Below are 113072 nucleotides of genomic sequence, written 5' to 3' on the forward strand. Positions count from 1 at the left end.
TTCGACAAGATGCTGAAGTGGCGGGACGACTCCCTGCTGAAGGTGTCGTAGACGCGAGCTGAAGGTGTCGTGGAGGCGGGGGGGGGGGGGGGGGGGGGGGGGGGGGGGGGCGGGGGGGCCGGGGGGGGGGGGGGGGGGGGCGCCCCCCCCCGCCGCGGGGGGGGGGGGGGGGCCGGGGGGGGGGGGGGGGGGGGGCGGTCCCCCCCCCACCCCCCCCCCCCCCCCCCCCCCCCCGCACGGGTCAACTCACAGCGGCCCGGGCGTCAGACGCCGATGTTCTTGCCGTCCTTGCGCCAGACCGACACGACGGCCGGGCGGACGATCTTGCCGGGACCGTCGGGCCACACCGACTGCGGCTTCTCGACGGACGCGCCGTCGATCTCGCCCGGGTGCTGCACGGACACCAGGACGCGCTTGTCCTGAATGAGCGGGCCGCAGGTCTCGGCACCGCGCGGAACGGTGAGGAACTGCTTCAGCTCACCACGGCGCTCACCGGCGGTCGCGACGCCGAACAGGCCGTCGTGCGAGCCGAGCTGGTTGCCGTCCGTGGAGATCCACAGGTTGCCGTGCGGGTCGAAGGCCACGTTGTCCGGGCAGGAGATCGGGCTGACCTTGTCCTTCGGGAAGCCCGCGAAGTAGGTCGCCGGGTCGTTCGGGTCACCCGCGACCAGGAAGAGGCGCCAGGCGAAGCCGTCGCCGGCCGGGTCGTCGAAGTTCTCGGCGAGCTCCAGGATCTGGCCGTGCTTGTTCAGGTTGCGCGGGTTGGCCTCGGTGGCGCCTTCCTTGCCCGGCTTGCCGCGGTCCGTGTTGTTCGTCAGCGCGATGTAGACGCGGCCGGTGCGCGGCGAGGGCTCGACGTCCTCGGGACGGTCCATCTTGGTCGCGCCGGCCTTGTCGGCGGCGAGGCGCGTGAAGACGGACACCTCTTCGGCGGTCATGCCCTCGACGTGCGAGACGTTCCCGGCCGGGGAGGAGGTGAGGAGCTTGATCCAGACGCCGGAACCGTCGAACTCGCCGTCGGAGGGGAGCTTGCCGGTGCCGTCGATCTCCGCGGCCGGGGTGTCGCCGGTGAGCTTGGCGACGTAGAGGGTGCCCTCGTCGAGCAGCGTGAGGTTGTGCTCCTTCGCCGCGCGCGAGTCACCCTTCTTCATCTGCTTCGACGAGACGAACTTGTAGAAGTAGTCGAAGCGCTCGTCGTCGCCCATGTAGACGACGGGGCGGCCGTCCTCGGTCAGGCGGGGCTGCGCGGCCTCGTGCTTGAAGCGGCCGAGCGCGGTGCGCTTGCGCGGGACGGAGTTCACGTCGTACGGGTCCAGCTCGACGACCCAGCCGAAGCGGTGCGACTCGTTGGGCTCCTGGGCGACGTCGAAGCGCTTGTCGAACCGCTCCCACTTGCGCTCGGTGGCGCCGGCGGTCACGCCGTAGCGCTTCAGGCGGGCGGCCTGGGTGGGCTCGGTGACCAGGCCGGCGTTGCCGAAGTACTGGTTGAAGTTCTCCTCGCCGTGGAGGGTGGTGCCCCACGGGGTGGTGCCGCCGGCGCAGTTGTTCAGGGTGCCGAGCACCTTGGTGCCGGTGGCGTCGACCGAGGTCTTCACCAGGTCGGTGCCGGCGGCCGGACCGGTCAGCCGGAACTCGCTGGTGGCGGTCAGGCGGCGGTTGAGGCGGTGGCGGCTGATGGCCGTCAGCTTGCCGCTGCGGTGGTCCTCCTGGACCGCGACCACGGACAGGCCGTGCGCGGCCCAGGCGATCTCGACCTGCTCGCGGGTCGGGTTGGCCGGGTCGTACGCCTTGAACATGAGGTTCTCGTCCGTGTACTCGTGGTTGGCCACGAGCAGCTGCTGGCGCTCGTAGTCGCCGCCGAGCGGGAGCAGGCTGATGAAGTCGTTGTTGTAGCCGAACTGACCGGCCTGGGCGGCGGCGGTCTGCTTGTCCGGGTTGAAGCCCGGAGCGCCCTTGACGATCGGCTCGCCCCAGCGGATGACCACGTTCTGCTCGTGGCCCTCGGGGATGGTGACCTGGTCGGCGGTGTTCGGCGCGACGGGCTTGAAGCGCAGGCCCCGGGCACCCTGGGCGTTGACCCCGGCGGCGCCGGCGCGCTGCGCTTCGGCGGTGGGGTCGGCGGAGGCGGAGGAACCGTTGCCGCTCAGCGTGAGGGCCGTACCGGCGGCCGAGGCGACCGTGACGACCGCGGCGGAGCGGAGCATCGCGCGGCGGGAGTAGGCGCGGGCTATGACGTCGCCGGCGTACTCGTTGTCGCTGGTGTTCGGCACCTCGTGGAAGCAGGCGTCGCCGCAGCGGTAGCGGCAGGTGAGAGCGGAACGGCCGCCCCCGTGGGAAGTGCCGATGAGCGGCAGGAGCTTGCGCACGAGTGTCCTCCGTAGATGCACGGTCCCCGACAACGTGTCGGAACAATCCGTCGGTGACGCTATGGGCGGGTTGCGCCGAAGCGGCGGCCGATGGATGAACGGCCGGTGAATCCGGCACGTCGGAGCGGCAGTTCAGGGGCGGAACGGGTGTGTTTGGGCCGTGGGCGCCACGAAAGGTGCCCCTCCCGAAGTTCCAGCCAAGGGGCCGATAACCTTACGTGTCCACTCTGGGCAGGGATCTACCGCGCCTCACGGACAAATGACGCACGCACTCATGCGAAAGGCCTGGCCCATGGGTATTCGGAGCTTGTTGCGCAAGGTGTTCGGACGGACCTCTGAATCGGTTCCGGAGACGTCCGGAACCCCTTCGGCGGCCCTCCCGAGCCAGACCGAACGCACCCCCCTCGACGCGGCCGCCGAACTGGTCGCCGCCTCCTTCGACAACCCGACGGTTCCCCCGCAGTCCACACCCCGGGACCTCGAACCGGGCACGGTGCTCACCGCCCCGGCCCCGGCCCCCACCCCGGACCCCACGGTCCCGGAAGCCCGCCGGTCCTCCACCGGCGGCCCGTCGGCGACCCCTGCGGCCCCCGCCACGGCCGAAGCGGAACCGGTCACCGCGGAGGCTACCCCGGCCGCCTCAGCCGAGACCGAGGCAACGCCGGAGCCCGAGCCCGCAGCCGAACCGGCCGCCACCGGGGCCGAAGCCACCCCCGAAGCCGAGCCGGTCGCCGCCGAAGCGGAGGCCACCCCCGAAGCCGAGCCGGTCGCCGCCGAAGCGGAGGCCGAACCGGCCCTGGCCGCCACGCCCGAGGCGGAGCCCGTCGCGACTGCGCCCGAACCCCTCACCGAGCCGGAGCCCGTCACGGCCGAAGCCGAAGCCATCACCGAGGCGGAAGCCGTCACGGCCGAGGCAGAGGTCGTCGCCGAGGCGGAGGCCATCGTGGCCGAGGCGGAGGCCATCACCGAGCCCGAGATCGAGGTCGAGGTCGAGCCCGCGGCTGCCGAGCCCGAGCCCGTGGCTGCCGAGGCCGAGCCCGTGGCCGCCGAGGCCGAGCCCGTCGCGACGGAGCCCGCCGAGGCGGAGCCCGTCGCGGCCGAGCCCCTCCCCGCCGATGCCGCCGAAGGCGGCCCCGCGCACGCCCTCGCCGCGGTCAAGCGCCAGGCGCCCCCGCTCGCAGCCGCGTACAAGGCCGCCGGTCAGGTCCTGCGCGCCAAGGGGAAGGCCGGCGCCCGCGCCACCGTGTTCCTCGTGCTCGACCGGTCGGGCTCGATGCGCCCGTTCTACAAGGACGGCAGCGTCCAGCACCTCGCGGACCACGCCCTCGCCCTCGCCGCCCACCTCGACGAAGAGGCCACCGTCCGTACGGTGTTCTTCTCCACCGAGCTGGACGGCTCCGCCGACCTGTCCCTCGACGCGTACGACGCGGCCTGGGTCGAGTCCCGCCACGCCGAGCTCGGCCGGATGGGCCGCACCAGCTACCACGTCGCCGTCGAGGCCGTCGTGGAGCGCTACCAGAAGGACGGCGGCGAGGGACCGGCCCTGGTCGTGTTCCAGACGGACGGTGCGCCCGACAGCGTCCGCCCCGCCCGCGAGGCCATCGTGGAGGCGGCCGCCACCGCCCCCGGCATCCACTGGCAGTTCGTCGCCTTCGGCGAGCACGAGACCAAGGCCTTCGACTTCCTGCGCAAGCTGTCCGCCGAAAGCCCCGACAACGCCGGCTTCTTCCACGCCGGCCCGGCCCCGGCCGAGCTCACCTCGGCCGCCCTGCTCAAGGGTCTGGTCCAGGGACTCTGAGGCCCGGCCACCACGCGGCCACCGCCCCCGACCGGGAAGCCGGTCGGGGGCGGTGGCATGTCACGGCGGGGTGCGCAGGCGCCGGCCCGGCGCCGGAGGATCAGAAGAGCAGTCCGCCGGCCGGGTAGCCGCTGCCCACCTTGGCCGGGGCCCCGAAGCCGTCACCCGTGCTGTTGCCCTTCAGCAGGAAGAGTCCGCCTGCGGTGTCCCGGGCCAGCAGGTCGGCCTTGCCGTCGGCGGTGATGTCGCCCGGCGAGAGCATCGCGTCGTAACCGGCCGTGCCCGAGCCGATCTTCAGCCGGGGCGCGTATCCGCCCGCACCGTCGCCCTTGTACAGGTACAGGTCGCCGGCGGGCTCGCGCCCGATCAGGTCGGCCCGGCCGTCGCCGGTGAAGTCGCCGGGCGAGAACAGGTCGGCGTAGATGTTCCAGTTCGTACCGATCTTCACCGGCGCGGCGTAGGCGGCGGCCGCCGTGCCCTTGTGGAGCCACAGTCCGCCGGAGGTGTCCCGGGTGATCAGGTCTGCGCGGCCGTCGCCGGAGAAGTCGCCGGGCGAGACCAGCTTGTCCCAGGCTCCCCAGCCGGTGCCCGCGGAGACCCGCGTCGATCCCGAGTAGGCGCCGGTCGCATCGGCCGGGTAGTGCCACAGCGCGCCCGCGGAGTCGACGGCCGCGAGGGTCGACGTACCGTTCAGGCGGACCACCCGTGCGATGCTCTGCCATCCGCTGCCGGTCTTGCAGGCGGCGGCCAGGCTGCTGCCCTCGCGACCGGAGTAGCGGAACAGCGCACCGGACTCGTCGCGGCTGAAGAGCGCACCGGCGGCCGGTGCGAAGGGCCCGCAGTCGGCCCAGGTGGCGGCACCGCGGACCATCTGGTGGTCCGAGACGGCGGGGTCGAGCGGAAGCACGTCCCCCTTCGGCGACGCGAAGTGCTTGGCGCTGAAGAAGACGTAGTCGAGCTTCTTGCCCTCGCGGGTCGGTTCGCCGGAGCGGCAGCGCTGTTCCTGGCCCACCGTGCAGGCGGCCGGGTCGAAGAACTCGCCGTCGGTCTCGTCCGCCTCGATGAAGGTGCCGCGGGCGTTGTCGTTGATGCCCGTGTCGTAGAACGGGGCGAGCGAGGAGGTGCGGGGCGAGTGGTTGAAGTCGCCGCCCAGCACCACCGGTATGCCCTGGTCCTGCCAGGTCTTGGCCTGGGCCGCCAGCCGCTCGGCCTCCGGAGCGGCGAGCGTCCCGTTGTCCCAGTAGAGATGCACCGAGCAGGCCCAGTTGAGCCGGTTCTGCACGTAGTTCTTCACGCACGGCACCTTGATCGGCTCGCTCTCCCCGCCGACCGTCAGGTCCAGTTCCACGGACTCGGAGACCGGGCCCCTGACGAGCACCGCGTTGCCGTAGTCCTGACCGCCGCAGACCGACGGGTTCCCCGTCAGGGTCGCGCTGTACGAGCCGCGGAACCCCTGGGGCGCCAGGCGCCTCAGGACCTCGTCGTACTGCGGGCGGCACACCTCCTGGAGGAAGATCTGGTCCGCGTTCCAGGTGGTGACGGCCGCCTGGGCGACGATGCTGTCGATCCGCTTCTGCTGGTCGTACGAGGCGCCGGAGCAGACGTTGCCGCAGATGTTGTAGCTGACGAAGCGCAGGGGCGGGGCGGTGGAGGCGCTGACCGTGTCGGCCTGGGCCGGTACGGTGCCGACCGTCAGGGCGGCGAGGGCGAGGACCGCCGAACCGGCGGCGGCCCAGAGGGCGGTGGGGCGACGGGACATGCTGGGGCTCCAGGAGGAAGTTCGGGGACGAGCGGGCGGGGGCGCCGCAGGGCGCCGGGCAGCGGGGCTCGGCCCCGGGGGCGGGCCGGTGCGGCGGGCCGGCGGGGCTCTGCCCTCGCACCGGCCCGCCGCGTACGCGGGTGTCCCACCCGCCGCCGCGCTGCTACCAGTTGGTGCCGATCTGGGTGCGGCTGCCGCCCGCGAAGGTCGGGCCGGTGTACCGGTAGAGGTTGCCGTTGGCCTTCTCGACGGCCACCAGGTCGCCCTTGCCGTCGCCGGTCACATCGCCGACACCGGCCAGCGAGCGCATCGAGTCCCAGTTGGAGCCGACCTTGACCATGGTCGAGCCGTTGTACGCGGGGCCGGAGTAGCGGTTCAGGTCGCCGGTGGTGGCGTTGACCGCCACGATGTCCGCCTTGCCGTCACCCGTCACGTCGCCGATGCCGGTGATCGAGGAGTAGATGTTCCAGCCGGTGCCGATCTTGACCGCGGAGCCGCCCGTGTAGGACGGGCCCGAGTAGCGGTACAGGTCTCCGCTGCTCTTCTCGACCGCGATGATGTCGCCCTGGCCGTCACCGGTGACGTCACCGACCGAGGTGATGTTCTTCATCGTGTCCCAGTTGGTGCCGACCTTGACCCGGGAGGAGCCGGCGAAGGTGGGGCCCGCGTAGCGGTACAGGTCCCCGGTGTTCTTCTCCACGGCGAGGAGGTCGCCCTTGCCGTCGCCGGTCACGTCGCCGATGCCGACGATCTCGCTCATGCTGTTCCAGCCGAAGCCCAGCTTGACCCGGGCGCCGGAGGCACCGCTGAAGTTCGGGCCCGAGTACCGGTAGAGGTCTCCGCTGGCCACCTCGACGGCGACCATGTCGCCCTTCCCGTCGCCGGTCAGGTCACCGACGCCGGTCAGGTTGGTCATCTGGCCCTGCGGGCCCTCGGGTTCGGACGGGTAGGGGTCGGCGTGGTCGGCGCCGAGGTTGGCGGCCGGGCCGCAGTTCGGCCAGGCTCCCTCGCCCTGGGTGGCGAGGACCTTCTCGGCTATGCGGATCTGCTGTTCCTTGGTCGCCTGGTGGGCGTACGCCGCGTACTTGGTGCCACCGAAGGCCTCCCAGGTGGACTTGGTGAACTGGAGTCCTCCGTAGAACCCGTTGCCGGTGTTGATGGCCCAGTTCCCGGTGCTCTCGCACTGGGCGACCTTGTCCCAGGTGGAGACGGAGGCGGCCGAGGCCGGGGCGGCGGCCAGCAGGGGGAGGGTGAGGGCGGCGACGGGGCCTGCGACCAGGGCCGCCAGGACGGACTTCTTGCGGAGGAAGAGCGGACGCATGACAAACCTCGGGCTTCTCGCGGGAAGGCAGGGCGGGCGGAGCGGCGGCGGGTCGGCGGACGGCCGCCGGGCGGCGGGTCTGCGGGGCCGGGGGCACGGCGGGGCCGGGGGCCGAGGTGGCCGGGGCGGCCCCGCCGTGCGGGGGAGGGTGGACTCCCGGGGGGATCAGACCAGGCGGGCTACCACTTGGTGCCGATCTTCACCGCGGCGCCGCCGGCGAAGTCGGGGCCGGAGTAGCGGAAGAGGTACCCGGTGGACGAGTTGACCGCGAGGAGGTCCGGGACGCCGTCCTTGTTCAGGTCACCGGGACCGGTCAGGTTGACCATCGAGTTCCAGTTGGTGCCGATCTTGACCCGGCTGCCGCCGTTGAACGAGGGGCCGGAGTAGCGGTACAGGTCACCGGTCGCCGTCTCGACCGCGACGATGTCGCCCTTGCCGTCACCCGTGAGGTCGCCGACACCGACGAGGGTGTCGTAGACGTTCCAGCCGGTGCCGATCTTGACCGCGGAACCGCCGGTGAAGTTCGGGCCGGAGTAGCGGTACAGGTCGCCGGTGGCCGACTCGACGGCGATGATGTCGCCCTTGCCGTCACCCGTGAGGTCGCCGACCGAGGCGATGCCGTGCATGGAGTCCCAGTTCGACCCGATCTTGGTCCGGGTGCCGCCGGCGTAGTTCGGGCCGCTGTAGCGGTAGAGGTCGCCGGTCGCGGCGTCGGTGGCGATGATGTCGCCCACGCCGTCGCCGGTCTGGTCGCCCACTCCCACGATGTCGCCCATCGTGTCCCAGTTGGTGCCGATCTTGACGCGGGCGGTGCCGCCGGTGAAGTTGGGGCCGGAGTAGCGGAAGAGCTCGCCGGTCGTGGAGTCCACGGCGATCACGTCGCCGATGCCGTCACCGGTGATGTCCCCGACCGCCGTCACGTCGGTCATGCCCTTGTCGGGAACCGCGATGGGGGCCTCGATCACCTTGTTGTAGCGGTAGCCCTTCATGTTCTGATCGGCGATGTAGCTCTTGGTGTACTTGATGTGGCGGGCGTTGGTGCCCGGCCTGGCGTGCTCGTAGACCCACATCTCGGTCTTCGAGGAGTCGGTCCACTTGTCGAACAGCACGACGTGGGCATCGATGTTGTTGAGGGCGTCGCCGGGCTGGAGCTCGTCCAGGCTGCCGATCTTGGTGGAGTAGTTGGGCAGGGTCCAGGTGGTGGCGCCGATACCGGCGTTGAGGTGCCAGGCCATGGAGACCAGGCCGGAGCAGTCGGTGCGGTAGGACCGGCCCTGCGGGTCCTTGTAGGTGGCCCCCTGGTTGTACGGAACCCCTGCGTCGACCCAGGTCTGGGCCCGCTGGAGTATCTCGCTCTGGGTGATCTGACCGCCCAGGGTCGAGGTGGCCGCGGCCAGCGTGGTGGCCTGGCCCGTCGGGGCCGTGGCGGCCTGGGAGGGGAGCGTGCCACCGAGCGCCACCGCGGCGAGAGCGGTGGCCACCAGGGCGGTGCGGGTGGCGGTACGAACGGTGTTCTTGGACATGCTCATGACAGGGACTCCTGTGTGTGAAGGCGTGGAAGAGCGACGTGGGTTACTGCGAAGGCTTGAAGGCGTGCGGCCGGGTCACGACGGCCGGCGGAGGCCGGGCGGCACGTGGATGCGACAGCGGGAAGGACACCGCGGAGGCCGCGGGCGCCGCGACGGGCGCCCTCGTGACGGGCCGGGCGGGGTGGGGAACGATCAGGTGGGACGGGGAACGTCCGGGTGTGGCAGGGAACGTTCAGGTGCGTCAGAGGCCGGTCGGGTCGGTCGGGTGCGCCGGAGGCCGGTCGGGTGCGGAAGAGGACGATCGGGTAGGGCCGGGGCCTGTCAGGTGCGTCGGAGGCCGATCAGGTACGGCGGGCGACGGTCAGGCACGGCAGCAGGGGACGGTCGAGTGCGTCGGGGGACGGTCGGGTGGGCAGTCGCCGTTCGGCAGCGGAATCCCGGACGGCGGTCGCCGTCAGGCGAGCGCGGGTTCGGCCACGGTGTAGCCCTGGGCCGACAGGGCCAGGCCGGCCCGGTTCAGGAGGGACCGTGCACCGAGCAGGGCGCCGGCTTCGGATGTCCCGCCCATCAGGGCGACCGCTTCCAAGCCGTAGCGGGCGGGGCGTACCCGGATGTGTTCGACGTTCAGGTCCGGATCGGCGTGGGCCCACAGCAGGTCCTCGACCAGTGCCGTGTTCCCCGGCCCCTCGGTACCTTCGCCGGCCAGCAAGGTGACGATCATGTACATCCCTAGTCCCAACCCATCCCGTTCGTGCCGGCGGCCGGAGCGGCGGCCACGGCGTCCCACCCCATCCCGTTCGTACCGGCGGCCGGAGCGGCGACCGTGGTGGGCGCCGGGGCGTCCCAGCCCATCCCGCCGCCGAAGCCGGACCCCGTGACGGTGAAGAGGACCGTGAGGGCGGCGGGGGCGAGGACGGCGGCGACGAGGCGGGCGGAACTGGACATCGAAAACTCCCTGAAGGATCGGGTGGCTGGACTCTGACGCGTTTCCGGCAGGAGGTCCGGGGCCTTTTCCGCGGCCCCGCTCCCTTCCGGTGAACACCATCCTGTCCGCCCCCGAACAGCCTCGGAAGGCCTATCGGGTGGCACCAAGGTGCAGGCACCTTGGTGCCACCCCACCACATTGATCTTGCAGATCAGCTGCCCTGCGAAGGAGAATCGATGCGGCGAGAAACGCCACCGCGCGACATCGGAAGGATGGTGTCCGCCGGTGGCTCGCATGGGGGAGGAATAACTACATGTTGGAAACACTGGGGCTGGGCCGGTCCGTGGAAGCGGTCTACCGAGGACTGCTGGAGGAACCGGCAGCGGGAGTGGCCGAGTTGTGCCTGTTGCTGGGGCTCCCGGAGGCGGACGTACGCGCCGGCCTGGACCGGCTGATCGATCTGGAGCTGCTCCAGCCGTCCCGGGACGTACCGGGAGCGCTGCGTCCGGTCAGCCCGGACGTAGGCCTGGAGATGATCCTGCGCAGGCAGGAAGCAGAGGTGCTGCGCCGGCAGGAAGAGCTGGTGCGCGGCAAGGAGGCCGTGGCACGGCTGGTGGCCGGGCTCGAAGCGGCCCGGCCGGAGCGGGAGGTGGACGCCTTCGAGCGGCTCGTCGGACTGGACGCCGTCCAGGACCGGCTGCGGCAGTTGACCCGCGACCTCCGCGAGGAATGCCTGTCCATCATGCCCGGGGGCGCGCAGTCGCAGGCGGCCCTCGACGCGTCACGCCCGCTGGACGAGGTCCTGCTGGGCCGGGGGGTGGTCATGAGGACGCTCTACCAGGACAGCGCGCGCAATGATTCCGCCACCCACGCCTACGCGCGCTGGATGACGGATCTGGGCGGCGAGGTGCGCACCAGCCCGATCGTGCCGCCTCGGCTGCTCGTCGTCGACCGGACCACCGCGCTGGTCCCCGTGGACCCCGAGAACAGCCGTGCGGGCGCCCTGTGCACCACGTCGCCCGGCATCGTGAGCTCGCTGGTCTCCTTGTTCGAGCGGGCCTGGCAGGCCGCCGTGCCGCTGGGCGCGGACACCCGCAGCCGCGCCGACGACGAGGACCTCAACGCGACCGAGCGGGAACTGCTCAAGCTGCTCGCCGGCGGGCTCACCGACGAGGCGGCCGGCAAGCGGCTGGGCCTCTCCCTGCGCACCGTCCGCCGGCAGATGGCGGGGCTGATGGAACGGCTGGGAGCCAGCAGCCGTTTCGAGGCCGGGCTGGAGGCGGGCAGGCGCGGCTGGCTCTGACCCGGCCGGGCCGCGAGGGTCGGGTCGGGCTCGGGAGAGCCTGAAGGGCCGCGAGGGCCGTCACGCGCGAAGGGCCCGGGATCCGTACGGATCCCGGGCCCTTCGCGTTCAGCGGCCTACTGGTGGGGCTTGACGGCCTTCTCGACCGGCTCCGAGCTCTTCGTCTCCACCGGCTTGCGCAGCGCGATGTTGAGCTCGCGCAGGCGGGACTCCTCCAGGATGGTGGGCGCGCCCATCATCAGGTCCTGCGCGTTGCCGTTCAGCGGGAAGGCGATGGTCTCGCGGATGTTCGGCTCGTCGGCCAGCAGCATGACGATGCGGTCGACGCCCGGGGCGATGCCACCGTGCGGCGGGGCGCCGAGGCGGAACGCGCGGAGCATGCCCGCGAACTCGCGCTCGACGGTCTCGGCCTCGTAACCGGCGATCTCGAAGGCCTTCAGCATGACCTCGGGCTCGTGGTTGCGGATGGCGCCGGAGGACAGCTCGATGCCGTTGCAGACGATGTCGTACTGCCAGGCCAGGATGTCGAGCGGGTCCTTCTCCTCCAGGTCCTTCATGCCGCCCTGCGGCATGGAGAACGGGTTGTGGGAGAAGTCGATCTTGCCGGTCTCCTCGTCCGCCTCGAACATCGGGAAGTCGACGATCCAGCAGAAGCGGAAGACGTCCTCCTCGAACTGTCCGGCGCGCTTGGAGGCCTCGACGCGGACGCCCGCCATGATCTTGGAGACCTCGTCGAACTCGCCCGCGCCGAAGAACACGGCGTGACCGGCGGCCAGGCCCAGGCGCTCGGTGAGGACCTTGACGTTCTCCTCGGTGAGGAACTTGGCGATGGGGCCGGTCAGGCCGCCATCCTCGCCGACGCGGACCCAGGCCAGGCCCTTCGCGCCGAGCGAGATCGCGTACTCGCCGAGGCCGTCGAAGAACTTGCGGGGCTGGGCGGCGGTGTCCGGGACGGCCAGGGCGCGCACGTGCTTGCCGGCGAACGCCTTGAACTCCGAGCCCTCGAACACGTCGGTGATGTCGACGAGCTCCAGCTTGGACCGCAGGTCGGGCTTGTCGTTGCCGTACTTCATCATCGACTCGCGGAAGGGGATCCGCGGGAACGGCGAGGTGACCGGGCGGCCCTTGCCGAACTCGGTGAAGATCTCCGTCATCAGCCGCTCGATGGGCTGGAAGACGTCCTCCTGCTCGACGAAGGACATCTCGACGTCGAGCTGGTAGAACTCGCCCGGCGAACGGTCGGCGCGGGCGTCCTCGTCGCGGAAGCAGGGCGCGATCTGGAAGTACCGGTCGAAGCCGGAGATCATCAGCAGCTGCTTGAACTGCTGCGGCGCCTGCGGGAGCGCGTAGAACTTGCCCGGGTTCAGGCGGGAGGGGACCACGAAGTCACGGGCGCCCTCGGGGGAGGTCGCGGTGAGGATCGGGGTCGCCATCTCGTTGAAGCCGAGGGCCACCATCTTGGAGCGGATGGAGGCGATGACGGCCGAGCGCAGCATGATGTTGCGGTGCATGCGCTCGCGGCGAAGGTCGAGGAAGCGGTACTCCAGGCGGCGCTCCTCGTTCACCCCGTCGTCGGTGTTGATGGTGAAGGGCAGCGGGGCGGCGGCGCCGAGCACCTCGACCGCGGTGACCTCGACCTCGATGTCGCCGGTGGCGAGCTCGGGGTTGACGTTGTCCGCGCCGCGGGAGACGACCTTGCCGTCGATGCGGACGACGGTCTCCTTGGTGACGCTGCTGAGCGCCTCGTTCGCGGCCGTACCGGGACGGGCGACGAGCTGCGTGATGCCGTAGTGGTCACGCAGATCGATGAAGAGGATGCCGCCCAGGTCGCGCCGATTGTGCAGCCAGCCGCTCAGCCGGACGTCGGAGGCGACGTCGGAGGCTCGGAGCTCGCCGCACGTGTGGGACCTGTACCGATGCATCAGTCATCCAGTTCTACGTGATACCAGGGTGGATTCAACCGTCCCAAGGTTACCGTCCGGGGCGGGAGCCCGTGCGGGGCCGCTCGCGGGGCCGCACCGGTGGCCGCTCACCGGGGTGGTGAACAGGCACGTCAGGTGTATGACCTGTAAAGATGACCGAGTGCGCACCGAGGATGTCCTGGCCGCCATCGCGACCGGTTTGTGGCGATGGGACAACGCCTCCGGGACGGTCACCCTCGACAGCGAGGCCGCCCGGCTCCTCGGGCTGCCCGCCGAGCCCGTCGTGCTGCCCGAAGTCGCCGTGCGCTCGCGCTTCCACCCGGTGGACTGGAACGAGATCAACGGCATCGTGAACCTCGCGGTCGCCGAGGACACCCTCGCCGAGGCCCGGCTGCGGATCATGGACGAGGACGGGCGCGTGCTGCGCACCGTGCGCAGCCGCTCCAAGCCGCTGGAGAACCGCACCGCGGACGGTCGCGTCGACTACGAGCTGATCGGCACGATCCAGGAGATAGCCGAGGCCCAGCCCGGCACCACGGCCGTGCACACCCCCATCACCGGCGACTGGCGCCGCTCGCGCGAGGCGTTCCTGCTGGACGCCGGGCGGGCGCTGGCCGAGGCCCGCTCCACCGCCGAGGTGCTGCGGGTGGCGGCCTCGCTGTCCATGCCCGGGTTCATCCCCGACGGGCTGGCCGTCTTCGGCGTGTCCGGCGACCGGCTGTCGATCATCGGGCACCACGGGCACGATCCCGGGGACGAGGGCCCCTTCGCGGACATGCCGCTCCAGACGGACTACCCGGCCGCGGAGGTCGTCCGTACGGGGCGGGCGATCTACCTCCCCAGCCCTGACGACTACAAGCGGCGCTTTCCGGCCACCTGGCCCCTCGCCCGGCGCTTCGACCGGATCTCCTGGGCCTTCCTGCCGCTGATCGTCGCGGGACGCACCATGGGCGCCTGGATGGCCGCCTTCAAGCACCCGGTGTCCTTCTCCCCCGACGAACGCTCCGTCCTGACGACGGTGGCCCGGATGCTCGCACAGGCGCTCCAGCGCGCAGGCGTGGCCGAATCCGAGCGGGAGCTCACCACGGGCCTCCAGCGGTCGATGATGCCGCAGCTCGGGCCCGAGATCCCCGGGATGACCCTCGCCGCGCGCTACGTGCCGACCGGCGGCGGGCTCCAGGTCGGCGGCGACTGGTACGACATGATCCCGCTGCCGTCGGGACGGTTCGCGCTGGTCATCGGCGATGTCCAGGGCCACGACGTCCGCGCGGCCGGCCTCATGGGCCAGCTCCGGATCGCGGTGCGCGCGTACGCCTCCGAGGGCCACCGGCCCGACGCGGTGCTCTCGCGCGCCTCCCGCTTCCTGGCCGGCCTGTGCTCGGAGCAGGACTCCGCCGCGGACCCGGGCAAGGGCGGCGGCCTGGACGGCGGGGACTCCGACTTCCAGAGCCCGCGCTTCGCGACCTGCCTGTACGTGGAGTGCGATCCGGCGACCGGCCTGCTGGAGGTGGCCCGCGCCGGGCACCCCGACCCGGCGGTGCGGATGGCCGACGGCACCGTCCTGATGCGGCCCACGGCCGGCGGGCTGCCGCTCGGCATCGTGCCGGACACCGACTACCCGACGACCCGGTTCACCCTGGAACCCGGCGAGACGATGATGCTCTGCACCGACGGGCTGATCGAGACGGGCGGGCACGACCTCGACACGGGCTGGGCCCGGCTGCGGGCCATCCTGGAATCGCAGACACCCGATCCCTCGCAGGACACGGACCCGGAGCCCCGCCACCTGGAACGGCTGGCCGACCTGCTGGTCCAGGCGGTGCACGGCCCGTCCTCGCACCACACCACGGGCCCGCTGGCCGACCGGCGCGAGGACGACATCGCCGTCGTGCTGCTCTGCCGCGAGGGCGAGGGCTGCGGCTGCGAGACCCCGCTGCTGCACCCGTCGCGGCCGGCCCGGCGCACCATGACCACCGTCGCCCAGGCGGAGCCGGAGCGGGTCGCGGGCGTCCGCCAGCAGATCCGGGAGCTGCTGCACGACTGGGCGGACCCGGAGCAGGTCGACGCCACGGTGCTGATGGTCTCCGAGATGCTGACGAACGTACTGGTCCACACGGACGGGGACGCCCTGCTCATCGCCGAGGCGGTGGGCGAGCTCGGCGCGCGCCGGCTGCGGGTGGAGGTGGCGGACGCCTCCGACGAGCTGCCACACAAGCGGCACCCGGGAGAGATGGCGTCGAGCGGGCGGGGCGTCCTGCTGCTGGAGATGCTCGCGGACGACTGGGGGGTCGACCCGCGGGGCGAGGGCAAGTCCACGTGGTTCGTACTGAACGAGCGTTCCAAACCCGATTCCGACCCGCTGGAGTGAGCTCCGGGCGGCGGGACCCCGGCGTGTTTGTATGAGTTCGTGCCGACTCCTCCCCTGCTGCCCGAGCCCGTGCGCCGACTCGCCGCCTGGTGCGTCGTCGTCCTCCTGGCCGCCGCCGTCCTCGCGCTCGTCGTGTGGCTGTGCGCCGTCTTCCGGACGGTGGTCACGCCCGTGCTGCTCGCCGTGCTCGGCACGGCCCTGCTCGGGCCGATGCACGGGCGGCTGGTCCGCATGAAGGTCAACCGCTCCCTCGCCGCGGCCCTGACCTGCCTGACCGTGGCCGCCGTGGTCGGCGGAGCCGCGTACATCGTGGTCCTCGCGCTCGTCGAGACCGGCGACCAGATCATCGACTCCCTGCGCAAGGCCGCGTCGGACCTCACGGAGCACTTCGGGGCGCTCGGCACCTCGCTGGACGACGTGGCCGGGAACTCCAAGGACCTGCTCGCCAAGTTCGGCGGGACGGCCGCCTCGGGCGTGGTCACCGGGCTCAGCGTGGTCGCCACGATGATCGCGACGGCCCTGCTGGCCATGGTGCTGATCTTCTTCTTCCTCCGCGACTCCGACCGGGCCGTGACCACCCTGCGGGCGATGGTGCCGAGCCGCTCGGGCGACCTGATGGAGGCGATGGGGCGGCGCGCGTACGGGGCCGTCGAGGGCTTCATGCGCGGCACCACCTTCGTGGCCCTGGTCGACGCCGTCCTCATCGGCGCGGGTCTGCTGATCCTGCGGGTCCCGGGCGCGGTGGGGCTGGCCGCCCTGGTGTTCGTGACCGCCTACATCCCCTACCTCGGCGCCTTCCTCTCCGGCGCCGTGGCCGTCCTCGTGGCCCTCGCCGACCGCGGCTGGGTGATCGGCCTGTGGGCGCTGGGCGTGGTGCTGGCCGTCCAGATGATCGAGGGGTACGTGCTCCAGCCCATGGTGCAGAGCCGCACCGTGCAGATGCACCCGGCGGTGGTGATGCTCTCGATCACGGCCGGCGCGAGCGTCGCCGGCATCCTCGGCATGCTCCTGGCCGTACCCCTGACCGCGGCCTTCTTCGGCGTGGTCTCGGAACTGAAGTCCCGGTACGCGGCCGCGGTCTGAGGCCTGCGTTCTGAGGCGTGAGGCCTGAGGTCTGAGGCCCGGTCAGCCGGTGAAGGAGTCCGGCCCGCCCGGCTCGGTCTCGACGGCCCGGCGGCCGAAGACCAGCATGCCGAGGAAGAACAGGCCGCCGAGCAGGAGCAGGCCCACCACGATCACCACGGAGACGAAGGCCTCCTGCGGGGTCACCAGGACGAACAGCGCGATGAACGTCCACAGCAGTGCGCTGACGGCGACCGGCAGTTCGAGGCGTCCCAGGTCGAAGGCGCCCTTCCGGCGGCTCAGGCGCCCGCGCACCGCGAGGTAGAGCACGATGGTCGCGCCGTAGGTGACCGCGGGGAGAATGGTCGAGGCCGTGATCAGCTCCAGCAGCGCGGCCCCCGGCAGGGCGAGCATCAGGACGGCGCCCAGGGCGAAGACCAGCACGGTCGCCGGGATCGGCGTCCTCGTACGGGGGTTCACCCGCCGCATCAGCCGGTGGGCGGGGAAGCGCCCGTCGCGCGACATCGCGAAGACGAGCCGCGCGCACGAGACCATCACCACGATCCCGGCGCCGAAGAACGCGATACTGATCGCGACCAGCAGCGTCCTCTCCATGGCCGGACCGAGCTGGTCGCGCATGATCGCCGCGACGGGTGAGCCCTCGGCGCTGACGCGGGGGATGTCGTCGATCGCGACGGTGAGCGTGACCAGGAACAGCATGCCCAGGATCCCGGCCGCCACGACCGACCCCACGATCGCGCGCGGAACGGTGCGGTACGGGTCCTTGGCCTCCTCGGCCAGGTTCGCCGCCGAGTCGAAACCGACCAGGGTCGCCAGCCCCATGATCATCGCGAGCATCAGCCCGCCGCCGACCGAGAAGTAGCCGGGGGCGTTCTCGACGACACCGCGCGAGGTGAGGTTGCCGACCGCGCCGTCGCCCGTGACGGCCACGGCGATGACGAGCGCGATCGCCACCACCACGACCAGCGCCAGTTCGAGTCCCACCGCGACCGTGTTGATCAGGCTGACGAGTCGTGTGGACGCCACGGCCAGCACGGTCTGGACGAGCAGCACCACCAGGGTGATCAGGCGCGCGACGCCCTCGTCCGGCGCGAGGCCGACCAGCGGCATGAACGCCTGGCCGGCCAGCGCGTTGTCGACCGCGACCACACCGATCGCCAGGTAACAGAAGGTCAGCCACCCGAACCACCAGCCGGTCTTCGGGCCGGCCAGCCGCGAGGCCCACTGGTACGAGGACCCGCTGAGCGGGATGCGGGCCGCGAACTGGGCGACCACCAACGCCACCAGGGTCTGCCCCACCGCGGCGACGATCCACAGCCAGATCCCGACCGGACCGGCCGTCCGCAGGACCTCGTCGAAGGTCGCGAAGATGCCGACCGCCACCGAGATGAACGCGAACGAGATCGCGAACACCTGGAAGGAGCCGAGCGTCCGCTTCAGCTCCTGCCGGTAGCCGCCGGCCTCGACGGATCCCGCATCACTCCGGGCATCGGGCGACGACTCCACCACGGCGGCCACCTCATCGTGCGGTCCTCCCGCGGTACTCGGGGCACACCGCGGGCAGGGGCTGGATCAGTGCACCGTTCACACCGTGGAACCCGGGCGCTACGGGCATGACCGGCTCACCGCCACTCTGCCGGGACGCGCGGATCCCGGGACGGCACCACGCCGGGGGCGGCTGCGCGCGGGGCCTGTGTGCGCGGGGCCCGTGTGCGCGGGGCCCGTGTGCGCGGGGCCCGTTACGCCCTGGACCTGCCACGCCCTGGCCCTGCTACGTGTCCTCTGTCATCGGATCTTGCTCTTTTGCCATCGGATCGTGACAACTACCGGTTTCCAGACAACGAATCTTGTTTGTGCAGGTCAGGGGATGGTTCAAGGTTTCGTGCGCAGAGCAGATGTCAGCGGGATGCGCAGGGTTATGGCAGCGGGGGCGCCAAGTCCGTGTCAGTAGGAACTGGCGGCTCGGAGAGCATCCGCGTCCCGAAACGGGTTCCGGACACCTCACCCGTTCACCCGTACGAGTGAGCGAGGGGTGATCGGCGGGCAGCCCCTCAGCGCCCGTCCATGCTGGTCAGGGGGCCGGAACCGGCCCCCTTCGGGGTTGGTCGCCGCGGTCGGCGGCCGACGGCTGTTCGTGGACTTCGCGAACAGCCGTACGTACGGCTGCCGCGAGAGGAAAGATCATCTCCGGCATGTGTGTACCTACTGCGGAGGAGAGTCTTATGGCCGGTAACGCGAACAGCTCAGGTGTGTACGTGGAGGAACTGTTCTCGCTGAGCCTGTCGGTTCAGTCCAGCGCGACGGCCGTGGTGGCGTTCGTCGGCGAGGCCGAGGGCCTCCCCGCGGGGGTCACGAGGGTGAACAACTGGCTGGACGCCCAGTCCTTGTTCCCCGAGGCTGACGGCGGCGGCAAGGGTGCTACTGCCGCGTGGAGGGATGCGCTGCGGGGCTACTTCTACAACGGTGGCGGCTACTGCTACCTGGCCAGCACCGCCGGTACGACCTTGGACGGGGCGCTGAAGCAGCTGTCCGCGGCGGCCGACGTCACCATCGTGGTGGCTCCCGGGCTGTGGGACCAGGGTGCCGAGACGGCCGGGGAGTGGGCCCGTGGCCTGACGGGCTGGGCCGCCGGGCACAGGGCGATGGCCGTCCTGCACGCGGACCGCGACCACACCCCGGACCAGGCCGGCGAGGCCGTGGACGCCTGGGCCATCGACGAGGCGCAGAAGCCCTACGCCGCGGTGTACTTCCCCTGGCTGCGGCAGGACGGCCAGGAAGAGCCGGTGCCGCCGTCCGCCCTCGTGGTCGGCGCCTGGGCGACCGTGGACCGGGAGCGGGGAGTGTGGAAGGCGCCGGCCAACATCCCCGTCAAGGGCCCCTACAAGGTGCTGTACAAGGCCAGCGACCAGGAGCAGGGCAGCTTCCGGTCCCTGAACTTCCTGCGCGAGTTCACAGGCTCCGGCACGGTGGTGTGGGGTGCCCGGACCCTCTCCGACAGCGACGAGTGGCGCTACATCCCCATCCGCCGCCTCTTCTCCAGCGTCGAACGAGACCTCGGGCGGGCGCTTCCCTTCGCCGTCTTCGAGCCCAACAGCCAGCCCACCTGGGAGAAGGTCCGCGCGGCTGCCGAGAACTACCTGTACTCCCTGTGGCAGCAGGGCGCCCTCCAGGGAGGGACGCCTGAGGAGGCTTACTTCGTCCAGGTCGGAAAGGGCATCACCATGACCCAGGACGACATCGCCAGTGGCCGGCTCATCCTGAAGATCGGCCTCGCCGCCTTCAGGCCCGCCGAGTTCCAGATCCTCCAGCTCACCCAGCAGCTCGACTCCTGACCTGCCCCACCGCCCAGATCCTTCCATGTGCCCAGGGCGGCACTCCATGATCCGGTCGTAGACCGTAGGGCAGGAGTTCGGCGGGCTACCGTCCCGGAACCGACCGGTTCCGGGACGGTAGCCCGCCGGGGCGGCCGGAGCGCGAGAGCCGTCCCGACAAGGCGTCTCGAACCGGCGGGCACACCGCAGAAAAGGGATGGGTATGCGAGACGCCCGCGCCGGGCTGATCGAGCACGGACACTGCCCGCGGTGCGGGGCGCCACCCGGGTCGGTGTGCCGAGCCAACTCCGGCATGGTCGCCTCCGGATCCCGGCCTCGCGCGCCAGAGAGCACACACTGACGAAACCCTGCGCCGCACTGACATCTACTCTGCGTAGGACACCGGGATCTCGCCGAGCTTGCGGGCTCTGTAGGCGGCCTGTCGGCAGGCGTGTGAGCACCACCGTCGGGCTGCTGAGGCCGAGTCCATGGGGGTTCGGCAGAAGCCGCATGTCGGGCCCGTGGGGACGCTGTGGCCGGCGGGAGGTTGGGCGGGGTTCTGCTGGCGTTGGAGGTAGTCCTGGTCTCGGCATCGCTGGCAGTAGCCCGCCGGACCGCGGCGGCTCACGGGGATGCGGTGGATGATCTCGCCGCACTTCGTGCAGAGCTTCGCCGGGGAGGCGGTCGTGGCCGGCTCGGGGGGCCGCTCGACTCCTTGGCGGTGTGCCATCCGGCGGCAGCGTGGGGAACACCAGGACGGTGTGCTCTTCCCCGGGGTCCGGGGCAGTTCGATTCCGCAGTATCCGCAGGTCGGGGTGCCGATGGTGCGTTGCAGATGGGCGCGTTGGCGGCAGCGGGCGGAGCAGTGGCGTCGGGGGCTTCCGCCGGCGGTGCCCTTCGGGGGGAGCGGGGCGTCGCACTCGGCGCATCGGGTTGCCGGGCCTTCGAGGGCTTCTCGGAGGGCGGCGGGGTGACGGCCGGTTGCTGCGGCGAGCCGGCCCCAGCTCGGTTTCCCGCGGTGGTGGGGCGGCGGGCAGAGGTAGTCCCGCAGGTAGGCGGGCTGGAGGTGGTTGGCTTGGGCGAGCCGGACGATGAAGGCTTCGACGCCTTCGCGGTCCAGGGGCCGCACTTGGCGCGGGAGGCGGGTGACGGTGGGGTCCGGTTCCATGTCGGGGGTCACCGGGTGGTCCGCCTGCGGGGCTTGGGCGAGGCGGCGAGGTCGAGCGGAACGTCCTCCAGGCCGTACTTGGTGAGTTCCTCGGTGCCGGTGAGGATCGCGTCGATCGCGGCGCCGCGGATCTGGTGGGAGAGGGAGCCGATCATGCCGCCGCAGCGTTCGTGGAGGAAGCGGTCGAGGCTGATCAGGCTGAACGGTTCGTGCTTGAGCAGGACCAGCGTGCCTTCCAGGGTCCTGACCAGGCCCTTCCACTCGGGTCCGTAGGGGAAGGGGTGGGTGCGGATGAGGGTGAAGCGGCCGGCGATCTGTTCACCGCGGACGCCGGCCAGGAGTCGCTCGACGTTGATGCCGGCGTAGACGAACGTCGCGGGGATGCGCTCGGAGAAGTACTTGAGGGTGTCGGCGACCTCGGCGCCGTTGCGGCTGGTCAGCGAGATGTTGTGGAGCTCGTCGACGAGGACCAGGCCGGTGCGGGCGTCGGTGCAGACGCCGACGACGGCTTCGATGATGTCGGTGATGTTGAACCGGGGGGTCACCGGCAGGCCGAGGAAGCGGGCGAACTCCGCCGCGATCATGCGGGGTGTGGCGGCGGGTGGGACGGTGATGTAGACGACTGGGATGCGGCCCAGGTCGTCGGGATGGCGTGAGCGGTCCAGGAGTTCGTGGGCCAGGCCGAGCTGGGTGATGGCGATCGTCTTGCCGGTGCCGGCCGGGCCGGAGACGATCAGCCCGCGGCGGGCGCTGATCGCGTGCCGGTTGAGCAGGACGAGGCGTCGGCCGGTGGCGACGGTGTGCTGGACGGTGGAGGTGCGGACCACCAGCAGGCGGGTGTGGTAGTCGAGCCGGTCCTCGTCGTAGGCCGTCCGCTTCGCCGCGGGCAGGGCGGCGTACTGTTCCGGGGAGAGCAACGGCGGAGCCTCGGGAGGGCGGTCGGTGAACCGGAGCCAGCCTTCGAGGGTGGTCAGGTGCTGTCCCGGCTCCTCCGGCTCGCTCACTTCCGCCTCCAGGGGTCTTCGAGCGGGTCGAACAGCCCCAGCGGAATCACTTCGGCCAGGGACTCCCGTTCTTCCGGCTCGGTGACCGGTTCGGCAGGCTCGGCTGCCGGGGCCGGGATGGAAGGGCCGGTGTTCTTGGTGCGGGCCGCCACCCGCTGCTCGCGCCGGCTCGGCTGGCGGCCTGGCTCGCCGGGCGGGCCGCCGTGCGCGCGGGTCAGCAGGGCGGAGACGGCGTCGGCGAGTTCCTCCTCCGTCGCCTCGGGCAGCTGCCGGGCGACGTGGTCCCAGGCCAGGTCCCCGAACGGCACCGGAACCCGCTTCAGGTACTTCCAGGTGGCCGGCACCCACCCGCCGTCACCGAGGTGGTCGCGTACCCAGATGCGGGAGACGTCGTAGGGGTCGTGGTGGACCTCCCAGAGCCCGCGCTTGGCCTGGACCCCCGAGTGCTGGCGCCGCATCGGGCCCAACTCCTCGCTGTCGTAGATCCGGTTCTTGATCCGGATGCCGTAGTCGTTGACGACCCGCCAGAGGGCGGGCAGCAGCTCGACGTAGTCGTCGCCGCTCAGCGCGACCGGGACGTAGCCGCATGCCTCGATGAGGGCGGCGTACTTCTCGTTCGGGGTGAATGCCCGGCCGGGGTGCGCGGGATCCCGCAGGCCGTCGTGCGGACGGTTCTGCCACGCGGCGACGATCCACTCGTCCAGCAACTCCTGCAGTTCCAACAGGGACCACAGTCGCTCGCGCTCCAGGTGACGGCCGCGGTGGTCGGTGCTGCGGCCGGTGTAGCCGGCCACGAACTGGGCGAACAAGGTGGCCACCGAGCCGAGCATCTTCTCGATGTGGCCCTTCTCGAAGGGCGAGCCCTTGTGCGTGGGCTGGAACTCGATCTGCAGGAACCGGCAGGAGGACTGGAAGTTGCGGGAGACGAAGACCTTCCCGTGGTCGCAGACGATCGTCTCCGGCACGATCACCGGCCGGGCGGCGGCGTACGCCAGGCGTTCGTCGAGCTGAAGGAGCCGACGGTGCGGCAGCACCGAGCGGGACATCGCCAACGCGTCCGCCCAGCCCGGCCGCATGGGCTCGGGGGTGACCGTGCGGGCCAGCAGCACGCTCGCGTCGACCGACTTCGTGGTCGGCCGCAGCACCGCCGCGGTCAGCGTCCTCGTCGCGACGTCGATCATGCCGGTGAGATCGACCTTCCCGGTCACCCCGCTGTCCAGCAGGACCAGGACGTCGAGCGGGGTGGAGTCGATCTGCATGATCTCGCCCGGCGCGAAGACCGTCCGCTCGCCGAACGGCCCCACCGCCCCGTGGGCGCGCGAACGCCGGGTGACGGCCGAGCCGAAGGTGTGGGTGCCGTCGGTGAGCTTGGCCAGCAGCCGGTAGAGGGTCCGCTCCGAGGGCAGCTTCACCGCCCGGCCCTCGGGCGTCTGCCGCAGCAGCTCGCCGGTCCGCCAGATGATGAACGTGCCCCTGCGGGTGGAGGCGTCGACGGCCTCGACGATCGCCTGCCGCATCGCCGCCACGACTCGGTCGTCCACCGCCCCGAACGCCGGCTTCTTGCGGACCGGCCGGTGATCGGCCAGCCCCATCACGCCCTGGGCCTGGTAGCGGCGCCGCTTGAGGGCGACCGTGCTCGCCGCGGCCGGGTGGCCCGCCGCGGTCAGCTCGGCGGCCTTCGCCCGCTCGCGGACCGTCAACGACCGGCCCGGACCGTACTCGGGCCGGCGCTCGGCGCCCGGGCCCGCGCCCGGCGGCAGGCCGTGCAGCACCTCGAGAATGTGCCCCTCCCACCAAAGAGCCTTCTGCCTCGCCTCCTGCGGCAGCGTCTCCAGCAGCGACGCGGCCGGCAGTGGCATCCGCACCGGGCTGCCGATCACCGCGAAGTCCTCCGCGGCCAGCAGCTCGCCCGTCCCGACCACCAGCAGCTCCGCTTCCCCCTCGCCGGTCAGCGTCACCGACGTCGCCGAGACCGCCACCACCGCCCGGACCTGCCCCGAGGCCCGCACCCAGGCGCCGGCCTCGATCGCGGCCGGCCGCTGCAGATACGTCACCAGCTCGTCCCCCTCGCCCAGATCACGGTCCCGCTGTGCAGCAGTTCCCCGCCCAGGTCCGCCGTCAAGACGCCGGACCACAGCAGATGGAACAGGTGCGGCAGCACCAGCAGCGGATCGCCCACCCGCACCGCCCCGGCCCGCAGCGGGCCCGGCTCGGCGAACAGCTCCAACAGGCCGTCCACGACGTCCGGCCGGCGGGCGGACCGGGCCCGGCGGTAGCGCACCAGCCACCGCACGTTCGCCATCAGCACCGGATCGGCCACCCCCACCCGTACGAACTCCCAGCCCACCGCCCGGCAGGCCCGCTCCGTCGCCGCGAAGGCCTCCGCGGACGCCTCGTCGATCTGGTCGCCAGCCCGGACGTCGACCACACGAGCCCGCCCGTCCGCGAGGCGTACGAAGTAGTCCGGCGCGTGCCGGCGCGCACGCTGTCCGTCGTGCCAGTGCAGCCAGAACGGCTGCGAGGCCACCCCCACGACATCCGGATCCCGGTCCAGCAGGATCAGCCGGTCCCGCTCCAGCCAGGACTCGAACCCGATCAAGTCCGCCGCGGTGACGGCGTAGTACCAGCCCGCGAAGCCCCGGGCACCCTTGTCCCACCGGAAGCCACGAACCGGCTCGGCCTCCTCGAACCGCGCACTCCACCCCTCGGCCAGCGTCACCCGCACCCGCTCACCCGACACAGAAAAGTCCAGCTCGAAGGCCGCTAACGCTGCATCCCCGTACGCACGCTCAGGTGCCCCCACCACGCCCCCAGACCAGCGATCGTTCCGAGTGCTCAAGCTTCGATGACAGAAAAGTACGGTTCGTCAGACTTCGGTGGCAATCGAACAAGATTCGTTGTCGGAGGACACTACGCCCGGGGCCGGGCGAACCAGGCCGCGCTCTCCTTCTTCAGGCAGCAGGACAGGACGATCGCCGTGAAGACGAAGCTCGGTCCGGACGCCCCGTCTCCGGAGATCAGCCCGAACAGGGCACTGGCGCCGGTGAGCGCCGCGATCACGATGGCCGCCGTCCGCACTCCCGACCCGCCCGTGCGGAACTTGAGGCCTACCAGCAGGCAGGCGACGCCCGTGAGCACGGAGATCAGACCGACGAGCAGGAAGGCCCCGGAGGTGAGCCCCGCGTCGCCGGTCTCGTCCACGGTCGGTCCGACGACGGTGAGCACGATGAGGAAGAGCCCGATCACGATGTTCAGGCCCGCCCCGACGAACAGCGCGATCCGCGCGGTCTTCACCGCCTTCGGCATCTCCTGCGGGACGTACGGACCGGTGGGGTACGTCGGGGGGACGGGAGAAGGTGCGGTGTTCAACTCGGACTCTTTCGCTGGGCTGATGGGCTGATCTGCTGTGCGTGTATGCCACGGATAAGCCAACAGCCCGCGGTCGCCGCCCCCGCCCGCCGAAGGTCCCGATGATCAATCCGATGGACCCTGCGCGGTTCCGGTGCCTCAGGCGCTTCAGGCGCCTCAGGCGCTCGCGGCGCTTCCGGCGGCGTACGAGGAGACCAGGCGCGACAGGTGCCGGCCCGCCAGGAGGAGCGGGGTGCGGCTCCGGGTGACCTGGGAGGTCATCTCGGCGCCCTCCAGGGTGTTGATCACGGTGACCGCCAGTTCGCGGGCCTCCGCCTCCGGGTGGCCGCAGGCCAGGAGCTTCGCGGCGACGAGCTCCTGCCAGTTCGCGAAGGCCCGGGCGCAGGCCGCCTGGAGCTCGGGCAGCCGGCCGACCGACTCCAGGGCCGTGGTCGTCACGGGGCAGCCGTCGCGCCAGTCGGACGCTTCGAGCGCCTCGGCGAGCAGCTCCGTGACCGCCTCCATGGCGCGCGCCGGGTCCGCGTGGGCGGACAGCCCGAAGCGGAGCGCCTCGGCGAACTCCTCGTCGCCGAAGTGGATCGCGGCGACCGCGAGCTCCTGCTTGCCCCCGGGAAAGAAGTGGTAGAGCGAGCCGAGGGTGGCTCCCGCCTCGCGGACGAGCTGCTTGACCGGCGTGTTCTCGTACCCGCCGTGCTGGAGGAGGCGCGAGGCGGTACGGACCAGCCGCTCCCGCGTCCCGAGTCCGTCCGCCGTCTTCACCTCTGCTGCTGCCATGCGGAGAACCTTACTCCCGGATCTGGATAGAGCGTTCGTTCTAGTGCGTGCTACGTTCGTTCCGAGCGCTGGATAGAGCGTTCGTTCCAGAGATCGATCCACCCATCCGAGGAGAGCTCTGCCATGAACCAGGACCGGACCCCCGCGGTCACCGTCATCGGACTCGGCCCCATGGGGCGGGCCATGGCCGCCGCCTACCTGGACGCCGGATACGAGGTCACCGTCTGGAACCGCAGCCCCGGCAAGGACACCGAGCTCGTGGCACGCGGTGCGCGGCGGGCCGGCAGCGCCGCCGACGCGGTCGCGGCGAGCGGACTGACGGTGCTCAGCCTCATCGACGTGGAGGCCATGTACACGGCCCTCGGCGACGCCGACCTCCGCGGCCGGGTCCTGGCCAACCTGTCCTCCGACGTCCCCGACAAGGCCCGGGCGGCCGCTCGCTGGGCGCAGGAGCGCGGGGCCGCGTACCTCACCGGCGGGGTCAACGTGCCGCCGTCCGGCATCGGCCGGGAGGGCTCGTCGATCTTCGTCAGCGGCCCCGAGGAGGTCTACGCCGCCCACCGCACGGCGCTCGACCTGCTCGCCGCCACCGACTACCGGGGCACCGACCCCGGCTATGCCCAGCTCTACTACCAGCTCAACATGATCATGTTCTGGACCGCGTACACCGGCTGGTACCAGGCCCTCGCCGTGGCGCGGGCCAACGGCCTGACGGCCGCGGACCTCGTGCCGTACGCGGCCTACACGGCCGACAGCATGCGCGGCTTCTACGAGGGCTCCGCCCCGCTGCTCGACGCGGAGGCGCACGAGGGCACCCACCAGCGCCTCGCGATGTGCGCGGCGAGCGTGGAGCACGTCCTGCACACCGCCGCCGACTCCGGGGTGGACACCGGGATCCTGACGGCGCACGCCGACCTCTACCGTCGCGGGGTCGCCGCGGGCTTCGGCGCCGACAGCAGCTCGCGGCTGGTCAGCCTGCTCCAGGGGGCGCCGCCGGCAGCCTGAGGGCGGCCGGGACCTCCCGGTCCGCGAGGGGGTGCCAGGTGGTGCCGGCCTGGGCCGTGAGCACGACGAGGGCCGCCACGAAGACGAGGGAGGCCAGCACGAAGGAGCCCCCCACGACAGCGGGGTCGGCGGGGTCGCTGGCGCGCAGGAGGAGGAAGGCGTGGACGGCGGGGGCCGCCGCGCCGGTGCCGTAGGCCCACAGGGCCGCTTGATGCCAGAAGGGGCTCATGTGGAGGCGGGCCGCCGGGGCCCGGGCGAAGAGCTCGTCCAGGTGGGCCCGGACGGCCGCCTGGAAGGCCGGATCCGCGCCGTTGACGCCGAGGCGGGACCGGCGCCCGTCCGGCTCGTACCAGTGGAGCGCACGGAACGCGGCAGCGGTGACCGGGTGGGCCGGCCCGGACGCCGCCTGCACGGGCTCCGGGCCGTCGCCATCGCCGTCGCCATCGCCATCGCCGTCCCCGTCGCCGCCGGGCAGGGCGCGCTCCTCCTTCAGCAGCCGGAGGGCCACGGCCGACGCCCGGTGGGAGTTGCGTGCCAGCCGGTCGGGCTGGTGGTTCCGCGCGCACAACGGCTCGGCGGCACCCAGCAGTTCCGCGTGGTAGGCGTCGCGCTCCGGCAGGGCCCGCACCTGCCGGACGATCCGGGCCTCCACCGAACGCCGCCACAGCCGGAGCAGTCCGAAGGCGGTGTTCACCGCCGCGAGCGAGACCAGACAGGTCGTCAGCATCCCCATGGAGACGACGATCGGCGACGGCCTCGCGGCCCGCAAGAGCCCGGGCGGCCCCCCAGCGGCGCAGGGCCTCAGCGGCGCAGGCCCCCGGCGCCGCAGGCCCTCAGCGGCGCAGGGCCTCCGCCGGCTGGATGCGGGCGGCGCGCCATGCCGGGTACAGGCCGGCGACGAGGCCCGTCACCAGTCCGATGACCGGTGCCGCGGCCGCCGTCGCCGGGTGGATCACCGGGGTCCAGTCGCGGACCACGGCGACGAGGACCACGGTGAGGACCCCCAGGGAGGTCCCGACGAGGCCGCCCAGCGCGCCGAGCGCGCCGGACTCCGCGAGGAACTGCACGGTGATGTGGCGTCCGCGGGCGCCCAGGGCCCGGCGCAGGCCGATCTCCCCGGTGCGCTCCAGGACGGCGACCAGGGTGGTGTTGGCGATGCCGACGGCGCCGATCACCAGGCAGATGGATGCCAGCAGGAGGAACAGCCGGTTCAGGTCGTCGCCGACCTGGCCCCGCAGCATCTTGGGGTCCGGCGGCGGGACGACCTTGAAGTACTCCGGGTGGTCGGGGCGCAGCGCCGTCGGGGCCAGCCGCCCGATCTGCTGGGCGGCGCCGAGTCTGGTCGCGACCAGCATCCGCGCTCCGCCGGGGCCGGGTCCGCCCCAGATCCGTTCCGCCGTGGTGCGGGGTACGACGACCGACATCAGCAGGTCGGCCTTGCGGTCCGTGTCGGCGACGATGCCGATGACGGTGAACGGCCGGCCGCCGATGAAGATCGCCGGGCTGGTCTCCAGCGTGGTGATGCCGAGCCGGTCGGCGACGGCCGTACCGATGACGGCCACCGGCGCCTCCCGGTCCGCGGCGAAGGCGTCGTAGAGCCTTCCCTCGGCCAGCCGGGCGCCCGCCGCGGCGAGCACCCCGGGCGAGGCGGCCACGACGTCGGTACTGGTCGGGGCGCCGCGGTCCCCGGCGACGACGGAGGCCCGCACGGCCTCCGCCGCCGACAGCCTGACCGGCCAGAACACCCCGGCGCGCTCGACCCCGTTGAGCCGCTCGATCCGTGCGTCGGCGTCCGCCGGGAAGGCGGGCCCGGCGAACTCGTCGCGTTCGTTGGCGACGTCCTCGACGGTCACCTCGGTCGCGCTGAGGGCGTTGAAGCGGGTGTCGATCTGCGAGGAGGTGGTGGCGGTCAGCCCGAGGATCGCCACGAACGTGCCCACGCCGAGCACCGTGCCGAGCGCGGTCAGCGCCGAGCGGCCGGGCCGCTGGAGCATTCCGGCGAGGGACTCGGAGAGCACGTCGCGCCAGCCGAACACGGAGGGCCGGATGCGGCCGTCCCGCCGCACGCGCCGCCGCACGCGCCACCGCATGAGCCTCACGTGGCGGACTCCGCCACGGCCGCCTCCAGAACGGGCGCCTCCCCCACGGCCGCCTCGGACGCGGCCGGCTCCGAGACGCTCAGCACCCCGTCCCGGATGGTCACCGTGCGCTTGGCGCGGGCGGCGACGAGCGGATCGTGGGTGATCACCAGGACCGTCATGCCCTCGTCCGCGTGCAGCCTCTCCAGCAGGGCCAGTACCGCGTCGGCGTTCGCCGTGTCGAGGTTGCCGGTCGGCTCGTCGCACAGCAGCAGGGAGGGCCGGGTCACCAGCGCGCGGGCGATGGCCACCCGCTGGCGTTCTCCGCCGGACAGCCGCGTGGGCAGCGCGTCGATGCGGTGGCCGAGGCCCACCTGCTCCAGTGCGCGGCGGGCCCGGGCCCGCCGCTCCCGGCGCGGGGTGCCGTCGTAGACGAGGGCGAGCGTGACGTTCTCCAACGCGCTGCGCTGGGGCAGCAGATGGAAGGACTGGAACACGAAGCCGATGCGCAGTCCGCGCAGGGCGGTGCGGTCGGCGTCCCGGAGGGTGCCGGTGTCGATGCCGTCCAGGAGGTACGTTCCGCCGGTGGGCGCGTCCAGCAGGCCGACGATGTTGAGGAACGTGGACTTCCCCGAACCGGACGGACCGACGACGGCGACGAACTCGCCCCGCCCGACGGTCAGATCGCACGCCCGGAGGGCGGCCACGGGCGGCGGGCCGGGGTAGGTCAGCGCGATCCCGCGGAACTCGATGACCGGTTCCGGCTCGTCCGGCGTCTCATCTGCGCTCACGGGGAGGCCTTCTCACGGGCCACTCCGGTGATCACCCTGTCTCCGCTCGCCAACGAGCCGTCCGCCACGGGCGTGACGGCCACGAACCCGTCCCCCGCCGTCCCCGTCCGTATCTCCACCCGGCGCCGCTCCCCGCTCCCGGCGAGCACGGTCACGGTGGTCCGGCCGTCGGCCCCGGAGCTGATCGCGGTGATCGGTACGACGAGCGAGGCGCCGTCCGTCGAGGCCGCGGTGACGGTGACGCGCACGTCCTGGCCGGTCAGCTCCGCCTTCAGCGGCGCGCCGGGAGTGATCTCCACGAGCCATCCGCTCGCGCCCTGGACACCGCCCGGCGCGGGTGCGTCCGCGCCGCCCGGCGCCTGTCCGGACGGGGCGCCGGCCGTGGAGGGCTTGTCGGAGACGAGCGTGACCTCGCCCTTCGCGGACAGGCCGGTCACCTCGGAGTAGATCTCGGCCGCACGGCCGGGCCGCACGAGGTCCTTCTGGTACTCGGGCACGCGCGCCTGCACCACCAGCTTGCCGGCGGACAGCGTCATGGCGGTCCCGGTGGCCTCGGCGCCCACCTTCGCGGCCACCGAGTCCACGCGGGCCGGGAAGCTCTGGAGGAACACCACCTCGCCCGCGGGCAGCTTCGGCCCGGCCACCGCCTCCGCGGCGGTGAGCTTCTTCCTGGCCTCGGCCAGGTCCTCCTGCGCCCTGCGCACGGCCTTCGCCCCGTCCCGGGCGGCGCCGGCCTCCGCCTCGGCCCGCGCCCCGGATCCCGGCTTGGCCCCCGGCCCGGCGTCCTCCCCGGCCCCGGACCCGGACCCGGGCTTGGAGCCGGAACCGGACCCGGACTTGGACGCCTGCGCCTGCGCGCTCCTGGCGTCTTCCAGTGCCCGCTGGGCGAGGGTGACCTGGCTCCGGGCCTCTTCCACCGGGTCGCCCCCGGCCCCGTTCGCGGACACCGGGGCGTAGCCCATCGCCGTGTAGAAGGAGGTGAGCGCGGCCTTGGTCCCGGCACCGAAGCTGCCCGCCGGGTCCGGGGCCGAGGAGCGGCCGAGTGCCTTCAGCGCCTTCTGCAGCTGGGCGATGTCGTCGCCCGTGGCGCCCGGCACCAGGTCGCGGTAGACGGGCAGGCTGCCCTCCAGGACGAACACGGGCCGCCCGGACACCTCCATCAGGACCTGTCCCGCCTGGACCGTGTCCCCCGGCCGGACCCGCATCTTGGTGATCACGGGCCGTGCGGCGCCCGTCCCGGCGGACACCTGGGGTATCACCTCGACGGTCTGGCCCGCGACGACCTGGCCGCGGGTGATGACGGACGAGGTGAGCACCCGGCGTTCCACGGTCGCGGTCAGCACGTCGGCGCGCGGGGCCGCGGCCTCCGCGGCGGCCTGCGCCGGGGACTTCACCACCAGCGCCGCGCCCATCCCGCCGAGGGTGGTCAGTACGGCGCCCACCGCGACGGCCGCCACCCACCGGCGCCGTCCGGACGCACCGCGCGCCCCCGCTCCGGGCAGGTCCGGCTCCGGAGGGCCCGGCTGAACCACGTCGAGCGCCGTACCCGGCTCCGGGAGGCCCGGCTGAACCACGTCGAGCGCCGTACCCGCCTCCGGAGGGCCCGGCTGAGCCACGTCGACGGCCGTGCCCGTGTCCTGCGCCATCCAAGTCCCCCCTCGCCCGGCGGACCCGCCGGGGGCGGGCCGGGGGCGGACCGGGGCATGAGTCTGACGGCACCTTCCCGGGCCGAGCGCCCAAAGAATAGGTCGTGTGCGCGGGTACGTCCACCGTCCCACCAGCGCCGAACGATCAAGTTCCAGCCATGATCAATTCGATGGAAGCAGAGCCGACTTGAGCCGCCCACCGCCCCGCGACACGGCGAAGCCCCGGGCCGCTGGCCAGGGGCTTCGCCGTACGTGGAGCGGGGTCCGGGACCCGGGGTCCGCACCCCGGGCTCGGGGTCAGTCCTCCGACACCTCGCCCGCGCCGCGGTGACCGAGGCCGGTGCGCTCGGTGGTGGGGATGCGGCCCAGCCGGCCGGCCTGGAAGTCGTCGAACGCCTGCTGGAGTTCGTGCTTGCTGTTCATCACGAACGGCCCGTAGTGCGCCATCGGCTCCCGGATCGGCGCTCCGCCGAGCAGGACGACCTCCAGCGCGGGGGCGTTGGCGTCCTGGCCCTCGTCCGCGCGCAGGGTCAGCGAGCCGCCCTCGCCGAAGACCGCGGTCTGCCCGGTGTGGATGGGCCGCCGGTCCTCGCCGACCGAGCCGCGCCCGGCCAGTACGTACGCCAGGGCGTTGAAGTCCTCGCGCCACGGGAGGGTGATCTGCGCGCCGGGTGCGACCGTCGCGTGGATCATCGTGATCGGGGTGTGGGTGATGCCGGGGCCCTGGTGGCCGTCCAGCTCGCCGGCGATGACGCGGAGCAGGGCGCCGCCGTCCGGGGTGGAGAGCAGCTGGACCTGGCCGCCGCCGATGTCCTGGTAGCGCGGGGGCATCATCTTGTCGGAGGCGGGGAGGTTCACCCACAGCTGGAGGCCGTGGAAGAGCCCGCCGGACACCACGAGCGACTCCGGCGGCGCCTCGATGTGCAGCAGGCCGCTGCCCGCCGTCATCCACTGGGTGTCGCCGCCGTTGATGACTCCGCCGCCGCCGTTGCTGTCCTGGTGGACGAAGGTTCCGTCGATCAGGTAGGTGACGGTCTCGAAGCCGCGGTGGGGGTGCCAGGGGGTGCCCTTGGGCTCGCCCGGCGCGTACTCCACCTCGCCCATCTGGTCCATCATGATGAACGGGTCGAGGTACTGGTAGTTGATCCCGGCGAACGCACGGCGCACCGGGAACCCCTCGCCCTCGAAGCCGCCCGGGGCGGTCGTGACGGCCAGCACCTTGCGGGCGGTCGTCTCCTGGGCCGGCTCCCCGACGCGCGGGAGCGTCAACGGGTTCTCCACAGTCACTGCAGGCATGGTCGGAACCTCCTTCTGGCGTCGAGTTTAGTTGAAACCCGAACTTTCTGCCACCCGACAGAACAGAGAAGACCCCGGGGGAATTCCCCCGGGGTCTCAGGTTCCCCCGACCGCGCGCTCGGCGCGCGGCCCGTCAGTCGCAGCTGGGGTGGAACCGGCACCAGTGCGCCGGCGCCGCCCCGGCCGGAGCCGCGGCGAGGGCGCCGGCGCCCATGGTCAGCGCCGCGGTCGCCAGTACGGCGGCGATCTTCGATCGGAGCCGCGTACGCGTGGCGGAAGTGGAGCGGGTACGGGTCATCGCTGTCTCCTCGGATCGGGATCGACCGGAGCCGAGTGGCCGGGTCGAGTGCGTGCACGCGTGCGGGGTGCGGTGCCGGGGGCCACCCCCGTGGGCTCCCGGCGACGGACCCCGCACGGCGCTGCGCCGCACCGCGTCACGGCGTGATCTTCACCGAGTTGATCGGTGACAGGTTCTTCACCATGTACGTACCGGCCGGAAGGTAGCCGGTGGAGCAGCCGGTGCCGTTGTAACCGGTGCACGTCCAGAACTTCCAGCCGTTGGTCTGGTTGTTGTAGATGACGTGGTCCCCCTCCATGTTGGAGAGGTTGTAGGTGCCCGCCGCGGACCTCGACCAGATGATGTCGTTCCAGCCCGTGCCTTGCCCGTAGATGCACACGGAACCCACCGGACAGTCCGACGGCGACGCCTGCGCGGATCCGGCCCCGAGGATGGCCGTGGCGAGCGTCATGACCCCGGTGGCTGCACCGGCGGCGAGCTTCGTGCGGACGGATGTGCGTGACATGGCGGTCTCCTTGGTCGGTGAAGGCGGGTCCCCGTGCGTCCCCCGGTTCCTCCGCTGCACCGATGTTCCGGCCCGCCCTGCCACCCCCGCGATGGTTTCGGTGGAGGCCGAAAGGTCGGCCCGCCCGGTCGATCCGCCCGGTCCGGGGAGAGCGGTCCCTCCCGGGACAACCAGAGGCCCCGGACGGGCGTCCTCATGATCGACATGATCGATGCGCGCGAACCCGCGCACGCCGCACGGCAGGAGCCCGCTCAGTGACCACCTCGACCGGCCCGGAGGCGAGCACCGAGCACGGGAAGCCACGGGCCGCGCTCGCCGCGCTGGGCTCGTCCGCCGCCGTCACGGCCGTGGTCGTGGCCGTCGGGTACGCCACCTGTCGGTGGGCGGCCACCGGCCTCCCGCTGGAACCCCTCCCCGGCTCGCCGTGGCCCTACCTCGCCACCTGGGGCGCCCTCTGCCTGGCCTGGGGCCTGCTGCTGCGCTGGTCGACCGGGTTCGTGGGCGTGGAGGGCGGCGCCCAGGCGGTCGGCGCCCTGGCCTTCGCGGGCGTCCGTACCTCCCTGGCGCACCGCCCCGACCTCACCCTCCTGTGGACGTACGGCGCCCTCGCCCTCGCACTGGCCGCGACGGCCGCGGTCTTCTGGCGGCGCCGCCACCGCTCCTGAAGCTCAGCCGCCGCTGTGGAGGAGGTCCACGCCCAGCGCCGTCGCGGAGTGCAGGACCGCCTTGCCGGTGCGGGCCGTGGTGATCAGGCCCGCCGCGCGCAGGGTGCGGGTGTGCTCCGAGACCGACGGGAGGCTGATGTCGAGGTCGCGGGCCAGCTCGGAGGTGGTGCGCTGCTCGGTGAGCAGCTGGAGGACGGCGGCCCTGGTCCGCCCCAGGAGCGCGTCCAGCGCGCCGTCCGCACGGTCCGGGGACACCAGGGGCAGGGGGGTCATCGCCGGGTAGAGGAGGACGTACGTCCCGTCCGGGTGGTCGTCCAGCAGCGGCCGGCCCGTCCAGAACGGCGAGGGCATCAGGACGAGCCCGCGGCCGCCGAGGCGGACCTCGAAGTCCGGCGGCCGGTCCACCTCGAAGACCAGGCCCGACCAGCCGGCCGCCGGGTGCGTGCTCGCCAGGCAGGCCTTGATCCCGTGGGCGGCCAGCAGCCGGGTCCGCCAGGCCACGTCCGCCTGGAAGGACTGCCGGATCCGCGGCCACTGCGGGGCGATGAGCACGTCGTACGCGGACCGGATCGCGGAGTCGAGCTGCTGCCAGGCCTCCCGGTCCTGCCCCCACAGGGCGCGCAGCCAGGACGGGGACCCGGGCGCGCGGGCGGCGGCGCGGGCCAGCCCCTCCGGGGTGAGGAACGGGACCCGGTCCCGTATGACGCCGATCCCCTCCTCCAGGCTCCGCGCGTACGGCTCCACGAAGGGGGGATTGTCGCCGTCGGGCCGGATCAGGTCGAAGAGCGGGCGCACCCGCTCCGGCAGCTCCCGCGCGGCCAGGCTCCGCCAACGGCCGAAAACCGCCTGCTGGTCCGTGCGCTGGGCGGCGACGAGCGCCAGGGCGAGCTCCACCAGGGGAAGCGGCTCGCTCGCGAAGGTGATGTTGAGCAGGTCCTCGGCCTCGAAGTGCACGCGCAGCATGTCCGCCCCCGGGCCCTGCTCTGGGTGTCAGCCGTACATGCGGCGCATGGCGTAGTCGACCATCTGCTCGACCGCCTTCGCGTCGAACACCATCCGGTGGTCGCCCTCCATGTCGAGGACGAACCCGTACCCGGTGGGCAGCAGGTCGATCACCTCGGCGCCGGTGATCACGAAGTACTTGGACTCCTTGCCGGCGTACCGGCGCAGCTCCTTGAGCGTGGTGAACATCGGGATGACCGGCTGCTGCGTGTTGTGCAGCGCGAGGAAACCCGGGGTGTCGCCGCGCGGGCAGTAGACCTTCGAGGAGGCGAAGATCTGCTGGAAGTCCTCGGCGGACAGCGACCCGGTCGTGAAGGCGCGTACCGCGTCCGCGAGGGAGGGCGGCGAGGGCTCCGGGTACAGCGGCTGCTGCTGCTGCGCGTAGCCCTGCTGGGGCTGGGCGTAGCCGCCCTGCTGCCCCGCGCTCACGTTCTGGTCGTAGCCGTACATGGCCCGAAGCCTACCGAGGCGGTGGCCTCCGGGTGCGTCGAGTTCCGGTCAGTGGGACTTCAGCCCCTGGACGAAGCCGTGCCAGGCGGTGGCCCCGACCATGAGCACGGGCCCGCCCTGCACCTTGGAGTCCCGAACGGGGACGAGTCCGGCCACCCCGTCGGCGACCGCAACGCAGTCCCCGTCCTCACCGTTGCTGTACGTGCTCGTCCGCCAGACGGCATCGCTCAAGTCAATGGTGGTGCTCTCCATTTCGGAGCTCCTCGGCTATAGATTCGATCATGGCGAGGGACGCCTCGGACGGCAGTGCGGCAGCCCTGAGCCGATCGTATGCCTTGCGATAGGCCTTCACCGTGGCCGGATCCTCGACAAGTTGGCCGTAGTACGGACCCTCGGTGTACATGATCGGCGGCTCCGCATCGAACTCCAGGAGCTTGATCGAATGCGCCATGAACGGCTGGGTCGCAGCGTTCCACAGAAGGATCTGTGGAACGATCCTCCGGCGCCTGGTCAGCGCGGCGATGTGGTCCAGCTGTTCCGCCATCTCCAGGCCGGACAGCAACGGGTTCCGTAGCAGCGACTCCTGCATGATCACCCAGTACTCCGGCCTCTTCGGGTTCTCGAAGAGCCTGGCTCGGCGCAACCGGTTCTGGACCTTCGCCTCCACCTCCTCCGGCAGGTACATGGGGTGCGTCGAGTAGGTGATCGCGCGGGTGTACGGCGGGGTCTGCAGCAGGCCGGGAATGATCGAGTTGGCCCAGTCCTCGATACTCCGCGCCCGCAACTCACTCTCCGCCACCGGTGCGAAGTACACCGCGTGGCCGCCGCTCCGCGCCTTCTGCACGTCTTCGCAGCACCGCTCGAAGAACCCGTCCGTACCCAGGATCCCGTCCACATGCCGCGCCAGGTCCATCGGCATGCGGCGCTGCCCGCGCTCGATCTCGCTCAGGTAGCTGACCCCGTAAAAGCTGCCCGCGACGGTCTGCTGAAGGGTGAGCCCCGCCACCTCCCGACGCCAGCGCAACTCCTTGCCGTAGAACGCCGGCACGCTCGCCGAGCCGTCAATGTCCTTGCTCTTACCCACCGTCGGAGCCTGCTTTCCACACTTCGTGCTGTGGACTCGAAACGCTTCCCAAGCTACGCCGAGCGACGCCAGCCTGTGAGCAGTTCGTCACTCCCCGCTGCGAAGGAATGCCCCATGAGCGACCACCCCCACGACCACGAGGCGACCCGGGCCCTGGAGAACCTCCGCTCCGCCCTCACCGCGAACGGCATCGTGCTGCCCTCCCTCGACCTCCACCTCCTCTCCTACGCCGGGCGGTACGCCAGCCCACCCCTCATCGCCCTCGGCAACTGCAACCCGGCCACGGCCCAGCGCCTGGCCGACGCCCTGGCGGGCACGCCATGAACGGGGACCTCACCCTCCACCTCCTCGCCACCCCCGGCGCCGTCCCCCTGGCCCGCCACGCGGTGCGGGAGCACCTGGGGTGCCACACCGCCGAGCTCTGCGTCAGCGAGCTGCTGACCAACGCCCTCACCCACCTGGGCGAAGGCACGCCCGTCACCCTGCGGGTCACCGGAAGGGCAGCCCGTACACGGGTCGAGCTCACCGATCCCGACCCGCACGCACGCCCCGTAAGGCGGCACCCCGCGGACGGGGACGAATCCGGGCGGGGTCTAGCCCTGCTCGACGCCCTCGCGGTGCAATGGGGCGTCATCCAGGGGCCCGGGAGCAAGACGGTCTGGTGTGAGCTCGAACTTGACCCTGGTCACAGTCGCCACGGAAGGGTTGCTCTTATTACCGGCGGGTAGCATCATTACGTTACCGATTGGTATGCACGAGGAACCACTCTCACCGAGCCTTAACGGAGCCGTCGCCATGGGGCACTACAAGTCGAATCTCCGCGACATCGAGTTCAACCTCTTCGAGGTGCTCGGGCGCGACAACGTGTACGGCACCGGCCCGTTCGGTGAGATGGACGGCGAGACCGCCCGCACGATCCTCAGTGAGATAGCCAAGCTCGCCGAGAACGAGCTGGCCGCCTCCTTCGAGGACGCCGACCGCAACCCGCCGGTCTTCGACCCGACGACGAACACCGCGCCCGTGCCGGCGTCCTTCAAGAAGAGCTACAAGGCCTTCATGGACTCCGAGTACTGGCGCCTGGGCCTGCCCGAGGAGATCGGCGGCACCACCTCGCCCCGCTCCCTGATCTGGGCCTTCGCCGAGACGATCCTGGGCGCGAACCCGGCCGTGTGGATGTACTCCTCCGGCCCGGCGTTCGCCGGCGTCCTCTTCGAAGAGGGCAACGAGGTCCAGAAGAAGATCGCCGCGCTCGCCGTCGAGAAGCGCTGGGGCTCCACCATGGTCCTCACCGAGCCGGACGCCGGCTCGGACGTCGGCGCGGGCCGCACGAAGGCGGTCCAGCAGGACGACGGCTCCTGGCACATCGAGGGCGTGAAGCGCTTCATCACCTCCGGCGAGCACGACATGGAGGAGAACATCCTCCACTACGTCCTCGCGCGCCCCGAGGGCCACGGCGCGGGCACCAAGGGCCTGTCGCTCTTCCTGGTCCCGAAGTTCCACTTCGACTGGGAGACCGGCGAGCTGGGCGAGCGCAACGGCGTCTACGCGACGAACGTCGAGCACAAGATGGGCCTCAAGGCCTCCAACACGTGCGAGATGACCTTCGGCGACCAGCACCCCGCCAAGGGCTGGCTGATCGGTGACAAGCACGACGGCATCCGCCAGATGTTCATGATCATCGAGTTCGCCCGCATGATGGTCGGCACGAAGGCCATCGCGACGCTCTCGACGGGCTACCTGAACGCCCTGGAGTACGCCAAAGAGCGCGTGCAGGGTCCCGACCTGGCCAACTTCATGGACAAGACGGCCCCCAAGGTCACCATCACGCACCACCCCGACGTGCGCCGCTCGCTCATGACGCAGAAGGCGTACGCCGAGGGCATGCGCGCCCTGGTGCTCTACACCGCCTCCGTCCAGGACGAGATCCAGGTCAAGCAGGCCGCCGGCGAGGACACCGCGTCCCTCGTGGGCCTGAACGACCTGCTGCTGCCGATCGTGAAGGGCTACGGCTCCGAGAAGTCCTACGAGCAGCTCGCGCAGTCGCTCCAGACCTTCGGCGGCTCGGGCTACCTGCAGGAATACCCGATCGAGCAGTACATCCGCGACGCCAAGATCGACACCCTCTACGAGGGCACCACGGCCATCCAGGGCCAGGACTTCTTCTTCCGGAAGATCGTCCGCGACCAGGGTGCCTCGCTGAACGTCCTCTCCGAGACGATCAAGAAGTTCCTGGCCGAGGGCCCCGGCGGCGAGGAGCTGGCCCCGGCCCGCGACGCGCTCGCCAAGGCGGCCGTCGACCTGGAGGCCATCGTCGGCCAGATGATCGTCGACCTCACCGCCACCGGCGAGGACGTCAAGAACATCTACAAGGTCGGCCAGAACACCACCCGGCTGCTCATGGCCTCCGGTGACGTGGTCGTCGGTTACCTGCTCCTCAAGGGCGCGGCCGTCGCCGCCGAGAAGCTGCCGGCCGCCTCCGCCAAGGACGTGCCGTTCTACACCGGCAAGATCGCGGCGGCGAAGTTCTTCGCCGGCGAGGTCCTCCCCGGCGTCTCGGTGGCCCGCGCGCTCGCCGAGGCCGTCGACAACACCCTGATGGAGCTCGACGAGGCCGCCTTCTAGGCCCCCGTCCCTCCACCCACAGCTGTACGCGGTGTACGTACGCGCAGACGGCCGGGTCCTCCGCACGGGGGCCCGGCCGTCGGCGTGCGCCCGCGGGCGGTACGGGGCCCCGCGGCCGCGCCCCGCGCGCAGGGCCCCGTACCGCCTGTGGGCTGCGGGGTTCCCGGGATGTCGGTGGTTCGTGGGACGCTCGTGGGTATGAGTCCACAGGAGCAGCAGCGCGGCAGCAGGGGGTACTCGGTCCCCACCGGTCGGCCCTATGCCCTCAAGGAGCTGCAGTCCGCCGTGGGCAGCCTCGGAGACCACCTCAAGGAGCTCTACGAGGGCGCCCACCCCACCGAGTACGAATCGGTGGCCGACGCCCTCTACACCGCCTTCCAGACCGCCGCCGGGCTCGCCCCCGCCAAGAGCTACACCGGCTGCCCGGAGCACCCCAACGGCGCCCTCGACCCCGAGGCGCCCGACGGCTGGGGGCGCTGCCTGATCTGCAACGACCGGCGCCGCCTCGGACTGCGCGCCCAGGGCGCCCGGGCCGCGTCCGCCGCCCCGCCCGCCGGGGAGCAGCGCCGGCTCGGATACCCCGTACCGGACCCCCCGTACACCCTCCAGGCGCTCCAGACCCGGCTGCGCACGGTCGAGGAGCGGCGCTTCCACCTGAGCCTGTCCTCGCCCCCCGACGACTTCGTCGCGATGGCCGACGACCTGCACCGGGCCTTCATCGTGGCCCGCGAGCTGTCACGGCCGCGCAACGCCTCCGGCTGCTCCGAGCACCCCGGCGCACCCATCGACCCCGACGCACCTCCCGGTGAGGGCTGTATCTTCTGCGCCGGACGCAAGAGGCGCGCGCAGCGCTCCGCGCAGACCCCGGAGATGCTCCCGCGCATCCGCCGGGGCGAGCGCAGACAGCTGCAGCGCCGCTTCGACCGTCCGTCGGGCTGACACAGCCCGGGGGCCCGGGCCACACCCCCGCGGCCCCTTCTCCGGCTATCCGCCGCAGTCCGGCCATGACGAACACGACCGTCGTTAAGGTGACCCACATGAGCTCTCCCGCCGCCGCCCGCTTCGACCGCGGCCACACCGACGACCTGATGACCTTCCTGGCGGCGAGTCCGTCGCAGTACCACGCCGTGGCCAACGCGGCCGAGCGGCTGGAGAAGGCCGGATTCAGGCAGTTGGCCGAGACCGACGCGTGGGACGCGAGCACGGGCGGCAAGTTCGTACTCCGCGGGGGCGCGATCATCGCCTGGTACGTGCCCGAAGGCGCGGCCGCGCACACCCCCTTCCGGATCATCGGCGCGCACACCGACTCCCCCAACCTCCGGGTCAAGCCGCTCCCCGACACCGGCGCCCAGGGCTGGCGGCAGATCGCCGTCGAGATCTACGGCGGCACCCTGCTCAACACCTGGCTCGACCGCGACCTGGGCCTGGCCGGACGCCTCACCCTGCTCGACGGCACCGAACGGCTCGTCAACATCGACCGGGCGCTGATGCGCGTACCCCAACTCGCCGTGCACCTCGACCGGTCGGTGAACACCGACGGGCTCAAGCTGGACAAGCAGCGGCACATGCAGCCGATCTGGGGCCTCGGCGACGTCCACGAGGGCGACCTGATCGCCTTCCTGGAGGACGAGGAGGACCTGGAGCGCGGCTCCGTCGCCGGATGGGACCTGATGGTCCATTCGATCGAGCCCCCGGCCTACCTCGGCCGCGACCGCGAGCTCCTCGCGGGCCCTCGCATGGACAACCTGCTCTCCGTCCACGCGGGCGTCGCGGCCCTCGCCGCGGCCTCCACGGCCGGCACGCTCGACCACATCCCGGTGCTGGCCGCCTTCGACCACGAGGAGAACGGCTCGCAGTCGGACACCGGCGCGGACGGCCCCCTGCTGGGCAACGTGCTGGAACGTTCAGTCTTCTCGCGCGGCGGCACCTACGAGGACCGCGCGCGGGCCTTCGCCGGCGCGATCTGCCTCTCCTCCGACACCGGCCACGCCGTGCACCCCAACTACGCGGAGCGGCACGACCCCTCGCACCACCCGCGCGCCAACGGCGGCCCGATCCTGAAGGTCAACGTCAACCAGCGCTACGCCACCGACGGCAGCGGGCGCGCGGTGTTCGTGAACGCCTGCGAGCGCGCCGGCGTCCCGTGGCAGACCTTCGTCTCCAACAACTCCATGCCGTGCGGCACCACGATCGGCCCGATCACCGCGGCCCGCCACGGCATCCAGACCGTCGACATCGGCGTGGCCATCCTGTCGATGCACAGCGCCCGCGAACTGTGCGGCGCCGACGACCCGTACCTCCTGGCCAACGTCATGCTGGCGTTCCTGGAAAGCTGAGCGGCCGCCGTCATCAGGCAGTCGTGACCGTGCCCGCCGGGGGAACTCCCCTGGCGGGCACGGTCACACCGCACCTCGGGCCCCTCAGTCGTCCATGCCCGCCAGCACCAGGGGCAGCCGGGTCGCGCCGTCGGCGGTGATGGTCAGCGGGACGCCCCAGTCCTGCTGGTGGACGTGGCAGGCCGGGTACTCGTTCTCGGGGTCGTCGTCGCAGGACGCGGCCATCGCCGAGACGTGCAGGACGCCCTCGGTCAGCTCCGGGTTCAGCGCGAGCTCCCGGAACAGGTCGGTCCCGGCGCCCTCCCCCGCCGTCAGCAGCTCGGGCGGGGTCGAGGAGACCAGCAGCCGGGTCGAGGGCCCGTAGCGGGTGTCGAGCTTCTGGCCGCTCGGCGCCTGGAAGACGATGTCGAGCCGGAGCGTGCCGGGGGCCACCTCGGTGGCGGCCCGCTTGGTGCGGTGGGCGACCGCGTCGACCCGTACGGCTTCCTCCGGAAGCCGCAGCCGGGTCAGCCGGTGCCGGGCCGACTCCACCACCACGATGTCGTCCCCGACCAGCACGGCGTCGCTCGGCTCGCGCAGGTCGGTCGCCAGGGTGGTGACCTGCCCGGTGGACGGGTCGAAGCGGCGCAGGGCGTGGTTGTACGTGTCGCACACCGCGACCGAGCCGTCGGGCAGCGCGGTGACGCCGAGCGGATGCTGGAGCAGCGCCTGGGCGGCGTCCCCGTCCCGGTGGCCGAAGTCGAACAGGCCGGACCCGACGGCCGTGCGGATGGCATAGCCGCCCTCGCCCGGCTCGACGTACCTGAGGGAGCTGGTCTCGGAGTCGGCGATCCACAGCCGGTCCGGCGTGGCGGCCAGCCCCGACGGCTGGGCGAACCAGGCCTCGGCGGCCGGCCCGTCGTGCAGCCCCTCGTTGGTCGTCCCGGCGGCGACCTCCACGGTGTCGCTCTCCGGGTCCCAGGTCCACAGCTGGTGGACGCCCGCCATCGCGATCCACACCCGGCCCTGCCACCAGGCCACGTCCCACGGCGAGGACAGGTCGACCTCCCGGGCCGGCCCGGAGGTCGCAGACCCCTGCCACCACTGCCGCCCGGTCCCGGCGACGGTCTCCACGGCCCCGGTCGCGGGGTCGAAGCGCCGCAGCGCGTGATTGACGGTGTCGGCGACGACCACGGACCCGTCGGGCAGCAGCGCCAGCCCCTGCGGCTCGCTGAACGCCTCCGGCCCGAAGCCGCGCTCCCCGCCACCGATGCGCCGTACGACGCTCTCCCCGTCGGGGTCCAGCTCCACCAGCTGGTGCCGGGTCGTGTCGGAGACGAGCAGGTTCCCGGAGGGCAGCACGAGCGCCTTCCCGGGGAACCGCAGGTCCCCCGCCACCGGCTCGGGAGCCACGTACGGCCCGTCCCCGCGCCGCAGCGTGCCCTTGGCCTCGTGCTCGGCCTCCAGCTCCGCCACGAGCTTCGCGAGGGCGTGCGCGTGCCCCTCCCCGGCGTGCTGCGCGACGACGTACCCCTCGGGGTCGATCACCACGAGCGTGGGCCAGGCGCGGACGGCGTACTGCTTCCAGGTCGCGAGCTCGGGGTCGTCGAGGACGGGGTGGTGCACCCCGTACCGCTCGACGGCGTCGACGACGGCGGAGTGCTCGGCCTCGTGCACGAACTTCGGCGAGTGCACGCCGACGATCACGAGGGTGTCGCGGTGCTTCTCCTCCAGCTCCCGCAACTCGTCCAGCACGTGCAGGCAGTTCACACAGCAGAAGGTCCAGAAATCGAGGATCGTGATGCGTCCTCGCAGGTCGGCGAGGGTCAGGTCCTTCCCGCCGGTGTTGAGCCAGCCACCCTTGCCGATCAGCTCGGGGGCACGGACACGGGCACGTCGGCGGGGCGCGGGCGCGGGGGTGGGCGCCGGGGCGGCATCGTTCATGCTTCAAGCTTGCCATCCTCGCGGACCGGGCCTCAGGGGGTGGGCGGGGTCAGTGCCGCGGCCGCGGTGGCGGCGGCGCGCTCGATGAGGGCGGTGCCGGTCTCACGGGTGGGCTGGCCGTCCGTGAGGACGGCGATCAGGAGCGTGTGGCCTTCGTGCTCGACGAGGCCGATGCTGTTGACGGCCCAGCGTGCGGGCGCTCCGACCGGGAGCCAGCCGTTCTTGAGTACGGGCGGCGTGCCGGGGGCCCTCGCGGCGCCGACGCCCCAGTTCTGGTCGGCGGCGATGCCGGCCATCAGGGTGCGCACGTAGGACCTGGAGGCGGCGGTCAAGGGGGAGTTCTCGGTGAACACGGCCTTCAGGAGGGTGATTTGATCGCCGGTCGTGGTGCGGGTGAGCCCCCAGGGGCCCTGCTGACCGGCGTGGGCCGGGGTGAGGCCGAGCCGGGCGTTGGCCGCGTCCAGGCCCGGGCGCCTGCCGATGGCCGTCCAGAGTTCCTGGGCCGCGTCGTTGTCGCTGACGCGGATCATGGCCGAGGCCAGCCGCCGCTGGTCGGGGGTGAGGCCGCCGCGGTCCTGGGTCCGGAGCAGCAGGGCGGCCAGGATGTCGACCTTGATGATGCTCGCGGAGACGAAGGTCTCGGTGGACGGGCCGTAGGCGGCCGCGCGGCCCGAGGTCAGGTCCTCCACGGCGAGGGCGTACCGGCCGTGGTGCGGCCCGAGCCCGTCGAGGGCGCGGCGCACGGCCTGGTCGGGGGACGGTGGGGAAGGGGCCGGCGCGGTGGGGGCCGGCGCGGCTGCCGCCGTCGGCAGGGGGCGGGGCGGCGCGGGCTCGGCGAGGCCCGGGGTCGGGATCAGGAGGCGGGCCGCCAGGGCGCCGCCCAGGACCAGGGGGAGGAGCAAGGCCGTCCGGTGCTTCATGCGGGACCCGCTTTCGGATGTCCGGACACGCGGACATGGCCCCGCGGCGCGTCAGGGCGCGTCAGGGCATGCCGAAGCGAGCCGTGGCGTGTGTCGGGGCGTGGAGAGGGGTGCGGAGAGGGGTGCGGAGAGGGGTGCGGCTCAGCCGCCGCAGGAGCGGGTGATCTTCTCGTCCTCGCCGATCTCGATCGGGAAGGACGAGGGGAGGTCGCCGCCGAGGTTCACGGTCCATCCGTGGGTGACGGTCCCGGACGAGGGGTTGTCCGCGAGCCAGAACGGGGGTGCGGTGGGGGAGCAGGTGCCGGCCGTCGGGCCCTGGGTGGAGCGGAGCCGCGCGGCCACGTACTGCTGCCCGAGCGTCTCCGGTGCCGAGGAGTCACCGGACTTGGCGGCCGCCACCAGTCCGCCGTAGAAGCCGGAGACCGTCGGATCGCCGCCCTTGCCGCCCGAGGCGTTCGTCGTGCAGGTCACCTCGACCACTTTCCCCGTGGTCCCGTCGAAGGTGACGGAAGGGCTCCGGTCGAGCGGTTCGGTCCCCCGGTACAGCAGGACCTGACCCGCCGCCAGCACGCCGTCGACCGCCTCGCCGCAGGTCACGCCGAGCGAGTCGGTGCCCCAGATCCGCCGGTACGTGGGCTCGTTGGCGAAGAGCGCCGCCACCTCGGCCGGATCCACCTGGGAGCGGGTGGCGGGGTTCTGGTAGCGCAGGGCGGAGAGGAACAGGGTGTTCGTCGCCCGGGCCGGGTCGACCGGGGGCCGCTTCACGGGCTCGGAAGGGGCGGGAGGCAGTTCGGGGCTCGGTGCGGTCGCCGCCGGTGCGGGTGGCGCGGTGCGGTCCCGGCCCTCCTGGACGGCGAAGCCGGCGCCCAGGGCCACGATCGCCGCGGCCGCCGCCGCACCCGTCCGCAGGCGGCGCCTGCGCTGCCGCACCCGCCCGATGAGTCCGTCCACGTCGTAGCCGCGCGGCGGTTCCCGGTCCGCGCGGTCGAGCATGGCCGCGGCCAGCTCCTCCTCCAGGTCGAAGTCCTTCATGCCGCCCCTTCCGAACCCGCGCGCAGTGCCTGTGTACCGACGGTCGACCGGAGCTTCGACAGGCCCCGGGCCACCTGGGACCGGACCGAGCCGGCCGAGATGTTCATCAAGCGGCCGATCTCCGCGTCGTCGAGGTCCTCGAAGTACCGCAGGACCAGCACGGTGCGCATCCCGACCGGCAGGCACTGCAGTCCGCGCATCAGCTCGTCGCGGGCCACGAGCCCTTTGTACGGGTCGACGGCGGTCCCGCCCCCGATCCCCCCGAAGCCGTCCTCCAGGGGCACTTCCGCCCGTCCGCGCAGCGTGCGCCAGCGGTCGTTCGCGAGGTTCACCAGGATCCGGCGGGCGTAGGCCTCCGGTGCGTCGGCGGAGCGGACCTTGCGCCAGTGCCGGCACACCTGCTCCAGCGTGGACTGCACCAGGTCGTCGGCGACGTGCCGCTCACCGGTGATCAGCACGGCGGTCCTGAAGAGTGCCGAGGACCGTGCCTGCACGAAGGCCGTGAAGGCGGGCACATCAGCGGTCCGCATGGCCACCCGGCCCGTGCCTCTTGCGCATCCGCACCGTCTGCATCGGCACCCCTCCCGAAGCCCCCTTGGCTCCCCCGACGTACTGACGGGGCCCGCCGCCCGTCTGCTGCACGCGCCTGGCGACCGTGACCCAAGCGTTATCTCCCGCCCCCCGCCGGTGCCGCGCGCACTCCCCCTGCACGGCCCTGACCAGGTACCCGGTGCGGCACGGGTTGAGTAGGCGTACTCAGGTGGCGGGACCCGGCGGCTTCGAGACTGGCAGCAGAACGAACGAAGCGGAACAGGAAGCGGGGAACGGTGAACGTCACGGTGCGGCGCTGGTCGAAGGCGGAGATGTGGGTGCCCGGTGCGTACCTGGCACTGGTGGTCGCGCTGCTGGTCTTCATGGCGGTCGTCAGCCGGACCGGGGACATCGGGTTCTTCGGGATCTGGCCGATCCTGGCCACGGCGCCGGTCAGCCTGTTGCTGCTGATGGCCGTCGGACCGGCCGCGGACGCCCTGGACGGGTCGGCGCCGCCCGAGGGCCCCGGCCACGTAGGCCCCGTGTACGAAGGCTCCACGCCGCCCCCCGAGCCGCCGCACCCGGAGTTCGCGCCGGAGTCCGGCCCGCCCCCCGCGGACTGGGTGGCACCGGACACGTCCTTCGACCCCAAGCTCGACATCTGGCCCGAACTCGGCTTCTACGGCGCGATCCTGTTCAGCGCCCTCGCCAACGCCACGGCGATCTGGGCCCTGCTCCGCTACGCGGCACGGCAGCAGGCCGCCAGGCGTCCGCAGCTCTAGGTGTCCTGCCGATCAGGCTCCGAAGTCGTGCAGGGAGCGGACCAGGGAGGTCACGAAGGCGTTCTGGACCTCGGGCGGGAGGAGGTCCAGGGAGAGGTACGGGTTGAGGTCCTCCAGCTCCACAAGGAGGAGCTCGCCCGAGGGGGCGCGGCAGGCGTCCACGCGCTGGATGCCGTGGGTGAGGGTGTTCCAGCCGATGAACGTCCGGGCGAAGGCCAGGTCCTCGGGGGTGGCCTCGTAGGGGACCAGCTCCCAGCGGCGGGCCGGGTCGGGGGCGTAGAGGGCGTACTGGAAGGCGTCGTCGACGAAGTAGAAGGACACCTCGTACGCGAAGTCGATGCGCGGCTGGATCAGGAACTCCCCCGGGGCGCAGTCCGGGTGCGGGGTGAAGGTGAGCCCTATCGAGTCCGCGCCCTGCTTCGGCTTCACCGCGTAGGAGGGGGACGGCGGCAGGAGGGCGAGGTCCGCCGGGTCGTCGACGGTCGGGATGACCGGGTGGCCCGAGGCGGTCAGGTCGACCAGGTACTGCTTGCCGGCCATGTCGCCGCGGCCCGTCAGGGGGTTGTAGACCCGGGTGCCGGCGGCGAGGGCGGCCGCGCGGAAGGAGTCGTAGGCCTCCTGGTGGTGGAGGACCGGGCCGCTGTTGCGGACGACCACGGTGTCGAAGGCCGGGAGGAGGGCCTCCGCGTCCAGGGGGTGGCACAGGGCGAGCGGGAAGTGCTCGCGCAGGCGTGCGGTGAGGAAGACGTCCTCGTCGCCGTAGCGGCGGCCGCGCGCCGGATACGCCAGGTCGGTCACGTAGAGGAGTGGCATGACCCGAACCTATCCCGGGCAGCGATGAGGACGTGAAATACCTGGTACGGGACAAAATGCTGGCCATCGGGGACGACTACTGGATCGAGGACGAGGACGGCCGGCACGCCTTCCTCGTGGACGGGAAGGCGCTGCGCTTCCGGGACACCCTGGAGCTGAAGGATCCCGACGGACGGCTCCTCATCACGCTGCGGGAGAAGCTCTTCGCCCTGCGCGACGCGATGACCCTGGAACGCGACGAGCGGCGGCTCGCGGTGATCCGGAAGAAGCGTTTCTCGCTGCTGCGCAACCACTACCTGGTCACGCTCAACGAGGGCACCGAGCTCGATGTCAGCGGGCGGATCCTGGACCGGGAGTTCAAGGTCGAGTACGAGGGGGAACTGCTCGCGCTGATCTCCCGCCAGTGGTACCGGGTCCGCGAGACGTACGCGGTGGACGTGATCCGCGAGGACGCCGACGCCTCGCTGCTGATCGCCGTCGCCGTGTGCGTGATCCGGATGGCGGAGAAGGAGCGGGAGGGCCCGGGCGACGAGTAGCCCCGGTCAGTCGCAGTCGCCGCGGCCGCAGTCCTGGAGCGGTCCGGCGCCGGGGATGGCCGTCAGGGCCTCGCGCAGGGCGGCGCGCTCGGGTCCGGTGAGGCTGCCGTCGTACGTGACCTCCAGCCGGGTCGCGGAACCGACGCGCTCCTCGTGGATGCCCGTCACGCCGTACCGCCACAGGTCCCCCCGCGCGAGGCCGTCCTCGCCGTACCGGGGGCCGGGGATCTCCACGGAGTAGGCGTACGAGGGCCTCAGCCAGACCTCGTACGCCAGCGAGCCCACGAAGGCCAGCGCCCCCGCGGTCACGAGCGCGGCCGCACCGGCGCACACCCGGGCGGGGACCCGGCGGCGGCGCGGATCGGCCGTGGCGGCCAGCAGCAGGACGACCGCCGACGGGATCACCGCGATGAAGCCGAAGGACACGAGCACGGTCCCGAGGAGGAGACCGGACGCACCGAGGGCGAGGCACAGGGTCCGGAAGGCCCCGCGGTCCCGGACGAAGGGGGTCGGGGCGACGGCGAGGAAGGGGAGGATCAGGACCATGCCGAACGGGGACGTCACGCCCCAGGCCGTCATGGCGGCCATGAGGAGGGTGGCGAGGCCGGCCATCGAGCGCTGGAGCCAGTGGACCCGGTCCACCGGCTCCACGGATTCCGCCGGCTCCGCCGACTCCGCCGCTTCCTCCACGTCCGTCATGGCCCGCACCCCGCCCCCGCGTTCGTCTCCCGATGGTTCCGGGCGAGTAAAGCAGGCCGGGTCAGCGGCCGAGGCGGCGGTCCTTCAGGGCCGGGAACTGCTCGCGGGTCTCCGCGACCTTCTTCGGGTCGAGGTCCACCGTCAGGACCTCCTCCCCCGGGCCCGCCTCCGCGAGGACCTCGCCCCAGGGGTCCACGACCAGGCTGTGGCCGGCCTGTTCCACACCCCCGTTGGTGCCGGCCGTCCCGCACGCGAGGACGTACGACTGGTTCTCGACGGCACGGGCCCGGTTCAGCAGCGTCCAGTGGCCCCGGCGGCGGGCCGGCCAGCCCGCGGAGACGACCAGCGTCGTCGCCCCGGCGTCGATGAGGCCGCGGAACAGCTCCGGGAAGCGCAGGTCGTAGCAGGTGGCCAGGCCGAGGGTCTGCTCCGGCAGGGCCACCGTGGTGAGGGACTCGCCCGCGGACATCAGGACGGCCTCGCCCTGGTCGAAGCCGAACCGGTGGATCTTGCGGTACGTGGCGGCGAGCTCGCCCGCCGGGGAGAGGACGAGCGCGGTGTTGTACAGCGAGCCGTCGCCCGCGCGCTCTACGAAGGAACCGACGTGCAGCCAGACCCCGGCATCGCGGGCGGCCGCGGCCATGGCCCCGTAGGTCGGGCCGTCCAGCGGCTCGGCCTCTGTCTCGAACTGCTCGTAGGCGAAGGCCCCAACGGTCCACAGCTCGGGCAGGACCACGAGGTCCGCGCCGGACTGCTCGCGCACGAGGTCGGCGGCCCGGGAGCGGCGGGAAACCACCGACTCCCCCTCATTCACCGCGATTTGGATCAGAGAAGCGCGCACAGTACCACCGTCCTGGCTTTCCAGCCGTCAACTCGGGCCTACGATCGTCACACGAAAGCACTGCCGGGGTGCTCACCGGCAGCGTAGTTTTGAAGCCATTGCACAAGCTTCCGGAACGCGCCAATGCGCCAACGCGCCCAACAGGCCAATGAACAGCACGCGAGGGGTCCCGTTGACCGTCCATCCGCATCCCAGCCTTCAGCCCTATGCCGACGCGTGGACCCACTCCATCGAGGCGATATCCGAGCTGGTCCTTCCGTTGACGGAAGGCGAGTGGAGCCGGGCGACGCCCTGCCCGAACTGGTCCGTGCGCGATGTCGTGTCCCACGTCATCGGGATCGAGTGCGAGCAGCTGGGCGATCCGCGGCCGATCCACACCCTGCCGCGGGACCTGCGGCACGTGGTCGACGAGTTCTCCCGGTACATGGAAGTGCAGGTCGACGTGCGCCGCCACCACACGGCGCCCGAGATGACCTCCGAGCTGGAGTACACGATCATCCGCCGCTCCCGGCAGCTGCGGAACGAGAAGCGGGAACCGGACACGATGATCCGCGGCCCGCTGGGCGAGCCGGCCACCCTGGAACACTCGCTCCGGCTGCGCGCGTTCGACGTCTGGCTCCACGAGCAGGACCTGCGCGCGGCCCTGGGCGTACCGGGGAACTGGGACTCGCCGGGGGCCTACGTGGCCCGGGACGTCCTGCTGTCCGGGCTGCCGAAGGTGGTCGCGAAGAAGGCGGGCGCGCCCGCGAACTCCGCCGTCGTCATCGACGTGCACGGGGCGCTGGAGTTCATGCGGACCGTACGGGTCGACGCGGAGGGCCGCGGCACCATCGACAAGGCGCCTTCGCTGGGGCCCGCGGTGACGCTGACCCTGGACTGGGAGACGTACGTGCGGCTCGCGGCCGGCCGGGTGCGTGCGCACACCGTCGCCGACCGGGTGAAGGTGGAGGGTGACCCGGCGTTGGCCGAGGCGATCCTGACCCACTTCTCCGTGACCCCGTGACCGGTCCGGCCCGATGGACCCCTCCGGCCCGATGGACCCATCCGGCCCGATGGACCGGGTGCTCGCCGAGCGGATCCCCGCCGACCGGGGGACGGGGGCGATCCTCGCGCGGTACCTGCGCTCCCTGGCCGTGCACGGGCAGGAGTGCACGCCCGCCGAGCTGGAGCAGCTCGGCGCCGTCGCCCACGACCTGGCCGCCGCCTGCCTCGCCGGGCGGCCCGGCGCCGCCGACGAGCCGTCGCGGGAGGACCGGACCAGGGCGCTCATGGCCCGGATCGACACCTTCATCGGCCACAACCTCGGCGATCCCGAGCTGAGCCCGTCCGTGGTCGCCGCCCGGCACGGCATGTCGCTGCGCCGGCTCCAGCTCCTCTTCCGGGAGCGCGGGGAGACCGTGGCGGCCGCGATCCGCCGCCGCAGGCTGGAGCGCTGCCGCGAGGACCTCGCCGATCCCGGCCGGCTCACCGTCCCCGTCCACGCCGTGGCCCTGCGCTGGGGATTCACCGGCGCCTCGGTGTTCAGCCGCCTGTTCCGCGAGACGTACGGGACCGGCCCCGGCGAGTTCCGCCGTACGGCGGTGGCTTCGGCGGTGGCGTCGGCGGGTCCCGCGGACGCACGCACGGCCCGGCCCGCCGACCGGCCCGTTGCGTGGATTGTCAACGGTCCCTGCACGCAGCGCACACGCGGCCGCGCGGAGCCCTCATAGGCTCGGCACGCGTTGGCCGGAACCCGACTCCGCGGAGTCGACGGACGGACAGGCGGGAAAGGACGGGGGTCTGTCCCGCCCCGGCCCGTCCTCCCCGGTGCGGGGGCCGGCGCTCGCGGCGCTCGCCGCGCCCGCGGGGACCCGCTCGCGTTCGCGGGCCAGGGCTCGGCCGCGCAGCCGCAGGATCTGGGCGATGCCGAGGAGTTCCAGGAAGAAGACCGAGGAGAACGCGATGCGGTAGTTGTCCCCGGTGGCGTCGAGGAGCAGGCCCACCACCAGCAGGGTCGTCATCGAGGCGAGGAAACCGCCCATGTTGGTGATGCCGGAGGCGGTGCCCTGACGTTCCGCCGGGTTGGCGGGCCGGGCGAAGTCGAAGCCGATCATCGACGCCGGGCCGCAGGTGCCCAGGACCAGGCAGAGCGCGATCAGCAGCCACATCGGCGCGTGGTCCCCGGGGTAGGCCAGGACCGAGCCCCAGAGGAGGGCGGTGAGGGCGACCGTGCCGAGGGCGAGCGGGATCCGGGAGGACTGCCGGCGGCCGACGATCTGGCCGTAGACCAGCCCGAGCGCCATGTTCGAGGCGACCACCAGCGTGAGCAGCCCGCCCGCGGTGGTCCGCGAGAGCCCCTGGGCCTCGACGAGGAACGGCATGCCCCACAGCAGCAGGAACACCATCGCCGGGAACTGCGTCGTGAAGTGCACCCACAGCCCGAGCCTGGTGCCGGGCTCCTTCCAGGAGTCGGCGATCTGGCGCCGGACGAAGCCCCCCGCCCCGGAGCCCGGCCCGGCGGCGGCCCGCGGTGCGGGCTCGTGGCCCTCCGGGTGGTCGCGCAGGAACAGCACGAGCGGGACCAGGACGATCAGCCCCGCCACCGCGCTGCCCGCGAAGGCCGGCACCCAGCCGACCCCGTGCAGTACGGGGGCCAGCACCAGCGTGGAGATCAGGTTGCCGGCCATCCCCACCAGGCCGGCCAGCTGCGCCATCAGCGGGCCCCGGCGGGCCGGGAACCAGCGGGTGCCGAGGCGCAGCACGGAGATGAAGGTCATGGCGTCCCCGCAGCCCAGCAGGGCGCGGGCCGCCAGGGCCATCCCGTAGGAGGGGGACAGCGCGAAGCCGATCTGGCCGGCGGTGAAGAGCACGGCGCCGAGGGTGAGCACCTTCTTGGTGCCGAGCCGGTCCACCATCAGGCCGACGGGTATCTGCATGCCCGCGTAGACCAGCAGCTGGAGCAGGGAGAAGGTGGACAGGGCCGAGGCGTTCACGTGGAAGCGGTCGGCGGCCTCCAGCCCGGCCACGCCGAGGCTGGTGCGGAAGATGACCGCCACGAAGTAGACGGCGACGCCGATCGACCAGACGAGCACCGCCTTGCGGCCGCCCGGCGGGTCCTTGAAAACGGCGTGCGCGGGAACGGCGTGCGCGGGAACGGCGTGAGCGGGAACGGCGGGAGCCGGAACGGCGGCGGACGCGGAGCTCATCGGCCGGACCCCCGCACCAGTTCCCCGATCCGGCTCACGTGCGCCCGTACGGCCGCGGCGGCCGTGTCGGCGTCGCCCGCGCGCAGGGCGTCGAGGATCTCCCGGTGCTCTGCCAGCGTCCGCTCCACCCGTTCGGGGTGGGCGTGCAGCAGGGCCACGCCCATGCGGAGCTGGCGGTCGCGCAGTTGGTCGTAGAGGCGGCCGAGGATCTGGTTGCCGGCGCTGCGCACGATCTCCGCGTGGAAGGCGCGGTCGACGGCCATCATCGCCCCGAGCTCGCCCGCGTCGCCGAGCCGGCGCTGCTCCTCGACCAGTTCCGCGAGCCGTTCCAGCAGCCCGGCCGGGGCGGGCACGGCCCGGCGGACGGTGTACTCCTCCACCAGCAGCCGGGTCTCGATCACGTCGGCGATCTCCTGGGCGGAGACCGCGAGGACGAGCGCGCCCTTCTTCGGGTAGAGCTTCAGCAGCCCCTCGGTCTCCAGCCGCAGCAGTGCTTCGCGGACCGGTGTGCGCGATACCCCGACGGCGACCGCGAGTTCCCCTTCGGTCAGCAGCACCCCGCCCTCGTAGCGGCGGTCGAGCACGGCCTGCTTGACGTGTCGGTAGACGCGTTCGGCAGCGGTCACGGTGGTACCGGCGGTACTGGCGGATGGCATGCGCACAGCATAGATACAACAGAGGTGCAACTCGGAGCCCGTCCACGATGTGGACCTTCAGCGCACCACGACGTCCAGCACGAACTCGTCGTACGCGGCCTCCTCCGGATACGGCGGCCGGACCTGCGCGAAGCGGATCCTGGCCCGGCCCGCCACCCGCCCCCGTACGACGTACACCCGCTCCACCGTCGCCCCCGGCAGCGGCGGCTCCGGCTCCCCCGGCAGCTCGACGGCGGCCGGCGGGGCCTGCGACACCGCGACGGCGTCCGCGTCGCCCGTCACCCGCAGGTCCAGACGTAGCCGCGCGCACCGCGCCCCGTGAGCCGCAGCTCGTACGGCTCGCCGGGCGCGAGCACCACCTCGCGCACCTCCACGGGGCTGCTCCTCTCCTGGGGCGGCGCGGGCCTAGGCCGGGCCGATCAGCGCCCCCTCGTGCCAGCCGTCGCCGTCGCGCCAGTAGTGCTGGAGCAGGCGGTCGGTGCGCAGGACGATCACCTCCAGGTTGAACCCGAAGCTGCCCTGCAGCATCCCGGTGACCGCCCGCACGTCGTGGCCGAACACCGCGGAGCGCTGCCAGGCGGCGCCGCCCGCGTTGCCGCGCCACCAGTGCTCGACGCGGCCGCCCCCGTCCGTCACGCACAGCTCGTAGTTCCCGGCGGTGTCCTCGTCGGCCGCCCCGTGCTGCGCCTCGATCAGGCAGGGCGCGGAGGTGATGCCGGAGCCGAAGACCTCCCCGGGCCGCCAGACGAACCCGTTCGGGTCGTCGCGCCACCACAGCTGCATCCGGCCGTCGGTGCGGGTGGCGACCAGGTCGAGGTGGCGGGCGCGGGTCTGGACCAGGGCCGGGCCGAAGTGGGCGATGCCGGAGCCGAAGCGGCCGCCGTCGTTCCAGGTCCAGGGGGCGCCGTTGATCCGCCACCAGTGGTTGAGGCGGCCGTCCGCGGTGCGGACGACCACCTCGAAGTTGCCGGGCGCCCCGTAGTCGCTCTGGATGAAGGCCGGGGTCGAGCCGACGGCCGCGTCACCGGGGCCGAAGGCGCCGCCGTCGCGCCAGGCGCCGGCAAAGTGCTCGTAGTACCAGTGGCGCAGCCGGCCGCCGGTGGTGACGTGCAGCGACTCCATGTTCCGGTTGTACGTGCTCCCCGTGAAGGCGGGCTGGCCCGAGGCGTCGGAGGCGAAGCTGCGGGCGCGGGTCCAGCCGAAGGGGGCCTCGCCCTCGCGCCACCAGTGCCGCAGGGTGCCGCCGCCGGCCTCGTCACCGGCGCCGGCGAGGGCCGCCATCTCGAAGTTCCGGTGCGCGCGGCCGTTGCCGCTCTCGTAGACGTTGCCGGTGTGCAGGCGGCGCTTGCTCCACGGGTCGATGTTGGTGTCCTGCAGCCCGCACTTCGCCCAGTCGTCGATGCGTGCCTCGCCGTACGCGATCCGGCCGTAGCCGCCCACGTGGTAGCCGGTCCCCCAGGAGTTCTTGAACAGCCAGCAGCCGGCCGCGTCGTCGTAGCCGGTGATCAGGACGCAGTGGCCGCCCGCCAGCCGGTCGCTGGTGCGGTGGTAGACGCCGGAGCCCAGGCCGAAGAAGTCCTCGTACACGTCGAAGCACGCGGTCAGCGGGCCCACCGTGTCCAGCCAGACCTTCTGCTGCTCCACGTCGCCGAGGCGGACGTGCCCGGTGATGCGCACGGTCCGCCCGGACCGGTCCCAGCTCGGGGTGTACTCCGCCCGCCAGGCCTCCCGGCGGTCGACCGGGGTTCCGGGCGGCGGCGGCGAGTACGGCCAGCAGCCCGGGTCCGCGAGTCCGCCGTTGGTCCGGATCCAGTCGAGGGCGGCCTCGGGGCTGCCCGTCTGCCCGCAGCGGGCCTTCAGCCCGTCGTGCACGTCCCCCTCGGACCGCTCGGCCCACACGTGGTGCTCGATCCGCGCCATCGACTCCACGAGGCCGGCCGCCCCGAACGCCCAGCAGGAACTGCACGGGTCCTGGTCCTTCACCTTCGTGAGCCAGGGCCACCCCCAGCGGCTGCGCCAGTCCACGGCGGAGGGCCGCGCGGACGCGGGCTCGGGAGCGTACGCGCCGGTGTCCGCCCCCTGAAGCAGTCCGTGCGCCCTCCTGCGCCGGGTGAGGTGCGGATTGCCGCTGACCCGGCCCACGAGCCTGCGCAGGTCCACCGGCGGCGCCTGGCCGGCGGGCGTCAGCTCCACCGCCGCGGCCGTGCTCTCCCCCAGACCCAGCGCGGGTCTCGGCACGGGATCCCCGTCGGCGAGGTGCTCGCTCACGGACCAGCGCGCCCTGCGCGCCGCGAGCAGCGCCCGCAGCTCCCCCGCCGTCTGGACACGCCCCTCCGACTGCTCCGGCATTCCGGCCCCCCAACGCACCGTACGGATCCGAGCCCCGGGAGCGTCCACCTGCCCGGAGTCCCCGTCAAGGGGGTCCGTACGGTCGCGCGGCGGCACACCGGTCGCACGCGGACGGCGCCTCCGGGAGGGGCGCGGTCACGCGGGCACGGGGCCGGATCTTTGGGCCGCCGGAAGTTTGAGAAGCGGGCGTTCATTCGTTCGAGTGGTGCCTCTGGAGTGATCGTCCGGGGTGATCACTCCGGGGAGAACATGTCCCCGGCACATCCCCGGCACAGCGCCGGCACCATCCACCGCAGACGAAGGGCGGGCACAGCCATGCCAGTTGACAGCACCCCGGAGCAGCCGTTCGCACCCAGCGCCGACGATCTCGCCCAGGCCGAGGCGATCAGCCGGGCGTTGACCGACCCGTCGCCGCGCTCCATCGGCGCCATGGACCGGTGGGGTCTGGCCGACACGTACGAGTCGTACGCGGAGGTCGCCACCTACAGGGAAGTCAAGATCACCCTGTCGGACGGGATCCAGCTCGACGCCGCTCTCAGCGTCCCGCGCAATCTCGCACCCGGACAGACCTGTCCCGCGATCGTCATGCCCGCCCCGCTGAGCGACCTCGGCCGACGGGCCTACCTCGGCATGCTCCCGCGCTTAGCCCTGGGCGGCTACGCCGTCCTGGCCTACAGCCAGCGCGGGCTCGCCGGCTCCCAGGGCAAGATCCAGGTCGCCGGGCCGCAGGACGTGGCCGACGCGACCGAGGTGATCAACTGGCTGGTCGCCCTGGAGGACGTCGACCCCGAGCGGATCGGCTTCTTCGGCGCCTCCTACGGGGCCGGGACGAGCCTCCTCGCCGCCGCGAACGACTCGCGCATCAAGGCCGTCGCGGCGACCAGCGCCTGGGGCGACCTGTTCGCCTCGCTGTACGAGAACGGCACCCGCCACCTGAAGGCCTTCGAGGAGCTGGTGCGACTGTTCAAGGAGGAGAACTGCTCGCAGGAGTTCCTCGGCATCATCCAGAAGATCCGGGGCGACGTCATCGACGACGAGGTCCGGGAGTTCGCCCGCGTACGGTCGCCCCGGCACCACCTGGAGGCGTACAACACCTCCCGGACGCCCATCCTGCTGACCACCTCCTGGCACGAGACGATCTTCTCGGTGCCCGCCGTCATCGACCTGTTCACCGGACTCGAGGGCGACAAGTCGCTGCTCGTCCAGGTCGGTGACCACGGCAACGCCGAACTCCCCGGCCTGACGGGCCTCTTCTCCAAGCCCACCGAGATGACCTACCGCTGGATGGACCACTACCTCGGGGGCACGGCCGGCGACGGCAATGAGCCGCGGTTCGGCATCCGCTCCGAATACATGCACAACCTCCTGTCCGACGTGCGCCACACCGACTGGGCGAGCTACGCACTGCCGCCCCGGCGCTTCCACCTCGCCGACGCGCCCGCCGGAGAGCGCGACGCGCGGATGGCCGAGGGCCCGGCGCAGCCGGGCTGGACCCGCGCCGTCAAGGTCGCCGACGAGGACACCGAGGCCGTCGTCGCCCCGAAGCTGATCCAGACCGGCCTGGCCGAGCGCATGGGCCGGCCCCACGTCTATGCGACCGCCGACATCGACCGCGGGCGCGCGGCGATCTGGACCACCGAGCCGCTGGAGCGGACGACGCAGCTCCGGGGCGACCTGGAGGCGCGGGTGACCGTGACCCCGCAGGACAAGAGCGCCACCATCGTGGCGTACCTGATGGACTGCGACGCGACCACGGGCAAGGCCGCCATCATCACCCACGCCCCGTACACCCTCACCAACGAGAAGGCGGGGCAGGCCACCACCGTGACCTTCGCCCTGCAACCCGCGCACTACGTCCTGCGCGAGGGCCGGCAGCTCCAGCTGATCATCGACACCCGGGACCCGTTCTTCTCCCACGCCAACAAGGCGCCGTCCGCGATCGAGTTCAGCTCGCCGAAGGGCTCCGAGTCGTACATCGACATCCCGCTCGACACGCAGGACTGACGGGCACACCGTCGAGGGCGGGGTACCGGGGAACCCCCCGGCGCCCCGCCCTCGCGCGTACCGGCCCCTACTCGACGGGGAGCGCCGGGGCCGGGACCGGCAGCTCGGGGGCCGGGACCGGGAGGCCGGGCAGCGGGGGCAGGCCCGGCAGGCCCAGACCGGTGAGCAGGGCTACGAGGGCTGCGACCAGGTCGGTGACGACGTCGGTGGCCTTGGCCTTGGCGTCGGTGGAGCAGCCGCAGGGGCCGGCGGCCTTGGTGAGGCCGTCGACGGAGGCCTTGAGCTTGTCGACGGCGCCGGTGGCCAGGTCGAGGGGGCCGATGACGGGCCTGGCCGCCTTGTGCGCGGCCACGGGGAGCGCCACCGGGAGCTTCGGGGCCGGGGCGGGGAGCGCGGGGGCGGGCAACGCCGGGGCTTCGACCGGGAGCTTCGGAGTCTCCACCGGGAGCGCCGGGGCGGGCAGCGCCGGGGCGGGGAGCGCCGGAGCGGGCAGCGCCGGGGCCTCGACCGGGAGCTTCGGGGTCTCCACCGGGAGCTTGGGGGCGTCCACCGGCGGGACCGGGGCCGGGAGGGCCGGGGTGGCGGGCAGGCTCTTCTTCAGGTCGGCGATCGCGGCGGCGATCTTCTCCTTGAAGGCGGCCAGGTCCGCGTCCGGGATCTTGCCGTCGGGGGACTTCAGGACGGCCGCCAGCAGATCGGTGACCGGTTTCAGCAGTCCGCCGACCCCTCCCAGGGACTGCACTTGGGCGAGCAGCGCCTCGGTTCCGGGGATGGCCTTCCCGGCGGGGACGGCCTTCCCGGCCGGGGCGGAGACGAAGGCCGCGGCGGCCTGCGGCTTCGCGGCTGCCGACGCCAGACCGGGGGACGCGGTCAGCAGGGTCAGGCAGAGGGCGGCGGGGACGGTGTAGCGCGTGATGCGGTGCAACGGAACTCTCCTGTCGAGGAGCCGCGGCATGGGACGTGCCGGGGCGGGACGCGAGTCGTGGTCGGGACATGGGACGTGTCCTTGACCCACTCACCGACACCCCGTCAGACCCCGCAACCCGAGCCCCCGCACCGCCGGGGCGGACACGCCGCGCAACCGGCCTACGTACGCCCGTGACCTGCGCGGACACCGTCACCCTCGGGCGATGCCCCGTCAGAAGGCCCTGCCGGCGGCGGGTCCCTCCCACCGCACCTCGCCGTCCTGCCACCGGTCGGTCGGTGCGAGTCCGAGCCCCTCGGCGACGGCGGCGGACGCCGCGTGGCCGGGGTGGATGTGCGCGACGAGCGTGCGCACCGCGGACGCGGCGAGCCGCTCCTTCATCGCCCGGGCCGCCTCGTGGGCGATGCCGCGCCGCTGCCAGGGCGTGCCGACGATCCAGGCGATCTCGGCGACGTCCCCGGTGACCGTGGCCTGGACCGTCCCGGTCAGGCGGTCCTCCTCGTCGAGCCGGATCACCCAGTTCCACCAGGTGACCGCGGGATCCGGGGAGCCGGCGGTCATCCGCTCGTAGCGGGCGCGCAGGGCCTCCGGCGCGGGCGGCTCACCGCCGGTGAAGGCGTACAGGGCCGGGTCGGACAGGACGGCGGCCATCTCGGCGGCGTGCTCGGGCCGCAGGGGCAGCAGCGTCAGGCGGCGGGTCGGGAGGGGGACGGTCGGGAGGGGGCCTGCGCCGTGGCCGGGTTCTTCGGAGGGGGTTGCTGTCACACCCTCACAGTAGGCCGGAGCACGGGCCCCAGCAGGGCCCGGGCAGGGCCGGAGCAGGCCCGCTGAGGTGGCCCGCGGGGGCCCCGGCAGCCCCCGCTAGGCTGCTCCCATGGATGGGTGGACGGCGCCGAGTTCCATCGAGCGCGAGCTGTACGAGGCCAAGGCGCGCGGGGACTGGCCGGGGTACCTCGACGTCCTCGCCCGGAGCGAGCTGTTCCTGGCGCAGTCCCGGGCGCAGGTCGAGGCCGAGCCCGCGCAGGCGCGCTTCCACCCCACCCCCGACCGGCGCTGCCTCGTCGTGCACACCCGCGGGATGCTGCCGGTCCCCGATCCGCACACCGTGTACCTGCCCCGGTCCCTCGCCTGGTTCGCGAACGCCTGGGACTCGGCCGACCCCCCGCACCTCGCCGTGAACCCCGGCTCCCCCGCCGAGGCCTACCTCACCACCACCCCCGCCGACCTCGTCCGCTGGCGGGCCCACTGGGACGCCGCCGCCCCCGTCTGGGGGCTCGCCCCCGGTGCCGTGCACGCCCTGCACGTCGGCGGACCGCTGCACGGGCCCGTCGCGCACGGGCTGGCGGTCGGAGCCCATCTCGCCGTGTCCAACGGCGAGTTCTGGAACGCGCTGGCCTATCACGGCCACGGCTACACCCGGGAGCGCGAACGGCTGCGCAAGGGCTGGGGCATCACCTCCGCCGCGGAATGGCACGACACGCTGCACCGTCTGCTCGCCACCGACATGGTCAGCCCGGTCTGGGAGTTCGCGCTGCGCGTGCGCCGCGTCCTCGCCTCCGACTTCGCCGGCCCCGTGGACGTGGAGCACTGGCGGCACGCCGCCGCCTCCGCCCTGCGCCGCAGCGCCGAACGGGCCGCCGAACCGCAGCTCACCCCCGACGGGGTCACCCTCGCGCAGCCCCGCCCCACCGCCGAGGTGGAGGGCGAAGTGACGGGCGTGCAGCGGCTGATCGGCCGGATCGCCCGCTACGAGCAGCGCTTCCGCGCCGACGGGCTACTCCCCGAGGACGGCTGGGTCCGCTCCGTGGAGGGCTGGGACCTGGGCCGGGCCTCCCAGATGGCCCGCTGGGGCCTCGGGACCCGCTACGGGACCCTGGCCGACGCCGAGAGCGCGGTCCTGCGCGCCGGGGAGGCGGCCAGGGACACGTACCGCTCGTGGGAGGAGTTCTCCGCCGGGTACGCCCTGGGGCGCTGCCTGCACTTCGACGAGGAGGAGTTCGGCGCGTGGTACACGGGCGTACTGGCCACCCACCTCACCCTGACCGCCGACCCGGCGAGCCCCTGGCGCAACATCCCCTGGCAGCAGCCGTGACGCGGGACGGGACCACGCGGCAGGGGATCACGACGGAGTCCCTGGACGGACCGGCCGCACTGCGGGCCGCGGATGCGTTCGGGCTCGTCTACGCCGAGGCCTTCGCGGAGCATCCGTACGGCGAGACCGAGGCACAAATCCTCTCCGTCCAGAGCCACTTCCCCACCCTGACGCGCAGGCCCGCCTTCCGCGCGGCCCTGGCCCGTACGGCGCGGAGCGAACCGGTCGGCATGGCGTACGGCTGGACGCTCCCGCCCGAAGCCGTGTGGTGGGACGAGCTCACCGAGCCGGTTCCGGCGGCCGTGCGCCGCGAGGACGGGCGGCGCACCTTCGGGCTCGTCGAGCTCGCCGTGCGCGGACCGTGGCGCGGGCAGGGCGTGGCGCGGGGTCTGCACACGGCGCTGCTCGACGGCATCACCACCGAGCGGGTCCTGCTGAACGTCCACCCGGAGGCCGGAGCGGCATCGGCCGCCTACCGGTCGTGGGGCTACCGCAAGATCGGCGAGGCACGGCCCCGGGGTGCGGACGCCGAGCTGCACGACGTGATGCTGCTCCGCCTGCGTTGAGCGTGGTGCGCGCGCCGCCCCGCTACCGGGTGGCGGCGGGTGTGCGGGCGCGGCCCTTCGGCAGGCGGGCGAGGGTGACGGCGCGCAGCAGCCATTCCACCGGGCCGTAGCGGTGGCGGGCCATCAGGTGCTTGCTGAGGGCGAGTTGGGCGGCGTACAGGACGAGCGCGCCGAGGGTGACGGCGGCCGCGCCGAGGCGGTCGTACAGGGCGAGGCCGTAGGCGGTGAAGACGAGGGCCATGACGAGGGACTGGCTCAGGTAGTTCGTCAGGGCCATCCGGCCGGCGGGGGCGAGCAGCAGCGCGGTGCGCGCGCCCCGGGCCGTCTTCGCGAAGAGGAGCAGGCCGCAGAGGTACGCGGCGGTGAGCGCGGGCGCGGTGACCATGCCCACGACCGGGCCCAGCAGGGTCCACCGGGGCCCGAGCACGCCGCTGCCGGCCAGGGCCATGAAGAGGCTGCCGGGCAGGCCCACCGCGGTGCCGATCAGGCAGATGCGGCGCATCCGGGCCGTATGGCGGCCCGTGTCGGCCAGGAGCCGGCGCTTGCCGCAGTACAGGCCGGTCAGGAAGGCCGCCAGGACGAAGCCGCCCATCAGCGGTACGGCGAGGAGCGTGTCGGGGAGCTGGCCGATGTTGGCCCGTACGACCGAGGCCGCGTCGCCGCGGTAGTCGGCGATCAGTCCGGCGAAGCCCGCGGTGAGTTCCTCGTCCATCCCGGCCGATTCGGCGTCCGACGCGAACAGGGAGGCCAGGCCGAGGAGGAGCAGGAGCCCGCTCGCGCAGCCGTACACGGTCCGGGCCGCGCGCAGGGCGGTCCGGGGCGAGCAGTTCCGGGCGGCGATCAGGACCAGGCCGAGCAGGGCGTAGGTCATGAGGATGTCGCCGGTGTAGAGGAGGACGGCGTGCAGGGCGCCCAGGAGGAACAGGCCGAGGGTGCGGCGGAGCATCCGGGGCACCGGGTTCGCGCCCTCGCGGGCGGCGGAGGCCTGCTGGAGGGTGAAGCTGTAGCCGAAGAGGAACGAGAACAGCAGGTAGAACTTGCCGACCGCGAAGACCTGCACGGCCCCCTCGACGGTCCGGTCGAGCGCCGAGGCGTCCGGGTCGACGGCGCCGCCGGGACCGTACGGGCTCGCCATCATCAGCGCGTTGACCAGCAGGATCCCCAGGAGGGCGAAGCCGCGCAGGGCGTCGACCTCCGGTATGCGCGCCGGCCGGTCCGGGCCCGCGACCTGCGCGACCTGCCTGTCCTGCCCGTCCCACGCGCCCGGCGCTGCCGGTCGTTCTGCGTCCGCGTGCTCTGCCGTTGCGGGCACGGTTTCCCCCCAGGTGGTCGTCGGTGCACGGAGCACCTTTCTCCTGGGGTGACCGTAGCCCGGCGGGTCGGGGCCGCGCGTCGCGCGCGACCCCGCGACCCGGCGCCGTCACAGGCTCAGGCTCAGGCGGCGGTCGCGATGCGCGCCGCGAGGTCCTTGCCCTTCGACTCCGCGTCCGCGAGCGCCTGCGCGTACGAGGCCTCCGCGAGCGGGATGAGTCCGGCCATCGCCGGGACCTGCGCGGCCAGCGTCAGCTCGGGGACGATGAAATCGACCTCGGCGCCGAACATCTCGGTCAGCACCCCGGCCAGGTAGTTCTGGACGTACTCCATGCCCTCGCGCGGGGTGCCCGGCGCGTAGGAGCCGCCGCGGCTGGCGACGACGGTGACCGGCAGGCCCTTGAGGGGGGACTCGGGGCCCGCGGTGCGGCCCATCACGATGACCTGGTCGAGCCAGGCCTTCAGGGTGGAGGGGATCGAGAAGTTGTACATCGGGGCGCCGATCAGCACGGCGTCCGCCTGCTCCAGCTCCGTCACCAGCTTCAGCCGCTCGGCGAAGGCCGCGGCCTGCTCGGGGGTGTGGGTGGAGGGGTCGGCGAAGGCCGCGGACCAGGCGGGGCCGCCGAGGTGCGGGACGGGATCGGCCGTCAGGTCGCGGTAGACGACGGTGCCCCCGGGGTGCTGCTCCTCCCAGGCCTTGCGGAAGGCGGCGGTCACCGCGCGCGAGGCGGAGCCGGCGGCGGGGTTCAGGGACGAGTCCAGGTGCAGAAGGGTGGCCATGGGAACCTCCAGTGAGTGCATTTTCGTACGTCACTATTATTAGCACAGTCACTTACTTTTTCTCACCCCCTAAGTCGCGGGTAGTACCCTGAAGCCATGGCGGACAAGGCGGAGCAAGCGGAGAAGGCGAAGCAGCACCAGGACACCGGGGCGTGTAGCCGGGTGAGCGACGGCATCACCCAGGTCTTCGGGCTGCTCGGAAAGCGCTGGACCGGGGTGATCCTGGCCTCGCTCATGGCGGGCCCGGTGCACTTCGCCGATCTGCGCAGGTCCATCGCCGGCATCAGCGAGCGCATGCTGTCCGACCGCCTGGTCGAGCTCGGGGCGGCCGGCCTCGTCCTGCGCGAGGTCGACGAGGGTCCGCCGCTGCGGGTGGCCTACCGGCTGACGGAACGGGGCGCCGCACTGAAGCCCGCGCTCACGGAGCTGGGCCAGTGGGCGGAGAAATGCCTGATCAAGGAAGAGGGAACCTGCTGACGGCGCGCCCCGCACCGGCCGACCTGCCCTAGTCGCGCCGCGTCCGCACCAAATCGAAGGCGGGCCGGCGGCCGCCCCAACTACCGTTCCCCACATGACTCCTGTGCTGAACGACACCGTACGCAAGCTCCTCGACGCCCCCCACCCGGCCGTGCTCGCCACCCTCAACCCCGATGGCAGCCCGCAGAGTTCGGTGGTCTGGGTGACCCGCGACGGGGACGAGATCCTGATCTCCACCGAGCGCGGCCGCGCCAAGGAGCGCAACATCGCGCGGGACGCCCGGGTCGGCCTCACCGTCTTCGACCTGGCCAACCCCTTCCTCTACGCCGAGATCCGCGGCACCGCCACCATCACCGAGGACACCGGCCGGGCCGTCGCCGTCCGCATCGCGGAGGAGTACCAGGGGCCGGGCGCGGGCGCGGACTACGCCAACGCCCCGGCCGAGAACGTCCGGGTCGTCCTGCGCCTCACCCCGGCCAAGGTCCTCGGCAACGCGGCCCGCTGAACCACCGGGCCGCTACGGAAGCCCCGGCCGCACCGCCGCCCAGGCGTCCACGGCCACCGCCAGGGGGTCGGTCGCCGCGAGGTACGGCCGGGCCGGTTCCGTACAGCGGATCAGGTTCTTGATGCGGCGCAGCCGGAGGATGTCGGGCCGCGGCAGGTCCCGCCAGACCCGGGCCTGCGCCGCCGCCCGGTCCGGGGTCAGCTCGAAGCGGGCCAGTACGTCCCGGCACAGCTCGGCGGGGTCGCGGTCGGGATCCCCGGCCTCGCCGGGCCCGAAGCACCGGAGCAAGTAGCTTCGTACGTAAGGCCGTTCCTCCGAACGCTCCGAGCGCTCGATGGCGGCCAGCGCGAGCCGGCCCCAGCGCAGCCGCATCCCGTCGGGCAGCTCCTCGCCCTGCATCCGGCTCGTCGCCAGGGACCGCAGCTGCTCCGGGTGCGGCTCCTCCAGCAGCGGCGGCCCGGTGGCCAGCCACAGCTCCAGATCGGCCAGCGCATGCCCGTCCGGCGGTACGTACGTCAGCACCTGCCCGCGGGCGAGCAGCGCGACCACGGGCCCCGTGAGGTGCACCTTCGCCACGTGCCCCGCGTCGAAGGAGCCGACCGTGCGCCCGTACCGCTCGATCCCCCGCAGCCTGGTCCGCAACTCCCCGGCCGCATACGCCTGCCCGGCCCGGGCCACACCGCCGATGCACCGCACCACGCACACCCCGCCCGTGACGTCGGCCGCCTCGACGGCACACACCTGCAACTCCGCGATGGACACCGTCCCACCCTTCTCCCGGCGGGGAGGCTACCCCCGGGACACGCCGAACGCGGCCACTTCCGGCACCGGCGGTCCGCCGGACGCCCGAAGCGACCGCGGGCGGACGTGAGGAGGGGGAGGCCCCGGCCCCCGGCCCCCTCCCGCTCAGGCCTCCTTGGCCGGTTCCAGGATCAGGCGGATCTCGGTGACCTCGTAGCCGGCGCGGGTGAAGGCGGCGGCCATCGGGGCGTTCACGGTGTCCGTGGTGGCGGTGATGCGCTCGGCGCCCTCGGCGGCGTGGAAGCGGGTGATCTCGGCGAGGATCTCGTCGATCAGGCCCTTGCCGCGCTGCTCGGGGACGACCCCGAGGTAGCCGACGTTGCGGTGGTACGGGGTCGCGGACGGGATGGCCAGGCCGGCGAGGGTGCCGTCGGGCAGGTGGGCCAGGCGCCACCAGGAGCGCTCGCCCGGGCAGTCGGTGTAGAACTCCATGTCGTCGCGCGCCAGTTCCTCGGCGTCGATCGTGCGGAGCTCGTTCTGGGTGTGCAGGTCCAGGCTGCCCTGCGACAGGCGGACGAAGGCGTCGAGGAACTCCTCGTCGGTGCCCTCCCGGAACTCCAGCCGGCCGGTGGGCTCCGCGGTGCCCGCGGCCGGGGTCCACTCGAAGCGCAGCCGCTCGATCTCCCGGACCAGGCCGGTGGAGGCCGCCGCCTTCCGGCGCCAGGCGACCGCGTCGGCCATGCCGTCGGCGGAGGTGCGCCAGTCGCGCGGGAGCGAGAGGTTGTACTCGGGAAGTACGCCGAAGGCCTCGTGCCCGGCGGCGAGCAGCCCGGCGGCCACGGCGGCCGGGTCCGGCGCTGAGCCGCGTACCTGGAGGCAGTCGAGCGCGTTCGGGCGCTCGCTGTCGGCGCGGCCCCACCACAGGGCACGGGCGAGCACCTCGCCGTTCTCGTCCTCGGCGATCCAGGTCCACTCGGGGCGCATCCGGCCCGCGGCGAGCTCTTCGCGGATCTTCTCGGGGGTGAAGGCGGGGACGGGGCCGTCGGCCGGGTAGGCGAGGGCGCGGTCCAGGACGGTGGGGTCTGCGGTCGCAGCGCGGAAGTACATGGGCCGATGATCACACTCGGCTGCGCTGCCCCCCAAGGGATTTCTGCACGTCAGAGGCAGTCCAGGACAGTCCTGGAACATGCCCGGGACATTCCGGGGAGCGGTTTTCGCACGCAAATCCGGCCTCCGGGTGAAAATCACCCGGAGGCCGGTTCGCAGGCCGTCAGGACCAGGTGATCAGACGGCGGGGGTGCTCCAGGACGGCGGCGATGTCCGCGAGGAAGCGGGAGCCGAGCTCGCCGTCGATGAGGCGGTGGTCGAAGGACAGCGCCAGGGTGGTGACCTGGCGGGCCTTGACCTTGCCCTTGTGGACCCACGGCTGGAGCTTGATCGCGCCGACCGCGAGGATCGCGGACTCGCCGGGGTTCAGGATGGGCGTGCCGGTGTCGACGCCGAAGACGCCGACGTTGGTGATGGTGAGGGTGCCGTTCTGCATGTCGGCCGGGGAGGTCTTGCCCTCGCGGGCCGTGGCGACCAGTCCGGACAGGGCCTGCGACAGCTCGCCGAGCGTCTTGGCGTGGGCGTCCTTGATGTTCGGGACGATCAGCCCGCGGGGGGTGGCCGCCGCGATGCCCAGGTTGACGTAGTGCTTGAGCACGATCTCCTGGGCCGCCTCGTCCCACGAGGCGTTGACCTCGGGATTGCGGCGGACCGCCACGAGGACGGCCTTGGCGATCAGGAGCAGCGGGTTGATCCGGAGCCCCGCGAGGTCCGGGTCCTCCTTGAGCTCCTGGACCAGCTTCATCGTGCGGGTCACGTCGAAGGTGATGAACTCGGTGACGTGCGGCGCGGTGAAGGCGGAGCCGACCATGGCCTGGGCGGTGACCTTGCGGACGCCCTTGACCGGGATCCGGGTCTCGCGGACGGAACCGGACGCCTCGGCCGGAGCACCGGCGGCAGCCGGAGCCTGGGCCTGCACGGGAGCCGTCTGCGGTGCCTGGGTCACCGGGACCGCCGCGGAGACGGCCTGCGGGGTGATGGCCGCCGCGGCCGCCGCGTGGACGTCCTCGCGGGTCACGACCCCGCCGTCGCCGGTGGGGACCACCGCGGCCAGGTCGATGCCGAGGTCCTTGGCGAGCTTGCGCACCGGCGGCTTCGCCAGCGCCTTGCCCGCACCGCCCTGGGCGGGGACCGCCACGGGGGCGGCCGGAGCGGCCGGAGCCGGGGCCGCCGGAGCCGGAGCGGCCGCGGCGTGGGCCGCGGCCGTGCCGTTCTGCGCGGCGACGGCGGTCTGGACGGGGTGCGGAGCCTTGCGCGGGCGGCGCTTCGTAGAGGCGGTGGAGACTCCGTAGCCGACCAGGACGGGCTGGCGGGCCGCCGGGGCGGCCTCCTCGGCGCTGCCGCCGGCGACCACCGAGCTCGCCGGGACGGCGGCGGCGGCCGGAGCACCGGCGGCGGCCGCAGCGGCCTCTCCCGCGTCGCCGCCCGAGGCGGTCTGCACGGAGATGATGACCTGGCCTACGTCGACCGTGACGCCCTCCTCGAAGAGGAGCGCGTGCACGACCCCGTCGAAGGGGATCGGCAGCTCGACGGCCGCCTTCGCCGTCTCCACCTCGCAGACGACCTGGCCGTCGGTGACGGTGTCACCCGGCTGGACGTACCACTTGAGGATTTCGGCCTCGGTGAGGCCCTCGCCCACATCGGGCATCTTGAATTCGCGGATCGTCATCGCAGGGCTCTCCTCAGTACGCCAGCGAGCGGTCGACTGCGTCGAGCACCCTGTCCAGGCCCGGCAGGTACTCGTCCTCCAGGCGGGCCGGCGGGTACGGCGCGTGGTAGCCGCCCACGCGCAGCACGGGCGCCTCCAGATGGTAGAAGCACCGCTCCGTGATGCGGGCGGCGATCTCCGAACCCACACCGAGGAACACCGGCGCCTCGTGGACCACCACGAGCCGGCGGGTCTTCTCCACCGACGCCTGGATCCCGTCGAAGTCGACCGGGGACATCGAGCGCAGGTCGACGACCTCCACCGACTTGCCCTCCTCGGCGGCGGCCGCCGCGGCCTCCAGGCAGACCTTCACCATGGGCCCGTAGGCCGCAAGGGTGATGTCGGTGCCGCTGCGGGCCACCCGCGAGCCGTGCAGCGCGTCGGGGATGGCCTCGGTGTCGACCTCGCCCTTGTCCCAGTAGCGGCGCTTCGGCTCGAAGAAGATCACCGGGTCGTCGCTGAGGATCGCCTGCTGGAGCATCCAGTAGGCGTCGCTCGCGTTGGACGGCGAGACCACCTTCAGGCCCGGGACGTGCGCGAACAGCGTCTCCGGGGACTCCGAGTGGTGCTCGACCGCGCCGATGCCGCCCGCGTAGGGGATGCGGATGACGACCGGCATCTTGATGGTGCCGAGCGAGCGCGCGTGCATCTTGGCGAGCTGCGTGACGATCTGGTCGTACGCGGGGAAGACGAACCCGTCGAACTGGATCTCCACGACGGGCCGGTACCCGCGCAGGGCCAGGCCGATCGCGGTGCCGACGATGCCGGACTCGGCGAGCGGGGTGTCGATGACCCGCTCCTCGCCGAAGTCCTTCTGCAGTCCGTCGGTGATGCGGAAGACGCCGCCGAGCTTGCCGACGTCCTCGCCCATGATCAGGACCTTGGGGTCCTCTTCCAGGGCCTTGCGCAGGGAGTCGTTGAGCGCCTTGGCGATGGTGAGCTTCTGTACGGCCATGACGGTCACTCCCCGCCTTCGAAGGACGCGAGGTAGGCGGCGAACTGCGCGCGCTCCTCGTCGACGAGCGCGTGCCCGTCCGCGTAGACGTTCTCGAAGATCGCCATGACGTCCGGGTCGGGCATCGAGCGCACGACCTCGCGCACCCGCTTGCCCAGCGCCTCGCTCTCCACCTCCAGCTGCTCGAAGTACGCCTCGTCGGCGCCCCCGCTGGCCAGCAGGTGGGCCTTCAGGCGCAGGATCGGGTCCTTGGCCTCCCAGGCCGCCGTCTCCTCGTCGCGCCGGTACTTCGTCGGGTCGTCGGAGGTGGTGTGCGCACCCATCCGGTACGTGAAGGCCTCCACCAGGGTGGGCCCCTCTCCCCGGCGGGCCCGCTCCAGTGCCCAGCGGGTCACCGCGAGGCAGGCCAGTACGTCGTTGCCGTCCACCCGGACGCCCGGGAAGCCGAAGCCCTGCGCGCGCTGGTAGAGCGGCACGCGCATCTGGCGCTCGGTGGGCTCGGAGATCGCCCACTGGTTGTTCTGGCAGAAGAACACCACGGGCGAGTTGTAGACCGCCGAGAAGGTGAAGGCCTCCGCCACGTCGCCCTGGCTGGACGCGCCGTCGCCGAAGTAGGCGATGACCGCCGAGTCGGCGCCGTCCTTGGCCACGCCCATCGCGTACCCGGTCGCGTGCAGCGTCTGGGAGCCGATGACGATCGTGTACAGGTGGAAGTTGTTGGTGGTCGGGTCCCAGCCACCGTGGTTCACACCGCGGAACATGCCGAGGAGGTTGGTCGGATCCACCCCGCGGCACCAGGCCACACCGTGCTCGCGGTAGGTCGGGAAGACGTAGTCGTCGTCGCGCAGGGCCCGGCCGGAGCCGATCTGGGCGGCCTCCTGGCCGAGCAGCGAGGCCCACAGGCCCAGCTCGCCCTGGCGCTGGAGGGCGGTCGCCTCGCCGTCGAAGCGGCGGGTCATGACCATGTCGCGGTACAGACCGCGCAGGTCATCGGTGGTGATGTCGGCGACGAAGGGCGCGAATTCCGCGATGTCGGGATGGTCCGCGACCTCGACCCGCTCCCCTTCGGGCGTCAGCAGCTGTACGAGCTGGGGCTCGGCGTCATGCGTCTTCGCGGTGGCAGCGGCGGGCTTGGCGGCGCTTGCCGCGCCGGCCGGCCGCTTGGTGCCGCTGCGGCGCGGCTTGCGCGCGGCAGTGCTCTCCACGGTCACGATTGCTCCTCCGTCGGTCCGGCACCCGGGTTCTCCGGGGACCAGTGCGGCTCACCTGGATCTCTGCCCGCGCACGGGGTGGGTGCGCTTCGGGTCTGGGATTCAGGCGTGACAGGTGCCCCGGCGAGTGCCCTGCGCAATGCACGTTACCCAGTGCGTCGCATAACTGCGAAACCCCGTTTGACCTGCGATTTTGCTTGGATTTCCAAGTAAATCCGCGGAACCGGGAACAACCACTGGTCACAGCCTTGCAGGGGGCCGGAACAACGGCACGTTATCCCGGCCGTCCCCGGCAGGGAAGGGGTGAGTGTGTGAAACTGAGTTCGTGCGCGAAAACGGAAAAATCAAGGTATTCCTCCTGGATGACCACGAAGTGGTGCGCAGGGGTGTTCACGAGCTGTTGTCGATGGAATCGGACATCGAGGTCGTGGGTGAGGCCGGGACGGCCGCCGACGCGCTGGTCCGCATTCCCGCCACCCGCCCCGACGTGGCCGTCCTCGACGTCCGGCTGCCCGACGGCAGCGGCGTGGAGGTGTGCCGCGAGGTGCGCTCCCAGAACGAGGACATCAAGTGCCTGATGCTCACCTCGTTCGCCGACGACGAAGCGCTGTTCGACGCGATCATGGCCGGCGCCTCGGGCTACGTGCTCAAGGCGATCCGCGGGAACGAGCTGCTCAACGCGGTGCGTGACGTGGCGGCCGGCAAGTCCCTGCTGGACCCCGTGGCCACCGCCCGGGTGCTGGAGCGGCTGCGCGACGGCAAGAACGGCAAGGGCGACGACCGGCTCTCCAACCTCACCGAGCAGGAGCGCAAGATCCTCGACCTGATCGGCGAGGGCCTGACGAACCGCGTGATCGGCGAGCGCCTGCACCTGGCCGAGAAGACCATCAAGAACTACGTATCCAGCCTGCTCTCGAAGCTCGGCATGGAGCGCCGCTCCCAGGCCGCCGCGTACGTGGCCCGCCTGCAGGCCGAGAAGCGGAACTGAATCCGCCGTCCAGCGGTTCGTAACGCGGTGTGACGCCCCGTGGTGGCACGATTCCACGGGGCGCACTGTTTAATACGGGACCAACGTCCTTCATGTGCGGGGCGGGCTCCTCTTTTCACACACGGTGTCGGTACCCGACAGTGGATGACATGTCCCCAGAGGAACTCCACGCCATCGAACTGCTGCGCCGCGTGCCGTACGGCCGAGCCGCCACCAGCATGCGCGCGCTGCCCTTCCTCGCCGTCGCGCGCCACATCGTGGTGAACGGCAAGGTCGTCCTGAGAATGCACGCCGGCTTCGGCTACCACCACGCCTGCAACGGCAGCGTGGTCTCGTACGGCGCCGACAACTTCAATTCGGACGAGTCCCAGCTGTGGTCGGTGCAGTTCACCGGCACCGCGAACCTCGTCGAACCGACCACCGCCGAACTGGAACTGTTCGGACCCGGTCCGCACTTCGTGGACGGCGCGGTCTTCGACCCCGTCTACATGCGGATCGAGCCGCACCTCGTCACCGTCCACACCTTCGCGGGCAATCTGGACCGGCAGTACCAGCACGCGCTCTGAGCCCTCCGAGCCCCCGAGCACACCGAGCAGTCCGTTTCGGGACCTTGGTCCCGTGCGGCACGGCCACGGAGAACGGCCCGGCACTCCCCTCACCGAGGGGAGTGCCGGGCCGTTCTCCGTGACGCAGGGCTACTGTCCGTCGTCTACTGGCCGTCGTCCCCGATGCCGTTGCCCTCGGGCGACTTCGAGGCGGTCGGCGTCGGCGTCTTCGACGGGCTCGGCGTGGGCGTCGGCGTCGGCGTGGGCGTCGGGGTCGGCGTCGGGGTCGGCGTCGGGCTGGGCGTGTACGAGTAGCTCGGCGACGAGGACTTGCTGCGGCTCGCGGACGGCGAGTACGAGTACGTGCTCTCCGGCGCCGACTTGGACTCCGAGTTCTCCGGCGAGGGGCTGTCCGGCGTCGTACCGGACGGGGAGGACGCGGAGCTCGCCGGCGGGGTCGGGCCCCCCGTGCCGGGATCCTTCTTGCCGCCGAAGCCGTTGACCGCGTACGCCACGCCGCCCGCGACCGCGAGGACGGCGAGCACCGCGAACAGCCACAGCTTCCAGCCGCCGCCCCGGGAGGGACGCTCGTTGTACCCGTCGTAGCCGCCGGTCCCGCCGTGGCCGTTGCCGCCCCCGCCGGAGTAGGCGGAGCCGTCGTCCGGGTTCAGCGGCGGCACCATCGGCTGCTGGAACTGCGAGGTGTTGGAGTGCGCGCCGTACTGCGGCTGGCCCTGGCCGGGCGTCGCCATCGCGGTGGTCTGCGCCGGGCCGCGCCCGTGCGGCAGGGCCATGGTGACGGGACCGGTGTTCCAGGTGCCGGTGTTGGCCCCCTGGTCGTGCAGCATCTGCAGGGCGTACTGGACCAGCCCGCGCATCTCCTCTGCGCTCTGGAACCGGTCGTCCGGGTCCTTCGCGAGGGAGCGCATGACGAGCCCGTCGAGCTCCTGCGGGATGTGGCCGCCCTCGGGCAGCTGCGAGGGCGGGATCGGCGCGTCCTGGACGTGCTGGTAGACCACCGAGAGCGGGGTCTCCCCGGTGAACGGGGGCCGCAGCGAGAGCAGTTCGTAGAGCAGGCAGCCCGTCGCGTACAGATCGGAGCGGTGGTCCACGGCCTTGCCGAGGGCCTGTTCGGGCGAAAGGTACTGCGGCGTGCCCATGACCATGCCGGTCTGGGTCATCGTCGACTGCGCGCCGTGCAGGGCGCGCGCGATGCCGAAGTCCATCACCTTGACCGCGCCGGTGTCCGTGATGATCACGTTGGCGGGCTTGATGTCACGGTGCACGATGCCGTGCTGGTGCGAGTACGCGAGCGCTTCGAGCACGCCGGAGGTGATGATCAGCGCCTGGTCGGGGCCCGGGGCCTCGGCGCTGATCAGCAGGTCGCGGATGGTGCGGCCCTCGACCAGTTCCATGACGATGTAGGGGACGACGTTCGGGCCGACCCGGTCCTCGCCCGAGTCGTACACGGCGACCACGGCATGGTGGTTGAGGCCGGCGACCGACTGCGCCTCGCGCGTGAAGCGGGCCTTGGACACCGGGTCCTCGGCCAGGTCCGGGCGCAGCAGCTTGACGGCGACGGTCCGGCCCAGCCGGACGTCCTCCGCGGCGAAGACCTCGGCCATGCCGCCCCGGCCCAGACGGTGGGTCAGCCGGTAACGGCCGTCGCCCACCAGGCCGCCCGCGCCCCAGTGCTCAGGACCCTCTGCCATCCCGGCGCCGCTTCCCTCGGGTTCGGGTGCCATCAGTCCTCACCGTCGTCTGTCTCGGCCGCCGCTCAGCGGTAGGTCCTCATCGTGTGCTCCGACGAACGCTACAGCCTCGCAACCGGTCACCGTTCGGACAAGGACCCCCCGTGCGCCGCCTGTGGACCCCCTGTGGCCTTGTGGTCACGGAACGGGAACCTGGCTTGACGTGTGCTTGCCCTCCGGCAGACTGAGGCCGACATGCGCTCAGCCAGGGGCGTGGGGACCATCCCGAGGGGAAGCAACAGTCATGAGCCAGGACGGCACTCCGGGCCAGTACGCGGGCGGCTCTCTGGCCGGTGGCCGTTACCAGCTGAGGGATTTGCTCGGTGAGGGAGGCATGGCCTCCGTCTACCTCGCCTACGACTCGGCGCTGGACCGCCAGGTCGCCATCAAGACCCTGCACAGCGAGCTCGGACGCGAACAGTCCTTCCGCGAACGCTTCCGGCGCGAGGCCCAGGCTGTAGCGAAACTGTCGCACACGAACATCGTCTCGGTCTTCGACACCGGTGAGGGCGTCGTCTCCTTCGCGAACCGCTCGACGGCGGACGGCGCGGTCATGCCGTACATCGTCATGGAGTACGTCGAGGGGCAGCCGCTCGGCTCAGTCCTGGACGGCGACATCAGGCAGTACGGGGCCATGCCGGCCGACAAGGCGCTGAAGGTGACGGCCGACGTCCTGGCGGCTCTGGAGAGCAGCCACGAAATGGGGCTGGTCCACCGCGACATCAAGCCGGGCAACGTCATGATGACGCGGCGCGGAGTGGTCAAGGTCATGGACTTCGGCATCGCGCGGGCCATGCAGTCGGGGGTCACCTCGATGACGCAGACCGGCATGGTCGTCGGCACCCCGCAGTACCTCTCCCCCGAGCAGGCGCTCGGGCGGGCCGTGGACGCCCGCTCCGACCTGTACTCGGTGGGCATCATGCTCTTCGAGCTGCTGACCGGCCGGGTCCCCTTCGTGGCCGACTCGGCCCTGGGCATGGCGTACGCGCACGTGCAGGAGGAGCCGGTCGCGCCCTCCTCCATCAACCGCTCGGTCACCCCGGCGATGGACGCACTGGTGGCCCGGGCCCTGAAGAAGAACCCAAACGAGCGTTTCCCCACCGCCGCCGCCATGCTCGACGAGGTCGCGCGGGTCGCGGGCTCCGGGCACACCGGAGCCCCGGTCATCGTCCCGGGCTCGCACCCGACGAACAGCGGCGCCGGGCTCGGCTCGGCCGTGTTCCCCCCGGTGGACTCCGCCCTGCAGGCACCGCCGCACTCGGTGCAGCAGCCATACCAGCCGCCGCACACCCCGGCGCCGTCCCCGTACGCGCCGACCCCGCAGCCGGCGCCGCAGTCCGGGGCGTACGGGTACCCGCAGCAGCACCAGCCGCTGCACCAGCAGGCGCACCAGCAGGCGCCGTACTCGACCGCCACCCCGCCGCCGTACACGCTCTCCCCGCAGGGCGGGCAGGGCGGGCAGGGCGGCCAGGGCGCGGCCGCGGGCGGAGGCGGCAAGAAGAAGAACAACCAGATCGTGGTCGGAGCCATCGTCGTGGCGCTGGTGGCCATCGGCGGGCTGATCGCCGTCCTGAACATGGGCGGCGACAAGGACAAGGACAAGGCGGGGCCGACCAACCCCGGCTCCTCCACTTCGGCGTCCTCCCCGGCGAGCGCCGGGCACAAGGGCCCGGACCTCTCGCGGACGATCGAGGAGTCCAAGTGCAAGGAGCCCCGGAAGGGCACCGACGCCACCAAGGTGGTGGCACCGGACTTCCGGTACATGAACGAGGTCTCGGTGAAGTCGTGCATCCGGGCCGGCGGCTGGAAGTACGACCCGAAGCCGAGGGACGAGGCGGTCTACGGCGAGGGGACCATCGTGGAACAGCAGCCCGCGGGCGGCGCCGAGATCGACCCGAAGAACACCACCTTCACCCTGTGGATCTCGACCGGCGACCCGGAGTAGGCACGGAGGGCGATCCGGCGCGCGACCCGGCGGAGGCCCTGGGGGCGGCCCCTCCGGGTCACGCCCCGGAAGGGTGAAGCGCGGTTCGCCCGCCGGGCGCCGGTACTGATACATACGCGCAGGTCACACCCGCCGCACTCCGGGAGTCCTGTTGCACCACCGCGCACGCATCCTCGTACGCCTCCTCACCGCCGGCGCCGCGGCGCTGGCGGTGAGCGCGCTCGCCGTCTCCCCCGCCTCGGCCGCCGGGGCCTCGTCCAGCTGCGAGACCACCGGCGCGTACGGCAGCGCCGACTGGACCTGGTTGAACGGCTCCACGATCGTCGAGGTCAAGCTCACGTCCGTGGACACCTCGGACGACGCCCGCGTCGCGGGGATCCGGCTCTACTCGCTGGACCACCACGGCGGCTCGCACGACTGGCCCTGGCGGTTCAACAAGCGCGGGGCCGGCAAGAGCCAGACCTGGGAGACCACCCTCCAGGACAAGCGCGGGATCGACCGCGTCGGCGTGGAGGCCGCGGCGTTCAACGACGCCGGCTACCGGAGCATGTGCGGTTCCGCTTCCGTGAAGAACCCGGCCTTCTAGGCGGACCGGCATCCCGAACGGCCTGTACGGGATGCCGGTTATGTCCGGTTATGTAAATCTGAGTCCGTGACCTACGCCCGCGCGCTGCGCTGGACCGCCGGGGCAGCGATGGCAACCGCCGCGCTGCTGGCCACGGCGCCCGCCCAGGCCACGGCCGCAGCCTGGGCACCGACATCCCCCTTCGGCGTTTTCGCCCCCTCCTCCACCCTCGCCTCCACCCCCTCCTCCGCTCTGGCCTCCACGCGCGCCGCCGTGCCGTCCGGCGAGCCCGCGCCCGCGACCGACGTGGCGGACCGGGCCTTCGAGGACCTCGCCGGCAGCCCCGCCGGAGCCGGGCGCGAGCGGCCCGGACGGCCGGTGGGCGAGCCCGCCAATCCCGAGACCGTGCTCGCCGCCCGCCCCGTCCCGGCACACCCGCGCACCGAGCCGGTCCCGCCGGTCCCCGCGACCCCCTCGGCCCCCTCGGTCCCTCCGGTGGACCCGATGGTGGGCGCGCTCGGCAACGAGCCGAACGAGCGGGCCGCCGACCTGGCCGCGCACATACTGCCGCTCGGAACGGGATTCACCCTGATGGGACTGGGTCTCGGGTTCATGGGAATGCGGCTGCGCCGGGGCGCGTAGCCCCCGGGTCCCCCTTGGGACGTAGGCCTCAGGGTGGCTGCGGCGAGGTACATACTCGGTATACATACTGAGTATGTCGATCCGCCACGGCCTTCTCGCCCTGCTGGAGCGGGGCCCCAGGTACGGCTCTCAGCTCCGCACCGAATTCGAGTCCCGCACCGGTTCCACCTGGCCCCTCAACGTCGGGCAGGTGTACACCACGCTCGCCCGTCTGGAACGCGACGGCCTCGTCGCCCCCGGCGGCGCGGACCCGGCCGGGCACACCCTGTACGCCATCACCGAGACCGGACGCGACGAACTGCACGCCTGGTACGAGCGTCCCGTCGACCGGGCCAATCCGCCCCGGGACGAACTCGCCATCAAGCTCGCCATGGCCGTCGGCGCCCCCGGCGTGGACATCCGCGCCGTCATCCAGTCCCAGCGGCACGCCACGGTCCAGGCCATGCAGGACTACACCCGGCTCAAGGCCCAGGCGCTCGCCGCCATCGAGAGCGGCCGCTCCGGCGAACGCGACGACATCGCCTGGCTGCTGGTCCTGGAACAGCTCATCTTCCAGACCGAGGCCGAAGCCCGCTGGCTCGACCACTGCGAGTCCCGGCTCGTACGGCTGTCCGCGCGCGGGGAGCGCGCACCGGCCGAGGCCGAACCGCCCGAGGCCGCCGGGACACCCGACGTCCCGGCCGCACCCACGACCACCGACCGGTCTCTTGCCCGTACCGCCCGCACGCGGCGGGTCTGAAACCACCGCAACACGCCCCAGGGGGGAACCCTTCATGCCCGACCAGCCCGTACTGCAACTGGACCAGCTCGTCCGCACCCACGGAAGCGGCGCCACCGAGGTGCACGCCCTGCGCGGGATCAACCTCTCCGTGTACCCCGGCGAACTCGTCGCCGTCATGGGCCCGTCCGGGTCCGGCAAGTCCACGCTGCTGACCCTCGCCGGCGGACTCGACACCCCGAGCCGCGGCCGGGTGATCGTCGAGGGCACCGACATCACCACCGCGAGCCGCAAGCAGCTGGCCGCCCTGCGCCGCCGCAGCATCGGCTACGTCTTCCAGGACTACAACCTCATCCCGGCGCTCACCGCCGCCGAGAACGTCTCCCTGCCGCTCGAACTCGACGGGATCTCCGCCCGCAAGGCCCGCGTCTCCGCGCTCGCGGCCCTGAAGGAGATGAACCTCGGACAGCTCGCCGACCGCTTCCCCGACGAGATGTCCGGCGGCCAGCAGCAGCGCGTGGCCATCGCCCGCGCCCTGGTCGGCGACCGCCGCCTGGTGCTGGCCGACGAACCGACCGGCGCCCTCGACTCCGAGACCGGGGAGTCCGTGCTCGCCCTGCTGCGCTCGCGCTGCGACGCCGGAGCGGCCGGAATCCTGGTCACCCACGAGCCGCGCTTCGCCGCGTGGGCCGACCGCGTGGTGTTCCTGCGCGACGGCAGCGTCGTCGACGAGACCCTGCGCAGCCATGCCGACTCCCTGCTCTCCGGGCAGGCGGCCGCTCAGTGATCTCCGCGTACCACTCCTGGATCGCGGCGATCCGGATAGCCCGCCGCGACGCCTGGCGCTCCAAGGGCCGCAGCGCCCTGGTCCTGGCCATGATCGCCCTGCCGATCGTCGGCGTGAGCGCCGTCGACCTCACCGTGCGCAGCTCGCAGCTCTCCCCCGAACAGCGCGTCAGCCGGGTGCTCGGCGCCGCCGACGCCAAGGTGAGCGACCCCCACATGGGCGTGGCCATCTACCAGTCCCCCGATGCCCAGAGCTACGCCCCGGTCGGCGGATACGACAAGTACCAGCCGAGCGACGGCGGCCGCGACGAGAACGCCACCGCGCCCGTGCTCCCGGCCGGGTCCCAGTCCGTCAAGGACAGCCTTTCCTACGCCAAGGTCCGCACCCGGTACGGGATCCTGGACACCGAACTGCGCGAGGTGGATCCGGCGAGCCCGCTGGTCAAGGGCCTGTGGACGCTGGAGCGCGGCCGGCTGCCGCAGGCGGCCGGCGAGATCCTCGCCACCGGCGCCTTCCTGGAGGAGTCCGGGTACTTCCTCGGCTCCAGCGTGACCCCGCGCGAGTCGAAGACCTCGTACAAGATCGTCGGTGTCTACGAGCTGCCCGACGCCCTGAAATCGGCGCAGCTCCTCGCCCCGCCCGGCACCCTGCTGGCCCCGCTCGACCGGGACCTGAAGGCCGCCGGCGGCAACGGGGTGAACTCCCAGGACAACTACCTGGTGAAGGTCGGCGGCGAAGGTTTCACGTGGAACATGGTCAAGGAGACCAACGCCAAGCAGCACCTGATGGTCGAATCCCGCGCCGTGCTGCTGAACCCGCCGGCCGACTCCGAGGTGCCGCTCTACACGGAGCAGCCCCGGGACGCGTGGCGGCCCGGGGCCATGATCGGCCCCACCGAACTCGCGATCGTCTCCACCGTCGTGGGCCTCGCCATGCTGGAGATCTGCCTGCTGGCCGGACCCGCCTTCGCGGTCGGCGCCCGGCGCTCGCGCCGCCAGCTCGGCCTGGTCGGCGCCAACGGCGGTGACCGGCGGCACATCCGGGCCATCGTGCTCTCCGGCGGCCTCGTCATCGGCGCCGCGGCGGCCGTCATCGGCACCGCCCTGGGCATCGTCCTCACCCTGGCGCTGAGCCCGGTGCTGGAGGGGACGATCGGCAAGCGGTTCGGCAACTTCGACGTCCGCCCGCTGGAACTCCTCGCCATCGGCGGACTCGCCGTCCTGACCGGCCTGCTGGCCGCGATCGTCCCGGCCGTCAACGCCTCCCGGCAGACCGTGCTGGCCTCCCTCACCGGCCGCCGCGGGGTGCGCCGGGCCAACCGGGTGCTGCCCGTCCTCGGCCTGCTCGCCATCGCGGGCGGCGCCGCCATCGCCCTGTTCGGCTCCGTGTCCAAGATGGGCGCCACCGTCGTCGCGGGCGGCAGCGCCATCGCCGAGCTCGGCGTCGTCGCCCTCACGCCCACCCTGGTCGGCCTGTTCGGCCGGGCCGGCCGCTGGCTGCCGCTGTCGCCCCGCCTCGCGCTGCGCGACGCCGTCCGCAACCGCGGGCGTACCGCGCCGGCCGTGGCCGCCGTCCTGGCCGCCGTCGCCGGCACCGTCGCCGTGGCCACGTACCAGCACAGCAAGGAGATCCAGGCCCGGCACGAGTACGTCGCCAGCCTGCCCTTCGGCGCCGGGCTGATCGAGACGAACGAGTTCACCGCGTACCGGGACGTGCCCGCGATGCGCGAGATCCTGAGCAAGGAACTCCCGGTGGCCGTACGGGCCGACGTGGAGCGTGCCGTCGTCGGCAAGCCGGGCTGCACCCCGTGGGGCGACAGCCCGGACTGCGGGCGGGCCGAGATCATCATCCCGAAGGCGCAGCGCTGCCCGCTCTACGGGGCCGTGAACGGCCCGAGTTCCTTCACGCTGGCCCAGCAGAAGGAGCTGCGCAACGACTGGCGGTGCCAGTACAGCCGCTTCGGCGTCCAGAACTCCCTCGTCGTCGCCGACGAGAAGCTGCTGTCCGTCCTGGCCGTCGACGACCCGGGTGCGGCGGCCGCGCTGAAGGCGGGCAAGGCCGTCTCCTTCAAGAAGCAGAACGTGCTCGCGGACAAGGTCACCGTCCGGCTGATCATGGGCCGGGGCGAGCCCGCCCCCGGTTCCGCGCCCGATGAGCCGGGAGCCGGCCAGGACAAGGTCTTCGCCGCGTACCAGGTGCCCGAATCGGTGACGGGCTACGGCGTGGAGCTGGTGCTGCCGGCCGCTGCCGCGAAGAGCGCCGGGATCGCCTCCGTCCCCTTCGGCTCCTACTTCACCCTCGACGGGGGCGCGAGCTCCGAGCAGCGCCAGCGGCTCGAAGGGGCCCTCGACAAGCTGGGCATGGACACGAGCCTGAAGATCGAGAAGGGCTACGAGGGCGACGACAGCCTCGTCATGCTCGTCCTGACCGTCTTCGCGGGCCTGGTCACCATCGGCGCCGCCGGCATCGCCACGGGCCTGGCCCAGGCGGACGCCGAGGGCGACCTGAAGACCCTGGCCGCGGTCGGCGCACCGCCGCGGGTGCGGCGCACCCTCAGCGGGTTCCAGTGCGGGGTGGTCGCCCTGATGGGCGTGGTGCTCGGCTCGGCCGCCGGGATCCTGCCCGCGGTCGGGCTCCGGCTCACCGAACGGCGGGCCGCCGCCGATCTGGTCCGCAACGGCATCGAGAACGGCTACTCGGCCGCCTCCGAGGCCATCCCGTACATCCCGATCTCGGTGCCCTGGAGCACGCTGGGCGGCCTGCTGATCGTCGTCCCCGTGGGCGCGGCGCTGCTGGCGGCCCTGGTCACCCGTTCGAGCGGAGCACTGGCCCGCCGCGAGGTGTGACGGTCCGCCGATTCCGGTGCCTTTGGTGCCCCCGCACAGGGTGGATCACGCCCGTGCGGGGGCACACCGTGTGAATACGAAGGTGTGCGAGAGAATGACGGCATGGAGATGCCGAGGAGTGAACGGTCGCAGGACAGCCCCCCGCACGGCCTGATCGTGGGGCAGGACGGGATGCCGGTCGGCGGCGCCGATGACGAGTCGCGCGAGGTCCCGGTGACGGAGATGGTCGAACAGCCCGCCAAGGTCATGCGGATCGGCAGCATGATCAAGCAACTCCTGGAAGAGGTACGCGCCGCACCTCTGGACGAGGCCAGCCGGGTCCGTCTCAAGGACATTCACGCAGCGTCGGTGAAGGAGCTGGAAGACGGTCTGGCTCCCGAGCTGGTGGAGGAGCTGGAGCGGCTCTCCCTTCCCTTCACGGAGGAGGCGATCCCTTCCGAAGCGGAACTGCGGATCGCCCAGGCCCAGTTGGTGGGCTGGCTGGAAGGCCTGTTCCACGGCATCCAGACGGCCCTGTTCGCGCAGCAGATGGCGGCGCGGGCCCAGCTGGAACAGATGCGCCGGGCCCTCCCGCCCGGCTCCTCCCACGAGGACGACGAGGACGGCCCCCACGGCGCCATCCGCTCCGGCCCGTACCTCTAACCCCCCGCCCCACCACCCCTCCGGGGCCGCCCCAGGGCGGCCCCGGAGGCATGTCGGGCCCCCTCACTGCTTGAGCAAATCCAGCCCCGCCGACGTCTGCGGACCGGGGTCGGGGAAATCCAGCCCCGCCGGCGCATGCGGACCGGCGTCGGGAAAAACCAGCTCCGCCGGCGTTTGAGGCGCGGGGTCCGGGGCGGAGCCCCGGGGGGTCCGGGCGCAGCCCGGTACCCCTCCCCAGCCCGTCCGGCGCTTGAGGACCGGGTCAGGGCGGAGCCCTGGGAACGGTGGAAGGGCGGGTAGGGGACGGCCCCGCGCAGCGGCCCCCACGGCCACCCCGGGCCGCCGGGTAAGAACCCGGTAAGCGCCGAAGCCCATCCGCCCCCAACCCCCCGCATACTCGGGGAATGACCTACGACGCCATCGTCCTGGCAGGCGGCGCCGCAAGCCGACTCGGCGGAGCCGACAAGCCCGGCCTGATCGTCGGCGGCCGCCCCCTCCTGGACCGCGTCCTGGCCGCCTGCGCGGACGCACACCGCACGGTGGTCGTCGCCGCCCGCAGGCCAACGCCCCGCCCCGTGCACTGGGCCCGGGAGGACCCCCCCGGCGGCGGCCCCCTCGCCGCGCTGGACGCCGGGCTGCGGCACACCACCGCCCCGCTGGTCCTCGTACTCTCCGCCGACCTGCCGTTCCTGGACCGGGACACGGTCGACGCCCTCCTGCGGACCCTCGACGCGCCCGGGCACCGCACCCGCGACGGAGCCCTGCTCCGCGACCCGGCCGGCCGCGACCAGCCACTGGTCGCCGCCTACCGCGCGGAGCCCCTGCGCAGGGAAATCGCCCTGCTGGCCACCGAACACGGTTCGGTGAACGGCCTCCCCCTGCGCGCCCTCACCGCCGAACTCGACCTCACCCCGGTCACCGCGGCTGCGCCACTCGCCTCGTTCGACTGCGACACCTGGGACGATCTCGCCTCCGCCCGCGCCCGAATCAGAGAGCATGGAACCGTGCTGGAGCAATGGATCATCGCCGCCAAGAACGAGCTGGGCATCGACGTGGCCGTCGACACCAAGACCCTGCTCGACCTCGCCCGTGACGCCGCGCACGGCGTCGCCCGGCCCGCCGCCCCGCTGACGACCTTCCTCGTCGGCTATGCGGCGGCCCGGGCCGAAGCCGCCGGCGCCGATCCGGCGCAGGCCGTGGCCGAGGCCTCCCGCAAGGCCGCCGAGCTGGCCCTGCGCTGGGCCGCCGAAGGCGAGGCGGCCGGCTCCGAAGCAACGGGCTCCGCCCCCACCGGCCCGGCCCCCGCCGGCCCCGAAGCGACCGGCCCCGAAGCGACCGGCTCCGGATGACCGCGAACCCCGGCACCGACGCCGACCGCGATCTCGACCAGGCCCTCGCGCTGGTCAGCCGCGACCCCCGCGCCGACGCCGCCACCGCCACCGGCGGCGGGCACCGCGCAGCGACCTGGCTCCGGGCCCGGGAGGCCGCCACCCGCGCCGGTTCGGCCGTCCGCGGCCGTACCCACCGGGTTCCCCTGGCCGCCGCCCTCGGCGAGGTGCTGGCCGCGTCCCTCGACGCCCTGGGCGACCTGCCCTCCTTCGACACCTCCGCGATGGACGGCTGGGCCGTCGCCGGGCCCGGCCCCTGGACCGTCCGCCCCGGCGACGGCGCACTGGCCGGGAGCGAGCGCCCCGCGCCCCTCGCGGACGGCGAGGCCGTACGGATCGCCACCGGCGCGCGGATCCCCGCGGACACCACCGCCGTGATCCGCAGCGAGCACTCCCGCGAGGCCGGCACCCTGCTGTACGCCGAGCGTCCCGTCGCCACCGGCCAGGACATCCGCCCGCGCGGCCAGGAGTGCCGTTCCGGCGAGCTCCTGCTGCCTGCGGGCTCGCTGGTCACCCCGGCCGTCCTCGGCCTCGCCGCGGCCGCCGGGTACGACGAGCTCACCACCCGCCCCCGGCCCCGTGTGGAGATCCTGGTCCTGGGCGACGAGCTGCTCACCGAGGGCCCCCCGCACGACGGGCTCATCCGCGACGCCCTGAGCCCCATGCTGGGACCCTGGCTGACCCGGCTCGGCGCCGAGGTCGTCGACGTCCGGCGGCTCGGCGACGACCCGGCGGGCGCCGCGGCCCTGCTGGAGGCCGTCACCGGCTCCACCGCCGACGTGGTCATCACCACCGGCGGCACCGCTTCCGGCCCCGTCGACCACGTCCGCCCCGTGCTCGCCAAGGCCGGCGCCGAACTGCTCGTCGACGGGGTGGCCGTGCGTCCCGGGCATCCGATGCTGCTGGCCCGCACCGGCGGCCGGGGCCCCGGCCAGGACCCGGTCCGCCACCTGGTGGGGCTGCCCGGCAACCCGCTGGCCGCCGTCTCCGGGCTGCTGACCCTCGCCGACCCGCTGCTGCGCGCCCTCGCCGGGCGGCGCCCGCGCCCCCGGTACGTGGTGCCCGTGGAGGGCGACGTACCGGGTCATCCGCACGACACGCGGCTCGTACCGGTCCTGCTGACCGAGGACCACGCCGTACCGCTGCGCTACAACGGACCGGCGATGCTGCGCGGGGTGGCCGCCGCCGACGCGCTGGCCGTCGTACCCCCGAACGGGGCGCGGTCCGGGCAGGAGCTGGAGATCCTGGATCTCCCGTGGGCCTCGGGGGGATGTTTCACGTGAAACTTCACGGATCCGATGCGATGGCGCGCGGCGCCGACGAGAAACTCGTCTCGCGCCGCATCAAGCTGCCCAAGCGCATCGTCGAGAAGCCGCTCCGGCAGGTCTCCCGGCGCCTGTTGATGGCGCTGTTCGTGATGTCCCTGACGGTCCTGATCGTGTGGATCGACCGCGAGGGCTACCACGACAACGCCAACGACAAGGTCGACTTCCTCGACTGCGTCTACTACGCGACCGTCACCCTGTCGACGACCGGCTACGGCGACATCGTCCCGTACAGCGACAGCGCGCGGCTGGTCAACGTCCTGCTGATCACCCCGTTGCGCGTGCTGTTCCTGATCATCCTGGTCGGCACCACCCTGGAAGTCCTCACCGAACGCACCAGGGAAGAGTGGCGGCTCAGCCGCTGGAGGAAGAACTTGCGTGACCACACGGTCGTCGTCGGCTTCGGCACGAAGGGCCGCTCCGCCCTGCAGACCCTGCTGGCCACCGGCGTCAGCAAGGAGCAGGTCGTCATCGTCGACCCCAGCGCCAAGGTGATCGACATCGCCAACGCGGAGGGGTTCACGGGGGTCGTCGGCGATGCCACCCGCACCGAAGTCCTGCTGCGCGCCGAGATCCAGAAGGCCCGTCAGATCGTCATCGCCACCCAGCGCGACGACACGGCGGTACTGGTCACCCTGACGGCCCGCCAGCTCAACCGCGGCGCGAAGATCGTGGCGGCCGTCCGGGAAGAGGAGAACGCGCCGCTGCTGAAGCAGTCGGGCGCGGACGCGGTCATCACGAGCGCGAGCGCGGCGGGCCGGCTGCTCGGCCTCTCGGTGCTCAGCCCGAGCGCGGGCACCGTGATGGAGGACCTCATCCAGCAGGGCAGCGGGCTCGACCTGATCGAGCGCCCGGTGAACCGCTCGGAGGTCGGCAAATCGGTCCGGGACACCGATGACCTGGTGGTCAGCGTCCTGCGCGGCCACCGGCTGATCCCGTACGACGATCCGCACGCGAGCCCCCTCCAGCTGACGGACCGGGTCATCTCGATCGTCCGCGCGGCCCCGTCGGCCACGCCGCCGGTGGTCCTGGGTTCGGCGGACTGACCCGAGCGGCCCGGGGGCGATAGCCTCCGGCCATGCATGCGATCACCATCGAACAGCCCGGCGGTCCCGATGCCCTGGTGTGGGCCGACGCACCCGACCCGGTGGCCGGAGACGGCGAGGTCCTCGTCGAGGTGGCGGCGAGCGCCGTGAACCGCGCCGACGTCCTGCAGCGGCAGGGGTTCTACAACCCGCCGCCCGGCGCCTCTCCCCATCCCGGCCTGGAGTGCTCCGGGCGGATCTCCGCGATCGGAGCCGGGGTGTCCGGCTGGTCCGTGGGCGACGAGGTGTGCGCGCTGCTCTCCGGCGGCGGTTACGCGCAGCGGGTGGCCGTCCCGGCGGGCCAGCTCCTTCCGGTCCCGGCCGGCGTGGACCTGGTGACGGCGGCGGCCCTGCCCGAGGTCGTCTCCACCGTCTGGTCGAACGTCTTCATGGTGGCCGGTCTCCGCCCGGGCGAGACCCTGCTGGTGCACGGCGGGTCGAGCGGCATCGGGACGATGGCGATCCAGCTCGCGAAGGCCGTGGGCGCGCGGGTCGCGGTCACCGCGGGCGGCAAGGAGAAGCTGGCGCGCTGCGCCGAACTGGGCACCGACATCCTGATCGACTACCGCGAGCAGGACTTCGTGGAAGAGGTCCGGGCGGCCACGGACGGCGCCGGGGCGGACGTGATCCTGGACATCATGGGCGCGAAGTACCTGACCCGGAACGTGGACGCGCTGGCCGTGAACGGCCGCCTCGCGATCATCGGCCTCCAGGGCGGGGTCAAGGCGGAACTCAACCTGGCCGCCCTGCTGGCGAAGCGCGCGGCGATCACCGCGACCACGCTCCGCGCCCGCCCCCTGGAAGAAAAGGCCGCGATCGTCGCAGCCGTACGCGAACACGTCTGGCCCCTGATCGAGTCGGGCCGCGTCCACCCGGTGGTGCACCGCACCTTCCCGATGCAGGACGCCGCGGAAGCCCACCGAGTCCTGGAATCCAGCACCCACGTGGGCAAACTCCTCCTGACCACCTGAGCCACCCGGGGTCGCCGCTGCGCGGGGCAGAGTCCCCTACCCGCCCTTCGCCCGTTCCCCGGGCTCCGCCCGGACCCCTTCTGGGGCTCCGCCCCAGACCCCGCTCCTCAAACGCCGGAGGGGCTGGATTGTGCCGCTACGCGGCACACCAGCCCGCCCCGCGCACATCCAGCCGGACGCCGGCCAAACTCAGCCCCTCCGGCGTTTGAGGAGCGGGGGTCCGGGGGCTGGCCCCCGGGAACGGGTCCGGGCGAAGCCCGGGGAACGGTGGAAGGGCGGGTAGGGGACAGCCCCGCAGGGCCCACCCACCCCCCGCGGAGCTACAGGCTGCGCAGCAGGACCGAGGGCGACTCGACGCAGTCGGCGACGTAGCGCAGGAAGCCGCCCGCGGTCCCGCCATCGCACACCCGGTGGTCGAAGGTCAGGGACAGCTGCACGACCTGCCGCACCGCCAGCTCCCCCCGATGCACCCACGGCTTCGCAATGATCCGCCCCACACCGAGCATCGCCGCCTCGGGGTGATTGATGATCGGCGTGGACCCGTCGACCCCGAACACCCCGTAGTTGTTCAGGGTGAAGGTGCCACCGGTGAGATCGGCCGGGGCCAGCTTCCCCGCCCGGGCCAGCTCGGTGAGCCGGGCGAACTCCGCCGACAGCGACTCCGCGCTGCGCGTCTGCGCGTCCCGGACCACCGGGACCATCAGCCCCCGCTCCGTCTGCGCGGCGAAGCCCAGGTGCACGGCCGGAAGCCGGACGATCTCGTTCGCCGCGAGGTCCACCGTGGAGTTGAGCTCCGGGTGGCGGGCCAGCGCCGCGGTGCAGATCCGGGCGAGCAGCGCGAGCACGGAGATCTTGGGGCCGCCTGCGGCGTTCATCGCCGCCCGGGCCGCCATCAGTTCGGTGGCGTCCGCGTCGACCCAGCAGGTGGCGTCCGGTATCTCGCGCCGGCTGCGCGACAGCTTGTCCGCGACCGCCCCGCGCACCCCCTTGAGGGGGATCCGGGTGGCGCCCTCCGGCGTGGTGGGGCCGCCGGCGGGGGCCGCCGCCGTCGGCTCCGGAGCCGGGGCGCGCAGCGCCGTCTCGACGTCGGCGCGCAGGATCAGGCCCTCGGGCCCCGATCCGCGCAGGGCGCGCAGGTCCACCCCGTTGTCCCGGGCCAGCTTGCGCACCAGCGGCGAGATGACGGGCACCGGCCCGGCGACGACGGCCGGTGCGGCGGCCGCCGGTGCCGCGACGGCCGCGACGGCGGTCACGGCCGGAGCCGGACCCGCGGGGGCGGCCCCCGGCGCGGCGGAGCCGGGTCGCACCCGCCTCCGACGCGCCGGACGTGAGTGGTCCGAGCCGTATCCGATCAGGGGCCTGGGTGCGTTCGCCGCGTCCGCGGCCCCTGCGGGGGCGAGTTCATCGGACGGTGCGCATTTCGCACCCACCGCCACCGTGATCAGCGGGGCGCCAACGGGCAGTTCCGTCCCCTCCTCGCCGAAGCGGGCGGTGACCACGCCGCCGTACGGGCAGGGGACCTCCACCATCGCCTTGGCCGTCTCGACCTCGACGACGGGCTGGTCGATGGCGACGACGTCGCCGACGGCCACCAGCCAGCGGACGATCTCGGCCTCGGTCAGCCCTTCGCCCAGGTCCGGCAGCTTGAACTCCATGACCTGCGGCATCAGTTCTCCCACTGCAGACGGGCCACGGTGTCCAGGATCCGGTCCACGCCGGGCAGGTGGTGCTTCTCCAGCATCGGCGGCGGATAGGGGATGTCGAAGCCGGTGACGCGCAGCACGGGCGCCTCCAGGTGGTGGAAGCACCGCTCCGTGACCCGGGCGGCGATCTCCGCGCCCGGTCCGCCGAAGCCGCCGGACTCGTGGACCACCACCGCGCGGCCGGTGCGGCGTACGGAGGCCACGACGGTCTCCTCGTCGAAGGGGACCAGCGAGCGCAGGTCCACGACCTCCAGCTCCCAGCCCTCCTCGCGGGCGGCCTCGGCCGCCTCCAGGCACACCGGCAGCGAGGGCCCGTAGGTGATCAGCGTCGCGCTCGTGCCGGTCCGCCGGACGAGTGCCTCGCCGATCCCGGGGACCGCCGCGGGCGCCTCGGGCGACCAGTCGGCCTTGGACCAGTACAGCCGCTTCGGCTCCAGGAAGATCACCGGGTCGTCGCTGGCTATCGAGGCGCGCAGCAGTCCGTACGCGTCCTCGACGGTCGCCGGGGTCACCACGGTGAGCCCGGGCGTGGCCACGTAGTACGCCTCGGAGGAGTCGCAGTGGTGCTCCACTCCGCCGATCCCGCCGCCGTACGGCACCCGGATGGTGATCGGCAGCGGCATCGCGCCCCGTGTGCGGTTGCGCATCTTGGCCACGTGCGAGATGAGCTGTTCGAAGGCCGGGTACGCGAACGCGTCGAACTGCATCTCCACGACCGGCCGCAGCCCGTACATGGCCATGCCGACGGCCGCGCCGAGTATGCCGGCCTCGGCGAGCGGGGTGTCCGTACAGCGGTCCTCGCCGAATTCCTTCGCGAGGCCGTCCGTGATGCGGAAGACCCCGCCGAGCGCCCCGACGTCCTCGCCCATGACGTGGACGGTCGGGTCCTCGGCCATCGCGTCGCGCATCGCCCGGTTCAGGGCCTGGGCCATGGTCGCCGGCTTGGTCGTCATCGGCTTCACCGCCACCGTGGTCATGATCCGTCCCCCTCTTCCTGCTCGGCCGCGTCCAGCTCGGCACGGAGCATGGCGGCCTGCTCGCGCAGCCGGCCGGTCTGCTGCGCGTAGACGTGCTCGAAGAGGTCCATCGGGTCGAGCACGGGCTCCGCGTTCATCCCGTCGCGCAGCGCCGCCGCCATCTCCTCCGCCGCGTCCTTGGCTGCCTGGATGCCCGCCCCGTCCAACAGGCCGCGCGCGGTCAGCTCGCGCTCCAGCAGCTCGACCGGGTCGTGCGCCTTCCAGGCCTCGACCTCGGCGTCGCCCCGGTAGCGGGTGGCGTCGTCGGCGTTGGTGTGGGCTTCTATGCGGTACGTGACGGCCTCGATCATGGTCGGTCCGCCGCCGGACCGGGCCCGCCGGACCGCCTCGGACAGCACCTCGTGCATGGCGGCGATGTCGTTGCCGTCGACGAGCCGGCCGGGCATCCCGTACCCCACGGCCTTGTGGGCCAGGGTCGGGGCGGCGGTCTGCTTGGCGAGCGGGACGGAGATCGCGAAGCCGTTGTTCTGGACGAGGAAGACGACCGGCGCCTGCCAGACGGCGGCGAAGTTCATGGCCTCGTGGAAGTCGCCCTCGCTGGTGCCGCCGTCGCCGACCATGGCGAGGGCCACCACGTCGTCGCCGCGCAGCCGGGCGGCGTGCGCCAGGCCGACGGCGTGCGGCAGCTGGGTGGCCAGCGGCGTCGAGAGGGGGGCTATCCGGTGCTCGCGCGGGTCGTACCCGGTGTGCCAGTCGCCGCGTAGCAGCGTCAGCGCCTGTACGGGATCCAGCCCGCGCGCCACGGCCGCGAGGGTGTCGCGGTAGCTCGGGAAGAGCCAGTCCTGCTCCTCCAGGACCATGGCTGCGGCAATCTCGCACGCTTCCTGGCCGACGGTGGAGGGATATACGGCCAGACGGCCCTGCCGGGTGAGGGCGGTGGCCTGGGCGTTGTAGCGGCGGCCGCGCACCAGCTCGGCGTAGCACCGGCGCATCAGCTCGGGGTCGAGGCTGTCGGCGGCCGGGGTGCCCAGCACCCGGTACGGCTCGGGGTCCGGGAGCAGCGGGGCGGCATCCGTACGGGGCCTCCAGGCGGGCGGCGGGGTGGAGCGGTGGGACGCACCGGCACCGGGCAGCTCTTGGACCGTCATGGCGGCGTACACCTCCTCGTGGGAAGCGGGCAGGGAGGCCTCGGGTGTGAGGCGCCTCACCTACCGATTGTTCGGTTGTCCGGGCAATTTGGCTACAGGCGGCGCCAGGCTGTGGACAAAGTGGCGTCGACGCCCTGGTATGGGTGCAGGACGTCCAGGAGAGGCAGGCATCGGGCGATGACGGATGAACAAATGGCCGGAGCGGGTTCCGGGGCGGCCTCCACGGCGGGGGGCGCACCGGGGGGCGCGCCCGTACCGCCGGCAGCCCCCGGGCCGCCGGCGGCGCCGCCCCGCCCCCTCGACCCGATCGACCGGTCGATCGTGCGCCTGCTCCAGGCGGACGGCCGCGCCTCGATACGCTCCGTCGCCGAGCAGGTCCACGTGTCCCGGGCCAATGCCTACGCCCGGATCAACCGGCTCATCGACGACGGGGTGATCCGGGGCTTCACCGCCCGCGTCAACCACGAACGGGCGGGCCAGGGCGCCTCCGCCTACATCACCCTGAAGATCGTCCAGAACTCCTGGCGCACGGTCCGCGAACAGCTCCGCGAGCTCCCCGGTGCCGCCCACATCGCCCTGGTCAGCGGCGATTTCGACGTCCTCCTCCTGGTCCACACCCCGGACAACCGCACCCTGCGCGAACTCGTCCTGACCCGCCTCCAGTCCATCCCGGAGGTCCTGTCCACGCGCACCCTGCTGGTCTTCGAAGAAACGGATCTCCTGGCCCGCGACCCGGCCTCCGGCCCCACGATCACGGAGGACTGACGTGCGGCCTGCGGTCAGCGCTGGGTGCGCAGGCCGTCCAGGGCCATGCTGACCACCGCGTCGGCGAGCTGGTCGGGGGTGGTGCCCGGGTGCGGGCGGTACCACTCGACCAGGGAGTTGACCATGCCGAAGAGCAGCCGGGTGGCGAGCCGGATGTCCACGTCCGCCCGCAGGTCGCCCTCGGCGGCGGCGGCCTTCAGCAGCTCCGCGACCTGGTGGTCGAACTCGCGGCGGCGCTCCAGGGCCCAGCGCTCGGTGCGGGTGTTGCCCCGGACCCGCAGCAGCAGGGTCACGTAGGGCAGCTCCGCGACGAGCACCTCGACCGTGCGGCGCGTGACGTACTCGACGCGCTCGACCGCGCGGCCGCGTATCGCCCCCGGCTCCGCCAGGACCGCGAAGAGCTCGTCCAGGGCCCGGCTGACGGCGCGGTGGAGCAGCTCCTCCTTGCCGGCGACGTGGTGGTAGATCGAGGACTTCGAGATGCCGGCCGCCTTGGAGAGGTGCTCCATCGAGGTGCCGTCGTAGCCGCGCTCGTTGAAGACCTGGACGGCGACGGACAGGAGCGTCTCGGGCGTGTACGTGTCCCGCTTGGCCGTGGTCATTCCGCGTCCCCCTCGTCCCCTGCGTCGTCGGCGTCCCCGGCGTCGTCCGCCTCGTCGGCGGCCCGTGAGTCCTCGGCATCCGCCGCGTAGCCCAGCTTGTACAGCGCCAGCGAGGGCGCGTACCGGCCGCCGGGACAGCGCTCGTCGAGGTGGTGCAGCAGGTCGTACGCCCAGTCGCGGCCGAGCCGCTCGTGCCATGCGGCCGGGCCCGCCGGGTAGTTGACCCCGAGCCGCATCGCCGTGTCGATGTCCTCGGCGCCCGCGACCCCGCGCGCGACGGCGTCGGCCGTGAGGTCGATCAGCATCGCGACCGTCCGGGCGACGATCATGCCCGGGACGTCGCCGATGACGGAGACCTTCTTGCCGAGCTTCTGGAACAGCCCGACGGCCTCGGCGAGCGTGCGCTCGCTCGTGTCCTCGCTGACGGAGAGCGCGATCCGGGTCGCGTCGCGGTAGTCGAAGGCGAGGTCGAAGTAGACGACGTCGGCGAACTCGATCGCCGTCTTGCCGTCGGCGAGCACGAGCTGGCCCTCGCCGGGGAGCTGGATGTACGGGCCCCCGTGCTCGACGGCCGTGACCTCGGTCCCGGCCTCCTCCAGGAGGTCGAGGAGGGCGGCCGCCGGTCCGAGGTCGCCGACGACGGTCACCTTCGCGGGCGCCTCCTCGGGGCCCGCGGTGTGCGGAGCCGGAACCTTCGCGTCCGGGCCGTACGGGTACCAGCCGTGGCCCGACTTCCGGCCGAGACGGCCCGACTGGACCAGTCGCCGCTGCGCGAGGGACGGGGTGAACTTGGGGCTGCGGAAGAAGGACTCCCACACCGAGCGGGTGACGGCCTCGTTGACGTCCTGGCCGATCAGGTCGGTCAGCGCGAAGGGGCCCATCTTGAAGCCGCCGCTCTCGCGGAGCACGGCGTCGATGGTCGCCGGGTCGGCGCCCTGCTCCTCGTACACCGCGAAGGCCTCGGCATAGAAGGGCCGGGCGATCCGGTTGACGATGAAGCCCGGGGTGTCGGCGCAGCGCACCGGCGTCTTGCCCCAGCCCTGGGCGGTGGCGTACGCGCGGTCCGCGGCGGCCGGGTCCGTCGCGAAGCCGGAGACCACCTCGACCAGCGGGAGCAGCGGGGCCGGGTTGAAGAAGTGCAGGCCCAGGAAGCGGCCGGGGTGCGCGAGGCCGGCGGCGAGCTCGGTGACCGAGAGGGAGGAGGTGTTGGTGGCCAGCAGGGCCTCCGGCGAAACCACCTCTTCGAGGGCCGCGAACAGTGCCCGCTTGACGGTGACGTCCTCGACGACCGCCTCCACCACGAGGGCGGCGTCCGCCAGCTCCGCCAGCTCGCCCGCCGATGCGATCCGGACGATCGCCTCCTCGGCCGCGGCGCGGTCCAGCCGGCCCTTGGCGGCCATCCGCTCGACCCGGTCCTGGACGAATCCGACCGCGTCGGCGGCGAGCGGGGCGTTGATGTCGTAGATCAGCACGCGGTGACCTGCGAGGAGGGCGACTTGGGCGATGCCCTGCCCCATTGTGCCGGCGCCGACGACCGCCACTGTGCGGGACCGCTCGATTGCTGTCATGCCCAGATCCTCCCGCACCGACTTGTCCACAGGTCTGCCGGGCCCTCTTGTCCCGACCGATCGTTCGGTTACTCTAACTCCAGTCTGCTCTTGTTCATCCCTTCTTGCCTGCCCCGATCGCCTGATCCCGCCCGGCTCAAAGAGGAGTTGGTCCCTGATGGCCGCCGAGCTCACCGTCCCCCAGCTGTCCGCCAAGCACCGGCCCACCCTGGACCAGGCACTGGCCACCATCCGCAGCCGCGCCTACTGGTCCCCGCACCCCGAGCACCCCAAGGCCTACGGGGAGACCGCGCCGGCCGACGGCCTCGCCGCCTTCGAGGCGCTGCGCGGCACCCGGCTCGACCTCGGGCAGCCCGGGACCGACGGCTGGACGGGCGCGGAGACCTCCCCGTACGGCGTGGAGCTCGGCGTCGAGTACCCGCACGTGGACCCCGAGGTGCTGCTGCCCGCGATGCGGGCCGGCATGGGCGCCTGGCGGGACGCCGGGCCCGAGACGCGCGCCCTGGTCTGCATCGAGATCCTGGCCCGGATCTCGGCGCGGACCCACGAGTTCGCGCACGCCGTCATGCACACCAGCGGCCAGGCCTTCATGATGGCGTTCCAGGCGGGCGGCCCGCACGCACAGGACCGCGGCCTGGAGGCGGTGGCCTACGCCTACGAGGAGCAGACCCGCGTCCCGGGCCACGCCGACTGGTCGAAGCCGCAGGGCAAGAAGGACCCCCTGGAGCTGGGCAAGACCTTCACGGCCGTCCCGCGCGGCATCTCCCTGATGATCGGCTGCAACACCTTCCCCACCTGGAACGGCTACCCGGGCATCTTCGCCTCCCTCGCCACGGGCAACCCGGTGCTGGTCAAGCCGCACCCGCGCGCCGTCCTGCCGCTGGCGCTGACCGTGCAGGTGGCCCGCGAGGTCCTGGCCGACGCCGGCTTCGACCCGAACCTGGTCGCGCTGGCCGTGGAGCGCCCCGGCGAGGGCATCGCCAAGGAGCTCGCCGTCCGCCCTGAGATCAAGGTCATCGACTACACCGGGTCCACCGAGTTCGGCGAGTGGCTGGAGGCCAACGCCCGCCAGGCGCAGGTCTACACGGAGAAGGCCGGCGTCAACACCGTCGTCCTGGACTCCACCGACGACTACAAGGGCATGCTGTCCAACCTGGCCTTCTCCCTCTCCCTCTACAGCGGCCAGATGTGCACCACCCCGCAGAACCTGCTGATCCCGCGCGACGGCATCGCGACGGACGCCGGGCACAAGTCCTACGACGAGGTCGTCTCGGACCTCGCGGGCGCGGTCGGCGGCCTGCTCGGCGACGACGCCCGGGCCAACGCCCTGCTGGGCGCACTGGTCAACCCGGACGTGAAGGCCCGCCTGGAGGCCGCGGCCGGGCTCGGCGAGGTCGCGCTCGCCTCGCGCGAGGTGGCGCACCCCGACTTCCCGGGCGCGGTCGTGCGCACGCCGGTCATGGTCAAGCTGGACTCGGCCAAGCCGGACGACTCCGCCCCCTACCTCTCGGAGTGCTTCGGCCCGGTCTCCTTCGCGGTGGCGGTCGACTCCACACAGAGCGCCCTCGACCTGCTGCGGCGCACGGTCCGCGAGAAGGGCGCCATGACGGTCGGCGCCTACACCACCTCCGCGGACACCGAGCGGGCCATCGAGGAGGTCTGCCTGGAGGAGTCGGCGCAGCTCTCGCTCAACCTGACGGGCGGGGTCTATGTGAACCAGACCGCGGCCTTCTCCGACTTCCACGGTTCCGGCGGCAACCCGGCGGCCAACTCCGCGCTGTGCGACGGGGCGTTCGTGTCGAACCGCTTCCGCGTGGTGGAGGTCCGCCGCCAGGCCTGAGCCCCCGGGCCTCAGGCCTTGGGCCCACCCCAGTGGAAGAGGGTCATGGCCACGCTGGTGGCCAGGTTGTAGCTGGAGACCTGCGGCCGCATCGGCAGGGACACCAGGTGATCGGCGCGGGCGCGCAGCTCGGGCGAGATGCCGTGGCGTTCGGAGCCGAAGGCGAGCAGGGCCTCGTCCGGGAGGGTGAGGGCGCGGATGTCCTCGCCCTCCGGGTCGAGGGCGTACAGCGGGCCGGCCGGCAGCTCGTCGAGCTCCACCCGGTCCACGGTCGTGGCGTAGTGCAGCCCCGCGCCCGCCCGGACCACATTCGGGTGCCAGGGGTCCAGATCCCCCCGGGTGAGCACGCCGGTGGCACCGAAGCCGGCGGCGAGCCGGACGACCGCGCCGACGTTGCCCAGGTTGCGGGGGTTGTCGAGGAGCACGATCGGGGCCGTCCTGGGCCGCGCGTCGAGCTGCGCCCGCCCCTCGGCCCGGCCGGGCCGGACCGCGAGGGCCGCCACCCCGGTGGGGTGCACCCGCGCCAGCAGTGCCTTGAGCGGGGCCTGCCTGACCAGCCGGGCCACGTCCGCCTCCACGTCCGAGGCCAGCTCGCGAGCAAGGCCCCGTACGGCCTGGGGCTCGTCGGCGACCACGATCCGCACATCGGCCCCGAACCGCAGCGCGTGCTTCAGCGCGTGAAACCCGTCGAGCAACACCAGCTCCTCCCGCCCGACAGCCTCCCGCCACTGCCGCTCGGTCTCCTCGACGTCCCCGCACCGCTGCTCACTCATACGTCCGACCCTACGGGCCGCCCACCTTCCAGCACTCCGGCACCTTCCCGCCCGCCCGGCACCTCCCAGCCCGCCCGGCACCTCCCAGCCCCTCCGGCACCTCCCAGCCCGTCCGGCACCTCCCAGCCCGTCCGGCGTTTGAGGACCGGGGTCTGGGGCGGAGCCCCAGGGGGGTCCGGGGCGCAGCCCCGGGGAACGGGCGAAGGGCGGGTAGGGGACAAGCCCCCGCAGGGCCCCGGCCTCAGCGCGGGACGGGGCTGGGGAGCGCCGGCTCCGGATCGCCGTACGGCGCGGGCCCCGGCCCCGGCTCCCGGTCCGGAACGGACCCCCGCGCGGCGACCCGCACCCCGATCCACACCAGGAACCCGGTCGGCAGGAACACCGCATCGGCGGCGATCATCGCCAAGGAGAAGAAGGGCAGCCCCAGCAGCACCGCGATCCCCGCGTGCTCCAGCATCATCAGCACCAGCAGCACGTTCTTGATCCGCCGGTTGAACAGGGTGAACGGAAAGGCCACCTGGACCGCGACCGTGCCGTAGGACAGCAGCATGACCAGCGTGCCGCTGCTCCCGAGGAAGGCGGAGACCCCGGGCCACGGGGTGAAGTAGTCCAGGTTCAGCGGGTAGTACAGCGCCGTGCCGTCCTGCCACCGCGAGCCCTGGATCTTGTACCACCCGGCCGTGGCGTAGATCAGGCAGACCTCCGCCATGATCACGAGCATGCCGGCGTTGTGCAGCAGGTTGGCCAGCACGTCGAGGACGGCCCGCCCCTCTCCCTCCGGCTCGTAGCGGTCGACCATCCACCACAGCGCGGCGAGCACCCACAGGGCCGTGAAGACCACCAGCCAGCCCGTGCTGAACCCCCCGGTGACGGCCCCGTACACGAGCACCGCACCGAGCCCGCCCCACACGATCGGCCCCGCCCGCCCGGCCGAGGCCGCGCCGAGGCGCCGCTCCCGGCGGGCGTCGAGCGACCACACCTGCGCGCACCGGGTCAGCACGAGGTAGATCGCCATCAGGTGGATGACGTTGTCCCCGCCGTCGCCCATGAAGACGCTGCGGTTCTGCAGGGACAGCACGCCGACCATGAACACCACGGAGCTCGCCCGGGTGCGCCAGCCCAGCATCAGCAGGACGGACGACAGCACGGCCACGGCGTAGACGATCTCGAACCAGAGCGCCGAGTCCGACCACATCAGCAGCGTGAAGGCACGGTTCGAGTCGATCAGCCGCCGGGCCAGGTCCCAGCTCCACGGCCCGTCCGGCCCGTACAGCTCGTGGCGGTGGGGGAACTCCCGCAGCAGGAAGAACAGCCAGGTCCCGGCGAAGCCGATGCGGACCACGGCGCTCTGGTACGGACCCAGCGCCTGCCCGCTGACCCGGGCGAGGGCCCGGGCGGCGGAGGCCCTGAGGCCCCCCGTACGGGTCCCCGTCACACCGTCCACCACGGCAGCTCCCGGTAGTACGTCTGGGTGTCGGCCTTCTCGTCGGACCACGGGGGTGCGGCGACCTCCGTGGTCGCCCCGCGCAGCTGGATCCGTACGATCCGGCCCGCTGCCGGCTGCTCCGGCCCGGCCTGCTGCTCCGGCCGGGCCTGCTGCTCCGGCCCGCCCAGCCGGTCCAGGGCGATCCGGCGCAGGTACTGCTCGGCGAGTTCACCGCGGTCGCCGGTGGACTTGTTGTCCTCGTCGTGGGAGGTGGTGAAGAAGTCCCAGGCCCGGCGGAGCTCGTTCTGCTCGGTGTGGCTGGGCAGCAGGCTGTGGCGGATGGCCGCGCCGTCCTCGGCGGACAGCCCGCGCCAGGTGCCCGTCACCAGCCGGCCGTCGTCCGTGCGCACCTCCGCGCGCACCTCCACGGCGATGTTCTGCTGGAGCGGGTTGGGGGCGAAGAGCTTCCAGTTCTGTTCGAACTCGGGGTAGATCCACCAGTCGATCACGCCTGCATGCCGCTTGCTGACCGTGTTGGACGGGGCCACGTGCAGGAAGACGAGGGCCAGGTGCCCGCAGGCGGCCACCGCCACCGCTCCGAGGGCGAGGGCCGTGACGACCCGGTACGGGGTGGACAGGCCGGCGATTCCGGGTGCCCTGGGCGGGGGTGGAGCCTCCCCTGCGAGGGGCACCCGCTCGTTCGAATCCATCCCGCCCCGATCGTCCGGTGTCCACAGGGTTGACCACAGAGGTTGACACCCTACGGGCCCTCGTCCCACCATTGAAGAGGATGAACCGAACGATCGGTCGGTCGGGCGGGACGAGGCGGGAAAAGACCTCTGACAGGGGGCCGTGATGGTGGCAGTGACCCCGGCAGCGACATCGGGGACGGGGGGACGGGACACCGTGCAGGACGCGGGGATCGGCGTGACCGCCGACCTCGGCGCGCAGCTCGCGGCGGCCTTCGACGCGGCCGTGGCGGCCGACGAGCGGGTGGAGCCCCGCGACTGGATGCCCGACGAGTACCGCGCCTCCCTGGTCCGCCAGATGGCCCAGCACGCCCACTCCGAGATCATCGGCATGCAGCCCGAGGCGAACTGGATCACCCGCGCCCCCTCCCTGCGCCGCAAGGCGATCCTGATGGCGAAGGTCCAGGACGAGGCCGGCCACGGTCTGTACCTGTACAGCGCCGCCGAGACCCTGGGCACCAGCCGCGACGAGCTCCTCGACAAGCTGCACGCCGGGAAGCAGAAGTACTCCTCGATCTTCAACTACCCCACGCTGACCTGGGCCGACGTCGGTGCGATCGGCTGGCTCGTGGACGGAGCGGCGATCACCAACCAGGTCCCGATCTGCCGCTGCTCCTACGGGCCGTACGCGCGGGCCATGGTCCGGATCTGCAAGGAGGAGTCCTTCCACCAGCGCCAGGGGTACGAGCTGCTCCTCGCCCTCTCCCGGGGCACCGAGGCCCAGCACGCGATGGCGCAGGACGCCGTGAACCGCTGGTGGTGGCCCTCGCTGATGATGTTCGGCCCCCCGGACGCCGAGTCGGGGCACTCGGCGCAGTCGATGGCCTGGCGGATCAAGCGCCACACCAATGACGATCTGCGCCAGCGCTTCGTGGACATCGCCGTCCCGCAGGCCGAGTCGCTGGGGCTGACCCTGCCCGACCCGGACCTGAAGTGGAACGAGGAGCGCGGGCACCACGACTTCGGAGCCATCGACTGGGCGGAGTTCTGGGAGGTCCTCAAGGGCAACGGCCCGTGCAACGAGGAACGGATCGGACAGCGCCGCGCGGCGCACGAGGAAGGCGCCTGGGTGCGCGACGCGGCCGCGGCGTATGCGGAGAAGCAGGCGGCGGCCACGGCCGCCGCGGCGACCATCGGAAGCGAGGCTCGGGTATGACGCGGAACTGGCCCCTGTGGGAGGTGTTCGTCCGCTCGCGGCGCGGCCTCTCGCACACGCACGCGGGCAGCCTGCACGCCCCCGACGCGGAGATGGCCCTGCGCAACGCCCGCGATCTCTACACCCGGCGCGGCGAGGGCATCTCCATCTGGGTGGTGCCCTCCACGGAGATCACCGCCTCCTCCCCGGACGAGCGGGACCCGTTCTTCGCCCCGTCCGCCGACAAGCCCTACCGGCACCCCACCTTCTACGAGATCCCCGAGGGGGTGCAGCACCTGTGACGAGCACCGAGACGAGCACCGGGACGGACACGAGGAGCACCGCGGCGGCGCTGGCCCTCGGCGACGACGCGCTGATCCTTTCGCACCGCCTCGCCGAATGGGCGGGCCACGCGCCCGTCCTGGAGGAGGAGGTCGCCCTCGCCAACATCGCCCTCGACCTCCTCGGCCAGGCCCGCGTCCTGCTGTCGGGCGCCGGCGACGAGGACGAACTCGCCTTCCTGCGCGAGGAGCGGTCCTTCCGCAACCTCCAGCTGGTCGAGCAGCCGAACGGCGACTTTGCCCACACCATCGCCCGCCAGCTCTACTTCTCGCTCTACCAGCACGAGCTCTACGGGGAACTCGCCCTCGGCGAGGGCCCGTTCGCGCCCCTCGCCGCCAAGGCGGTCAAGGAGACCGCCTACCACCGCGACCACGCCGAGCAGTGGACGCTGCGGCTCGGCGACGGCACCGAGGAGAGCCGCCGCCGGATGCGCGCCGGCCTGGACGGGCTGTGGAAGTACACCGGCGAGATGTTCCGGCCGGTCGAGGGGCTCGAAGAGATCGACTGGCCCGTGCTGGAAGGGCGTTGGCTGGCCGCGCTGGGCAGTGTGCTGGAGCGGGCCGGGCTGGAGCTGCCCCAGGGGCCGCGGCACGGGGCCTGGGCCGCCGGAGCCGGCCGGCAGGGGCTGCACACCGAGTCCTTCGGCCGGCTGCTCGCGGAGATGCAGCACCTGCACCGCAGCCACCCGGGGGCATCGTGGTGACCGGCACCGGCACTGGCACCGGCACCGCCGCCGCCGATGCAGGCGCCGGTATCGAGCAGACCCGGCTGGAGGTGGAGCTGGCCGCGCTGGCGGGCTCCGTCCCCGACCCCGAACTGCCCGTGCTCACCCTGGCCGAGCTCGGCGTGATGCGCGGGGTGCGGATGCACGAGGACGGCCACGTGGAGGTCACCCTGACTCCCACCTACACCGGCTGCCCGGCCATCGAGGCCATGTCCGCCGACATCGAACGGGTCCTGACCGACCACGGCATACCGGAGGTCCGGGTGCGGACGGTGCTGGCCCCCGCCTGGTCCACGGACGACATCAGCGCCGAAGGCCGCCGCAAACTGGCGGAGTTCGGCATCGCCCCGCCGCGGCCGCACGCCGCCGGCGGACCGGTTCCGCTCACCCTGTCCGTCCGCTGCCCGAACTGCGGATCGACCGACACCGAGCTGCTCAGCCGGTTCTCCTCCACCGCATGCAAGGCGCTGCGCCGCTGCACCGCCTGCCGCGAACCGTTCGACCACTTCAAGGAGCTGTAGATGGCCGTGTCACCGCCGTCGCCCACGCCGGTGGCGCCCGTCGGCCCCGGGCCCGCCGGCTCCGCGCCGGTGCGCCCCGCGCGCCACGGCGCGTTCCACACCTTGACGGTGACGGCGGTCGACCGGCTCACCGAGGACTCCGTGGCCCTGACCCTGGCCGTCCCGCCGGAGCTGCGCGCCGAGTACCGGCACGCCCCCGGCCAGCACCTCACCCTGCGCCGCGGCAGCCCGGCCGCGGCCGGGACCGCCGAGGTGCGGCGCACCTACTCGATCTGCTCCCCCGCCCCGGCCGCGGACGGACCCGGCCCCGCGGCGCTGCGGGTCGGGGTGCGGCTGGTGGAGGGCGGGGAGTTCTCCTCCTTCGCCCACAAGGAGATCGCCGCCGGGGACCTCCTGGACGTGATGGTCCCGGCCGGCCGCTTCGTCCTGGACCCCGCGGCGGCACCGCCCGCCGCGCACTACGCCGCGATCGTCGGCGGCAGCGGCATCACCCCGGTGCTGTCGATCGCCGCCACCCTCCTCGCCGCCCGGCCCGACGCCCGGTTCTGCCTGGTGCGCAGCGACCGCAGCGCGGCCTCGACGATGTTCCTGGAGGAGGTCGCCGACCTCAAGGACCGCTATCCCGACCGGTTCCAGCTCGTCACCGTGCTGTCCCGGGAGGAGCAGGAGGCCGGGCTGCCCTCGGGGCGGCTCGGCGAGGAGCGGCTGACGGAGCTGCTGCCCGCCCTGCTGCCGGTCGCCGAGGTGACCGGCTGGTTCCTGTGCGGGCCGTACGGCCTGGTGACGGGAGCGGAGCGGGCGCTGGGCGCGCTCGGCGTCCTGCGGACCCGGGTCCACGAGGAGGTCTTCCACGTCGAGGACGCCTCCTCGCGCCCCGCACGCACCGCTTCGGCGGAGACCACCAGCGGCCGGGTCACGGCGCGGCTCGACGGCCGCTCCGGCACCTGGCCGGTGCGCGACGGCGAATCCCTGCTGGACGCGGTGCTCCGGGCCCGCGCGGACGCCCCGTACGCCTGCAAGGGCGGGGTGTGCGGAACCTGCCGGGCGTTCGTCGTCTCGGGCGAGGTGCGGATGGACCGCAATTTCGCGCTGGAGGAGCGGGAGACGGAGGCCGGGTTCGTGCTGGCCTGCCAGTCGCACCCGGTGTCGGAGGACGTGGAGATCGACTTCGACCGCTGAGCGGCCCCTCGTCGCCTCCCGCTGCCGTCCCCCTGTCAAATTTCCAGAACGTGTTCTATCTTGACGCACCGTCAGGCAGAGCACGATCCGGGTACGCGGGAGGACAGGCAGTGGACTTCACCTTCACCGAGGAGCAGCAGGCCGCCGTCGAGGCGGCCAAGGCCGTGTTCGCGGACGTGGCCCCCGACGGCGTGCCCAGCCCCGCGCTCACCCCGAGGGCGGTGGCCGAGGAGTTCGACCGCGAGCTGTGGGCGAAGCTCGCCGACTCCGACCTGCTGAGCCTGGTCCTCACCGAGGAGCACGGCGGCTCCGGACTCGACGCCATCGCCCTGTGCCTGGTCCTGCGCGAGTCCGCGCGGGTGCTGGCCCGGGTGCCGCTCCTGGAGCACTGCGCCACCGCCATGGCCGTCCAGGCCCACGGCAGCCCCGAGCTGGCGGGCGCCCTGCTGCCCGGCGCCGGGGACGGCAGCCTCGTCCTCACCGTCGCCGCGCACGGCCGCAGCGGCCACGACCCGGCCGAACTGTCCGTCACCGCACGGCGGGAACGACAAGAACGACAAGAAGGTGACACCTGGGTGCTGGAGGGCCTCCAGACGGCCGTCGCCTGGGGCCACAGCGCCGACTGGATCGCGGTACCGGCCCACACCGGGGAGGGCGAGGCCGTCCTCGCGTTCGTCCCCCGGGGCGCGGAAGGCCTCTCCCTCGCCGAGCAGTACTCCACCAGCGGGGAGAAGCTCGCCGAGCTCACCCTCGACGGCGTACGGGTCCCGGCCACGCACCTCATCGACACGCCCGGCGCCTGGGACCACCTGCGCCAGCTCCTGGCCACCGGGACCTGCGCGCTCGCGCTCGGCCTCGGCGAGAACGTGCTCACCATGACCAGCCAGTACACGAGCAAGCGCGAGCAGTTCGGCTTCCCGGTCGCCAGTTTCCAGGCCGTCGCCGTCCAGGCCGCCGACCGCTACATCGACCTGCGCGCCATGGAGGTCACCCTCTGGCAGGCCGCCTGGCGGCTCGACGCCTCCACGGGCGGGGCGGGCGGACCGCTGCCGAGCGCCGGTGACGTGGCCGTGGCCAAGATCTGGGCCTCCGAGGGCGTACGCCGCGTCGTGCAGACCGCCCAGCACCTGCACGGCGGCTTCGGCGCCGACACCGACTACCCGCTGCACCGCTACCACGCCTGGGCCAAGCAGCTGGAGCTCCAGCTCGGCCCGGCCGCGGCCCACGAGGAGGCCCTGGGCGACCTGCTGGCCGCCCACCCCCTCGCCTAGGGCCGAAGGGGGGGGTCAGACGACGAAGCCCGGGGTGCCCGCGTCGGTGACGACCGGGCGGCCCGCGGCCTCCCAGTCCTGCATGCCGCCGGCCACGTTCACGGCGTCGATGTCCTGGCCGCGCAGGTACTGGGCCACCTGGGCGGAGCGTCCGCCGACCCGGCACATCACGTAGACCGGGCGCTCGTCCTCGATCTTCTCGGTCAGCTCACCGATGCGCGCCACGAACTCGCTCATCGGGATGTGCAGGGCGCCCTCGGCATGGCCGGCCGCCCATTCGTCGTTCTCGCGAACGTCGAGGACAAAGGCTTCGGAGGGCAGCGCGGAGGCGGCCACCGAGGGAAGCGGTCCGGAGTTCATGTCTGTCGCCTTCTCTCGTCACGGATAGCTGAGCCAACCTATCCGACCCGGCCCGGCGGTCCGCCCGCCCCGGCCTCACTCCGCCGTGAGCTCCGCCAGCTCCGCCTCGCGCTTCTCGACATCGCCGAGCAGCTGCTCGGCGATCTCCTCCAGCAGCCGGTCCGGGTCCTCCGGGGCCATCCGCAGCATCGAGCCGATCGCGCTCTCCTCGAGGTCCCGGGCCACCACCGACAGCAGCTCCTTGCGGCGCGAGAGCCACTCCAGGCGCTCGTAGAGCTCCTCGCTCTCGCTCAGCCGCTGCTCGGCCGGCGCCGGGCCGGCCGCCCACTCCTCGGCGAGCTCGCGCAGCACCTGCTCCTCGCCGCGCCCGTAGGCCGCGTTGACCCGCGCGATGAACTCGTCGCGCCGCTCGCGCTCGGCCTCGTCCTGGGCCAGGTCGGGATGGGCCTGGCGGACCAGCTCGCGGTAGAGGCGGCGGACCTCCTCCGAGGGCCGCACCCGCTGCGGCGGCCGCACCGGGCGGTCCGTCAGCATCGCGGAGGCATCGTCGGACATCCCGTCCGAGTCCAGCCAGTCGTGGAACAGCTCGTCCACCCCGGGCATCGGCATCACCAGCGAGCGGGCCTCGTGCGCCCGGCGCAGGTCCTCCGGGTTCCCGGTGCGCTGCGCCTTCGCCTCGGCGATCAGCGCGTCCAGCTCGTCGAGCCGCGAGTACATGGGGCCGAGCTTCTGGTGGTGCAGCCGGGAGAAGTTCTCCACCTCCACCCGGAAGGTCTCCACCGCGATCTCGAACTCGATCAGCGCCTGTTCGGCGGCCCGCACGGCGCGCTCCAGGCGCGCCTCGGGACGCTCGTCGGCAGCGGGGCCGGGGCCGGAGCCGGGCTCGGACGCTTCGGGAACAGTCTGCTCGCTCACCCGGCCAGCCTAAGGCCCTGGGGCCCGGGTGTTTCACGTGAAACATCCACCGGTTTCACGTGAAACATCCCGGGCCCCCGGCCCCGGACCCGCGGGGGCTCAGACCCCGGCCTCCGCCGCGATCCGGCCGGAGCGCACCGCCGCCACCAGGACCGCGTGGTCGGCCTCGCTCCGGTCGGCGTAGGCCACGGCGAAGCCGGCCACGGCCTCGTCGAGCTCGTCGCTCTTGCCGCAGTACCCGGACAGCAGCCGCGGATCCGCGCTGTGCGCATGCGCCCGCGCCAGCAGGGCTCCGGTCATCCGCCCGTAGTCGTCGAACTGGTCGGCGGCCAGCGCCGCCGGGTCCACGCTGCCCTTGCGGTTGCGGAACTGGCGGACCTGGAAGGGCCGCCCCTCGACCGTGGTCCAGCCCAGCAGGATGTCGGAGACCACCTGCATCCGCTTCTGCCCGGCCACCACCCGGCGGCCCTCGTGCTCCTCCGGCGGGGAGACGAAGCCGAGCCCGGGCAGGTGCGGCAGCAGTGCGGAGGGCCTGGCCTCCTTCACCTGGAGGACCAGCGCCTCGCCGCGGTGGTCCAGCAGCAGCACCACGTAGGAGCGGGTGCCGACGCTGCCGGTGCCCACCACCCGGAAGGCCACGTCGTGGATCGCGTACCGGGCCAGCAGCGGCAGCCGGTCACCCTGCAGGGTCTCCAGGTACGGGCCCAGCGCGGCCGCCACGGCCGCCGCCTCCCCGTCCCCGACCCGGCGCAGCACGGGCAGCGCGTCCACGAAGGCCCGGCCCCCGTCGGGCGTGAGCTCGGTGGACTTGGCCGCGAACCGGGCGGAGGTGTTGTTGCGGGCCTTCTCCGAGACGCGTTCCAGCGTGCCCAGCAGGTCACGGGCGTCGGTGTGGGAGACCAGCTCCTCGTCCGCGATGGCGTTCCACGCGTCGAGGGCCGGCAGTTTGGCCAGCAGCCGCATCGTGCGCCGGTAGGCGCCCGCCGCGTCGTGCGCGGCCGCCCGACAGGTCTCCTCGTCCGCGCCGGCCACCCGGCCGGCCAGGACCAGCGAGGTGGCCAGCCGCTTGAGGTCCCACTCCCACGGGCCGAAGACGGTCTCGTCGAAGTCGTTGAGGTCGATGACCAGCCGGCCGCGCGCGTCCCCGTACAGGCCGAAGTTGGCCGCGTGGGCGTCCCCGCAGATCTGCGCGCCGATCCCGGTCACGGGGCCGCCGGAGAGGTCGTGGGCCATCAGCCCCGCCGCCCCGCGCAGGAACGCGAAGGGGTTGGCGGCCATCCGGCCGACCCGTATCGGAGCGAGCTCGGGGACCCGCCCGACGTTGGACTCCTCCACCGCCCGCACCGCGTCCGGACGGTCGGCCGGCGCCTCGAACCGCGCGTGAACCGACCGGGGCACCAGCGCACGCAGCGCCTTGCCCGCCTCCCGCGGCGACCCGGCGGCCGACCCGACGGTCTTCGACGCCCCCGCGGCGCGCCGCGCGGCGAACCCCTCGACCACCGGAATCCGTACCTTCGGCTCCGGTCCCACGCCCTGCTGCTGCGCTACCGCCGTCATGCGCCCCGCCCCCTGATCGCCATCGGATTTCGGCCCGACCGTATCTAGAGCCCGGCGTCCCTGGCCAGCAGGGCCGCCTGCACCCGGTTCTCGCATTCCAGTTTCGCCAGGATCCGGCTCACGTACGTCTTCACCGTGGCCTCGCTCATGTGCAGCCGCCGTCCCGCGTCCGCGTTCGACAGCCCCTCCCCCAGCAGCGCGAGCACCCCGCGCTCGCGCTCGCTCAGTTCGGCCACCCGGCGGCGCGCCTCCTCCTCGCGGCCGTCCGTCCGGCCGGAGGCGATCTGGTCCACCACGTGCCGGGTCGCCGCCGGGGAGAGGTACGCGTCCCCCGCGGCGGCCGCCCGTACGGCGCCGATGAGTTCGCCGGGCGCCGAGTCCTTCAGCAGGAACCCGGCGCCGCCGCCGCTGAGCGCCCGCAGCACGTTCTCCTTCTCCCCGAAGGTGGTCAGGATCAGCGCCCGCACCCCGGGGACCGCCCGGCCGAGCTCGGCCAGGGCCGTCAGCCCGTCCATCACCGGCATCTGGATGTCCAGCAGCACCACGTCAGGGGCGTGCGCCCGCGAGAGTTCCACCGCCTCCCGGCCGTTCGCCGCCTCGGCGACGACCTCGATGTCCGCCGCCGAGGTCAGGATCATCCTGATCCCGGCCCGGATCAGCGGTTCGTCGTCAGCGATCACCACGCGGATCACCTTGGCTGTCACCCCTGCTCCTACTGCTTGGCCTGGTACGCCTGCTTCTCGACGAGCTTGCCGTCCTTGAAGCAGAACCGGAAAACGCTGTCGGTGCCCCACTCCTCGGTGCCGTCGTCCGCGAGCAGGGCCACACAGGTGGCGCCCTGCGGGCGCGGCGGCCCCTTCCGTTCGAGTCCCTCGGTCAGGATGCTGTCCCCGCCGGGCAGCCGCGACCGTACCGTGTCCTCCGGCTCGCCCACGTGGATGCCGTCGTAGTCCTCCCGGCTGATCGTCGCATCGCTCACCGAGCCGATCAGCAGCGCCACCGCGGCCCCGATCACGATCAACAGGACCACCACGGCCGCGACCGCGATCCCGCAGCCCATGGCCACTCCCCCGGACCGGGTGCCCCCGCTCAGCAGTTTCCGGTCGATCACGGCCCAGTCCAGCGGCTCCGGGGCGCCGCCCGAGCGGGTCCCCAGCTGCTGTCCGAAGTCGTCGGCGACCCCGCCCGCGGCCCCGCCCGCCGCGCTCTCCTCGGCTCCGGTGATCTCGGCCCCGGCCGGCTCGGTGCCGTACGGGAGCACCCCGGCGACCCGGAATCCGCCCCCCTCCACGGCCCCCGCGTAGACCATGCCGCCGACCAGCCGGGCCCGTTCGCGCAGGCCCGTCAGCCCCTGCCCGCCGGACACCACCTCACCGGCGCCCGGGCCGGCCGCCGGGCCGTTGGCGATCTCCACCACCAGGGAGTCGTCCTCGTAGCGCAGTTCCACCGTGATCGGCGCACCCGGTGCGTGCTTGTAGGCATTGGTCAGCGCCTCCTGCGCGATCCGGTACGCCGCGTGGTCGCACGCCGCGACCAGCGGCCTGGGCTGTCCCGCCGTGGTGAGGCGCACCTCCGTCCCCGCGCTGCGTGCCGACTCCACGATCCCGGCGATGCCCGCCACCCCGCGCGCGGCGGGCTGCGCCTCCTCCACGGGCCGGGGCGCCTCCACCCCGTCGCGCAGGATGCCGACGACCTCGCGCAGCTCGTGCATGGCGGCGACCGAGGCCTGGCGCAGGACGCCCACCGCCTCGCGCTGCCGGTCGGTCAGGACCGGGTCGACCTCCAGCGCACCGGTGTGCACCGAGATCAGCGCGAGCTGGTGGCCGAGGCTGTCGTGCATGTCCTGGGCGATGCGCTGGCGTTCACGCAGCCGGGCCTGCCCCGCGACCATCGCCCGCTCGCGCAGCAGCTGGGCGTTGCGTTCCTGGAGGGCGCGCAGCAGGGTGCTGCGCTGGGACCAGTAGCGGCTGGCCAGTCCGGGCATGACCACCATGGCCAGGAACATGAGCGTGCTGAAGACGGCGATGAGCAGCGGCCGCCCCTGCGACCACTCCCTGACCATGTTGAGGGCGATCGCCGCGACGAAGGCGGCGGTGAAGGCGCCGAGGGCCCGGCCGACGCCGACGATGCGCCGTCCCGCCGACCAGCCGAGCGGGATCGCCACGAGGAAGGCCCCGGGCAGGTACACGCCGACGGCCGAGCCGGCCACCAGCGTGAGCACCGGGAGCCGGCGCCGCAGCAGGGTCAGCAGCACCACGGCCACGGCACTGGCCAGCATCCGCCCCGCGGAGCCCTTGTCGAGTTCCTCGACCCCCAGCCCGAGCAGCACCAGCACCCCGGCCAGCGCCAGATCCCCCGCCAGCATCCGCCGGGTCCAGGGCTCGGGCCCCTTCAGCCAGTCCCGGCCCGCACGCACCCTCGCCGTCACATCCACCCGCCCGACCCTAGACACCGCCCCGGCGCCGGACCGCCCTCTTTCGTCGCGCCCTGCGCAACGAAAGTCTTCTGGCACAGCTCTGACCGTGGGTGGTACGGCCCGGGTGCGGCCCTTGCGTGCCTCCGGGGCAATGCTTCCGGCTTCTCCGGTACAGGCCGCCTTCCTCCTAAGGGGAGTACTCCCCTACCTCTTTGGAGGCAGCATTCCCGCCGTCGGGCCGCTCCGCCTTGTGAGCCTCCTCTCTCCTACCTAAGGTCCTGCCATGACCAGAAGGAATGGATCACGCAGGGAAACCGGCGACGGCGAAGATCGGCGGGTGGAAGGGGCGTGCAGCTAGCGGAACTGAGCGCCGAGATCCACATACCCCTCCGGGTCCTCCAGCTTTACGTGCGCATGGGACTGCTCCCCGCTCTTCCCGCGTACGACGAATCCCATGTGCGCAGAGCCGTATTGGTCAGAACCCTGCTGGACGTCGGCGGCCTTTCCTATTCCTCCGCCCGCCGCGTGGTGCGGAAGATCGACATGGCGCCGCCGCCGATCGGCGAACTGTGCGGGACCATCCAGTACGCCCTGCCCTCGCCCGGCTCGGAGGCGCACGACCAGAATTGGGACCGGGCCCGGGAGCGCGTTCACGCACTGGCCCGGGCGCGGAAGTGGCGGGTGAGTCCGGAGAATCCGGCGTGGCAGACCCTGACACAGACTCTCGTCGCGGTGGAGTGGCTCGGACATGACGATCTGCTGCGCCTTCTGGACACTTATGCGGACGCTTTGGAACCGGTTGTGGCCGCCGAGGTCCGCCTCCTGCACGAACAGCCCGATCCGGAGAGCGCGGCCGCTCACATGGTGACGGGAACCGTTCTCGGAGACGTCGCATTCTCCGCGCTGCGCCGCCTTATCCACGAGCACGCTTCCTCCCAAGAACCGTCCGAATGTCCGTAACCGCAACTACCGTCCAGTAAGTACCTTAAGGTTGACGCCCCTACTGTTGACGTGCATGCTGTTTGGTGATCACTGGAGCCTCCTCCTTCAGACTGAACGACCGCAAGGGGAGGGCGACTTCGGGCTACAGCAAGGGCGGGGGATCTTGCGGTACAACCCAGACGGATACGGGATCGAAGCACCGCACGACACAAGACAAAGGGGGGTGGGCTTAGCAAAGAAATTCCAGGACCAGTTACCGGATTTACTCGAGGATTACCGAAGCACCCTGATCGAGCACCACAATCCATTGGGCTCGAATGCGGAAGCATGGGCCACCTGCAGAGAACAAGCCCAGCACATTCTCGCCGAATGCCTCCGCGCGATGGAGGACGGCACCGAGGAACCCCTCGACACCCATCTCATCGCGAAGACCCGAAGGCTCAGCGGCGCCCGCATCTCGCAGGGAATCGCACCCATTCATTCGGTACGCGCCGGGGCCCTGCTCTTCCAGGTCGCCACGAGCCACCTCATCCGGATCGCCTCGGGCCGGCCGGACGACCAGAACTGCCTGATGAAGATGCTGCCCGTACTGCAGTCGTCGATCACCCAGCGGCTGGAAGCCGGATCGACCGGGCACGACCTCTTCCTGCTCGACGTCGTACGCGACGCCACCCGGCACGGCCGCGACGGCATGGCCCGCGAGATCCACGACCGCATCGGCAGCTCCGCCAGCCTCGCCCTGCGCCAGCTGGAGCTCTACGAGCTCACCCGGCAGCCCTCGGGAACGGACACCAGGCTGGCGGCCCTCAAGCAGGCCATCCTGGAGACGCTGTACACGACGCGGGACATCGTGACGGACCTGCGGACCCGGGCGGAAGCCACCCAGTCCCTCTACGTCTCGCTCTCCGCCTTCGTCAACGCCATGGCCATGGAAGACCTGCGGGTCGACATCCACGTGACCGACCCGGGCGACCTGCTGCCGGACGAACTGACCGAAGACCTCTACCTCATGCTCCGCGAATGCCTGCGCAACGCCTTCACCCACTCCCGCGCCCAGCACATCGACATGGCGGTCCGCGTCGAGGCGGGCCGGGTCGACGCCTCGGTGCGCGACGACGGCAAGGGCTTCGACCCGCACGCCCAGCGGCGGGGAAACGGGCTGTCCTCCCTGACCGAGCGCACCAAACTGCTGGGCGGCCGGCTCACCATCGACAGCTCTCCGGGGCAGGGGGCGGCGATCACGCTGTCCATCCCCTTCGACACGGAGAACCATGCACACGCCTACTGAGCAGCGCCCGGCCGCCGAGCCCCTCCGTATCATCGCCGTCGACGACCACTCACTGCTCCGCCGGGCCCTGTGCGAGCTGATCGATTCGGAGGACGACCTCACCGTCGTCGCCGATACGGACACCTCCGAGGGACTGGCCGAGCTCGTGGAACGCACCAGGCCCCACGTGGTCCTGCTCGACGTGGAGATGCCGGGTCACCACGCGCCCACCGTGGTGCGCGCCCTGACCACGCGCTTCCCCCAGCTGCACGTACTGATCCTGACCATGCACAGCGACGCCCAGCTGGTGCAGGAACTGCTCGCCCACGGAGCCCGCGGCTACCTGCACAAGAGCGTCCCGCGCGAATCGCTGCTCGCGGCGCTGCGCAACACCGCCACGCGCGATCCGCACGTCACGATCGCCCTGCCGAGCAGCGGCGTTCCCACCGTCGGGTTCAGCACCTCGCACCAGACCCTCTCGCCGCGCGAGCGGGAGGTGCTCACCTTCGTCGCCGCCGCCCTGAGCAACCGGCAGATCGCCGTCCGGCTGCGCATCACCGAGGGCACCGTGAAGCGGCACCTGCGCAACGTATTCGAGAAACTCGGCGCCATCTCACGAATCGACGCGGCGAACAAGGCAATTGATGCCCGGCTCATCAGGCGGCCGGGGCCGGAGGACGGGCCGAACGCCGGAAGGAGGTAACACCAAAGTCCGCACAACAGGCCCTCCCGCATGCCTCTTTGAGAGTATTGGGGTTACCCCCAGCGGGTCTGCCCCGGGGGTGGGGCATTCAAATATATTCGAGCCATGTCGACAAAGACGCCCATAATTTCCCATGGAATTGAGCGTTCCACAAGACCGGTATCGCCCTCGTCCGCTTCCCTGAAATGGATCCGGATCCTCCTGCTCTGTTTCCAGGAATCCCGGGCAGTGGTGCAGGCAATTTTCCTGATGCGTTTCCTGCTGGCCGCCACGGCCGGCGCCACGTCCTATCTGACGCTGCCCCCGGCCCTGTTCGGCGGAGCCGGCGTCTGGCTGCTGGCCGCGACGTCCGTCTACCTCTTCAACGGGGTGACGGACGTCGACGAGGACCGGGCCAACGGCTCCACCCGCCCCATCGGACGCGGTGCGCTGTCGCCGGCCGACGCCCGTCGTACCGCACAGGTGATGGGCGCGGTGGCACTGACCGGCGGTGCGTGGATCGGTCCGGCCATGCTCACGGCGACCGCGTGCATGCTCCTCCTCGGATTCGTCTACTCCGCTCCCGGCATCGCCCTCAAGACCAGCACCCCCGGCACCATGGCCACCGTGATCGCCAGCGGCGGTCTCACCTACACCGCCGGCACCGTGTGTTCCGGGAGCCCCGTCTCGCCGTCGCTGATCGCCTTCTGCACCGCGATGTGCCTGTGGATGGGGCTGGTCGGCGCCGTCACGAAGGACTTCTCCGACGCCGCGGGCGACGCCCGGCACGGCCGCCGCAACTGGACGGTCCTGTGGGGGTACGCCAGGACGGCCGCGGTCGTCTCGGTGAGCGCCGTGACGGTGGGGGCGGGGCTGCTGGTGTCCGCCCTCGTGCTGTCCGCACCGCAGCTGCTGGCCCCCGCGTTCGTCGTGCTCGGCGGGTCGCTGGCTCTGGCGGCCGCGGCGCTCACGGGGCACGCGGACCACTCGCGCTCCCGGCGCAGGCTGCCCTACCGGATGTTCATGGTCACGCAGTACGCGGCGCATCTCGTCGCTTTCGCCCAGCCCATCGGCTGAACGACAACGGGGGAACCACAGTGAGGCACAGTCAGATCCCACCCCGGGCGGCCGCCCGCCCGGACGAGCGAACCGGCACCGCCCTGGGCCACGACGGTTTCGGCATCCGCATCCTCGGCCCGCTGGAAGCGGTCAACGGCCCCTCGGCGCACCGCCCGCGCGGCCCCAAGGTGCGCAAGCTGCTCGCCCTGCTGGCCGTCCGCGCCGGCGACATCGTCGAGGTGGACACGCTCGTCGAGGAGCTGTGGGACGGATCGCCGCCGCCCACCGCGGTCAGCACGGTCCGTACGCACATCTACCACCTGCGCCAGGAGCTGGGACGGGAACTGGGCGCCGCCGACGTCCGTCGCGTCATCGCCACCGAGGGCACGGGGTACGCGCTGTGCCTGGCCCCCGGCCGCCTCGACCTGGAGCAGTTCACCCAGCTGTACGGACAGGCCCGCACCGACCTGCGCGCCGGCAACGCCGAAGCCGCGCTGGAGCGGCTGGACACCGCGCTCGGCCTCTG

The 113072-nt window shown here is 72.5% G+C and carries 105 protein-coding genes (1 of these 105 running past the window's edge); 47 read left to right on the top strand and 58 right to left on the bottom strand.

Going from position 1 to position 113072, the window contains the following annotated elements:
- Nucleotides 1-263 precede the first annotated feature (263 nt).
- Nucleotides 264-2366 carry a PhoX family protein gene (locus tag ACIA8F_RS00005; protein ID WP_399375863.1) on the bottom strand — a complete coding sequence of 701 codons (2103 nt, stop codon included), beginning with the start codon at nt 2364-2366 and terminating at the stop codon, nt 264-266.
- A gap of 292 nt (nt 2367-2658) precedes the next feature.
- Between ACIA8F_RS00005 and ACIA8F_RS00010 the strand changes: the two genes are divergently transcribed.
- A complete protein-coding gene (locus ACIA8F_RS00010) occupies nt 2659-4164 on the top strand; it encodes a VWA domain-containing protein (protein WP_399375864.1) in 1506 nt (501 codons plus the stop codon).
- A 100-nt stretch (nt 4165-4264) separates the two neighbouring features.
- Here ACIA8F_RS00010 and ACIA8F_RS00015 read toward each other — a convergent pair whose 3' ends face one another.
- The 5 genes from ACIA8F_RS00015 to ACIA8F_RS00035 form a co-directional block, all read right to left on the bottom strand.
- Complete coding sequence (locus tag ACIA8F_RS00015; RefSeq protein WP_399375865.1) at nt 4265-5923, bottom strand: FG-GAP-like repeat-containing protein; 1659 nt, start codon at nt 5921-5923, stop codon at nt 4265-4267.
- Nucleotides 5924-6086: 163 nt separating this feature from the next.
- On the bottom strand, nt 6087-7244 hold the full coding sequence (locus ACIA8F_RS00020) for a transglycosylase family protein (RefSeq protein WP_399375866.1): 1158 nt from the start codon (nt 7242-7244) through the stop codon (nt 6087-6089).
- A 179-nt stretch (nt 7245-7423) separates the two neighbouring features.
- The gene (locus ACIA8F_RS00025; protein WP_399375867.1) at nt 7424-8773 is read right to left on the bottom strand and encodes an FG-GAP-like repeat-containing protein; all 1350 of its coding nucleotides are present in this window, start codon (nt 8771-8773) and stop codon (nt 7424-7426) included.
- A gap of 454 nt (nt 8774-9227) precedes the next feature.
- Nucleotides 9228-9494: a hypothetical protein gene (locus tag ACIA8F_RS00030; protein ID WP_399375868.1), complete on the bottom strand. Its 267-nt coding sequence runs from the start codon at nt 9492-9494 to the stop codon at nt 9228-9230.
- Between the two features lie 8 nt (nt 9495-9502).
- Nucleotides 9503-9718 carry a hypothetical protein gene (locus ACIA8F_RS00035; protein ID WP_399375869.1) on the bottom strand — a complete coding sequence of 72 codons (216 nt, stop codon included), beginning with the start codon at nt 9716-9718 and terminating at the stop codon, nt 9503-9505.
- Nucleotides 9719-10011: 293 nt separating this feature from the next.
- On the opposite strand from ACIA8F_RS00035, the gene ACIA8F_RS00040 reads away from it, so the two are divergent.
- Nucleotides 10012-11001 (top strand): LuxR C-terminal-related transcriptional regulator, encoded by a 990-nt coding sequence (locus ACIA8F_RS00040; RefSeq protein WP_399375870.1) that lies wholly within the window; start codon nt 10012-10014, stop codon nt 10999-11001.
- Between the two features lie 116 nt (nt 11002-11117).
- Here the strand turns inward: ACIA8F_RS00040 and aspS are convergent, their stop codons facing one another.
- Entirely contained in the window at nt 11118-12923 is a 1806-nt protein-coding gene (gene aspS / locus ACIA8F_RS00045) for an aspartate--tRNA ligase (RefSeq protein ID WP_274548656.1), read from the bottom strand.
- A 160-nt stretch (nt 12924-13083) separates the two neighbouring features.
- Between aspS and ACIA8F_RS00050 the strand changes: the two genes are divergently transcribed.
- Nucleotides 13084-15291, top strand: a complete 2208-nt coding sequence (locus tag ACIA8F_RS00050) for a SpoIIE family protein phosphatase (RefSeq protein ID WP_399375871.1) — start codon at nt 13084-13086, stop codon at nt 15289-15291.
- A 39-nt stretch (nt 15292-15330) separates the two neighbouring features.
- Nucleotides 15331-16374 carry an AI-2E family transporter gene (locus tag ACIA8F_RS00055; protein ID WP_399375872.1) on the top strand — a complete coding sequence of 348 codons (1044 nt, stop codon included), beginning with the start codon at nt 15331-15333 and terminating at the stop codon, nt 16372-16374.
- 42 nt (nt 16375-16416) lie between these two features.
- Here ACIA8F_RS00055 and ACIA8F_RS00060 read toward each other — a convergent pair whose 3' ends face one another.
- Nucleotides 16417-17883 carry an APC family permease gene (locus ACIA8F_RS00060; protein WP_399375873.1) on the bottom strand — a complete coding sequence of 489 codons (1467 nt, stop codon included), beginning with the start codon at nt 17881-17883 and terminating at the stop codon, nt 16417-16419.
- 713 nt (nt 17884-18596) lie between these two features.
- Here ACIA8F_RS00060 and ACIA8F_RS00065 point away from each other — a divergent pair.
- Nucleotides 18597-19706, top strand: a complete 1110-nt coding sequence (locus tag ACIA8F_RS00065; RefSeq protein ID WP_358379057.1) for a phage tail sheath C-terminal domain-containing protein — start codon at nt 18597-18599, stop codon at nt 19704-19706.
- 1155 nt (nt 19707-20861) lie between these two features.
- Here ACIA8F_RS00065 and ACIA8F_RS00070 read toward each other — a convergent pair.
- From ACIA8F_RS00070 to ACIA8F_RS00090, 5 genes are all read right to left on the bottom strand, one after another.
- Entirely contained in the window at nt 20862-21857 is a 996-nt protein-coding gene (locus ACIA8F_RS00070) for an ATP-binding protein (protein ID WP_358379054.1), read from the bottom strand.
- Nucleotides 21854-23911 carry a transposase gene (locus ACIA8F_RS00075; protein WP_358379051.1) on the bottom strand — a complete coding sequence of 686 codons (2058 nt, stop codon included), beginning with the start codon at nt 23909-23911 and terminating at the stop codon, nt 21854-21856. The genes ACIA8F_RS00070 and ACIA8F_RS00075 overlap by 4 nt, the downstream gene beginning before the upstream one ends.
- On the bottom strand, nt 23908-24582 hold the full coding sequence (locus ACIA8F_RS00080; protein WP_399375874.1) for a TnsA-like heteromeric transposase endonuclease subunit: 675 nt from the start codon (nt 24580-24582) through the stop codon (nt 23908-23910). The genes ACIA8F_RS00075 and ACIA8F_RS00080 overlap by 4 nt, the downstream gene beginning before the upstream one ends.
- A 185-nt stretch (nt 24583-24767) precedes the next feature.
- Nucleotides 24768-25226: a hypothetical protein gene (locus ACIA8F_RS00085; RefSeq protein WP_399375875.1), complete on the bottom strand. Its 459-nt coding sequence runs from the start codon at nt 25224-25226 to the stop codon at nt 24768-24770.
- A 156-nt stretch (nt 25227-25382) separates the two neighbouring features.
- Entirely contained in the window at nt 25383-26000 is a 618-nt protein-coding gene (locus tag ACIA8F_RS00090; protein WP_399375876.1) for a TetR/AcrR family transcriptional regulator, read from the bottom strand.
- Between the two features lie 123 nt (nt 26001-26123).
- Between ACIA8F_RS00090 and ACIA8F_RS00095 the strand changes: the two genes are divergently transcribed.
- The gene (locus ACIA8F_RS00095; protein ID WP_399375877.1) at nt 26124-27005 is read left to right on the top strand and encodes an NAD(P)-dependent oxidoreductase; all 882 of its coding nucleotides are present in this window, start codon (nt 26124-26126) and stop codon (nt 27003-27005) included.
- Here ACIA8F_RS00095 and ACIA8F_RS00100 read toward each other — a convergent pair.
- The 7 genes from ACIA8F_RS00100 to ACIA8F_RS00130 all read right to left on the bottom strand — a co-directional run bounded on the left by ACIA8F_RS00100 (nt 26971) and on the right by ACIA8F_RS00130 (nt 33619).
- Nucleotides 26971-27738 carry a hypothetical protein gene (locus ACIA8F_RS00100; protein WP_399375878.1) on the bottom strand — a complete coding sequence of 256 codons (768 nt, stop codon included), beginning with the start codon at nt 27736-27738 and terminating at the stop codon, nt 26971-26973. The two genes, ACIA8F_RS00095 and ACIA8F_RS00100, sit on opposite strands and share 35 nt — an antisense overlap.
- Nucleotides 27739-27838: 100 nt before the next feature.
- Nucleotides 27839-29095, bottom strand: coding sequence for an ABC transporter permease (locus tag ACIA8F_RS00105; protein ID WP_399376242.1), 1257 nt, complete (start codon nt 29093-29095; stop codon nt 27839-27841).
- 5 nt (nt 29096-29100) lie between these two features.
- On the bottom strand, nt 29101-29874 hold the full coding sequence (locus tag ACIA8F_RS00110) for an ABC transporter ATP-binding protein (protein ID WP_399375879.1): 774 nt from the start codon (nt 29872-29874) through the stop codon (nt 29101-29103).
- Nucleotides 29871-31520, bottom strand: coding sequence for a peptidoglycan-binding protein (locus ACIA8F_RS00115; RefSeq protein WP_399375880.1), 1650 nt, complete (start codon nt 31518-31520; stop codon nt 29871-29873). Before ACIA8F_RS00115 ends, ACIA8F_RS00110 begins: the two co-directional genes overlap by 4 nt.
- A gap of 297 nt (nt 31521-31817) precedes the next feature.
- Nucleotides 31818-32816, bottom strand: coding sequence for a pirin family protein (locus ACIA8F_RS00120; RefSeq protein ID WP_399375881.1), 999 nt, complete (start codon nt 32814-32816; stop codon nt 31818-31820).
- A gap of 133 nt (nt 32817-32949) precedes the next feature.
- Nucleotides 32950-33114, bottom strand: coding sequence for a hypothetical protein (locus tag ACIA8F_RS00125; protein ID WP_399375882.1), 165 nt, complete (start codon nt 33112-33114; stop codon nt 32950-32952).
- Between the two features lie 136 nt (nt 33115-33250).
- Nucleotides 33251-33619 (bottom strand): hypothetical protein, encoded by a 369-nt coding sequence (locus ACIA8F_RS00130; RefSeq protein ID WP_399375883.1) that lies wholly within the window; start codon nt 33617-33619, stop codon nt 33251-33253.
- A 254-nt stretch (nt 33620-33873) separates the two neighbouring features.
- Between ACIA8F_RS00130 and ACIA8F_RS00135 the strand changes: the two genes are divergently transcribed.
- On the top strand, nt 33874-34284 hold the full coding sequence (locus tag ACIA8F_RS00135) for a hypothetical protein (protein ID WP_399375884.1): 411 nt from the start codon (nt 33874-33876) through the stop codon (nt 34282-34284).
- Nucleotides 34285-34287: 3 nt separating this feature from the next.
- On the opposite strand, the gene ACIA8F_RS00140 is transcribed toward ACIA8F_RS00135, so the two are convergent.
- The 4 genes from ACIA8F_RS00140 to ACIA8F_RS00155 are packed head-to-tail and all read right to left on the bottom strand — an operon-like array spanning nt 34288 to nt 36820.
- Nucleotides 34288-35247 carry a helix-turn-helix domain-containing protein gene (locus tag ACIA8F_RS00140; protein WP_399375885.1) on the bottom strand — a complete coding sequence of 320 codons (960 nt, stop codon included), beginning with the start codon at nt 35245-35247 and terminating at the stop codon, nt 34288-34290.
- 27 nt (nt 35248-35274) lie between these two features.
- The gene (locus ACIA8F_RS00145) at nt 35275-35736 is read right to left on the bottom strand and encodes an SseB family protein (protein WP_399375886.1); all 462 of its coding nucleotides are present in this window, start codon (nt 35734-35736) and stop codon (nt 35275-35277) included.
- A gap of 48 nt (nt 35737-35784) precedes the next feature.
- Nucleotides 35785-35988, bottom strand: coding sequence for a DUF397 domain-containing protein (locus ACIA8F_RS00150; RefSeq protein ID WP_399375887.1), 204 nt, complete (start codon nt 35986-35988; stop codon nt 35785-35787).
- Nucleotides 35969-36820, bottom strand: coding sequence for a Scr1 family TA system antitoxin-like transcriptional regulator (locus ACIA8F_RS00155; RefSeq protein WP_399375888.1), 852 nt, complete (start codon nt 36818-36820; stop codon nt 35969-35971). Before ACIA8F_RS00155 ends, ACIA8F_RS00150 begins: the two co-directional genes overlap by 20 nt.
- 114 nt (nt 36821-36934) lie before the next feature.
- On the opposite strand from ACIA8F_RS00155, the gene ACIA8F_RS00160 reads away from it, so the two are divergent.
- From ACIA8F_RS00160 to ACIA8F_RS00180, 5 genes are all read left to right on the top strand, one after another.
- A complete protein-coding gene (locus ACIA8F_RS00160) occupies nt 36935-37144 on the top strand; it encodes a hypothetical protein (RefSeq protein WP_399375889.1) in 210 nt (69 codons plus the stop codon).
- Nucleotides 37141-37548 (top strand): ATP-binding protein, encoded by a 408-nt coding sequence (locus tag ACIA8F_RS00165; RefSeq protein WP_399375890.1) that lies wholly within the window; start codon nt 37141-37143, stop codon nt 37546-37548. Before ACIA8F_RS00160 ends, ACIA8F_RS00165 begins: the two co-directional genes overlap by 4 nt.
- A 67-nt stretch (nt 37549-37615) precedes the next feature.
- Nucleotides 37616-39442, top strand: a complete 1827-nt coding sequence (locus ACIA8F_RS00170) for an acyl-CoA dehydrogenase (RefSeq protein ID WP_399375891.1) — start codon at nt 37616-37618, stop codon at nt 39440-39442.
- Between the two features lie 198 nt (nt 39443-39640).
- The gene (locus ACIA8F_RS00175; RefSeq protein WP_399375892.1) at nt 39641-40381 is read left to right on the top strand and encodes a hypothetical protein; all 741 of its coding nucleotides are present in this window, start codon (nt 39641-39643) and stop codon (nt 40379-40381) included.
- Between the two features lie 98 nt (nt 40382-40479).
- Nucleotides 40480-41778: a M18 family aminopeptidase gene (locus tag ACIA8F_RS00180; RefSeq protein ID WP_399375893.1), complete on the top strand. Its 1299-nt coding sequence runs from the start codon at nt 40480-40482 to the stop codon at nt 41776-41778.
- Between the two features lie 84 nt (nt 41779-41862).
- Here ACIA8F_RS00180 and ACIA8F_RS00185 read toward each other — a convergent pair whose 3' ends face one another.
- The 4 genes from ACIA8F_RS00185 to ACIA8F_RS00200 all read right to left on the bottom strand — a co-directional run bounded on the left by ACIA8F_RS00185 (nt 41863) and on the right by ACIA8F_RS00200 (nt 46183).
- Nucleotides 41863-43701, bottom strand: a complete 1839-nt coding sequence (locus ACIA8F_RS00185; protein WP_399375894.1) for an NHL domain-containing thioredoxin family protein — start codon at nt 43699-43701, stop codon at nt 41863-41865.
- Between the two features lie 32 nt (nt 43702-43733).
- Nucleotides 43734-44621, bottom strand: a complete 888-nt coding sequence (locus tag ACIA8F_RS00190) for a serine hydrolase (protein WP_399375895.1) — start codon at nt 44619-44621, stop codon at nt 43734-43736.
- Nucleotides 44622-44762: 141 nt separating this feature from the next.
- A complete protein-coding gene (locus tag ACIA8F_RS00195; protein WP_399375896.1) occupies nt 44763-45653 on the bottom strand; it encodes a hypothetical protein in 891 nt (296 codons plus the stop codon).
- A complete protein-coding gene (locus ACIA8F_RS00200; RefSeq protein WP_399375897.1) occupies nt 45650-46183 on the bottom strand; it encodes a SigE family RNA polymerase sigma factor in 534 nt (177 codons plus the stop codon). Before ACIA8F_RS00200 ends, ACIA8F_RS00195 begins: the two co-directional genes overlap by 4 nt.
- A gap of 297 nt (nt 46184-46480) precedes the next feature.
- On the opposite strand from ACIA8F_RS00200, the gene ACIA8F_RS00205 reads away from it, so the two are divergent.
- The gene (locus tag ACIA8F_RS00205; RefSeq protein WP_399375898.1) at nt 46481-46966 is read left to right on the top strand and encodes an SCO4225 family membrane protein; all 486 of its coding nucleotides are present in this window, start codon (nt 46481-46483) and stop codon (nt 46964-46966) included.
- Nucleotides 46967-46978: 12 nt separating this feature from the next.
- On the opposite strand, the gene ACIA8F_RS00210 is transcribed toward ACIA8F_RS00205, so the two are convergent.
- Nucleotides 46979-47779, bottom strand: coding sequence for a hypothetical protein (locus ACIA8F_RS00210; RefSeq protein WP_399375899.1), 801 nt, complete (start codon nt 47777-47779; stop codon nt 46979-46981).
- Between the two features lie 32 nt (nt 47780-47811).
- Between ACIA8F_RS00210 and ACIA8F_RS00215 the strand changes: the two genes are divergently transcribed.
- A complete protein-coding gene (locus tag ACIA8F_RS00215; RefSeq protein WP_399375900.1) occupies nt 47812-48315 on the top strand; it encodes an LURP-one-related/scramblase family protein in 504 nt (167 codons plus the stop codon).
- A gap of 6 nt (nt 48316-48321) precedes the next feature.
- Here ACIA8F_RS00215 and ACIA8F_RS00220 read toward each other — a convergent pair whose 3' ends face one another.
- Entirely contained in the window at nt 48322-49014 is a 693-nt protein-coding gene (locus ACIA8F_RS00220) for a hypothetical protein (RefSeq protein ID WP_399375901.1), read from the bottom strand.
- Nucleotides 49015-49075: 61 nt separating this feature from the next.
- Nucleotides 49076-49855 carry a carbon-nitrogen family hydrolase gene (locus ACIA8F_RS00225; RefSeq protein WP_399375902.1) on the bottom strand — a complete coding sequence of 260 codons (780 nt, stop codon included), beginning with the start codon at nt 49853-49855 and terminating at the stop codon, nt 49076-49078.
- A 172-nt stretch (nt 49856-50027) separates the two neighbouring features.
- On the opposite strand from ACIA8F_RS00225, the gene ACIA8F_RS00230 reads away from it, so the two are divergent.
- Complete coding sequence (locus tag ACIA8F_RS00230; RefSeq protein WP_399375903.1) at nt 50028-50858, top strand: maleylpyruvate isomerase family mycothiol-dependent enzyme; 831 nt, start codon at nt 50028-50030, stop codon at nt 50856-50858.
- Between the two features lie 31 nt (nt 50859-50889).
- Nucleotides 50890-51564, top strand: a complete 675-nt coding sequence (locus tag ACIA8F_RS00235) for a helix-turn-helix domain-containing protein (protein WP_399375904.1) — start codon at nt 50890-50892, stop codon at nt 51562-51564.
- Here the strand turns inward: ACIA8F_RS00235 and ACIA8F_RS00240 are convergent.
- The 4 genes from ACIA8F_RS00240 to ACIA8F_RS00255 form a co-directional block, all read right to left on the bottom strand.
- Nucleotides 51559-53040: a nitrate/nitrite transporter gene (locus tag ACIA8F_RS00240; RefSeq protein ID WP_399375905.1), complete on the bottom strand. Its 1482-nt coding sequence runs from the start codon at nt 53038-53040 to the stop codon at nt 51559-51561. The genes ACIA8F_RS00235 and ACIA8F_RS00240 overlap by 6 nt on opposite strands.
- Nucleotides 53037-53696 carry a GntR family transcriptional regulator gene (locus ACIA8F_RS00245; protein ID WP_399375906.1) on the bottom strand — a complete coding sequence of 220 codons (660 nt, stop codon included), beginning with the start codon at nt 53694-53696 and terminating at the stop codon, nt 53037-53039. Before ACIA8F_RS00245 ends, ACIA8F_RS00240 begins: the two co-directional genes overlap by 4 nt.
- A gap of 57 nt (nt 53697-53753) precedes the next feature.
- The gene (locus ACIA8F_RS00250; protein WP_399375907.1) at nt 53754-53978 is read right to left on the bottom strand and encodes a hypothetical protein; all 225 of its coding nucleotides are present in this window, start codon (nt 53976-53978) and stop codon (nt 53754-53756) included.
- A gap of 123 nt (nt 53979-54101) precedes the next feature.
- A complete protein-coding gene (locus ACIA8F_RS00255) occupies nt 54102-56045 on the bottom strand; it encodes a C1 family peptidase (protein WP_399375908.1) in 1944 nt (647 codons plus the stop codon).
- A gap of 315 nt (nt 56046-56360) precedes the next feature.
- Here ACIA8F_RS00255 and ACIA8F_RS00260 point away from each other — a divergent pair, with 315 nt between their 5' ends.
- Nucleotides 56361-58049: an alpha/beta fold hydrolase gene (locus ACIA8F_RS00260; protein ID WP_399375910.1), complete on the top strand. Its 1689-nt coding sequence runs from the start codon at nt 56361-56363 to the stop codon at nt 58047-58049.
- Between the two features lie 67 nt (nt 58050-58116).
- On the opposite strand, the gene ACIA8F_RS00265 is transcribed toward ACIA8F_RS00260, so the two are convergent.
- Complete coding sequence (locus tag ACIA8F_RS00265) at nt 58117-58974, bottom strand: hypothetical protein (protein WP_399375912.1); 858 nt, start codon at nt 58972-58974, stop codon at nt 58117-58119.
- Between the two features lie 213 nt (nt 58975-59187).
- Entirely contained in the window at nt 59188-59739 is a 552-nt protein-coding gene (locus ACIA8F_RS00270; protein WP_399375913.1) for a GNAT family N-acetyltransferase, read from the bottom strand.
- Between the two features lie 109 nt (nt 59740-59848).
- Here ACIA8F_RS00270 and ACIA8F_RS00275 point away from each other — a divergent pair, with 109 nt between their 5' ends.
- On the top strand, nt 59849-61066 hold the full coding sequence (locus ACIA8F_RS00275) for a DUF1266 domain-containing protein (protein WP_399375914.1): 1218 nt from the start codon (nt 59849-59851) through the stop codon (nt 61064-61066).
- On the top strand, nt 61063-61632 hold the full coding sequence (locus ACIA8F_RS00280; RefSeq protein ID WP_399375915.1) for a GNAT family N-acetyltransferase: 570 nt from the start codon (nt 61063-61065) through the stop codon (nt 61630-61632). Before ACIA8F_RS00275 ends, ACIA8F_RS00280 begins: the two co-directional genes overlap by 4 nt.
- 22 nt (nt 61633-61654) lie before the next feature.
- Here the strand turns inward: ACIA8F_RS00280 and ACIA8F_RS00285 are convergent, their stop codons facing one another.
- Together ACIA8F_RS00285 and ACIA8F_RS00290 are read right to left on the bottom strand one after the other, a co-directional pair.
- Complete coding sequence (locus ACIA8F_RS00285) at nt 61655-62944, bottom strand: DUF418 domain-containing protein (protein WP_399375916.1); 1290 nt, start codon at nt 62942-62944, stop codon at nt 61655-61657.
- A 122-nt stretch (nt 62945-63066) separates the two neighbouring features.
- Nucleotides 63067-63723, bottom strand: coding sequence for an FMN-dependent NADH-azoreductase (locus ACIA8F_RS00290; protein ID WP_399375917.1), 657 nt, complete (start codon nt 63721-63723; stop codon nt 63067-63069).
- Between the two features lie 96 nt (nt 63724-63819).
- Here ACIA8F_RS00290 and ACIA8F_RS00295 point away from each other — a divergent pair, with 96 nt between their 5' ends.
- Together ACIA8F_RS00295 and ACIA8F_RS00300 are read left to right on the top strand one after the other, a co-directional pair.
- Entirely contained in the window at nt 63820-64200 is a 381-nt protein-coding gene (locus ACIA8F_RS00295) for a winged helix-turn-helix transcriptional regulator (RefSeq protein ID WP_383945457.1), read from the top strand.
- 94 nt (nt 64201-64294) lie between these two features.
- Nucleotides 64295-64705, top strand: coding sequence for a PPOX class F420-dependent oxidoreductase (locus ACIA8F_RS00300; RefSeq protein ID WP_399375918.1), 411 nt, complete (start codon nt 64295-64297; stop codon nt 64703-64705).
- A gap of 12 nt (nt 64706-64717) precedes the next feature.
- Here the strand turns inward: ACIA8F_RS00300 and ACIA8F_RS00305 are convergent, their stop codons facing one another.
- The 5 genes from ACIA8F_RS00305 to pdhA (ACIA8F_RS00325) all read right to left on the bottom strand — a co-directional run bounded on the left by ACIA8F_RS00305 (nt 64718) and on the right by pdhA (ACIA8F_RS00325) (nt 70427).
- The gene (locus ACIA8F_RS00305; RefSeq protein WP_399375919.1) at nt 64718-65467 is read right to left on the bottom strand and encodes a hypothetical protein; all 750 of its coding nucleotides are present in this window, start codon (nt 65465-65467) and stop codon (nt 64718-64720) included.
- A 144-nt stretch (nt 65468-65611) separates the two neighbouring features.
- A complete protein-coding gene (locus tag ACIA8F_RS00310) occupies nt 65612-66553 on the bottom strand; it encodes a GNAT family N-acetyltransferase (protein ID WP_399375920.1) in 942 nt (313 codons plus the stop codon).
- A gap of 163 nt (nt 66554-66716) precedes the next feature.
- The gene (locus ACIA8F_RS00315; protein WP_399375921.1) at nt 66717-68222 is read right to left on the bottom strand and encodes a dihydrolipoamide acetyltransferase family protein; all 1506 of its coding nucleotides are present in this window, start codon (nt 68220-68222) and stop codon (nt 66717-66719) included.
- Between the two features lie 13 nt (nt 68223-68235).
- Complete coding sequence (locus tag ACIA8F_RS00320; RefSeq protein WP_399375922.1) at nt 68236-69216, bottom strand: alpha-ketoacid dehydrogenase subunit beta; 981 nt, start codon at nt 69214-69216, stop codon at nt 68236-68238.
- A gap of 5 nt (nt 69217-69221) precedes the next feature.
- Entirely contained in the window at nt 69222-70427 is a 1206-nt protein-coding gene (gene pdhA, locus ACIA8F_RS00325; protein ID WP_399375923.1) for a pyruvate dehydrogenase (acetyl-transferring) E1 component subunit alpha, read from the bottom strand.
- A gap of 325 nt (nt 70428-70752) precedes the next feature.
- Here pdhA (ACIA8F_RS00325) and ACIA8F_RS00330 point away from each other — a divergent pair, with 325 nt between their 5' ends.
- A complete protein-coding gene (locus tag ACIA8F_RS00330) occupies nt 70753-71415 on the top strand; it encodes a response regulator transcription factor (protein ID WP_250738766.1) in 663 nt (220 codons plus the stop codon).
- 149 nt (nt 71416-71564) lie between these two features.
- The gene (locus ACIA8F_RS00335) at nt 71565-71981 is read left to right on the top strand and encodes a pyridoxamine 5'-phosphate oxidase family protein (protein WP_399375924.1); all 417 of its coding nucleotides are present in this window, start codon (nt 71565-71567) and stop codon (nt 71979-71981) included.
- A 143-nt stretch (nt 71982-72124) separates the two neighbouring features.
- On the opposite strand, the gene ACIA8F_RS00340 is transcribed toward ACIA8F_RS00335, so the two are convergent.
- Nucleotides 72125-73705, bottom strand: a complete 1581-nt coding sequence (locus ACIA8F_RS00340) for a protein kinase (protein ID WP_399375925.1) — start codon at nt 73703-73705, stop codon at nt 72125-72127.
- Between the two features lie 250 nt (nt 73706-73955).
- Here ACIA8F_RS00340 and ACIA8F_RS00345 point away from each other — a divergent pair, with 250 nt between their 5' ends.
- From ACIA8F_RS00345 to ACIA8F_RS00395, 11 genes are all read left to right on the top strand, one after another.
- Nucleotides 73956-75656 (top strand): protein kinase, encoded by a 1701-nt coding sequence (locus ACIA8F_RS00345; RefSeq protein ID WP_399375926.1) that lies wholly within the window; start codon nt 73956-73958, stop codon nt 75654-75656.
- Between the two features lie 151 nt (nt 75657-75807).
- Entirely contained in the window at nt 75808-76242 is a 435-nt protein-coding gene (locus tag ACIA8F_RS00350; RefSeq protein WP_399375927.1) for a hypothetical protein, read from the top strand.
- A gap of 66 nt (nt 76243-76308) precedes the next feature.
- Nucleotides 76309-76863, top strand: a complete 555-nt coding sequence (locus ACIA8F_RS00355; RefSeq protein ID WP_399375929.1) for a hypothetical protein — start codon at nt 76309-76311, stop codon at nt 76861-76863.
- A gap of 73 nt (nt 76864-76936) precedes the next feature.
- A complete protein-coding gene (locus tag ACIA8F_RS00360) occupies nt 76937-77602 on the top strand; it encodes a PadR family transcriptional regulator (protein ID WP_399375930.1) in 666 nt (221 codons plus the stop codon).
- 34 nt (nt 77603-77636) lie between these two features.
- Nucleotides 77637-78368 carry an ABC transporter ATP-binding protein gene (locus ACIA8F_RS00365; protein ID WP_399375932.1) on the top strand — a complete coding sequence of 244 codons (732 nt, stop codon included), beginning with the start codon at nt 77637-77639 and terminating at the stop codon, nt 78366-78368.
- The gene (locus ACIA8F_RS00370; RefSeq protein WP_399375933.1) at nt 78365-81214 is read left to right on the top strand and encodes an FtsX-like permease family protein; all 2850 of its coding nucleotides are present in this window, start codon (nt 78365-78367) and stop codon (nt 81212-81214) included. The genes ACIA8F_RS00365 and ACIA8F_RS00370 overlap by 4 nt, the downstream gene beginning before the upstream one ends.
- Nucleotides 81215-81316: 102 nt before the next feature.
- Entirely contained in the window at nt 81317-81856 is a 540-nt protein-coding gene (locus ACIA8F_RS00375) for a bacterial proteasome activator family protein (RefSeq protein WP_243330999.1), read from the top strand.
- 404 nt (nt 81857-82260) lie between these two features.
- Nucleotides 82261-83205: an NTP transferase domain-containing protein gene (locus tag ACIA8F_RS00380; RefSeq protein WP_399375934.1), complete on the top strand. Its 945-nt coding sequence runs from the start codon at nt 82261-82263 to the stop codon at nt 83203-83205.
- On the top strand, nt 83202-84527 hold the full coding sequence (locus ACIA8F_RS00385; protein ID WP_399375935.1) for a molybdopterin molybdotransferase MoeA: 1326 nt from the start codon (nt 83202-83204) through the stop codon (nt 84525-84527). The genes ACIA8F_RS00380 and ACIA8F_RS00385 overlap by 4 nt, the downstream gene beginning before the upstream one ends.
- The gene (locus tag ACIA8F_RS00390) at nt 84515-85615 is read left to right on the top strand and encodes a potassium channel family protein (protein ID WP_399375936.1); all 1101 of its coding nucleotides are present in this window, start codon (nt 84515-84517) and stop codon (nt 85613-85615) included. The genes ACIA8F_RS00385 and ACIA8F_RS00390 overlap by 13 nt, the downstream gene beginning before the upstream one ends.
- Before the next feature lie 32 nt (nt 85616-85647).
- Complete coding sequence (locus ACIA8F_RS00395) at nt 85648-86625, top strand: NAD(P)H-quinone oxidoreductase (RefSeq protein ID WP_399375937.1); 978 nt, start codon at nt 85648-85650, stop codon at nt 86623-86625.
- Nucleotides 86626-86945: 320 nt separating this feature from the next.
- Here ACIA8F_RS00395 and ACIA8F_RS00400 read toward each other — a convergent pair whose 3' ends face one another.
- Genes ACIA8F_RS00400 through pdhA (ACIA8F_RS00410) form a run of 3 tightly spaced genes read right to left on the bottom strand, consistent with a single transcriptional unit; the run spans nt 86946 to nt 90453 of the window.
- Complete coding sequence (locus ACIA8F_RS00400) at nt 86946-88292, bottom strand: dihydrolipoamide acetyltransferase family protein (protein WP_399375938.1); 1347 nt, start codon at nt 88290-88292, stop codon at nt 86946-86948.
- The gene (locus tag ACIA8F_RS00405) at nt 88292-89305 is read right to left on the bottom strand and encodes an alpha-ketoacid dehydrogenase subunit beta (RefSeq protein WP_399375939.1); all 1014 of its coding nucleotides are present in this window, start codon (nt 89303-89305) and stop codon (nt 88292-88294) included. The genes ACIA8F_RS00400 and ACIA8F_RS00405 overlap by 1 nt, the downstream gene beginning before the upstream one ends.
- Nucleotides 89302-90453: a pyruvate dehydrogenase (acetyl-transferring) E1 component subunit alpha gene (pdhA, locus tag ACIA8F_RS00410; RefSeq protein ID WP_399376243.1), complete on the bottom strand. Its 1152-nt coding sequence runs from the start codon at nt 90451-90453 to the stop codon at nt 89302-89304. Before pdhA (ACIA8F_RS00410) ends, ACIA8F_RS00405 begins: the two co-directional genes overlap by 4 nt.
- Before the next feature lie 177 nt (nt 90454-90630).
- Here pdhA (ACIA8F_RS00410) and ACIA8F_RS00415 point away from each other — a divergent pair, with 177 nt between their 5' ends.
- Complete coding sequence (locus ACIA8F_RS00415; RefSeq protein ID WP_399375940.1) at nt 90631-91218, top strand: Lrp/AsnC family transcriptional regulator; 588 nt, start codon at nt 90631-90633, stop codon at nt 91216-91218.
- A gap of 14 nt (nt 91219-91232) precedes the next feature.
- On the opposite strand, the gene ACIA8F_RS00420 is transcribed toward ACIA8F_RS00415, so the two are convergent.
- Entirely contained in the window at nt 91233-91820 is a 588-nt protein-coding gene (locus tag ACIA8F_RS00420; RefSeq protein WP_274548577.1) for a TetR/AcrR family transcriptional regulator, read from the bottom strand.
- Nucleotides 91817-93388, bottom strand: a complete 1572-nt coding sequence (locus ACIA8F_RS00425) for a 3-hydroxyacyl-CoA dehydrogenase (protein WP_399375941.1) — start codon at nt 93386-93388, stop codon at nt 91817-91819. Before ACIA8F_RS00425 ends, ACIA8F_RS00420 begins: the two co-directional genes overlap by 4 nt.
- A gap of 157 nt (nt 93389-93545) precedes the next feature.
- Between ACIA8F_RS00425 and paaN the strand changes: the two genes are divergently transcribed.
- Complete coding sequence (gene paaN / locus ACIA8F_RS00430) at nt 93546-95228, top strand: phenylacetic acid degradation protein PaaN (protein WP_399375942.1); 1683 nt, start codon at nt 93546-93548, stop codon at nt 95226-95228.
- Between the two features lie 11 nt (nt 95229-95239).
- On the opposite strand, the gene ACIA8F_RS00435 is transcribed toward paaN, so the two are convergent.
- The 3 genes from ACIA8F_RS00435 to ACIA8F_RS00445 all read right to left on the bottom strand — a co-directional run bounded on the left by ACIA8F_RS00435 (nt 95240) and on the right by ACIA8F_RS00445 (nt 98137).
- A complete protein-coding gene (locus ACIA8F_RS00435; protein WP_399375943.1) occupies nt 95240-96001 on the bottom strand; it encodes a TrmH family RNA methyltransferase in 762 nt (253 codons plus the stop codon).
- 241 nt (nt 96002-96242) lie between these two features.
- Nucleotides 96243-97445, bottom strand: coding sequence for an HTTM domain-containing protein (locus ACIA8F_RS00440; RefSeq protein ID WP_399375944.1), 1203 nt, complete (start codon nt 97443-97445; stop codon nt 96243-96245).
- Nucleotides 97433-98137, bottom strand: a complete 705-nt coding sequence (locus ACIA8F_RS00445; RefSeq protein ID WP_399375945.1) for a DUF5819 family protein — start codon at nt 98135-98137, stop codon at nt 97433-97435. Before ACIA8F_RS00445 ends, ACIA8F_RS00440 begins: the two co-directional genes overlap by 13 nt.
- A gap of 145 nt (nt 98138-98282) precedes the next feature.
- Between ACIA8F_RS00445 and paaA the strand changes: the two genes are divergently transcribed.
- From paaA to ACIA8F_RS00475, 6 genes are all read left to right on the top strand, one after another.
- A complete protein-coding gene (gene paaA / locus ACIA8F_RS00450; protein WP_399375946.1) occupies nt 98283-99332 on the top strand; it encodes a 1,2-phenylacetyl-CoA epoxidase subunit PaaA in 1050 nt (349 codons plus the stop codon).
- On the top strand, nt 99329-99613 hold the full coding sequence (paaB, locus tag ACIA8F_RS00455; RefSeq protein WP_254382163.1) for a 1,2-phenylacetyl-CoA epoxidase subunit PaaB: 285 nt from the start codon (nt 99329-99331) through the stop codon (nt 99611-99613). Before paaA ends, paaB begins: the two co-directional genes overlap by 4 nt.
- Nucleotides 99610-100356, top strand: a complete 747-nt coding sequence (gene paaC / locus ACIA8F_RS00460; RefSeq protein ID WP_399375947.1) for a 1,2-phenylacetyl-CoA epoxidase subunit PaaC — start codon at nt 99610-99612, stop codon at nt 100354-100356. The genes paaB and paaC overlap by 4 nt, the downstream gene beginning before the upstream one ends.
- A gap of 50 nt (nt 100357-100406) precedes the next feature.
- On the top strand, nt 100407-100898 hold the full coding sequence (gene paaD / locus ACIA8F_RS00465; protein ID WP_399376244.1) for a 1,2-phenylacetyl-CoA epoxidase subunit PaaD: 492 nt from the start codon (nt 100407-100409) through the stop codon (nt 100896-100898).
- A complete protein-coding gene (locus ACIA8F_RS00470; RefSeq protein WP_399375948.1) occupies nt 100899-102077 on the top strand; it encodes a 2Fe-2S iron-sulfur cluster-binding protein in 1179 nt (392 codons plus the stop codon).
- A gap of 110 nt (nt 102078-102187) precedes the next feature.
- Nucleotides 102188-103348, top strand: coding sequence for an acyl-CoA dehydrogenase family protein (locus ACIA8F_RS00475; RefSeq protein WP_399375949.1), 1161 nt, complete (start codon nt 102188-102190; stop codon nt 103346-103348).
- Nucleotides 103349-103363: 15 nt separating this feature from the next.
- Here the strand turns inward: ACIA8F_RS00475 and ACIA8F_RS00480 are convergent, their stop codons facing one another.
- The 5 genes from ACIA8F_RS00480 to ACIA8F_RS00500 form a co-directional block, all read right to left on the bottom strand.
- A complete protein-coding gene (locus ACIA8F_RS00480) occupies nt 103364-103708 on the bottom strand; it encodes a rhodanese-like domain-containing protein (RefSeq protein ID WP_250738739.1) in 345 nt (114 codons plus the stop codon).
- A gap of 75 nt (nt 103709-103783) precedes the next feature.
- Nucleotides 103784-104623, bottom strand: a complete 840-nt coding sequence (locus tag ACIA8F_RS00485) for a J domain-containing protein (RefSeq protein ID WP_399375950.1) — start codon at nt 104621-104623, stop codon at nt 103784-103786.
- 99 nt (nt 104624-104722) lie between these two features.
- Entirely contained in the window at nt 104723-106180 is a 1458-nt protein-coding gene (locus ACIA8F_RS00490) for a DUF2252 domain-containing protein (protein WP_399375951.1), read from the bottom strand.
- Nucleotides 106181-106224: 44 nt separating this feature from the next.
- The gene (locus tag ACIA8F_RS00495) at nt 106225-106884 is read right to left on the bottom strand and encodes a response regulator (protein ID WP_399375953.1); all 660 of its coding nucleotides are present in this window, start codon (nt 106882-106884) and stop codon (nt 106225-106227) included.
- An 8-nt stretch (nt 106885-106892) separates the two neighbouring features.
- Nucleotides 106893-108614 carry a sensor histidine kinase gene (locus ACIA8F_RS00500; RefSeq protein WP_399375954.1) on the bottom strand — a complete coding sequence of 574 codons (1722 nt, stop codon included), beginning with the start codon at nt 108612-108614 and terminating at the stop codon, nt 106893-106895.
- Between the two features lie 330 nt (nt 108615-108944).
- Between ACIA8F_RS00500 and ACIA8F_RS00505 the strand changes: the two genes are divergently transcribed.
- The 5 genes from ACIA8F_RS00505 to ACIA8F_RS00525 all read left to right on the top strand — a co-directional run.
- A complete protein-coding gene (locus ACIA8F_RS00505; RefSeq protein WP_399375955.1) occupies nt 108945-109556 on the top strand; it encodes a MerR family transcriptional regulator in 612 nt (203 codons plus the stop codon).
- 364 nt (nt 109557-109920) lie between these two features.
- A complete protein-coding gene (locus ACIA8F_RS00510) occupies nt 109921-110826 on the top strand; it encodes a sensor histidine kinase (RefSeq protein WP_399375956.1) in 906 nt (301 codons plus the stop codon).
- Nucleotides 110810-111508 (top strand): response regulator, encoded by a 699-nt coding sequence (locus ACIA8F_RS00515; RefSeq protein WP_399375957.1) that lies wholly within the window; start codon nt 110810-110812, stop codon nt 111506-111508. The genes ACIA8F_RS00510 and ACIA8F_RS00515 overlap by 17 nt, the downstream gene beginning before the upstream one ends.
- A gap of 228 nt (nt 111509-111736) precedes the next feature.
- A complete protein-coding gene (locus ACIA8F_RS00520; protein ID WP_399375958.1) occupies nt 111737-112564 on the top strand; it encodes a UbiA family prenyltransferase in 828 nt (275 codons plus the stop codon).
- 20 nt (nt 112565-112584) lie between these two features.
- Nucleotides 112585-113072 carry the 5' portion of a BTAD domain-containing putative transcriptional regulator gene (locus tag ACIA8F_RS00525; RefSeq protein ID WP_399375959.1) on the top strand. Its footprint extends 352 nt past the window's final position, so only the first 488 of its 840 coding nucleotides appear in the window; its start codon is at nt 112585-112587; its stop codon lies beyond the right edge, outside the window.

It is taken from the genome of Streptomyces sp. NPDC051563 (assembly GCF_044454225.1).
Taxonomy (GTDB): domain Bacteria; phylum Actinomycetota; class Actinomycetes; order Streptomycetales; family Streptomycetaceae; genus Streptomyces.

Bases quoted from the DNA above. Each gene is read 5' to 3' on its own strand.
- ACIA8F_RS00010 (WP_399375864.1), top strand. From the start codon at position 2,659: ATGGGTATTCGGAGCTTGTTGCGCAAGGTGTTCGGACGGACCTCTGAA.
- ACIA8F_RS00015 (WP_399375865.1), bottom strand. From the start codon at position 5,923: ATGTCCCGTCGCCCCACCGCCCTCTGGGCCGCCGCCGGTTCGGCGGTC.
- ACIA8F_RS00020 (WP_399375866.1), bottom strand. From the start codon at position 7,244: ATGCGTCCGCTCTTCCTCCGCAAGAAGTCCGTCCTGGCGGCCCTGGTC.
- ACIA8F_RS00025 (WP_399375867.1), bottom strand. From the start codon at position 8,773: ATGAGCATGTCCAAGAACACCGTTCGTACCGCCACCCGCACCGCCCTG.
- ACIA8F_RS00030 (WP_399375868.1), bottom strand. From the start codon at position 9,494: ATGATCGTCACCTTGCTGGCCGGCGAAGGTACCGAGGGGCCGGGGAAC.
- ACIA8F_RS00035 (WP_399375869.1), bottom strand. From the start codon at position 9,718: ATGTCCAGTTCCGCCCGCCTCGTCGCCGCCGTCCTCGCCCCCGCCGCC.
- ACIA8F_RS00040 (WP_399375870.1), top strand. From the start codon at position 10,012: ATGTTGGAAACACTGGGGCTGGGCCGGTCCGTGGAAGCGGTCTACCGA.
- aspS (WP_274548656.1), bottom strand. From the start codon at position 12,923: ATGCATCGGTACAGGTCCCACACGTGCGGCGAGCTCCGAGCCTCCGAC.
- ACIA8F_RS00065 (WP_358379057.1), top strand. From the start codon at position 18,597: ATGGCCGGTAACGCGAACAGCTCAGGTGTGTACGTGGAGGAACTGTTC.
- ACIA8F_RS00090 (WP_399375876.1), bottom strand. From the start codon at position 26,000: ATGGCAGCAGCAGAGGTGAAGACGGCGGACGGACTCGGGACGCGGGAG.
- ACIA8F_RS00095 (WP_399375877.1), top strand. From the start codon at position 26,124: ATGAACCAGGACCGGACCCCCGCGGTCACCGTCATCGGACTCGGCCCC.
- ACIA8F_RS00100 (WP_399375878.1), bottom strand. From the start codon at position 27,738: ATGGGGATGCTGACGACCTGTCTGGTCTCGCTCGCGGCGGTGAACACC.
- ACIA8F_RS00105 (WP_399376242.1), bottom strand. From the start codon at position 29,095: ATGCGGTGGCGCGTGCGGCGGCGCGTGCGGCGGGACGGCCGCATCCGG.
- ACIA8F_RS00115 (WP_399375880.1), bottom strand. From the start codon at position 31,520: ATGGCGCAGGACACGGGCACGGCCGTCGACGTGGCTCAGCCGGGCCCT.
- ACIA8F_RS00120 (WP_399375881.1), bottom strand. From the start codon at position 32,816: ATGCCTGCAGTGACTGTGGAGAACCCGTTGACGCTCCCGCGCGTCGGG.
- ACIA8F_RS00125 (WP_399375882.1), bottom strand. From the start codon at position 33,114: ATGACCCGTACCCGCTCCACTTCCGCCACGCGTACGCGGCTCCGATCG.
- ACIA8F_RS00130 (WP_399375883.1), bottom strand. From the start codon at position 33,619: ATGTCACGCACATCCGTCCGCACGAAGCTCGCCGCCGGTGCAGCCACC.
- ACIA8F_RS00140 (WP_399375885.1), bottom strand. From the start codon at position 35,247: ATGCTGCGCGTGCACTTCGAGGCCGAGGACCTGCTCAACATCACCTTC.
- ACIA8F_RS00145 (WP_399375886.1), bottom strand. From the start codon at position 35,736: ATGTACGGCTACGACCAGAACGTGAGCGCGGGGCAGCAGGGCGGCTAC.
- ACIA8F_RS00150 (WP_399375887.1), bottom strand. From the start codon at position 35,988: ATGGAGAGCACCACCATTGACTTGAGCGATGCCGTCTGGCGGACGAGC.
- ACIA8F_RS00160 (WP_399375889.1), top strand. From the start codon at position 36,935: ATGAGCGACCACCCCCACGACCACGAGGCGACCCGGGCCCTGGAGAAC.
- ACIA8F_RS00165 (WP_399375890.1), top strand. From the start codon at position 37,141: ATGAACGGGGACCTCACCCTCCACCTCCTCGCCACCCCCGGCGCCGTC.
- ACIA8F_RS00170 (WP_399375891.1), top strand. From the start codon at position 37,616: ATGGGGCACTACAAGTCGAATCTCCGCGACATCGAGTTCAACCTCTTC.
- ACIA8F_RS00175 (WP_399375892.1), top strand. From the start codon at position 39,641: ATGAGTCCACAGGAGCAGCAGCGCGGCAGCAGGGGGTACTCGGTCCCC.
- ACIA8F_RS00180 (WP_399375893.1), top strand. From the start codon at position 40,480: ATGAGCTCTCCCGCCGCCGCCCGCTTCGACCGCGGCCACACCGACGAC.
- ACIA8F_RS00185 (WP_399375894.1), bottom strand. From the start codon at position 43,701: ATGAACGATGCCGCCCCGGCGCCCACCCCCGCGCCCGCGCCCCGCCGA.
- ACIA8F_RS00190 (WP_399375895.1), bottom strand. From the start codon at position 44,621: ATGAAGCACCGGACGGCCTTGCTCCTCCCCCTGGTCCTGGGCGGCGCC.
- ACIA8F_RS00195 (WP_399375896.1), bottom strand. From the start codon at position 45,653: ATGAAGGACTTCGACCTGGAGGAGGAGCTGGCCGCGGCCATGCTCGAC.
- ACIA8F_RS00200 (WP_399375897.1), bottom strand. From the start codon at position 46,183: ATGCGGACCGCTGATGTGCCCGCCTTCACGGCCTTCGTGCAGGCACGG.
- ACIA8F_RS00210 (WP_399375899.1), bottom strand. From the start codon at position 47,779: ATGCCACTCCTCTACGTGACCGACCTGGCGTATCCGGCGCGCGGCCGC.
- ACIA8F_RS00220 (WP_399375901.1), bottom strand. From the start codon at position 49,014: ATGACGGACGTGGAGGAAGCGGCGGAGTCGGCGGAGCCGGCGGAATCC.
- ACIA8F_RS00235 (WP_399375904.1), top strand. From the start codon at position 50,890: ATGGACCCATCCGGCCCGATGGACCGGGTGCTCGCCGAGCGGATCCCC.
- ACIA8F_RS00240 (WP_399375905.1), bottom strand. From the start codon at position 53,040: ATGAGCTCCGCGTCCGCCGCCGTTCCGGCTCCCGCCGTTCCCGCTCAC.
- ACIA8F_RS00245 (WP_399375906.1), bottom strand. From the start codon at position 53,696: ATGCCATCCGCCAGTACCGCCGGTACCACCGTGACCGCTGCCGAACGC.
- ACIA8F_RS00255 (WP_399375908.1), bottom strand. From the start codon at position 56,045: ATGCCGGAGCAGTCGGAGGGGCGTGTCCAGACGGCGGGGGAGCTGCGG.
- ACIA8F_RS00260 (WP_399375910.1), top strand. From the start codon at position 56,361: ATGCCAGTTGACAGCACCCCGGAGCAGCCGTTCGCACCCAGCGCCGAC.
- ACIA8F_RS00275 (WP_399375914.1), top strand. From the start codon at position 59,849: ATGGATGGGTGGACGGCGCCGAGTTCCATCGAGCGCGAGCTGTACGAG.
- ACIA8F_RS00290 (WP_399375917.1), bottom strand. From the start codon at position 63,723: ATGGCCACCCTTCTGCACCTGGACTCGTCCCTGAACCCCGCCGCCGGC.
- ACIA8F_RS00295 (WP_383945457.1), top strand. From the start codon at position 63,820: ATGGCGGACAAGGCGGAGCAAGCGGAGAAGGCGAAGCAGCACCAGGAC.
- ACIA8F_RS00300 (WP_399375918.1), top strand. From the start codon at position 64,295: ATGACTCCTGTGCTGAACGACACCGTACGCAAGCTCCTCGACGCCCCC.
- ACIA8F_RS00310 (WP_399375920.1), bottom strand. From the start codon at position 66,553: ATGTACTTCCGCGCTGCGACCGCAGACCCCACCGTCCTGGACCGCGCC.
- ACIA8F_RS00315 (WP_399375921.1), bottom strand. From the start codon at position 68,222: ATGACGATCCGCGAATTCAAGATGCCCGATGTGGGCGAGGGCCTCACC.
- ACIA8F_RS00320 (WP_399375922.1), bottom strand. From the start codon at position 69,216: ATGGCCGTACAGAAGCTCACCATCGCCAAGGCGCTCAACGACTCCCTG.
- ACIA8F_RS00335 (WP_399375924.1), top strand. From the start codon at position 71,565: ATGTCCCCAGAGGAACTCCACGCCATCGAACTGCTGCGCCGCGTGCCG.
- ACIA8F_RS00340 (WP_399375925.1), bottom strand. From the start codon at position 73,705: ATGGCACCCGAACCCGAGGGAAGCGGCGCCGGGATGGCAGAGGGTCCT.
- ACIA8F_RS00345 (WP_399375926.1), top strand. From the start codon at position 73,956: ATGAGCCAGGACGGCACTCCGGGCCAGTACGCGGGCGGCTCTCTGGCC.
- ACIA8F_RS00360 (WP_399375930.1), top strand. From the start codon at position 76,937: ATGTCGATCCGCCACGGCCTTCTCGCCCTGCTGGAGCGGGGCCCCAGG.
- ACIA8F_RS00365 (WP_399375932.1), top strand. From the start codon at position 77,637: ATGCCCGACCAGCCCGTACTGCAACTGGACCAGCTCGTCCGCACCCAC.
- ACIA8F_RS00375 (WP_243330999.1), top strand. From the start codon at position 81,317: ATGGAGATGCCGAGGAGTGAACGGTCGCAGGACAGCCCCCCGCACGGC.
- ACIA8F_RS00380 (WP_399375934.1), top strand. From the start codon at position 82,261: ATGACCTACGACGCCATCGTCCTGGCAGGCGGCGCCGCAAGCCGACTC.
- ACIA8F_RS00385 (WP_399375935.1), top strand. From the start codon at position 83,202: ATGACCGCGAACCCCGGCACCGACGCCGACCGCGATCTCGACCAGGCC.
- ACIA8F_RS00390 (WP_399375936.1), top strand. From the start codon at position 84,515: ATGTTTCACGTGAAACTTCACGGATCCGATGCGATGGCGCGCGGCGCC.
- ACIA8F_RS00395 (WP_399375937.1), top strand. From the start codon at position 85,648: ATGCATGCGATCACCATCGAACAGCCCGGCGGTCCCGATGCCCTGGTG.
- ACIA8F_RS00400 (WP_399375938.1), bottom strand. From the start codon at position 88,292: ATGCCGCAGGTCATGGAGTTCAAGCTGCCGGACCTGGGCGAAGGGCTG.
- ACIA8F_RS00405 (WP_399375939.1), bottom strand. From the start codon at position 89,305: ATGACCACGGTGGCGGTGAAGCCGATGACGACCAAGCCGGCGACCATG.
- pdhA (WP_399376243.1), bottom strand. From the start codon at position 90,453: ATGACGGTCCAAGAGCTGCCCGGTGCCGGTGCGTCCCACCGCTCCACC.
- ACIA8F_RS00415 (WP_399375940.1), top strand. From the start codon at position 90,631: ATGACGGATGAACAAATGGCCGGAGCGGGTTCCGGGGCGGCCTCCACG.
- ACIA8F_RS00420 (WP_274548577.1), bottom strand. From the start codon at position 91,820: ATGACCACGGCCAAGCGGGACACGTACACGCCCGAGACGCTCCTGTCC.
- ACIA8F_RS00425 (WP_399375941.1), bottom strand. From the start codon at position 93,388: ATGACAGCAATCGAGCGGTCCCGCACAGTGGCGGTCGTCGGCGCCGGC.
- paaN (WP_399375942.1), top strand. From the start codon at position 93,546: ATGGCCGCCGAGCTCACCGTCCCCCAGCTGTCCGCCAAGCACCGGCCC.
- ACIA8F_RS00435 (WP_399375943.1), bottom strand. From the start codon at position 96,001: ATGAGTGAGCAGCGGTGCGGGGACGTCGAGGAGACCGAGCGGCAGTGG.
- ACIA8F_RS00445 (WP_399375945.1), bottom strand. From the start codon at position 98,137: ATGGATTCGAACGAGCGGGTGCCCCTCGCAGGGGAGGCTCCACCCCCG.
- paaA (WP_399375946.1), top strand. From the start codon at position 98,283: ATGGTGGCAGTGACCCCGGCAGCGACATCGGGGACGGGGGGACGGGAC.
- paaB (WP_254382163.1), top strand. From the start codon at position 99,329: ATGACGCGGAACTGGCCCCTGTGGGAGGTGTTCGTCCGCTCGCGGCGC.
- ACIA8F_RS00470 (WP_399375948.1), top strand. From the start codon at position 100,899: ATGGCCGTGTCACCGCCGTCGCCCACGCCGGTGGCGCCCGTCGGCCCC.
- ACIA8F_RS00480 (WP_250738739.1), bottom strand. From the start codon at position 103,708: ATGAACTCCGGACCGCTTCCCTCGGTGGCCGCCTCCGCGCTGCCCTCC.
- ACIA8F_RS00490 (WP_399375951.1), bottom strand. From the start codon at position 106,180: ATGACGGCGGTAGCGCAGCAGCAGGGCGTGGGACCGGAGCCGAAGGTA.
- ACIA8F_RS00510 (WP_399375956.1), top strand. From the start codon at position 109,921: ATGGAGGACGGCACCGAGGAACCCCTCGACACCCATCTCATCGCGAAG.
- ACIA8F_RS00515 (WP_399375957.1), top strand. From the start codon at position 110,810: ATGCACACGCCTACTGAGCAGCGCCCGGCCGCCGAGCCCCTCCGTATC.